Origin of the sequence: Streptomyces sp. NPDC050147, assembly GCF_040660195.1 — a bacterium.
Taxonomy (GTDB): Bacteria; Actinomycetota; Actinomycetes; order Streptomycetales; family Streptomycetaceae; genus Streptomyces.
Window position 1 is genome coordinate 113868 of the sequence record NZ_JBFALJ010000009.1, and the last position, 114318, is coordinate 228185.

Annotated in this window: 99 protein-coding genes, 1 tRNA gene and 4 pseudogenes (1 of these 104 cut by a window edge); 66 read left to right on the plus strand and 38 right to left on the minus strand. The window is 70.7% G+C overall.

Annotation, left to right across the window (positions count from 1 at the left end):
- A pseudogene (locus tag AB0I94_RS16415) lies at positions 1-87 on the plus strand (Crp/Fnr family transcriptional regulator); the annotation flags it as partial.
- A gap of 40 nt (positions 88-127) precedes the next feature.
- On the opposite strand, the gene AB0I94_RS16420 reads toward AB0I94_RS16415, so the two are convergent.
- Complete coding sequence (locus AB0I94_RS16420; RefSeq protein ID WP_016642758.1) at positions 128-802, minus strand: Crp/Fnr family transcriptional regulator; 675 nt, start codon at positions 800-802, stop codon at positions 128-130.
- A gap of 311 nt (positions 803-1113) precedes the next feature.
- Here AB0I94_RS16420 and nth point away from each other — a divergent pair, with 311 nt between their 5' ends.
- The 3 genes from nth to AB0I94_RS16435 are packed head-to-tail and all read left to right on the plus strand — an operon-like array spanning position 1114 to position 4199.
- Complete coding sequence (gene nth, locus AB0I94_RS16425; RefSeq protein ID WP_363310249.1) at positions 1114-2094, plus strand: endonuclease III; 981 nt, start codon at positions 1114-1116, stop codon at positions 2092-2094.
- Between the two features lie 55 nt (positions 2095-2149).
- Positions 2150-2947: a CoA pyrophosphatase gene (locus AB0I94_RS16430; RefSeq protein ID WP_363310250.1), complete on the plus strand. Its 798-nt coding sequence runs from the start codon at positions 2150-2152 to the stop codon at positions 2945-2947.
- A gap of 49 nt (positions 2948-2996) precedes the next feature.
- A complete protein-coding gene (locus tag AB0I94_RS16435; RefSeq protein ID WP_363310251.1) occupies positions 2997-4199 on the plus strand; it encodes a MarP family serine protease in 1203 nt (400 codons plus the stop codon).
- A gap of 69 nt (positions 4200-4268) precedes the next feature.
- On the opposite strand, the gene AB0I94_RS16440 is transcribed toward AB0I94_RS16435, so the two are convergent.
- The 6 genes and pseudogenes from AB0I94_RS16440 to AB0I94_RS16465 form a co-directional block, all read right to left on the minus strand.
- On the minus strand, positions 4269-4457 hold the full coding sequence (locus AB0I94_RS16440; RefSeq protein ID WP_363310252.1) for a hypothetical protein: 189 nt from the start codon (positions 4455-4457) through the stop codon (positions 4269-4271).
- Positions 4458-4584: 127 nt separating this feature from the next.
- Entirely contained in the window at positions 4585-5532 is a 948-nt protein-coding gene (locus AB0I94_RS16445) for an alpha/beta hydrolase (RefSeq protein ID WP_363310253.1), read from the minus strand.
- Positions 5529-6035 (minus strand): phage holin family protein, encoded by a 507-nt coding sequence (locus tag AB0I94_RS16450; protein ID WP_363310254.1) that lies wholly within the window; start codon positions 6033-6035, stop codon positions 5529-5531. Before AB0I94_RS16450 ends, AB0I94_RS16445 begins: the two co-directional genes overlap by 4 nt.
- A gap of 99 nt (positions 6036-6134) precedes the next feature.
- Positions 6135-7544, minus strand: a complete 1410-nt coding sequence (gene nhaA, locus AB0I94_RS16455; protein WP_363310255.1) for a Na+/H+ antiporter NhaA — start codon at positions 7542-7544, stop codon at positions 6135-6137.
- 234 nt (positions 7545-7778) lie between these two features.
- Positions 7779-9832: pseudogene (gene acs / locus AB0I94_RS16460) on the minus strand (acetate--CoA ligase).
- Between the two features lie 49 nt (positions 9833-9881).
- Positions 9882-12275, minus strand: a complete 2394-nt coding sequence (locus AB0I94_RS16465; RefSeq protein WP_363310256.1) for a SulP family inorganic anion transporter — start codon at positions 12273-12275, stop codon at positions 9882-9884.
- A gap of 396 nt (positions 12276-12671) precedes the next feature.
- On the opposite strand from AB0I94_RS16465, the gene AB0I94_RS16470 reads away from it, so the two are divergent.
- Entirely contained in the window at positions 12672-13952 is a 1281-nt protein-coding gene (locus AB0I94_RS16470; RefSeq protein WP_363310257.1) for a hypothetical protein, read from the plus strand.
- 28 nt (positions 13953-13980) lie between these two features.
- Here the strand turns inward: AB0I94_RS16470 and AB0I94_RS16475 are convergent, their stop codons facing one another.
- Complete coding sequence (locus AB0I94_RS16475) at positions 13981-14961, minus strand: ATP-binding protein (RefSeq protein ID WP_363310258.1); 981 nt, start codon at positions 14959-14961, stop codon at positions 13981-13983.
- Between the two features lie 101 nt (positions 14962-15062).
- On the opposite strand from AB0I94_RS16475, the gene AB0I94_RS16480 reads away from it, so the two are divergent.
- The gene (locus AB0I94_RS16480) at positions 15063-15878 is read left to right on the plus strand and encodes an oxidoreductase (RefSeq protein WP_363310259.1); all 816 of its coding nucleotides are present in this window, start codon (positions 15063-15065) and stop codon (positions 15876-15878) included.
- Positions 15879-16188: 310 nt separating this feature from the next.
- Here the strand turns inward: AB0I94_RS16480 and AB0I94_RS16485 are convergent, their stop codons facing one another.
- Positions 16189-17028 (minus strand): HAD-IB family hydrolase, encoded by an 840-nt coding sequence (locus AB0I94_RS16485; protein WP_363310260.1) that lies wholly within the window; start codon positions 17026-17028, stop codon positions 16189-16191.
- A 519-nt stretch (positions 17029-17547) separates the two neighbouring features.
- Between AB0I94_RS16485 and ssd the strand changes: the two genes are divergently transcribed.
- From ssd to AB0I94_RS16520, 7 genes and pseudogenes are all read left to right on the plus strand, one after another.
- Complete coding sequence (gene ssd / locus AB0I94_RS16490) at positions 17548-18708, plus strand: septum site-determining protein Ssd (RefSeq protein ID WP_363310261.1); 1161 nt, start codon at positions 17548-17550, stop codon at positions 18706-18708.
- Positions 18705-19880, plus strand: coding sequence for a TadA family conjugal transfer-associated ATPase (locus AB0I94_RS16495; protein ID WP_363310262.1), 1176 nt, complete (start codon positions 18705-18707; stop codon positions 19878-19880). Before ssd ends, AB0I94_RS16495 begins: the two co-directional genes overlap by 4 nt.
- On the plus strand, positions 19877-20722 hold the full coding sequence (locus AB0I94_RS16500) for a type II secretion system F family protein (RefSeq protein ID WP_363310263.1): 846 nt from the start codon (positions 19877-19879) through the stop codon (positions 20720-20722). The genes AB0I94_RS16495 and AB0I94_RS16500 overlap by 4 nt, the downstream gene beginning before the upstream one ends.
- Complete coding sequence (locus tag AB0I94_RS16505; protein ID WP_363310264.1) at positions 20719-21504, plus strand: type II secretion system F family protein; 786 nt, start codon at positions 20719-20721, stop codon at positions 21502-21504. The genes AB0I94_RS16500 and AB0I94_RS16505 overlap by 4 nt, the downstream gene beginning before the upstream one ends.
- Before the next feature lie 59 nt (positions 21505-21563).
- Positions 21564-21767 (plus strand): DUF4244 domain-containing protein, encoded by a 204-nt coding sequence (locus AB0I94_RS16510; RefSeq protein WP_363310265.1) that lies wholly within the window; start codon positions 21564-21566, stop codon positions 21765-21767.
- The gene (locus AB0I94_RS16515) at positions 21754-22146 is read left to right on the plus strand and encodes a TadE family type IV pilus minor pilin (RefSeq protein ID WP_363310266.1); all 393 of its coding nucleotides are present in this window, start codon (positions 21754-21756) and stop codon (positions 22144-22146) included. The genes AB0I94_RS16510 and AB0I94_RS16515 overlap by 14 nt, the downstream gene beginning before the upstream one ends.
- A pseudogene (locus AB0I94_RS16520) lies at positions 22143-22514 on the plus strand (Rv3654c family TadE-like protein); the annotation flags it as partial. The gene AB0I94_RS16515 and the pseudogene AB0I94_RS16520, both read left to right, overlap by 4 nt.
- 189 nt (positions 22515-22703) lie before the next feature.
- Here the strand turns inward: AB0I94_RS16520 and AB0I94_RS16525 are convergent.
- A complete protein-coding gene (locus AB0I94_RS16525) occupies positions 22704-25157 on the minus strand; it encodes a DEAD/DEAH box helicase (RefSeq protein WP_363310267.1) in 2454 nt (817 codons plus the stop codon).
- Between the two features lie 80 nt (positions 25158-25237).
- On the opposite strand from AB0I94_RS16525, the gene bldG reads away from it, so the two are divergent.
- The 12 genes from bldG (at position 25238) to AB0I94_RS16585 (ending at position 42586) form a co-directional block, all read left to right on the plus strand.
- A complete protein-coding gene (gene bldG / locus AB0I94_RS16530; protein WP_003975386.1) occupies positions 25238-25579 on the plus strand; it encodes an anti-sigma factor antagonist BldG in 342 nt (113 codons plus the stop codon).
- A gap of 113 nt (positions 25580-25692) precedes the next feature.
- Positions 25693-26130, plus strand: a complete 438-nt coding sequence (locus tag AB0I94_RS16535; RefSeq protein ID WP_363310268.1) for an ATP-binding protein — start codon at positions 25693-25695, stop codon at positions 26128-26130.
- A gap of 329 nt (positions 26131-26459) precedes the next feature.
- On the plus strand, positions 26460-28868 hold the full coding sequence (locus tag AB0I94_RS16540) for a sodium-translocating pyrophosphatase (protein ID WP_363310269.1): 2409 nt from the start codon (positions 26460-26462) through the stop codon (positions 28866-28868).
- A 199-nt stretch (positions 28869-29067) separates the two neighbouring features.
- On the plus strand, positions 29068-29649 hold the full coding sequence (locus AB0I94_RS16545) for a small secreted protein (protein WP_363310270.1): 582 nt from the start codon (positions 29068-29070) through the stop codon (positions 29647-29649).
- 170 nt (positions 29650-29819) lie between these two features.
- Positions 29820-31364 carry a class I SAM-dependent methyltransferase gene (locus AB0I94_RS16550; RefSeq protein ID WP_363310271.1) on the plus strand — a complete coding sequence of 515 codons (1545 nt, stop codon included), beginning with the start codon at positions 29820-29822 and terminating at the stop codon, positions 31362-31364.
- A 312-nt stretch (positions 31365-31676) separates the two neighbouring features.
- Entirely contained in the window at positions 31677-31874 is a 198-nt protein-coding gene (locus tag AB0I94_RS16555; protein WP_363310272.1) for a hypothetical protein, read from the plus strand.
- Between the two features lie 284 nt (positions 31875-32158).
- Positions 32159-34978: a type I DNA topoisomerase gene (gene topA, locus AB0I94_RS16560; RefSeq protein ID WP_363310273.1), complete on the plus strand. Its 2820-nt coding sequence runs from the start codon at positions 32159-32161 to the stop codon at positions 34976-34978.
- 123 nt (positions 34979-35101) lie between these two features.
- A complete protein-coding gene (tmk, locus tag AB0I94_RS16565; RefSeq protein WP_363310274.1) occupies positions 35102-38317 on the plus strand; it encodes a dTMP kinase in 3216 nt (1071 codons plus the stop codon).
- Between the two features lie 188 nt (positions 38318-38505).
- Positions 38506-39711 (plus strand): DNA polymerase III subunit delta', encoded by a 1206-nt coding sequence (locus tag AB0I94_RS16570; protein WP_363310275.1) that lies wholly within the window; start codon positions 38506-38508, stop codon positions 39709-39711.
- A gap of 109 nt (positions 39712-39820) precedes the next feature.
- Positions 39821-41368 carry an alpha/beta hydrolase gene (locus tag AB0I94_RS16575; RefSeq protein WP_363310276.1) on the plus strand — a complete coding sequence of 516 codons (1548 nt, stop codon included), beginning with the start codon at positions 39821-39823 and terminating at the stop codon, positions 41366-41368.
- 125 nt (positions 41369-41493) lie between these two features.
- Positions 41494-41567: transfer RNA gene (locus AB0I94_RS16580), tRNA-Thr, on the plus strand.
- A gap of 425 nt (positions 41568-41992) precedes the next feature.
- Entirely contained in the window at positions 41993-42586 is a 594-nt protein-coding gene (locus AB0I94_RS16585) for a TetR/AcrR family transcriptional regulator (RefSeq protein ID WP_363310277.1), read from the plus strand.
- A gap of 29 nt (positions 42587-42615) precedes the next feature.
- Here AB0I94_RS16585 and AB0I94_RS16590 read toward each other — a convergent pair whose 3' ends face one another.
- Both AB0I94_RS16590 and AB0I94_RS16595 read right to left on the minus strand, forming a co-directional pair.
- Positions 42616-43095, minus strand: a complete 480-nt coding sequence (locus AB0I94_RS16590) for a hypothetical protein (RefSeq protein ID WP_363310278.1) — start codon at positions 43093-43095, stop codon at positions 42616-42618.
- A 477-nt stretch (positions 43096-43572) separates the two neighbouring features.
- On the minus strand, positions 43573-44412 hold the full coding sequence (locus AB0I94_RS16595) for a nitrilase-related carbon-nitrogen hydrolase (RefSeq protein ID WP_363310279.1): 840 nt from the start codon (positions 44410-44412) through the stop codon (positions 43573-43575).
- Between the two features lie 155 nt (positions 44413-44567).
- Here AB0I94_RS16595 and AB0I94_RS16600 point away from each other — a divergent pair, with 155 nt between their 5' ends.
- Entirely contained in the window at positions 44568-46286 is a 1719-nt protein-coding gene (locus tag AB0I94_RS16600) for a bifunctional 3'-5' exonuclease/DNA polymerase (protein WP_363310280.1), read from the plus strand.
- A 45-nt stretch (positions 46287-46331) separates the two neighbouring features.
- Here AB0I94_RS16600 and AB0I94_RS16605 read toward each other — a convergent pair whose 3' ends face one another.
- The 6 genes and pseudogenes from AB0I94_RS16605 to AB0I94_RS16630 all read right to left on the minus strand — a co-directional run bounded on the left by AB0I94_RS16605 (position 46332) and on the right by AB0I94_RS16630 (position 56814).
- On the minus strand, positions 46332-49493 hold the full coding sequence (locus AB0I94_RS16605) for a BTAD domain-containing putative transcriptional regulator (RefSeq protein ID WP_363310281.1): 3162 nt from the start codon (positions 49491-49493) through the stop codon (positions 46332-46334).
- A 436-nt stretch (positions 49494-49929) separates the two neighbouring features.
- Positions 49930-52071 (minus strand): annotated as a pseudogene (locus tag AB0I94_RS16610) (ATP-binding protein); the annotation flags it as partial.
- Positions 52061-52849 (minus strand): response regulator transcription factor, encoded by a 789-nt coding sequence (locus tag AB0I94_RS16615; RefSeq protein WP_363310282.1) that lies wholly within the window; start codon positions 52847-52849, stop codon positions 52061-52063. The pseudogene AB0I94_RS16610 and the gene AB0I94_RS16615, both read right to left, overlap by 11 nt.
- A gap of 85 nt (positions 52850-52934) precedes the next feature.
- Positions 52935-53333, minus strand: coding sequence for a hypothetical protein (locus AB0I94_RS16620; protein ID WP_363310283.1), 399 nt, complete (start codon positions 53331-53333; stop codon positions 52935-52937).
- 461 nt (positions 53334-53794) lie between these two features.
- On the minus strand, positions 53795-56026 hold the full coding sequence (locus tag AB0I94_RS16625; RefSeq protein WP_363310284.1) for an ABC transporter permease: 2232 nt from the start codon (positions 56024-56026) through the stop codon (positions 53795-53797).
- Positions 56026-56814, minus strand: a complete 789-nt coding sequence (locus AB0I94_RS16630) for an ABC transporter ATP-binding protein (protein WP_363310285.1) — start codon at positions 56812-56814, stop codon at positions 56026-56028. The genes AB0I94_RS16625 and AB0I94_RS16630 overlap by 1 nt, the downstream gene beginning before the upstream one ends.
- Positions 56815-56927: 113 nt before the next feature.
- On the opposite strand from AB0I94_RS16630, the gene AB0I94_RS16635 reads away from it, so the two are divergent.
- Together AB0I94_RS16635 and AB0I94_RS16640 are read left to right on the plus strand one after the other, a co-directional pair.
- Positions 56928-58271 (plus strand): DUF2786 domain-containing protein, encoded by a 1344-nt coding sequence (locus AB0I94_RS16635; RefSeq protein ID WP_363310377.1) that lies wholly within the window; start codon positions 56928-56930, stop codon positions 58269-58271.
- A gap of 539 nt (positions 58272-58810) precedes the next feature.
- Positions 58811-61114 carry an FUSC family protein gene (locus tag AB0I94_RS16640; RefSeq protein ID WP_363310286.1) on the plus strand — a complete coding sequence of 768 codons (2304 nt, stop codon included), beginning with the start codon at positions 58811-58813 and terminating at the stop codon, positions 61112-61114.
- Positions 61115-61123: 9 nt separating this feature from the next.
- Here AB0I94_RS16640 and AB0I94_RS16645 read toward each other — a convergent pair whose 3' ends face one another.
- The 3 genes from AB0I94_RS16645 to rpmB all read right to left on the minus strand — a co-directional run bounded on the left by AB0I94_RS16645 (position 61124) and on the right by rpmB (position 62304).
- Positions 61124-61669 (minus strand): hypothetical protein, encoded by a 546-nt coding sequence (locus AB0I94_RS16645; protein ID WP_363310287.1) that lies wholly within the window; start codon positions 61667-61669, stop codon positions 61124-61126.
- Between the two features lie 84 nt (positions 61670-61753).
- Positions 61754-62068, minus strand: coding sequence for a 30S ribosomal protein S14 (gene rpsN / locus AB0I94_RS16650; protein WP_363310288.1), 315 nt, complete (start codon positions 62066-62068; stop codon positions 61754-61756).
- Complete coding sequence (gene rpmB, locus AB0I94_RS16655) at positions 62068-62304, minus strand: 50S ribosomal protein L28 (RefSeq protein WP_363310289.1); 237 nt, start codon at positions 62302-62304, stop codon at positions 62068-62070. The genes rpsN and rpmB overlap by 1 nt, the downstream gene beginning before the upstream one ends.
- Before the next feature lie 112 nt (positions 62305-62416).
- Between rpmB and rpmG the strand changes: the two genes are divergently transcribed.
- The 5 genes from rpmG (at position 62417) to AB0I94_RS16680 (ending at position 64830) form a co-directional block, all read left to right on the plus strand.
- Positions 62417-62581, plus strand: a complete 165-nt coding sequence (gene rpmG / locus AB0I94_RS16660; protein WP_003999141.1) for a 50S ribosomal protein L33 — start codon at positions 62417-62419, stop codon at positions 62579-62581.
- Between the two features lie 4 nt (positions 62582-62585).
- Positions 62586-62831: a type B 50S ribosomal protein L31 gene (locus tag AB0I94_RS16665; protein WP_363310290.1), complete on the plus strand. Its 246-nt coding sequence runs from the start codon at positions 62586-62588 to the stop codon at positions 62829-62831.
- 53 nt (positions 62832-62884) lie between these two features.
- The gene (locus AB0I94_RS16670) at positions 62885-64096 is read left to right on the plus strand and encodes a GTP-binding protein (protein ID WP_363310291.1); all 1212 of its coding nucleotides are present in this window, start codon (positions 62885-62887) and stop codon (positions 64094-64096) included.
- On the plus strand, positions 64097-64336 hold the full coding sequence (rpsR, locus tag AB0I94_RS16675; RefSeq protein WP_363310292.1) for a 30S ribosomal protein S18: 240 nt from the start codon (positions 64097-64099) through the stop codon (positions 64334-64336).
- Positions 64337-64590: 254 nt separating this feature from the next.
- Positions 64591-64830, plus strand: coding sequence for a DUF397 domain-containing protein (locus AB0I94_RS16680; protein WP_363310293.1), 240 nt, complete (start codon positions 64591-64593; stop codon positions 64828-64830).
- A 51-nt stretch (positions 64831-64881) separates the two neighbouring features.
- Here AB0I94_RS16680 and AB0I94_RS16685 read toward each other — a convergent pair whose 3' ends face one another.
- Positions 64882-65367 carry an ATP-binding protein gene (locus AB0I94_RS16685; RefSeq protein ID WP_363310294.1) on the minus strand — a complete coding sequence of 162 codons (486 nt, stop codon included), beginning with the start codon at positions 65365-65367 and terminating at the stop codon, positions 64882-64884.
- Between the two features lie 328 nt (positions 65368-65695).
- Here AB0I94_RS16685 and AB0I94_RS16690 point away from each other — a divergent pair, with 328 nt between their 5' ends.
- The 3 genes from AB0I94_RS16690 (at position 65696) to AB0I94_RS16700 (ending at position 68751) form a co-directional block, all read left to right on the plus strand.
- Entirely contained in the window at positions 65696-66559 is an 864-nt protein-coding gene (locus AB0I94_RS16690) for a helix-turn-helix transcriptional regulator (RefSeq protein WP_363310295.1), read from the plus strand.
- Between the two features lie 61 nt (positions 66560-66620).
- Entirely contained in the window at positions 66621-68078 is a 1458-nt protein-coding gene (locus AB0I94_RS16695; RefSeq protein ID WP_363310296.1) for an aldehyde dehydrogenase family protein, read from the plus strand.
- A 127-nt stretch (positions 68079-68205) separates the two neighbouring features.
- A complete protein-coding gene (locus tag AB0I94_RS16700) occupies positions 68206-68751 on the plus strand; it encodes a DinB family protein (RefSeq protein ID WP_363310297.1) in 546 nt (181 codons plus the stop codon).
- A 64-nt stretch (positions 68752-68815) separates the two neighbouring features.
- Here the strand turns inward: AB0I94_RS16700 and AB0I94_RS16705 are convergent, their stop codons facing one another.
- On the minus strand, positions 68816-69463 hold the full coding sequence (locus AB0I94_RS16705; protein ID WP_363310298.1) for a VOC family protein: 648 nt from the start codon (positions 69461-69463) through the stop codon (positions 68816-68818).
- 42 nt (positions 69464-69505) lie between these two features.
- Between AB0I94_RS16705 and AB0I94_RS16710 the strand changes: the two genes are divergently transcribed.
- The 3 genes from AB0I94_RS16710 (at position 69506) to AB0I94_RS16720 (ending at position 72095) form a co-directional block, all read left to right on the plus strand.
- On the plus strand, positions 69506-70147 hold the full coding sequence (locus AB0I94_RS16710) for a PadR family transcriptional regulator (protein ID WP_363310299.1): 642 nt from the start codon (positions 69506-69508) through the stop codon (positions 70145-70147).
- Positions 70148-70275: 128 nt separating this feature from the next.
- The gene (locus tag AB0I94_RS16715; RefSeq protein ID WP_363310300.1) at positions 70276-71271 is read left to right on the plus strand and encodes an ATP-binding cassette domain-containing protein; all 996 of its coding nucleotides are present in this window, start codon (positions 70276-70278) and stop codon (positions 71269-71271) included.
- A gap of 74 nt (positions 71272-71345) precedes the next feature.
- Positions 71346-72095 (plus strand): ABC transporter permease, encoded by a 750-nt coding sequence (locus AB0I94_RS16720; protein ID WP_363310378.1) that lies wholly within the window; start codon positions 71346-71348, stop codon positions 72093-72095.
- Positions 72096-72123: 28 nt separating this feature from the next.
- On the opposite strand, the gene AB0I94_RS16725 is transcribed toward AB0I94_RS16720, so the two are convergent.
- Positions 72124-73551, minus strand: a complete 1428-nt coding sequence (locus tag AB0I94_RS16725) for a glutamate decarboxylase (RefSeq protein WP_363310301.1) — start codon at positions 73549-73551, stop codon at positions 72124-72126.
- Between the two features lie 197 nt (positions 73552-73748).
- On the opposite strand from AB0I94_RS16725, the gene AB0I94_RS16730 reads away from it, so the two are divergent.
- Positions 73749-74507, plus strand: coding sequence for a MerR family transcriptional regulator (locus AB0I94_RS16730; protein WP_363310379.1), 759 nt, complete (start codon positions 73749-73751; stop codon positions 74505-74507).
- A 266-nt stretch (positions 74508-74773) separates the two neighbouring features.
- Positions 74774-75466, plus strand: a complete 693-nt coding sequence (locus AB0I94_RS16735; protein WP_363310302.1) for a VTT domain-containing protein — start codon at positions 74774-74776, stop codon at positions 75464-75466.
- Positions 75467-75522: 56 nt separating this feature from the next.
- Here AB0I94_RS16735 and AB0I94_RS16740 read toward each other — a convergent pair whose 3' ends face one another.
- Positions 75523-77199: a threonine/serine exporter family protein gene (locus AB0I94_RS16740; protein WP_363310303.1), complete on the minus strand. Its 1677-nt coding sequence runs from the start codon at positions 77197-77199 to the stop codon at positions 75523-75525.
- Positions 77200-77344: 145 nt separating this feature from the next.
- Positions 77345-77833 carry an inorganic diphosphatase gene (locus AB0I94_RS16745; protein ID WP_135330561.1) on the minus strand — a complete coding sequence of 163 codons (489 nt, stop codon included), beginning with the start codon at positions 77831-77833 and terminating at the stop codon, positions 77345-77347.
- An 85-nt stretch (positions 77834-77918) separates the two neighbouring features.
- Here AB0I94_RS16745 and dacB point away from each other — a divergent pair, with 85 nt between their 5' ends.
- The 6 genes from dacB to folE all read left to right on the plus strand — a co-directional run bounded on the left by dacB (position 77919) and on the right by folE (position 85648).
- A complete protein-coding gene (gene dacB / locus AB0I94_RS16750) occupies positions 77919-79511 on the plus strand; it encodes a D-alanyl-D-alanine carboxypeptidase/D-alanyl-D-alanine-endopeptidase (protein ID WP_363310304.1) in 1593 nt (530 codons plus the stop codon).
- Between the two features lie 97 nt (positions 79512-79608).
- Entirely contained in the window at positions 79609-80727 is a 1119-nt protein-coding gene (locus AB0I94_RS16755) for a zinc-dependent metalloprotease (protein WP_363310305.1), read from the plus strand.
- 236 nt (positions 80728-80963) lie between these two features.
- Positions 80964-82073 carry a tRNA lysidine(34) synthetase TilS gene (tilS, locus tag AB0I94_RS16760; RefSeq protein WP_363310306.1) on the plus strand — a complete coding sequence of 370 codons (1110 nt, stop codon included), beginning with the start codon at positions 80964-80966 and terminating at the stop codon, positions 82071-82073.
- 51 nt (positions 82074-82124) lie between these two features.
- Complete coding sequence (gene hpt / locus AB0I94_RS16765) at positions 82125-82685, plus strand: hypoxanthine phosphoribosyltransferase (RefSeq protein WP_135330538.1); 561 nt, start codon at positions 82125-82127, stop codon at positions 82683-82685.
- Between the two features lie 204 nt (positions 82686-82889).
- A complete protein-coding gene (gene ftsH / locus AB0I94_RS16770; protein ID WP_363310307.1) occupies positions 82890-84911 on the plus strand; it encodes an ATP-dependent zinc metalloprotease FtsH in 2022 nt (673 codons plus the stop codon).
- Between the two features lie 131 nt (positions 84912-85042).
- On the plus strand, positions 85043-85648 hold the full coding sequence (folE, locus tag AB0I94_RS16775; protein ID WP_363310308.1) for a GTP cyclohydrolase I FolE: 606 nt from the start codon (positions 85043-85045) through the stop codon (positions 85646-85648).
- A 40-nt stretch (positions 85649-85688) separates the two neighbouring features.
- Here folE and AB0I94_RS16780 read toward each other — a convergent pair whose 3' ends face one another.
- The 6 genes from AB0I94_RS16780 to AB0I94_RS16805 form a co-directional block, all read right to left on the minus strand.
- Positions 85689-86174, minus strand: coding sequence for a DUF3180 domain-containing protein (locus AB0I94_RS16780; RefSeq protein ID WP_363310309.1), 486 nt, complete (start codon positions 86172-86174; stop codon positions 85689-85691).
- A gap of 107 nt (positions 86175-86281) precedes the next feature.
- A complete protein-coding gene (gene folK, locus AB0I94_RS16785; RefSeq protein ID WP_363310310.1) occupies positions 86282-86893 on the minus strand; it encodes a 2-amino-4-hydroxy-6-hydroxymethyldihydropteridine diphosphokinase in 612 nt (203 codons plus the stop codon).
- Positions 86890-87249, minus strand: a complete 360-nt coding sequence (gene folB, locus AB0I94_RS16790) for a dihydroneopterin aldolase (RefSeq protein ID WP_363210595.1) — start codon at positions 87247-87249, stop codon at positions 86890-86892. The genes folK and folB overlap by 4 nt, the downstream gene beginning before the upstream one ends.
- 133 nt (positions 87250-87382) lie before the next feature.
- Positions 87383-87910 carry a nuclear transport factor 2 family protein gene (locus AB0I94_RS16795; RefSeq protein ID WP_363310311.1) on the minus strand — a complete coding sequence of 176 codons (528 nt, stop codon included), beginning with the start codon at positions 87908-87910 and terminating at the stop codon, positions 87383-87385.
- Positions 87907-88779, minus strand: a complete 873-nt coding sequence (gene folP / locus AB0I94_RS16800) for a dihydropteroate synthase (RefSeq protein ID WP_363310312.1) — start codon at positions 88777-88779, stop codon at positions 87907-87909. The genes AB0I94_RS16795 and folP overlap by 4 nt, the downstream gene beginning before the upstream one ends.
- Before the next feature lie 30 nt (positions 88780-88809).
- Positions 88810-90723 carry a phosphatidylglycerol lysyltransferase domain-containing protein gene (locus AB0I94_RS16805; RefSeq protein ID WP_363310313.1) on the minus strand — a complete coding sequence of 638 codons (1914 nt, stop codon included), beginning with the start codon at positions 90721-90723 and terminating at the stop codon, positions 88810-88812.
- A gap of 187 nt (positions 90724-90910) precedes the next feature.
- On the opposite strand from AB0I94_RS16805, the gene AB0I94_RS16810 reads away from it, so the two are divergent.
- A complete protein-coding gene (locus tag AB0I94_RS16810) occupies positions 90911-92029 on the plus strand; it encodes an alpha/beta hydrolase-fold protein (RefSeq protein WP_363310314.1) in 1119 nt (372 codons plus the stop codon).
- 61 nt (positions 92030-92090) lie between these two features.
- Here the strand turns inward: AB0I94_RS16810 and AB0I94_RS16815 are convergent, their stop codons facing one another.
- Positions 92091-93299, minus strand: coding sequence for a betaine/proline/choline family ABC transporter ATP-binding protein (locus AB0I94_RS16815; protein WP_363310315.1), 1209 nt, complete (start codon positions 93297-93299; stop codon positions 92091-92093).
- Positions 93300-93431: 132 nt separating this feature from the next.
- On the opposite strand from AB0I94_RS16815, the gene AB0I94_RS16820 reads away from it, so the two are divergent.
- The 4 genes from AB0I94_RS16820 to AB0I94_RS16835 all read left to right on the plus strand — a co-directional run bounded on the left by AB0I94_RS16820 (position 93432) and on the right by AB0I94_RS16835 (position 97046).
- The gene (locus AB0I94_RS16820; RefSeq protein ID WP_363310316.1) at positions 93432-94160 is read left to right on the plus strand and encodes an ABC transporter permease; all 729 of its coding nucleotides are present in this window, start codon (positions 93432-93434) and stop codon (positions 94158-94160) included.
- Positions 94157-94837 (plus strand): ABC transporter permease, encoded by a 681-nt coding sequence (locus AB0I94_RS16825; protein WP_363310317.1) that lies wholly within the window; start codon positions 94157-94159, stop codon positions 94835-94837. The genes AB0I94_RS16820 and AB0I94_RS16825 overlap by 4 nt, the downstream gene beginning before the upstream one ends.
- An 80-nt stretch (positions 94838-94917) precedes the next feature.
- Entirely contained in the window at positions 94918-95892 is a 975-nt protein-coding gene (locus tag AB0I94_RS16830) for an ABC transporter substrate-binding protein (protein WP_363310318.1), read from the plus strand.
- Between the two features lie 152 nt (positions 95893-96044).
- The gene (locus AB0I94_RS16835; protein WP_363310319.1) at positions 96045-97046 is read left to right on the plus strand and encodes a hypothetical protein; all 1002 of its coding nucleotides are present in this window, start codon (positions 96045-96047) and stop codon (positions 97044-97046) included.
- Positions 97047-97166: 120 nt separating this feature from the next.
- On the opposite strand, the gene AB0I94_RS16840 is transcribed toward AB0I94_RS16835, so the two are convergent.
- Both AB0I94_RS16840 and AB0I94_RS16845 read right to left on the minus strand, forming a co-directional pair.
- A complete protein-coding gene (locus tag AB0I94_RS16840) occupies positions 97167-98510 on the minus strand; it encodes a PH domain-containing protein (RefSeq protein ID WP_363310320.1) in 1344 nt (447 codons plus the stop codon).
- Entirely contained in the window at positions 98507-99025 is a 519-nt protein-coding gene (locus tag AB0I94_RS16845) for a PH domain-containing protein (RefSeq protein WP_363310321.1), read from the minus strand. The genes AB0I94_RS16840 and AB0I94_RS16845 overlap by 4 nt, the downstream gene beginning before the upstream one ends.
- A 63-nt stretch (positions 99026-99088) precedes the next feature.
- On the opposite strand from AB0I94_RS16845, the gene AB0I94_RS16850 reads away from it, so the two are divergent.
- Positions 99089-100240, plus strand: a complete 1152-nt coding sequence (locus tag AB0I94_RS16850; protein ID WP_363310322.1) for an NADH-quinone oxidoreductase subunit D — start codon at positions 99089-99091, stop codon at positions 100238-100240.
- Here the strand turns inward: AB0I94_RS16850 and AB0I94_RS16855 are convergent.
- Complete coding sequence (locus AB0I94_RS16855) at positions 100205-101176, minus strand: SAM-dependent methyltransferase (RefSeq protein ID WP_363310380.1); 972 nt, start codon at positions 101174-101176, stop codon at positions 100205-100207. The two genes, AB0I94_RS16850 and AB0I94_RS16855, sit on opposite strands and share 36 nt — an antisense overlap.
- Positions 101177-101338: 162 nt before the next feature.
- Between AB0I94_RS16855 and AB0I94_RS16860 the strand changes: the two genes are divergently transcribed.
- Complete coding sequence (locus AB0I94_RS16860) at positions 101339-102541, plus strand: sensor histidine kinase (RefSeq protein ID WP_363310323.1); 1203 nt, start codon at positions 101339-101341, stop codon at positions 102539-102541.
- A 121-nt stretch (positions 102542-102662) separates the two neighbouring features.
- A complete protein-coding gene (locus AB0I94_RS16865) occupies positions 102663-103337 on the plus strand; it encodes a response regulator transcription factor (protein ID WP_363310324.1) in 675 nt (224 codons plus the stop codon).
- A gap of 30 nt (positions 103338-103367) precedes the next feature.
- On the opposite strand, the gene AB0I94_RS16870 is transcribed toward AB0I94_RS16865, so the two are convergent.
- Entirely contained in the window at positions 103368-104486 is a 1119-nt protein-coding gene (locus AB0I94_RS16870) for a DUF5937 family protein (protein ID WP_363310325.1), read from the minus strand.
- Between the two features lie 299 nt (positions 104487-104785).
- Between AB0I94_RS16870 and AB0I94_RS16875 the strand changes: the two genes are divergently transcribed.
- Positions 104786-105013: a hypothetical protein gene (locus AB0I94_RS16875; protein WP_363310326.1), complete on the plus strand. Its 228-nt coding sequence runs from the start codon at positions 104786-104788 to the stop codon at positions 105011-105013.
- Here AB0I94_RS16875 and AB0I94_RS16880 read toward each other — a convergent pair.
- Entirely contained in the window at positions 104970-106154 is a 1185-nt protein-coding gene (locus tag AB0I94_RS16880) for a beta-eliminating lyase-related protein (RefSeq protein WP_363310327.1), read from the minus strand. The genes AB0I94_RS16875 and AB0I94_RS16880 overlap by 44 nt on opposite strands.
- Before the next feature lie 147 nt (positions 106155-106301).
- Here AB0I94_RS16880 and AB0I94_RS16885 point away from each other — a divergent pair, with 147 nt between their 5' ends.
- From AB0I94_RS16885 to AB0I94_RS16930, 10 genes are all read left to right on the plus strand, one after another.
- Positions 106302-107240, plus strand: coding sequence for a DUF2520 domain-containing protein (locus tag AB0I94_RS16885; protein ID WP_363310328.1), 939 nt, complete (start codon positions 106302-106304; stop codon positions 107238-107240).
- A complete protein-coding gene (gene panC / locus AB0I94_RS16890; RefSeq protein ID WP_363310329.1) occupies positions 107237-108238 on the plus strand; it encodes a pantoate--beta-alanine ligase in 1002 nt (333 codons plus the stop codon). Before AB0I94_RS16885 ends, panC begins: the two co-directional genes overlap by 4 nt.
- Positions 108235-109947, plus strand: coding sequence for an L-aspartate oxidase (locus AB0I94_RS16895; RefSeq protein ID WP_363310330.1), 1713 nt, complete (start codon positions 108235-108237; stop codon positions 109945-109947). The genes panC and AB0I94_RS16895 overlap by 4 nt, the downstream gene beginning before the upstream one ends.
- 2 nt (positions 109948-109949) lie before the next feature.
- A complete protein-coding gene (gene nadC / locus AB0I94_RS16900; protein WP_363310331.1) occupies positions 109950-110945 on the plus strand; it encodes a carboxylating nicotinate-nucleotide diphosphorylase in 996 nt (331 codons plus the stop codon).
- A 7-nt stretch (positions 110946-110952) separates the two neighbouring features.
- A complete protein-coding gene (locus tag AB0I94_RS16905; protein ID WP_363210616.1) occupies positions 110953-111759 on the plus strand; it encodes a type III pantothenate kinase in 807 nt (268 codons plus the stop codon).
- 162 nt (positions 111760-111921) lie between these two features.
- Positions 111922-112350: a hypothetical protein gene (locus AB0I94_RS16910; protein WP_363310332.1), complete on the plus strand. Its 429-nt coding sequence runs from the start codon at positions 111922-111924 to the stop codon at positions 112348-112350.
- 129 nt (positions 112351-112479) lie between these two features.
- Positions 112480-113091: a hypothetical protein gene (locus tag AB0I94_RS16915; protein WP_363310381.1), complete on the plus strand. Its 612-nt coding sequence runs from the start codon at positions 112480-112482 to the stop codon at positions 113089-113091.
- Positions 113092-113105: 14 nt separating this feature from the next.
- Positions 113106-113276 (plus strand): hypothetical protein, encoded by a 171-nt coding sequence (locus tag AB0I94_RS16920; RefSeq protein WP_363210619.1) that lies wholly within the window; start codon positions 113106-113108, stop codon positions 113274-113276.
- A 181-nt stretch (positions 113277-113457) separates the two neighbouring features.
- Entirely contained in the window at positions 113458-113943 is a 486-nt protein-coding gene (locus tag AB0I94_RS16925) for a BlaI/MecI/CopY family transcriptional regulator (protein ID WP_363310333.1), read from the plus strand.
- 9 nt (positions 113944-113952) lie between these two features.
- Positions 113953-114318, plus strand: the 5' portion of a protein-coding gene (locus AB0I94_RS16930; protein WP_363310334.1) for an amino-acid N-acetyltransferase. The gene runs 168 nt beyond the window's last position; 366 of the gene's 534 nt are visible here — the first part of the coding sequence; its start codon is at positions 113953-113955; the stop codon falls past the right edge of the window.

A 114318-nucleotide genomic window follows, 5' to 3' on the forward strand; every position in this document is an offset into this window, starting at 1 on the left:
CTTCTCGACCTGTCGCGCCGCTTCGGCGTGCAGTCCGAAGAGGGCATCCACGTCGTGTACGACCTCACGCAGGAAGAGCGGGCCCAGCCTCAAAAGAGGCGGGACCCCATCCGCGTACGAAACAGCGTCAGCGAGAACGCTTCGCCAACCGCTCCACGTCCAGCAAAATCACCGCGCGAGCCTCGAGCCGGAGCCAGCCGCGCCCGGCGAAGTCCGCCAGAGCCTTGTTGACCGTCTCGCGGGACGCGCCGACCAGCTGGGCCAGCTCTTCCTGCGTGAGGTCGTGCACGACGTGGATGCCCTCTTCGGACTGCACGCCGAAGCGGCGCGACAGGTCGAGAAGAGCACGGGCCACACGCCCGGGCACGTCGGAGAAGACCAGATCGGACATCTGGTCGTTCGTCTTGCGCAGGCGCCGAGCGACGGCACGCAGCAGCGCCGCGGCCACCTCGGGCCGTGCGTTCAGCCACGGCTGAAGGTCGCCGTGGCCCAGGCCGAGCAGCTTGACCTCGGTGAGCGCGGAGGCGGTGGCCGTACGCGGACCCGGGTCGAACAGCGAGAGCTCACCAATGAGCTCGCCGGGGCCGAGCACCGCGAGCATGTTCTCGCGCCCGTCGGGTGAGGTCCGGTGAAGTTTCACCTTGCCCTCGGTGACCACGTAAAGGCGGTCTCCAGGGTCACCCTCATGGAAAAGCGCATCTCCGCGCGCGAGCGTCACCTCACTCATGGAGGCGCGGAGTTCCGCCGCCTGCTCGTCATCGAGCGCCGCGAAGAGCGGGGCGCGCCGCAGAACGTCGTCCACGAGTTCTCTCCTTGTCGACCTGCATCAGGGGACCGTGTTCCCCATTTTGCCGGACGGTCCAAACAGTGTGATCAGTCACAAGTCTGCCGCACTGGCGTCGCATGCTGTGCGGGAGGGGGCCAATTGGGGGCCGATCCATGAGGTCCGGGGCGGATGTCAGTGTCGGGCTCTAGGCTGGCCGGGTGTCCAAAAAGCCGGTGAGAGCACAGGCCAGACGGGCTGGGAAGGCGACAGCCCGCCCAGATTCCGCTGTGGGCGAACATACTTCCACTGAGCCAGAGAATGCGACAAAAGGGACAAGGGTGCCACCGGTGAGCAAGCCTTCGGAGAAGAATCAGGCCACTACCGGCGCGACGAAATCCTCCCCGGCCAAGAAGGCGGCTCCCCCGGCCAAGAAGGCGGCTCCCGCGAAGAAGGTCGCCCCCGCGGCCAAGAAGCTCGCCGCAGCCAAGCAGGCCATCCCGGCGAACAAGGCCACCCCCGCCGGCAAGGGCGAAGGCCAGAGCAAAGCCAAGGGCAAGGCCAAGCCCGAGTCGCACACCGCCCTCGTCCGCCGGGCCCGCCGCATCAACCGTGAGCTCGCCGAGGTGTACTCGTACGCCCACCCCGAGTTGGACTTCGAGAACCCCTTCGAGCTGCTCGTCGCCACGGTCCTCTCCGCGCAGACCACCGACCTGCGGGTGAATCAGACGACCCCGCGCCTCTTCGCCGCGTACCCGACCCCGGAGGACCTCGCCGCCGCCAGCCCCGAAGAGGTCGAAGAGCTGATCCGGCCGACCGGGTTCTTCCGGGCGAAGACGAAGTCGATCATGGGGCTCGCCGCGGCCCTCAGGGACAACCACGGCGGCGAGGTCCCCGGCCGCATAGAAGACCTGGTCAAGCTCCCCGGCGTAGGACGCAAGACCGCGTTCGTCGTGCTCGGGAACGCCTTCGGAGTCCCCGGCCTCACCGTGGACACCCACTTCGGGCGGCTCGTCCGGCGCTGGAAGTGGACCGAGGAGACCGACCCGGTGAAGGTCGAGGCCGCGGTCGCCGACCTCTTCCCGAAGAGCGAGTGGACGATGCTCTCGCACCGCGTGATCTTCCACGGCCGCCGGATCTGCCACTCCCGCAAGCCTGCCTGCGGTGCCTGCCCGATCGCCGACCTCTGCCCGGCGTACGGAGAGGGCGAGACCGACCCCGAGAAGGCGAAGAAGCTCCTGAAGTACGAGATGGGCGGCCTGCCGGGCCAGCGCCTCAAGCCCCCGCCGGACTATCCGGGGAAGGCCGCGCCCCCGCTGGGCGCCGTATGACCGAGGAACGAACCGAGGGTTCACAGGCGTTGTCCACAGTTGGACGGGGGTGCCGATGACGCACGCGAGCGACACGAGCCAGACAACCGACACGAGCGACACGTACATGAGCGATGGGAACGGCTTCCAGGGACCCGGCGGCACAGCCGGGCCCCACGGCGCAGGCAGCCCCAACGGACACGTGCGCCCCGTGCGCCTCACCACCGAGGGCATCCCCGCCTGGCTCGACCCCGTGGCCCGCGCCGCCGAGACGGTCCGTGCGACTCAGCTCAGCCGCTTCCTGCCCCCGAAGAGCGGTGCCGGACGCCAGTCCGCCGTGCTGGTCCTCTTCGGAGAGGGCACGCGCGGCCCCGAGCTGCTCCTGATGGAGCGTTCCGGGAACCTGCGCGCGCACGCCGGACAGCCCTCCTTCCCCGGCGGCTCCCTCGACCCCGAGGACGGCGATCCGCTGGACGACGGGCCTCTGCGCGCCGCCCTGCGCGAGGCCGAGGAGGAGACCGGACTCGACCCCCGAGGCGTCCAGCTCTTCGGCGTGCTGCCCAAGCTCTTCATCCCGGTGAGCGACTTCGTGGTGACCCCGGTGCTCGGCTGGTGGCGCACGCCCACCCCCGTGGGCGTCGTCGATCCGGCCGAGACGGCCCGCGTCTTCACGGTCCCCGTGTCCGATCTCACGGATCCCGACAACCGCGCGACGACGGTTCATCCGAGCGGCCACCAAGGCCCGGCCTTCCTCGTCGAATCCGCTCTGGTCTGGGGTTTTACGGCTGGAGTGATCGACAGAATCCTGCACTTCGCAGGCTGGGAGCGCCCCTGGGACCGCACCAAGCAGGTGCCGCTCGACTGGCGCGCATGACAAGGTTGCGGGGACGTGGCGACCGCGATGCGAGGCGAGGATTGAATCGGTGAATGTGCTGGACATCCTTCTGGTGGTCGCCGCCGTGTGGTTCGCGGTCGTCGGTTACCGCCAGGGATTCGTCGTCGGCATCCTGTCGGTGATCGGGTTTCTGGGTGGCGGACTCGTCGCGGTGTACCTGCTGCCCGTCATCTGGGGCGCTCTCACGGACGACGAGGAAACGGTGAGCACGACGGCCGCCGTCGTGGCCGTGGTCATCGTGATCGTCTGTGCCTCCATCGGCCAGGCCTTCACCACGCACTTGGGCAACAAGCTCCGCCGGTACATCACTTGGCAGCCGGCCCGCGCCCTGGACGCCACGGGCGGCGCCCTGGTCAACGTACTGGCGATGCTCCTCGTCGCCTGGCTGATCGGCTCCGCCCTCGCGGGCACGACGCTGCCGACGGTCGGCAAGGAGGTGCGCAGCTCCAAGATCCTGCTCGGCGTTTCACGCACGCTGCCCGACCAGGCCGACACCTGGTTCGCGGACTTCTCGTCGGTCCTCGCGCGCAACGGCTTCCCGCAGGTCTTCAGCCCGTTCTCGAACGAACCCATCACCGAGGTCCAGGCTCCCGATCCCAAGCTCGCCAAGAGCGAGGTCGCCACGAAGGCCAGGCGCTCCATCGTGAAGGTGCAGGGCGAGGCCCGCGGCTGCGGCAAGGTCCTGGAAGGCACCGGCTTCGTCTTCTCCGAGCGCCGCGTGATGACCAACGCCCACGTGGTCGGCGGCGTGGACGAGCCGACGGTGCAGATAGGCGGAGACGGCAGGACGTACGACGCGAAGGTCGTGCTCTACGACTGGGAGCGCGACATCGCCGTACTGGACGTGCCGACCCTCCAGGCGCCCGCGCTGGAGTTCACGTCGAAGGACGCGGTCAGCGGTGACAACGCGATCGTCGCGGGCTTCCCGGAGAACGGTCCGTACGACGTCCGCCCCGCGCGCGTGCGTGGTCGCATCACGGCCAACGGCCCCGACATCTACCACCGGGGCACCGTGCGCCGCGACGTGTACTCCCTCTACGCGACCGTCCGGCAGGGCAACTCGGGCGGCCCGCTGCTCACGTCCGAAGGAAAGGTCTACGGAGTGGTCTTCGCGAAGTCGCTCGACGACCCGGACACCGGATACGCCCTCACCGCCGACGAGGTCCGCGAGGACATCGAGGCAGGCCGCACCGCCAACCAAGAGGTCGACAGCGAGGGCTGCGCGCTCTAGCGGGGCGCAGTCGGGGGAGCGGTCGGATCAGCCGCGCGTACGCCTTGCTTCAGCCGCGCGTACGCCTGTTCAGTCGCGCGTATGCCTCAGCCGCGCCGAGACCCAGCGGGCCCTGCGGCGCAGGATGTGGGGAATGCCGATGCCCTGAGCGGGGCCTTCATGGCCCGGATCATGGGGCCCGCCCCTCTCACGGCTGTTCAGCGCGATGGCTGAGCGGCGGTTGCGTGCTGCGTCACTGTAGTCGTGCGTCCAGCCCATACCCCGACGTGTGCCCGTGCCCCAAGGTCGGTAATCGCGCCCACGGGCCCCAATTGGCCTATGCGGGGGGCAATTGGCCGTTCGAAGGACAGGTGTTCGCATGGCGCCGAACCGGGGCTCGTCGGGCCTATCGGTCCGGCTCGGGATCCTTCAGCCAGTTGACCAGCTCGGTGGAGAAAGCGACAGGGTCCTCCTCCTGCGGGAAGTGCCCCAGACCGTCGAACAGCCGCCACCGGTAAGGCGCTTCGACGTACTCGCCCGAGCCGGCGGCGCTGCGTGTGCGCATCACCGGGTCGAGCGAGCCGTGCAGATGCAGCGTGGGAACGCGTACAGGGCGCTTCATGCGCCGGTTGAACTGGATGCCGTCGGGACGGGCCATCGACCGCACCATCCAGCGGTACGGCTCGACCGAGCAGTGCGCCGTCGACGGGATCGTCATGGCACGGCGGTAGGTCTCCACCGACTCGTCGTCCGGCAGCCGCGGCCCCGACCAGTCCCGCACCAGACGCCCCACCAGAGCGGCGTCGTCCGCGACGAGTTGACGCTCCGGAACCCACGGCCGCTGGAACCCCCACACGTACGAGGCCGCGGAGGTCTGCTTGCGGTCCGACAGCATCGCCGAGCGCCAGCGCCGCGGGTGCGGCATCGAGGAGACGGCGAGACGGCGCACCAGCTTGGGGCGCATCACCGCCGCCGTCCACGCGAGGTACCCGCCGAGGTCGTGCCCCACGAGCGCGGCGTCCGGCTCACCGAGCGACCGCACGACGCCCGTGATGTCGAGCGCGAGGTTCGCCGGGTCGTAACCGCGCGGCGTACGGTCGCTGCCGCCCACGCCCCGCAGGTCCATCGCGACCGCACGGAAGCCCGCGTCGGCGAGCGCCACCATCTGGTGCCGCCAGGTCCACCAGAACTGCGGGAAGCCGTGCAGGAGCAGCACGAGCGGCCCATCACCCATCTCGGCGATGTGGAAGCGGGCACCGTTGGCGGCGACGTCCCGGTGGGTCCACGGTCCTTCGATGCGTACGAGTGACGTCGGTTGGGCCGGATGGGGGGCGGGCGTGGCGGGGTCCGTCATGAAGACGAGCGTGCCACAGCCGCAGCCTTCTCACCGCCACGGTCGAGGGTGGCGCCCACGGTGGGCGCGGGGGTCATCGAACGCGGGTGCGGCTTCACGTTCTGCAGTACGGCAGCCGTCTCCTTGGCCGAAGCGGCGGCCTTCTGCGGACCCTTGCCCTTCTTGGCCTTCTTGGCGAAGACGACGCCGATCAGGGCGAGCACCCCCGCGACCAGCACGTTAGCCGCGAAGGAGAGCACGAAGCAGATGGCCATGTTCCAGCCGCTCCAGGTGCGGATGCCGTACGCCAGGGCGAAGCTCAGCATCGGCAGCGAGAAGAGCAGCACCGCCCCCGCCGCGGCGAACGCGCCACCGCCTACCGCACCCCGCTTGACGTCCTGCCGCAGCTGGGCCTTGGCCAGCGCGATCTCGTCGTGCACAAGCGCCGACATCTCGCTGGTCGCCGTGGAGACCAGCTGGCCGAGGCTGCGTTCGGTGCCGACGGGCCCGTCGGGTGCGCTCATCGCTTCTCCCCATTCTCCGTAAGCCTGCGTAAGCCTGCTCACATACGTCTGTTCCGGTACGACCGCTCAGCTCAGTCTGCGCAGTCAAGTCTGCTCAGATCATGCCGGACCGTCGTCTTCGGCGCGTGCCCCGGCCGACACTTCGGCAAGCCTGCGGTGCTCGGCCGCCTTCTTCTCATAGATCGCGGCCATCCGCAGGTGGTACTCCGGCTTGTCCTGTTCGTACACGTCCGGGATGCCGTCGAGGTCGTCGTCGCGCTCCTCGGCGTCGTACAGCGCGCGGTAACGGGCATTGCGCATCTTGAGCAGGATCCCGGAAAGCACGGCCGCGATGAGAGAGCCCATCAGGACGGCTGCCTTGATCTCGTCGGTGAGCAGCGGGTCATCGGTGAAGGCGAGTTCGCCGATCAGGAGCGAGACGGTGAAGCCGATACCGGCCAGCGAGGCGACCGCGAAGACGTCCGGCCAGGCCAGTTCGTCGTTGAGTTCGGCCTTGGTGAACCGTGCCGCGAGCCAGGTGCCGCCGAAGATGCCGACCGCCTTGCCGACCACGAGGCCGAGCACCACGCCGAGCGTCTCCGGCTGGCTGAACACGTCCCCGAGTGCGCCGCCCGACACCGCGACACCGGCGCTGAACAGCGCGAACAGCGGTACGGCGAGTCCCGCGGAGAGGGGACGCACCAGATGCTCGATGTGCTCACCCGGGGAGTGCTCCTCGCCCTCGCGGCGGCTGCAGCGCAGCATCAGGCCCATCGCGACACCGGCGATCGTGGCGTGGATGCCGCTGTTGTACATCAGCCCCCAGATGACCAGGGCCAGCGGGACGTAGACGTACCAGCCTCGTACGTTCTTGCGGAGCAGCAGCCAGAAGACGACGAGGCCGACGACCGCGCCGCCGAGCGCCGCGAAGTTGAGGTCGCTGGTGAAGAACACCGCGATGATCAGGATGGCGAAGAGGTCGTCGACGACGGCGAGGGTGAGCAGGAAGGCGCGCAGCGCGGACGGCAGCGAGGTGCCGATGACCGCGAGGACGGCGAGCGCGAAGGCGATGTCCGTGGCGGTCGGCACCGCCCAGCCGGCCATGGAGCCACCGCCGACCGTGTTGACCAGGACGTACACGAGAGCGGGTGCGGCCATGCCGCAGAGCGCTGCGATGACGGGCAGCGCGGCGGCCTTCGGGTCGCGCAGATCGCCCGCGACGAGCTCACGCTTGAGTTCGATTCCGGCGACGAAGAAGAAGACGGCGAGCAGTCCGTCGGCCGCCCAGTGCTCGATGGAGAGGTCGAGGCCGAGGGAGCCGGGCCCGAAGTGGAAGCCGCTCACGGACTCGTACGATCCGCCGGCGGTGTTCGCCCAGATCAGTGCGGTGACGGCGGCGACGAGGAGGAGGACACCGCCGACGGTCTCGGCACGCAGCGCGTTCGCGACGAAGTTCCGTTCGGGCAGCGAGAGCCGTCCGAGAACCTTGTGCTTGTTGGGGGGTGTGTTGGTGGGTGCGGGCGCGGCCACGGGGGTCGACCTCCGGTCGGTAGGCAGGACAAAACACTTGCCGACCAGACTTCCCGGCGCACCAGTTGCTGCTTGTCTTCTTCTTGTCGCGTTGTTGACGTGGTCCTCAGCGTACTCAACGTGGGCCTGACGTGCGCGAGGTCTATCCGGTGATCTTCACTTTAAGCACAGAAGGGCCACCCGGCGCGGTGCCGGATGGCCCTTGGGTGCGGGGGCACGGGCTGCCCCCGCGGATCAGTCCTCGCTCGGCGCGGCCGGCAGCTTGGTCTGGATCAGATCCATCACGGAGGAGTCCGTGAGCGTGGTGACGTCACCCAGCTCGCGGTTCTCGGCGACGTCGCGGAGCAGCCGCCGCATGATCTTCCCGGAGCGCGTCTTGGGCAGCTCGGCCACCGGAAGGATGCGCTTCGGCTTGGCGATCGGGCCAAGGGTCGTGCCGACGTGGTTCCGCAGGTCCGCCACGAGGCCCTCGTCGTCGGCGTTGGCGGTTCCCCGCAGGATCACGAAGGCGACGATGGCCTGGCCGGTGGTCTCGTCCGCGGCGCCCACGACCGCGGCCTCGGCGACCGACGGGTGCGAGACGAGTGCCGACTCGACCTCGGTGGTGGAGATGTTGTGCCCGGACACGAGCATCACGTCGTCCACCCGGCCGAGGAGCCAGATGTCGCCGTCCTCGTCCTTCTTGGCGCCGTCCCCGGCGAAGTACTTGCCTTCGAAGCGCGACCAGTACGTGTCGAGGAAGCGCTGGTCGTCGCCCCAGATGGTCCGCAGCATCGACGGCCACGGCTCGGTCAGGACGAGGTAGCCGCCACCGCCGTCCGGCACTTCGCGCGCCTCGTCGTCGACGACGGTCGCGGCGATGCCGGGCAGGGCGCGCTGGGCGCTGCCCGGCTTGGTCTCGGTCACGCCCGGCAGCGGCGAGATCATCATGGCGCCGGTCTCGGTCTGCCACCAGGTGTCCACGATGGGGCACTTGTCGGCGCCGATGTTCTTCCGGTACCACATCCAGGCCTCGGGGTTGATCGGCTCACCGACCGACCCGAGGACCCGCAGGCTGGAGAGGTCGAACTTCGCGGGGATGTCGTCGCCCCACTTCATGAACGTACGAATGGCCGTCGGCGCGGTGTAGAGGATCGTCACGCCGTACTTCTGGACGATCTCCCAGAAGCGCCCCTGGTGCGGGGTGTCGGGCGTGCCCTCGTACATGACCTGCGTCGCGCCGTTCGCCAGCGGGCCGTACGTGATGTACGAGTGCCCGGTGACCCAGCCGATGTCCGCCGTGCACCAGTAGACGTCGGTCTCCGGCTTGAGGTCGAAGACGGCGTGGTGGGTGTAAGCGGCCTGCGTGAGATAGCCGCCGGAGGTGTGGAGGATGCCCTTCGGCTTACCCGTCGTACCCGACGTGTAGAGGATGAAGAGGGGGTTCTCGGCGTCGAAGGCCTCCGGCGTGTGCTCGGCGGACTGGCGCTCGGTGAGCTCGTGCCACCACACGTCGCGGCCCTCGGTCCACGCCACGTCCTGGCCGGTGCGGCGCACGACGAGGACGTGCTCGACGGAGCTGCCCTCGCGCGACACGGCGTCGTCGACCGCGGGCTTCAGGGCTGCGGGCTTGCCCCTGCGGTAGCCGCCGTCGGAGGTGATGACGACTTTGGCGTCGGCGTCCTTCACGCGCGTGGCGATGGCGTCGGCGGAGAAGCCGCCGAAGACCACGGAGTGCGCGGCACCGATGCGGGCACAGGCCAGCATCGACACGACGGCCTCGGGGATCATCGGCAGATAGACGGCGACGCGGTCGCCCTGCCGGACGCCCAGCTCGGTCAGCGCGTTGGCGGCCCGGCTCACCTCGTCCTTGAGTTCGGCGTAGGTGATGGCCCGGCTGTCGCCGGGCTCACCCTCGAAGTGGATCGCCACACGGTCGCCGTTGCCCGCCTCGACGTGACGGTCGACGCAGTTGTACGCGACGTTGAGCTTGCCGTCGGCGAACCACTTCGCGAACGGCGGGTTCGTCCAGTCGAGTGTCTCGGTCGGCTCGGTGGCCCAGGTCAGCCGGCGGGCCTGCTCGGCCCAGAAGCCGAGCCGGTCAGCCTTGGCCTGTTCGTACGCCTCCGCGGTGACGTTGGCGTTGGCCGCCAGGTCGGCCGGCGGCGCGAACCTTCGCTCTTCTTTAAGAAGGTTGGAGAGGGAGGACGGCTCGCTCATACTTCCCTCGCCTTCCTCAGAAGGTTGGCCAGGCTTTCGTTGCTCACGACATCTCCCATTCCCAGGGTGTCCGTTGTGTCCAAAGCCACAGCTCATCAGACCGGAACCCCTGGTGACAAGAGCTTGCCGAAAATTGGTTTAGACCTTTACTCGCCCTGGCGGTTCCTCGCGCGGTTCTCCCTGATGCGGTGACGGTGTCACCTGGTCGAATACGTCGTCCGGGCTGTCGGTCAGCAGATAGGCCTGCGCCTCGCCGACATGGAAGTACATGCCATGCAGTTCTAGGGAGCCCTCGGCCACGCGCCGCGCCACGGACTCGTGGCCGCGCAGATGCGTCAACTGCTGGACCACATTGGTCAGGCAGAGCTGCTCGACCGCGTCGGCGGGGGCCCGCCCGGCGAGCCGCGCCCAGCCCTCCTTCTCGTGCGCGGCCATGCGCTCGAGGCTCGGCACCCCGTGCCGCAGCCACCGCTTCAGGGGCGTCTGGGCGCCCCCGGGCGGAGTGGTGAGCAGCGCCTGCATCGCCCCGCACCCGGAGTGCCCGCACACCGTGATGGACCGCACCTGCAGCACGTCCACCGCGTACTCGATCGCCGCGGCCACCGAGTCGTCGCCGCTCTCGGCGCCCGGCAGCGGGACGAGGTTGCCGACGTTCCGGACGACGAAGAGGTCGCCTGGGCCGCTCGACGTGATCATCGACGTGACGAGCCGGGAGTCGGCGCAGGTCAGGAAGAGCTGCGAGGGCTGCTGTCCCTCGCGTGCGAGCCGGGCAAGCTCCCCGCGCACGTGCGGCGCCGTGTTCCGCTGGAACGCGCTGATCCCGCTCGCCAGTTGATGCCCGCTGGGTCGCGTCTCGCCCTGCGGAACTTCCTGGGGGCGGTCGCAGTGGTGGTTGCGCCAGGCCGTCCAAGGGCGGCAACAGGAGTGCGACGCTCCGCCAGGCTCCCGGCCCCGGTCGAGCGAGGGATAGCCCTTCGCGGGTTCGGCCATCCGCGTCCCGGCGCGCCCGGTCACCTCGACGGTGCCGCCCTGCGCGGTGTGCGCGTCCTGCCAGCACTGCAGCGCTTCGTATGCCGCGTGGTCCATGAACGATCCGTCCAGCTCGATGATGGCCGAAGCGCCGTGGGGCACAAGATGCAGTGCCCTGCTGAGGCGCGGCACGGCAAGGAAGGTCAACTGCCCGCGCACGCGCACGTGGTGGACACCGTCCTCTTCGGTGTGGGTGATCCGGGTGCGGGCGAGGCGGTGCAGCGCGACGGCCACGGCGACGGCGACACCGATGGCCACGCCTTCGAGCACACCGAGGAGGACGACGCCGAGTGTCGTGGTGGTGTACACGAGGATCTCGCGGTGGCGGGTGATGGTGCGGATGTGGTTCAGGTTCACCATCTGGATGCCGACCGCCATCACCAGGGCGGCCAGCGCGGCGAGCGGGATCAGCTCAAGCAGGGGGACCAGCAGCAGGGCGGCCACTACTACCCAAACGCCGTGCAGCATCGTGGAGTTCCGGCTGACGGCGCCCGCTCGTACATTGGCCACGCTGCGCACCGCGACCCCGGCGACGGGGAGCCCGCCGAGCGCTCCGGACACGGCGTTGGCGGCGCCCTGGCCGAGCAGTTCGCGGTCGAGGTCGGAGCGGATACCGCCGGCGCGCGGGTCTCGCCGCGCGGAGACGAGCTTGTCCACGGCGACGGCGCCGAGCAGTGACTGCACGCTGCAGACCAGCGTGACCGTGAGGACGGCGGCGACGAGCCCGAGGGCGGGCCCCTCCGGCATGCCGAGCAGCGCGTGACTGCGCCACGACGGCAGGTCGACCTTGGCCACGCTCAGCCCGGCGACCACGGCGACGGCCGTGGCCGCGGCGACGCAGACCAGGGGAGCCGGTACGACACGGAGGGCTTTGCCCGTACGCCCGGGGATCCGCGGCCAGAGCAGCAGGACCGCCAGGGTCAGCAGGCTGATCGACAGCGCCGCCGGATGAAGGTCGGCCAACTGGGCGGGCAGGCCACGGAGGTTGTCGACGACGGAGCTCTGCGGGGTGCCGCCGAGCACGATGTGCAGCTGGGCGACGGCGATGGTGACACCGATGCCGGCCAGCATGCCGTGTACGACGGCTGGGCTGACGGCGAGCGCGGTGCGGGCCACGTGCAGGCAGCCGAGGCCGAGTTGGCAGAGCCCGGCGAGAACGGTGATGGCGCAGGTGGTCCGCCAGCCGTACTGCTGGATGAGGTCGGCGGTGACGACCGTGAGCCCTGCGGCGGGGCCGCTGACCTGCAGCGGTGATCCTCCGACCCATCCGGCGACCAGGCCGCCGACGGCGGCGGCGACCAGGCCCGCCTGAAGCGGCGCTCCGGTGGCGAGCGCGATACCGAGGGACAGCGGAAGAGCGATCAGGAAGACGGCGATCGACGCGGAGACGTCGGCGCCGGCGATGCGGAACTTACGGAACTTGCCGGGCGGCGGCGCGTGGGGCTCGTGGTCGCGTGAGGCGTGGGCCGAGTCGGTGGCATGGGTGGGGACGCAGGCAGACATGTTTTCCCGTCTCCTCCGGGGCGGCGCGGTCGCGGGACAGGGGGCTCTCCGGGGGTCACCGGAGGGCGGGGTCGCGGCCGTGGGTCACGGCGTTGCAGCGGCGGGATTCTCAACTCTCGGTAAACGAATCGTAATGGAGAGTAAAGGTCGTGGATAGACAAACAGAGCAAATGGGGCATTAGATCACTCCGGAGGGTGAATAAAGCATTTTGTCGGCTTGTCGTACCACGTGGCTCATGGCCCCATGCGACGTTGGCGGCGCTGCGGCTCATTTCCGGACAAATGACTCCAACCGGCTTCCGTGGATGAGCCCTGAAGCGCCCCGCGGGCTCCCTGCAGCGCCCCTGCAGCCGTGCCCCGTTCGAAGCCGACTTGAAGGAAGAAGGTGGGCGGAAGATGGCCGCCACCCATAGGACCCAGCGGATCGCCGCGGGCACCACCGCCCTCGTGGCCTGTGTCGCGGTACTGGCCGGTTGCTCCAGCGGCGACACCGGCACCAAGGCAGGCGCACCGGGCGCCAAGAAGGCGTCTCCCGCCCCGGCCCCCAAGAGTGCGGTCCGCATGATCGGCGACGGCTCCACCGCCTTCACCGGACGTCAGCCGCACCTGCCCAAGCCCGAGCGGCTGAGACCCGGCCAGAAGCCGCCCCAGTTCGTGGTCTTCTCCTGGGACGGCGCGGGCGAGGACAGCCAGAAGCTCTTCTCGCACTTCCGCAAGGTGGCCAAGCGGAACGACGCCACGATGACGTACTTCCTCAGCGGCGTGTACATGCTTCCTGAGGCGAAGCGGAAGCTCTACGATCCGCCGGGGCATCAGGTCGGCAGCTCGGACATCGGCTTCAACGACCGCAAGGGAATCAAGGAGACCGTGAAGCAGCTCCGCGGCGCCTGGCTGGAGGGCAACGAAGTGGGCACCCACTTCAACGGCCACTTCTGCGGCGCCGGCCGCGGGGTGGGCGAGTGGTCGGTCGACGACTGGAAGAGCGAGATCAGCCAGGCCAAGTCCTTCGTGAAGGCCTGGAAGACGAACACGGGGATGAAGAAGGCGCAGCCGCTGCCCTTCGACTACGACAAGGAACTGATCGGCGCCCGCACTCCTTGCCTCGAAGGCCAGAAGAACTTCATGCGGGCGGCACGCGATCTGGGCTTCCGCTACGACACCAGCGGCGTCAACAACCAGGTGTGGCCCAAGAAGAAAGAGGGGCTCTGGGACCTGTCGATGCAGCTGGTCCCCATCCCCGGCCGCAAGTTCGAGACGCTGACCATGGACTACAACTTCATGGTGAACCAGTCCGGCACGACGTCGCAGGGCGACCCCAGCAAGCACGAGTACTGGGGTGACCAGATGCGCGACGGCCTGCTCGAGGGCTTCGACCGCGCCTACAAGGGCAACCGTGCCCCGCTGATCATCGGCAACCACTTCGAGTCCTGGAACGGCGGCACGTACATGCGCGCCATCGAGGAGACGATCGAGACGGTCTGCACCAAGCGCGGCGTGCGCTGCGTCTCCTTCCGCCAACTCGCCGACTGGCTCGACGCCCAGGACCCGCAGACCCTGGAGCGCCTCACCAAGCTCCCGGTCGGCAAGGCCCCGAAGGAGGGCTGGGCGTCCTTCCTCTCCGCCCAGCCCGCACCGGCCCCGAAGGGTGTACCGGGCGCTCCGGCGGACAAGCCGTAGCCCTTCGCCGCAGCCCCCTTCGGCCAGTTCAGGCCGTGGCGACGGTTCGCTCACGCAGTACGAAGTCGGGGTCGACCTGGGCAGCCAGGTCGGCGCCGACTCGTTCGTTGCCCCAGCTCTGCGCGTTCTTCAGGTGGAAGTGGACCATCTGACGGGTGTACTGCTCCCAGTCCCTGCGGTCGTACGAGGCGTCGACGGCGCTCTGAAGTGCCTGCAGGGCGCGGCGGTTGTCGTCCTCCAGGAACTCGAACCGGGGCGGGCGGCCCTTCTCCATGGCGCGCACCCAGTCCGAGTGCCCGACCGTCACCAGGAGGTCGTCGCCGACCTGCTCGCGCAGGAAGTCGATGTCGTCCTGGCCCTGCACCTTGTTGCCGACGACCGCGAGACCGATGCCAAAGTCACGTGCGTATTCCTTGTACTGGCGATAGACGGAGACCCCCTTGCGGGTCGGCTCGGCCACCAGGAACGTCATGTCGAAACGCGTGAACATGCCGGACGCGAAGGAGTCCGAACCCGCGGTCATGTCGACGACCGCGTACTCGTCGCGCCCGTCGACCAGGTGGTTCAGGAGCAGCTCCACCGCTCCCGTCTTGGAGTGGTAGCAGGCGACACCGAGGTCGGCTTCGGTGAACGGCCCTGTGACCATCAAACGCACGGCCGCGTCGTCGAGTTCCACCGGCCGCGCGCACGCGTCGTACACGGGGTTGTCCTCGCACACCCGCAGGATCCGCGAGCCCTCACCGGGCGGTGTCGTCTTGATCATCGTGTCGGCGGAGGCGATCCGCGGGTTGGAGCCGCGCAGATAGTCCTTGATCAGAGGGAGGCGCCCGCCCATGGCGGGCAGGGCGGCGGCGTCCGCCTCGTCGAGCCCGAGCGCGGGGCCCAGGTGCTGGTTGATGTCGGCGTCCACCGCGAGGACCGGTGCTCCGGCGGCGGCGAGGTGTCGGATGAAGAGCGAGGACAGCGTGGTCTTCCCGCTGCCGCCCTTCCCTACGAAAGCGATCTTCATGTTCACCAAGGGTAGCCGGACGATCACCTGCCGTATCGATGCGGCGTGAAGAAGACCACTCCTTCGTGGAGCGGGCGCCGGGGGTGCGTAGGGTCGTACTCATGAGTACGACAGCCGATCCGCTCGCGGCCCTGGGCGCACTGCCCGGCGTGGCCGACTCCGTGGACTCCGTGCGCAAGGCCGTGGACCGGGTCTACGGCCACCGGATCATGCGGCGCCGCAGCAATGAGATCACCTCGGAGGCGGCGCTGCGCGGCGCACGCGGCTCGGCGGCGCTCTCCGGTGCCGACTGGGCACTCGAAGAGGTACGCCGGCGCAGCGACTTCGGCGGCGACGGCGAGGCCCGCACGATCGGCGCGGCCCTGCGGTTGACCGCGGAAGCCGGTCAACTCCTGTCCATCTGGCGCCAGTCACCGCTCCGGGTCCTCGCGCGCCTCCACCTGGTGGCCGCAGCGGAGAACGACGAGACGGCGGGGCGGCCCCGTCTGGCGGGCGAGCCGGTCGACGAGCCGCTGGTCGAGCTGGAGGTGCCTGCCTCGGACGAGGTTGCGGGCCGCCTGGAGGCCCTTTCGCAGCTGATCATCGCGGGTGGCTCGGCGCCGGCGCTCGTGACCGCGGCCGTGGTGCACGGGGAACTGCTCAGCCTGCGCCCCTTCGGCTCGTACAACGGGCTGGTCGCGAGGGCGGCCGAGCGCATCGTCCTGGTGGGCAGCGGCCTCGACCCGAAGTCCGTCTGCCCGGCCGAGGCGGGCCACGCGGAACAGGGGCGCGCGGCCTACGTAGGGGCGCTCGACGGCTACGCGTCCGGGACGCCGGAGGGTATGGCGGCCTGGATCGCCCACTGCGGGCGTGCGGTGGAACTGGGGGCCAGGGAGTCGACGGCGGTCTGCGAGGCGATGCAGCGCGGCGCGGCCTGAAGGGCCCGGACACAGGGTTGCGGCGGTACGAAGAACTCTCGTACCGCCGCTGGCATGTTCACCGGGTTACCAAGCGTCCTCGAAGGTTGCCCATCAGGTCGGGAACTTTGCCCGTCACCTGGTGCGGCTGGCCCGTAATCGACGGGTCGACGTCGCGTGGGTGCTCGGTGTTCATGCTTCGGTCCGTGGGGCCTTGATTGCGTTTAAAGGTCATCCTCTCGGATGTCCTTGGTCTCGCGGGCCGTTGACTCCTTTGTACTCCTGTCCTGGGGTGAGCGGAAGTCCTGGCGCTACTTCTTTACTTTTAGGTTCAAACGAGGGTGAATCGGGCGCGTGAACTCCTGCGACGGCTCACAAACCACACAAGGCCCGCTGTGGCCGCCGCGGCGCTCACGGCTGCCACCGCGACGAGAGCGGGCCGGGACGGCTTCTGGCGCCGTTCCTTGAGCCGGACCGGGCGGTGGAAGTCGAGAATCGGCCACCCGCGCGCGAGAGCCTCACGACGCAGTGCGCGATCGGGGTTGACCGCGTGCGGGTACCCCACGGACTCGAGCATGGGGATGTCGGTCGCCGAGTCGCTGTAGGCGTGGCAGCGGTCGAGGTCGTACCCCTCGGTCCTCGCGAGCTCCTTGATCGCGGCCGCCTTGGTGGGGCCATAGGCGTAGTACTCCACCTCGCCGGTGAAGCAGCCGTCGTCGCCGACCACCATCCGGGTCGCCACCACCCGGTCGGCGCCGAGCAGTTCGCCGATCGGCTCCACGACTTCGGCGCCCGAGGTGGAGACGATGACGACGTCCCTGCCTGCGGTGTGGTGCTCCTCGATGAGGGACGCCGCCTCGTCGTAGATGATCGGGTCGATCAGGTCGTGCAGCGTCTCCGCGACGATTTCCTTGACCTGCTGCACGTTCCATCCGCGGCACAGCGCGGACAGGTACTCGCGCATCCGCTCCATCTGGTCGTGATCGGCTCCGCCGGCGAGGAAGACGAACTGTGCATATGCGGTTCGCAGAACCGCCCTGCGGTTGATCAGCCCGCCTTGGTAGAACGACTTGCTGAAGGTGAGTGTGCTCGACTTCGCAATGACCGTCTTGTCCAGGTCAAAGAAGGCGGCTGTGCGAGGCAAGGAGTGGTTTTCCACAAGAGCGAGCATAGGCGCCCACCATTCGGCGTAAGGTGAGGCGCGTGGGTTTGCCTGAGAAGGCTCTCGGGTACACCATGGAAGTCACGGATCGTTCGCGACCGTGCTAACCCGGTCTGGCTCCTCCCCCCCCGAGTCGGACCGTGGGGACGACCCCCGCTCTCCCCCCCGGCGGGGGTCGTCGCATGTCCGGATGGGTTTTCCGGGCCCCTTTCGAACCTCATCTGATCGCCAGGCGCCGTCTGACGGCTGTTTCGACGATCTTTCGCATGCTCAAGATTCGTCACCGTGTGTAGCCGTGAGGCTGCTCTGTGGAAGCCTTCGAGATGTCACCGGTATGGGTGAAGGGGATATTCACAGCCTGCGTCTTGTCCACAGTTATTGACCAAGATCCACACGTTATCCAGGACCGCTGCACGCTGATTCCGCTGGTTCTGCACGCGAAGTTCATGGCCGGATTGCTTTGGCCGACTCATCGCTGATGTGGAACGCGGCATTCAACGGGCTTGCAGTGAGAGGGGGCTGGAGATCGTGGCTGGAGTGATGACACGTGACGGGTCGCCGTCGTCCGACGGACGGCAAGGCGGACCGCTGATCGTCACGGAGGACGTGGACCTGCTGGACGACCTGCTGCGGCTGTGCGCCGCCGCGGGGGCGCGGCCCGAGGTGCAGCACGGCGTGCCGGAGCGCAGAGGCGGCTGGGACGCGGCCCCGCTGGTGCTGGTCGGGGACGACGCGGTGCACCGGGTGCGGGGCGCCGCGCGCAGGCGCGGGGTCGTGCTGGTCGGGCGGGACCAGGACGACTCCGGGGTATGGCAGCGCGCGGTGGAGATCGGCGCCGATCATGTGCTGGTCCTGCCCGACGGCGAGCGATGGCTGGTGGACCGCATCGCCGATGTCGCCGAGGGCGTGGGGCGGCCCGCTCTCACGGTGGGGGTGATCGGCGGCAGCGGAGGAGCCGGCGCCTCGACGCTGGCCTGCGCCCTTGCCGTCACGGCGGCCCGCGCGGGGCGGCGCACGATGCTGGTGGACGCCGACCCACTCGGTGGCGGGCTCGATGTGCTGCTCGGCGGCGAGGCGGCCGACGGACTCCGCTGGCCCGCCTTCGCGCAGTCCAGGGGTCGGGTCGGCGGGGGCGCGCTGGAGGAGTCACTGCCCGAGCTGCACTCCCTGCGGGTCCTGAGCTGGGATCGGGGCGATGCGGTGGTCATTCCGCCCGAGGCCATGCGGGCGGTGGTCGCCGCGGCCCGCAGGCGGGGAGGCGTGGTGGTCGTGGACCTGCCGCGCCGCGTGGACGAAGGAGTGGCCGAGGCGCTGGCCCAGGTAGACCTGGGGCTCCTGGTGGTTCCCGCGGAGCTGCGCGCCGTCGCGGGGGCCCGGCGGGTCGCCTCGGCGGTGGGAATGGTGCTGCGGGACCTGCGGGTGGTGGTCGGCAGGGGCGGCACCGGTCGCGCGGGAGGCGGCGGACGCGACGGCGTCGGGGTCCACGACGGCCTGGGGGGCTTCGAGGCGGAGGAGGTCGCGCGGCTGCTCGGGCTGCCGCTCGTCGGCGAACTGCCACGGGAAGCGGATCTGTTGGCCGCGCAAGCCGGGGGTGTGCCGCCCGGAGGCGCCGTGCGAGGTCCCCTGGCGCGGTTTTGCACGGCCTTCTGGGACCGGGTCCCGGTCGACGCCACCGGAGGCGGCTCATGAGCGCCGTCGTCGGGGCCAGGATGCTGGACGGAGTGCGCCTGTGGCTCGCGGAGAACGGCACGGAGCCGACTCCGGCCCGCGTCGCCGAGGCGCTGCGCGCCCAGGGAAGGGTGCTCGGCGACGCGGAAATCCTGGGCACGGCGGCGCGGCTGCGATCGGAACTGGTGGGCGCGGGGCCCCTGGAGGCGCTGCTCTCGGACGACTCGGTGACCGATGTGCTGGTGTCCGCGCCCGACCGGGTGTGGGTGGACCGCGGCGGAGGCCTTGAGCTGACCGGGGTGTCCTTCGAGGACGCGGCGGCGGTGCGGCGGCTCGCACAGCGGCTCGCGGCCGTGGCGGGACGCCGGCTCGACGACGCCAGGCCCTGGGTGGACGCACGGCTTCCGGACGGCACCCGTCTCCACGCGGTGCTGCCCCCGGTCGCCGTCGGATCGACCTGCCTCTCCTTGCGTGTCGTACGCCCCCGGGCCTTCACCCTCGCGGAACTGACCGCGGCGGGGACGGTGCCGCCGGACGGGGCCCGGGTGCTGCGGGCACTGCTCGACGCCCGGCTCTCGTTCTTGATCAGCGGCGGGACGGGTTCGGGCAAGACGACGCTGCTGAGCGCCCTTCTCGGCCTTGTCGGGCCGGGGGAGCGGATCGTGCTCGCCGAGGATTCGGCGGAGCTGCGCCCCGATCACCCCCACGTGGTGCGCCTGGAGGCCAGGCCCGCGAACCAGGAGGGGGCCGGTCAGGTCGGCCTCGACGACCTGGTGCGGCAAGCGCTGCGGATGCGCCCCGACCGGCTGGTCGTGGGCGAGGTGCGGGGCCCGGAGGTGGTCCACCTCCTGGCCGCTCTGAACACGGGACATGAGGGCGGCTGCGGCACGGTCCACGCCAACGCCGCGGGGGATGTGCCCGCCCGTCTTGAGGCGCTCGGGACGGCGGCGGGGCTCGACCGGGCGGCCCTCCACAGCCAAGTGGCTGCGGGGCTGTCCGTGGTGCTCCATCTCGTACGGGACCGGGCGGGTCGGCGGCGCATCGCCGAGGTGCATGTCCTGGAACGCGACCCCTCCGGCCTCGTGGTGACGGTGCCGGCCCTTCGGTGGGGCGAGAAGGAGTTCGTCCGGGAGAGGGGCTGGGAGCGGCTGAACTCGCTTTTGTCGACCGCGGGTTGGAGTGGTGAGGGATGAGCGCGGTGGGTGTGGCGGCGGCTGTGTGCGCGGGAGGCTCGGCCTGGCTGGTGCTCGGGCGGGACCGGGAGCGGCGGCGGACGCGGGCGGTGCTCGGGCGCGAAGCCTTGGCGGAGCCTTCGGCATGGCGGCGGGCGGTGCTTCGCGTCGGCGGCCGGGTGGGGCACGAGTGGTGGTCTTTGGCGGGTGGGGCGGTTGTCGCGCTGCTCGGGGAGTCCTTGCTGCCGCTGGTCCTGGGAACGGCCGGGGTCCCGCTGATACGGCGCGTGCGGCGGGGCAGGGACGCCCGGCTCGAAGAGGAGCGCCGGGCCACCGAGGTGATCGCGCTGTGCGGGGCGCTCGCGGGCGAGGTGCGGGCCGGGCGGCAGCCGGGGGAGGCGTTGAGGACCGCGGCGGCCGGGGCTGGTGCCGGGCTCGGTGAGGCGCGGGCCGGAGTGCTGGCGGCGGCGCGGTTCGGCGGGGATGTGCCGGGGGCGCTGGAGGAGGCGGCGCGGGAGCCGGGGTCGCAGGGGCTCGTGGGGCTCGCGGCGTGCTGGCGGGTGGCGGTGGACCGCGGCGCCGGGCTCGCGGCGGGGCTCGAGCGGCTGGAGGGCGCGCTACGGGTGGAGCGGGACCAGCGCGCTGACCTGCGGGCCCAGTTGGCGGGCGCCCGGTCTACGGCGGTGATGCTCGCGGGGCTGCCGGTCCTCGGGCTGCTCATGGGGAGCGCGCTGGGCGCGGAGCCCTTGCGGGTGTTGCTGCATACGGGAGCGGGGCTCGGATGCCTTGCGGTGGGCGGGGCCTTGGAGGGAGCCGGCGTGTGGTGGGCGCTGCGGATCGTACGGGGGGCGGAGGAGCGATGAGCCTTGTTGTTGTCCACAGGCTGGGGGTCGCCGCGTGGGGTGTGGCGGCCGTGTGGTGGCTGATGTCGGCCGCGCTCGCGGTGCGTCGTGAGCGGGCGGTTCGGGGGCGTACGGGAGCCGTGCTGGGGTTGGTGGAGCGGCTGCCGGAGGATCCGCGGAGGCATTGGGTCCGGTGTCGGGGCGTGGTGCGGGGGTGGCTGGCGGTGGCCGGGGCTGTGAGTGCCGGGTGGGTGCTGGTGGGCGGTGTCGCGGGGTGCCTGGTGGGGGTGGGCGCCGGGTACGGGGTGTGGCGTTGGTGGCGGGGGCGAGGGGCGCGCGTCGCTGAGCTCGACGCGGCGGAGGCCGCGCGGCAACTGCCGCTGGCCGCTGACCTGTTGGCGGCCTGTGTCGCTGCGGGCGCGGGGCCCGTCGTGGCCGCCCAGGCTGTCGGCGACGCGTTGAAGGGGCCGGTCGGGGAGCGGCTCGCGCAGGGGGCCGCGGAGGTGCGGCTGGGCGGTGAACCAGGCGACGCGTGGCGGCGGTTGGGCGCTATACCGGGCGCGGGCGCGTTGGCCCGCCTGCTGGAGCGGGCGGGGGACTCGGGGGCTCCGGCGGCCGAACCGGTGGCGCGTCTCGCAGCGGACTGCAGGGCGGAACGGAGTCGCGCGGCAACGGCGGCGGCGCGCAGGGCCGGAGTGCTGATGACGGCACCGGTGGGGCTGTGCTTCTTGCCGGCGTTCATCGCGGTGGGGGTGCTGCCTGTGCTGATCGGCCTGGCAGGCGGGTTGCTGAGCGGCGTCTGAGCAGCTCGACGGATTGATGTCTCGATGACGGAACGTACGGAAATTTCAAGGGGGTTGAGATGTGGGCACAGCTGTATGCGCGGGCGTTGAAGGTCAGGTCGCGCGCGGTGCGCAGGGACGCGGGGATGGTCACCTCGGAGTACGCGATGGGGCTCATCGCGGCGGTGGGGTTCGCCGGACTGCTCTACAAGGTGGTGACGAGCGGGCAGGTCAGGGCGGCGTTGCAGGCGGTCGTGGAGAAGGCACTCGATGTCCAGTTCTGAGCGGGCGCGGGGCGGCCGGGGCCGCGCTGGGGACCAAGGCTTCGTGACGGCTGAGGCGGCCGTGGTGCTGCCCACGCTCGTGCTGTTCACGATGGCGCTGATCTGGGCCTTGCTGACCGCGTCCGCGCAGATCCAGTGCGTGGACGCGGCACGGGCCGGGGCGCGTGCGATGGCCCGGCAGGACCCCGAGAGCGCGGCGGTGGCGGCGGCTCGGCAGGCGGCGCCGCGGGGTGCGGCGGTGACGGTGCGACGTGACGGCGATCTGGTGCGGGTGGCGGTCGTGGCGGACTCGCCGGGGCCTGGGGCGCTGGGGCTCGGGCTGCGGCTGCGGTCGGAGGCGGTGGCGTTGGCGGAGGAGACGGTGGGGGTGGGCGCGTGAGGGGGCGGGCCGGATGGCGGGCTGCCGGGCCCGCCTCGGACCGGGGAGCCGCCACGGTGTGGGTCGTCGTCGTGATGGCTGTGCTCTGCGTGGTGTGCGGCGCGGTCCTCGCGATGGGGCAGGTGATCGTGGCCCGCCATCGAGCCGGCGGCGCGGCCGACTTGGCGGCACTGGCGGCCGCAGACCACTGGACGGAGGGGCGTTCCGGGGCGTGCGCGAGGGCCGGCCGGGTGGCCGAGGTTCAGGGGGCGAGCCTCGTGCGGTGCGCGGTGCACGGCGAAATCTCGGACGTCACCGCGGCGGCGGGCTTCGGCCCGTTCGTGACGGAGGTCAGATCCCGGGCGGGCCCGGCGGGTCCGGTCGCTCCGACGCGGGAGCCCGCAACAGGGGCTGTGACGCCTACCGGATGGCAGCCGGAGGACAAGCCCCCGCGAGCCACCGGAGGGCTCTCAGGCCCCCTTGTGGCGCTTGCTGGGCGGTGGCCTGAGGCGAGGGCGGGGCCCATGTCCCGGCGTGTCGGCCCGGTGCGAGACCCGGGGCGCGCGACACGCGGTCCTTCAAGGCGTGGGCGCGTCCTTGAGGAGCGTGGTGAGGAGTCGGATCGCGCCGCGTTTGTGCAGCGGGTCGTTGCCGTTGCCGCACTTCGGGGACTGGATGCAGGAGGGGCAGCCGGCCTCACACTCGCAGGAGGCGATGGCCTGCCGGGTGGCGGTCAGCCACTCGCGGGCCGTGTGGAAGGCGCGCTCGGCGAAGCCCGCGCCGCCGGGGTGGCCGTCGTACACGAAGACGGTCGGCAGGAGCGTGTCCGGATGCAGCGGCACGGAGACGCCACCGATGTCCCACCGGTCGCAGGTCGCGAAGAGCGGCAGCATGCCGATGGAGGCGTGTTCGGCGGCGTGCAGGGCGCCGCCGAGGATCTCCGGATTGATCCGGGCGGCGTCGAGCTGGTCCTCGGTGACCGTCCACCACACCGCGCGGGTGCGCAGGGTGCGGGGCGGCAGGTCCAGCTTCGTCTCGCCGAGGACCTCGCCGGTGATCAGCCTGCGACGCAGGAAGGACACGACCTGGTTGGTGACCTCGACGGAGCCGTAACAGAGGCGGCCGGAGCCCCAGGGGATTTCGGTGTCCGTCTCCAGGATGGAGATGGCCGTGGTGTCGCGAGCGGTCGTGGAGTACGGCGGACCGGCCTCCTCGACCAGGGCGACCGAGTCCTCCAGGTCCAGACGGCGCACGAGATACGTACGCCCTTGGTGAAGGTGGACCGCACCCTCGTGGACGGCGGTGTGCGCGGCGGACGCGTCGACGGTGCCGAGCAGCCGGCCCGTGCCCTCCTCGACGATCTGGACGGGCTTCCCACCCTCGCCGCGGATGTCGGTGAGGTCGGCGGCCCGCTCCCTGCGGGTCCAGTGCCAGGCCTTCGTACGGCGGCGCAGCAGCTTCGCGGCCTCCAACTGCGGGAGCAGGTCCTCCGTGGCCGGGCCGAAGAGGGCCAGGTCGTCGTCCGTGAGCGGAAGTTCCGCGGCGGCCGCGCAGAGGTGGGGCGCGAGGACGTACGGATTGTCGGGGTCGAGGACCGTCGACTCCACCGGCTGCCGGAACAGCGCCTCGGGGTGGTGGACGAGATACGTGTCCAGCGGGTCGTCGCGGGCGACGAGGACGGCCAGCGCGCCCTGCCCGGAGCGCCCGGCGCGGCCCGCCTGCTGCCAGAGCGAGGCGCGGGTCCCCGGATAGCCGGAGATGATCACGGCGTCGAGGCCGGAGACGTCCACGCCGAGTTCGAGGGCGGTGGTGGCCGCGAGGCCGAGGAGCTCCCCGGAGTGCAGCGCTCGCTCCAGGGCGCGGCGTTCCTCGGGGAGATAACCACCCCGGTAGGCGGCCACGCGGTGGACGAGGGAACGGTCGACCTCGGCGAGGCGTTCCTGGGCGATCACCGAGATCAGCTCGGCGCCGCGCCGCGACCGTACGAAGGCGACCGAGCGGACGCCCTGGACTGTGAGGTCGGTCAGCAGGTCCGCCGTCTCGGCGGTGGCGGTGCGGCGGACCGGTGCGCCCTTCTCGCCGTGGAGGTCGGTGAGCGGAGGCTCCCAGAGGGCGAAGACGAGCTCGCCGCGCGGAGAGGCGTCGTCGGCGACCTCCTTCACGGGGAGTCCGGTGAGGCGTTCCGCGGCGATGGCCGGGTCGGCGGAGGTGGCGGAGGCGAGGAGGAAGACGGGATCGGAGCCGTAGCGGGCGCAGAGGCGGCGCAGGCGGCGCAGGACCTGGGCGACGTGGGAGCCGAAGACGCCGCGGTAGGTGTGGCACTCGTCGATGACGACATAGCGCAGAGCGCGCAGGAAGGAGGACCAGCGGGGGTGGGAGGGGAGTATCCCGCGGTGCAGCATGTCGGGGTTGGTCAGGACGTAGTTGGCGTACTGACGTACCCATTCGCGTTCTTCGACGGGGGTGTCGCCGTCGTACACGGCGGGGCGGATCGCGTTGCCGAGGGGCGCCGCCAGCTCGCGCACGGCCCGGCGCTGGTCGGCGGCCAGGGCCTTCGTCGGGGCCAGGTACAGCGCGGTCGCGCCACGCCCGTTGGGGGCTTCGGAGCCGTCCAGGAGGGCGGAGAGCACGGGGGTGAGATACGCCAGCGACTTTCCCGACGCGGTACCGGTGGCGACGATGACCGACTCGCCGTCCAGGGCGTGCTCGGCGGCGAGCGCCTGGTGGGCCCAGGGGTGCTCGATCCCGGCCGACCGGACCGCGGCGACGACTTCCGAACGGACGCGATCAGGCCAGACTGCATACCGGGCCTCGCGCGGGGGCAAGTGCTCCGTATGAGTGACGCGCGAAGCACGGCTCGGCCCCGCGGTGAGCCGGTCCAGGACCGTCCGTGGAGACGTGCGTACCGGGGCGCCCGCAGCGGGTCTTCCCGGTGGGGAAAAGTTGGCCATCGGCACCGAGTGTGTCACTGGCGGGATGGACAATGGTCCCAAGGCGTCGTGCACGCCTGCCTGTAAGTGATTGAATGCCATCGCGGCTGGCGATCCGTCCTGGGGGCTCTGCCGAGGTGTCCCGAGGGATGACCGCTCGATAGCAAGGTGCTGGAGGTTCCGTGGACCTGTCCCTGTCGACCCGTACCGTCGGCGATCGTACGGTCGTCGAGGTCGGTGGCGAAATCGATGTCTATACCGCGCCCAAGTTGCGCGAACAGTTGGTCGAGTTGGTGAACGACGGCAGTTTCCACCTGGTCGTCGACATGGAGGGCGTGGATTTCCTCGACTCCACCGGGCTCGGCGTACTGGTCGGCGGCTTGAAGCGGGTGCGTGCCCATGAGGGCTCGCTGCGCCTGGTCTGCAACCAGGAACGCATTTTGAAGATCTTCCGCATCACCGGCCTGACCAAGGTGTTCCCCATTCACACCTCGGTCGAGGAAGCGGTCGCGGCCACCGACTGAGAGCCGGATGCCCCGGGTCGGCTGCTTGCGCGGCCCGGGGGTGGCAGAACAGCAGGGGACCGGGCCCTCGGCCCGGCCCCCTGACAGCACGCGCGTATGTCCGAGGGGGATGCATGGCCACCGTTGAACTCCGATTCAGCGCGCTGCCCGAGCACGTCAGAACCGCTCGGCTCGTGGCGGCGGCGGTCGCGCGCAGGGCCGGAGTGGACGAGGCCGTCCTCGACGAGGTCAGGCTCGCTGTCGGCGAGGCCTGCACGCGCGCCGTCGGGCTGCACCAGAGCAACGGCGTCTCGGCGCCGGTGCGAGTGGCCCTGATCGAGGACGAGAAGCAGTTCTCCATCGAGGTCGGTGACGAGGCCCCCCACGCGACTCCCGGCGACCGGGCATCCGGCTCGGGGTCCGGTACGGCCGACGATCTGGAGGCCGAGGGTGAGGACGAGATGGGTCTCGCCGTCATCAGCGGGCTCGTGGACGACGTGGAGGTCACCGTCGGCGAGGGCGGTGGTCTCATCCGGATGACGTGGCCGACGGCCCCGGCGCCGCTCGTCTGAGCCGGTTCCCGAGCCGTACACGCGCCGGTTTCCGAGCCGGTTTCGGCCCGGCGGGTTTCGGCTCCGCCTCGCCACATCAAGGTCTTGCTCCCCACCCGGGAGCAGGGCCTTTTTCTTTTTCGATCATTGCCCCGGTCAATTGCCTCGGGGCTGCCGACCGCCGTCAACGGTTTTGGGGCATTACCGCTTTCGGGGTCAATCTGCGGTCGCGATCTTTTGCTGGGAAGCAATCTTGCGCCAATTCCGTTTGCGGCGCTCTGTTTTGATCAGGTTCAGCTACCTACAATCCGTCCACATCTTGAGCTCAGCCCCAGCTTCAAGGAGGACGAATGGCGGGGCTTTCTTCCCCTCATCAGTTTGACCATCCCTCAACCCTCGCAGCCGCAGTACTGACCGACGACAACCGCCTCATCGTGATGGTCATCGCGGCCGTCGCGGTCGCGGCGCTCGTGGTCGCCTGGGTCCTGGTACGCCAGGTGCTCGCGGCCGACGAGGGCACCGACAGCATGAAGAAGATCGCGAAGGCGATTCAGGAGGGCGCCAATGCCTACCTGGGCAGGCAGTTGCGCACTCTCGGTGTTTTCGCCGTCGTGGTGTTCTTCCTGCTCATGCTGCTGCCCGCGGACGACTGGAATCAGCGTGCCGGCCGATCGATCTTCTTCTTGATCGGTGCGGTGTTCTCGGCGACCACCGGCTATATCGGCATGTGGCTCGCCGTACGCAGCAATGTTCGTGTGGCGGCAGCCGCCCGAGAGGCCACTCCGGCGGAAGGTGAACCCGAAAAGGATCTCACCGCCGTTTCGCACAAGGCCATGAAGATCGCTTTCCGCACGGGCGGCGTTGTCGGCATGTTCACGGTGGGGCTCGGTCTTCTGGGCGCCTCCTGTGTGGTGCTCGTCTACGCGGCCGACGCGCCGAAGGTCCTCGAAGGTTTCGGCCTCGGGGCGGCGCTGATCGCGATGTTCATGCGTGTCGGCGGCGGCATCTTCACCAAGGCCGCCGACGTCGGCGCCGACCTGGTCGGAAAGGTCGAGCAGGGCATTCCGGAGGACGACCCGAGGAATGCCGCGACCATCGCCGACAACGTGGGCGACAACGTCGGCGACTGCGCGGGAATGGCCGCCGACCTCTTCGAGTCCTACGCGGTGACCCTGGTCGCCGCGCTGATCCTCGGCAAGGTCGCGTTCGGCGACTCCGGACTGGCCTTCCCGCTGATCGTTCCGGCGATCGGCGTCGTGACGGCGATGATCGGGATCTTCGCGGTGGCGCCACGGCGCTCCGACCGCAGCGGGATGACCGCCATCAACCGCGGATTCTTCATCTCGGCGATCATCTCCCTGGTGCTCGTGGCCGTGGCGGTCTACGTCTACCTGCCCTCGTCGTACGCCGACCTGGACGGCATCACGGACGCGGCGATCGCCGGACACGACGGTGATCCGCGGGTTCTCGCGGTCGTCGCCGTCGCGATCGGCATCGTCATGGCCGCGCTGATCCAACAGCTCACCGGCTACTTCACCGAGACGAACCGACGTCCTGTGAAGGACATCGGCAAGACCTCGCTCACCGGCCCGGCCACCGTCGTCCTGGCCGGTATCTCGCTCGGCCTCGAATCGGCCGTCTACACCTCGCTCCTGATCGGTCTTGGCGTGTACGGGGCGTTCCTGCTCGGCGGTACGTCGATCATGCTCGCCCTGTTCGCGGTGGCGCTCGCCGGAACCGGACTGCTCACCACCGTCGGCGTGATCGTCGCCATGGACACCTTCGGTCCGGTCTCCGACAACGCGCAGGGCATCGCCGAGATGTCCGGTGACGTCGAAGGCGCCGGCGCTCAGGTGCTCACCGACCTGGACGCCGTCGGCAACACCACCAAGGCCATCACCAAGGGCATCGCCATCGCCACGGCCGTCCTGGCGGCCGCGGCGCTCTTCGGCTCGTATCGCGACGCCATCGCGACCGCGGCCAAGGACGTCGGCGAGAAAATGGGCGACGGCGCTCCGATGAACCTGGTCATGGACATCTCCCAGCCCAACAACCTGGTCGGTCTGATCCTTGGCGCCGCGGTCGTCTTCCTCTTCTCGGGGCTTGCGATCAACGCGGTGTCGAGGTCGGCCGGAGCGGTGGTCTACGAGGTGCGGCGGCAGTTCCGCGAGCACCCCGGGATCATGGACTACTCCGAGGAACCGGAGTACGGGCGCGTCGTGGACATCTGCACCAAGGACGCGCTGCGCGAGCTGGCCACGCCAGGCCTGCTCGCCGTGCTCACGCCGATCGCCGTCGGCTTCTCGCTCGGCGTCGGCGCGCTCGGCTCGTTCCTGGCGGGCGCGATCGGCACAGGCACGCTGATGGCGGTCTTCCTCGCCAACTCCGGTGGCGCCTGGGACAACGCGAAGAAGCTCGTCGAGGACGGCAACCACGGTGGCAAGGGCAGTGAGGCCCACGCCGCGGTGGTGATCGGTGACACCGTGGGTGACCCCTTCAAGGACACCGCGGGCCCGGCGATCAACCCGCTCCTGAAGGTGATGAACCTGGTGGCGTTGCTCATCGCGCCGGCGGTCGTCCAGTTCAGCTACGGGGACGACGCGAGCGCGGGGATGCGGGCACTGATCGCGGTGCTCTCGATCCTGGTCATCGTCGGCGCGGTGTACGTCTCCAAGAGGCGGGGCATCGCCGTGGGCGACGAGGAGGAAGGTGGTACGGAGCGGGTGAAGAACTCGGCTGACCCGGCCGTCGTTTCGTAACGCCGGGTCAGACTCTGCCCAACACACGGGCGGGCGGCGCGCTTTGACGCGGCGTCCGCCCTTCGTGTGTCACGTGAGCGGTCCGGTGAGCCTTCTCATGCGCTCTGACCTTGGTGCAAATGGCTTCAATAGGGGTGGTAGCGGACCCCCGGCATGCGGTTGTAGCCCAGTTGGCGTGTAAGTTCCGGGGCCGAGAGCCATGGAAGGGACCAATCCGGTGAACAAGAAGCTTGCAGCCGCACTGTCCGGCGGTGCGGTACTGGTACTGGCGCTGTCGGGCTGCAGCGACGACGGCAACGAGAAGCTGGACTCCTGGGCCAAGGACGTCTGTGACTCGGTTCAGCCGCAGTCGAAGAAGATCGCCGCCGCCAATGCCGCGATCCAGAAGGAGACCTCGGACAACAGCTCTCCGGAGGACGTGCAGAAGACCGACTCCAAGGCGTTCCAGGACATGTCGGATGCCTACAAGGCGATGGGCGCCGCAGTGAAGGACGCGGGCGCCCCGCCGGTCGACGACGGCCAGAAGAAGACCGACGACGCGGTCAAGGAACTGAACGCCATCTCGAAGTCGTACGGCGACCTGAAGAAGAAGGTCGACGGCCTGGACACCAAGGACCAGGCGGACTTCGCGGACGGGCTCAAGAGCGTCGCGGGAGAGCTGGACAAGCTGAGCAAGAGCGGCAACAAGGCGCTGGAGAAGTTGCAGGAGGGCGAGGTGGGCAAGGCGATGCGCAAGCAGGACAGCTGCAAGTCGGCTAGCGCTACGCCTTCTGCCGCTTAGGGGTTGCCCCCCTTCTTTGACCTGTTGCTCCGGCCCCTGGGGGAGACCCCAGGGGCCGGAGCAACGGTGTGTCCGGACGCACCCGGCGGCTTGGGGCTGTGCCCACCCGTTCCGCCCATGCGGAACGCCTGCCCACAGCCGGAGCGGCTGTATCGGGTCACAATGAAGGGGTGAGTATCGCTAGCGCCCCCCTGCCCTCGTCCGATCGCGCCGACGTCTCCGCCCAGTTGCGGGAAGCCTTGCTGGCGGCCGACTTCACCGCTGACGGGCTGCTGGAGCTGCTCGGGGCGCCCGCCTACACGGCGCTCGCCCGCAGCGAGACCGTGCCCGCGCTGCGGGCCACCCGCGGTGAAGGGCCGCTGGAAACACTCGTACGTCTCTTCCTGCTGCAGCGTTCCGTGCCGCACGCGCGCGTGGCGGCCGTTTTGCCGGTCGGCCCGCTACAGGAGAGCGGTTGGCTCTCCGCGGCGGACGGTGAGGGTGCGCTGAAGGCGACGGTGGACGTGCGGCCCTACGGCGGGCCGAGCGGCGAGGACTGGTTCATCGTCTCGGACCTGGGGTGCGCGGTCGGCGGTGCCGGGGGCATCGGCAGCCACGAGGAAGGGGTCGTACTGGGAGTCGGCGGGGCGTCGACGACGCTCGCCGGGCTCACTGTGCGTACGCCGGTGGCCAGTGCTCTCGACCTCGGCACCGGCTCCGGCATCCAGGCGTTGCACGCCGCGCAACACGCGACCCGGGTGACGGCGACGGACCTCAACCCCCGCGCGCTGCACATCACACGGCTCACCCTGGCGTTGTCCGGCGCGCCCGAGGCCGACCTGCGCGAGGGCTCCCTCTTCGAACCGGTGGGCGAGGAGACGTACGACCTGATCGTGTCGAATCCGCCGTTCGTGATCTCTCCCGGAGCGCGGCTCACCTACCGCGACGGCGGGATGGGCGGGGACGATCTGTGCCGCTCGCTCGTTCAGCAGGCGGGGGAGCGGTTGAACGAAGGGGGGTATGCGCACTTTCTCGCCAACTGGCAGCACGTGGACGGTGAGGAGTGGACCGAGCGGCTGCGTTCCTGGGTGCCGCGCGGGTGCGACGCGTGGATCGTGCAGCGTGAGGTACAGGACGTCACGCAGTACGCCGAGCTGTGGCTGCGGGACGCGGGAGACCACCGCACGGACCCGGAGGAGTACGCGGCGCGGTACGACGCGTGGCTGGACGAGTTCGCCGCCCGCAATACCCGCGCGGTCGGCTTCGGGTGGATCACCCTGCGCAAGACAGGTGCCGGATCTGGTGCCGGATCAGGTGCCGCCGAGCCGTCCGTGACCGTGGAGGAGTGGCCGCATCCCGTCGAGCAGCCGCTGGGCGAGACGGTGCGGGAGTTCTTCGCACGACAGGACTTCCTGCGGACGCACGACGACGCCGCGCTGCTCGCAGGGCACTTCAAGCTCGCGGACGAGGTCATGCAGGAGCAGGTCGGGCTGCCCGGCGCCGAGGACCCCGAGCATGTCGTGCTGCGCCAGCACCGCGGGATGCGGCGGGCCACCAAGGTGGACACGGTGGGCGCGGGCTTCGCCGGCGTGTGCGACGGCACGCTGAGCGCCGGGCGGATCCTCGACGCCATCGCCCAACTGGTGGGCGAGGACCCCGTATTGCTACGGGACCGCACGCCCGCGCAGATCCGGCTCCTCGTCGAGCAGGGCTTCCTGGAACCGGCCGGCGCGTAGCGGGGCCGGCCGGCGTGTACCGGGTTCGGTCGGCGCACAACGGGTTCGGTCGGCGCACAACGGGTTCGGCTGGCGCTGCGAGGAACGGGCCGTTGGCGGTACGAGTACGGCGTGTCTCGTACGTTTCGGGGACATGGGTCCCCCGTTGTGGGTGGGATGGACGCAGGACATCGGCGACCGCTGGACGTACATCGAGAAGGTGGACTCCAGGCCGGTTCAGGCCGGGGGCCTCCGTTCACCCGGGGTTCGTGCCCTGGCTTCCCGAGCGTGTCAGGTTCCCCATCCGGGAACTCAGTACGGGGAGGCAGAGACATGGAGAGTGGACCAGCGATCTTCGCGGGCACGGTGTTCGCGCTGTTCGGAGCGGGACTGCTGCTGTGGACCGGAGCACGCGTGGCGCACCGCGCGCCGGTCGCCGACGGTGTGAACCCTGTCGCATCGGCGACGCTCGCCGCGCTCGCCGGATCGGCGGCGCTGGTACTCGGAGTGTGGTGTTTCACTCGTATGTGACCGGAAGAGGTGGGACCGCGGGGATGTACGGGCCGTAGGCCCGGCGTCGGCGGCGGGCCGGTGGTGAAGCCGGTGCTGAAGTCGGTGGTCAAAGGGCAGGTCGCCACTCCGGGCGGCAGGAATGGCGGTAGTCGGGTTACCGTTCGAGTGGCCGTTGCGGGCTTTTCCCGTTTGACACGGGGGCGGGATGTACCGTCACACTCCGCAGCGTCAGCGCAACTCAAGCGCATCGAGCGAGGCCACACAGCACGGCCACCGAGTACCGACCGGAGAGAAGAGCGAAGTTGTCCCCGACCAGCGAGACCGCAAAGGGCGGCCGCCGACTCGTCATCGTCGAGTCGCCTGCCAAGGCGAAGACGATCAAGGGTTACCTCGGCCCCGGCTACGTAGTCGAGGCGAGCGTCGGGCACATCCGCGACCTCCCCAGCGGCGCCGCGGAGGTCCCCGAGAAGTACACCGGCGAGGTGCGCCGCCTAGGCGTGGACGTCGACAACAACTTCGAGCCCATCTATGTCGTCAACGCCGACAAGAAGGCGCAGGTCAAGAAGCTCAAGGATCTCCTCAAGGACTCCGACGAACTCTTCCTCGCCACCGATGAGGACCGCGAGGGCGAAGCCATCGCGTGGCACCTCCTGGAGGTCCTGAAGCCCAAGGTCCCGGTCAAGCGCATGGTGTTCCACGAGATCACCAAGGCCGCGATCCAGGGCGCCGTCGCCAACCCGCGCGAGCTCAACAAGCGCATGGTCGACGCCCAGGAGACCCGCCGCATCCTCGACCGTCTCTACGGCTACGAGGTCTCGCCGGTCCTGTGGAAGAAGGTCATGCCGCGCCTGTCGGCCGGCCGTGTCCAGTCCGTGGCGACCCGTCTCGTCGTCGAGCGTGAGCGCGAGCGCATCGCCTTCCGCTCCGCCGAGTACTGGGACCTGACGGGCACCTTCGGCACCGGCCGCACCGGTGACGCGTCCGACCCCTCGCAGCTCGTCGCGCGCCTCACCACGGTCGACGGCAAGCGCATCGCGCAGGGCCGCGACTTCAACTCGGTCGGCCAGCTCAAGTCCGACACGCTGCAGCTGGACGAGGCCAACGCCCGTGCCCTCGCCACGGCCCTTGAGAACACCCGGTTCGCGGTCCGCTCGGTCGAGTCCAAGCCCTACCGCCGCTCTCCGTACGCGCCGTTCCGTACGACGACGATGCAGCAGGAGGCCAGCCGCAAGCTCGGCTTCGGCGCGAAGGCCACGATGCAGGTGGCGCAGAAGCTGTACGAGAACGGCTTCATCACCTACATGCGTACGGACTCCACGACGCTGTCCGACACGGCGATCGCGGCGGCTCGCGCGCAGGTCACGCAGCTGTACGGCAGCGACTACCTGCCGGACAAGCCCCGCACGTACGCCGGGAAGGTCAAGAACGCGCAGGAGGCGCACGAGGCGATCCGCCCCTCGGGTGATCGTTTCCGCACGCCCGCCGAGACCGGCCTGACCGGCGACCAGTTCCGGCTCTACGAGCTGATCTGGAAGCGGACCGTCGCCTCCCAGATGAAGGACGCGACCGGAAACTCCGTCACGGTGAAGATCGGTGGCACGGCCGCCGACGGCCGCGACGCCGAGTTCAGCGCGTCCGGCAAGACCATCACCTTCCACGGCTTCATGAAGGCCTACGTCGAGGGCGCGGACGACCCGAACGCCGAGCTCGACGACCGTGAGCGCAGGCTCCCGCAGGTCAGCGAGGGCGACGCGCTGTCCGCCGACGAGATCACGGTCGACGGCCACGCGACCAAGCCGCCGGCCCGCTACACCGAGGCCTCGCTGGTCAAGGAGCTCGAAGAGCGCGAGATCGGCCGCCCGTCGACGTACGCGTCGATCCTCGGCACGATCCTCGACCGCGGCTACGTCTTCAAGAAGGGCACCGCCCTGGTGCCCTCCTTCTTGTCCTTCGCCGTGGTCAACCTCCTGGAGACGCACTTCGGGCGGCTCGTCGACTACGACTTCACGGCACGCATGGAGGACGACCTCGACCGCATCGCGCGGGGCGAGGCGCAGTCCGTGCCGTGGCTGAGGCGCTTCTACTTCGGCGAGGGTGACGACGCGGGCGCCGCCTCCAGCGCGGGCAACGGCGACGGAGATCACCTCGGCGGGCTCAAGGAACTGGTGACCGACCTCGGCGCGATCGACGCCCGGGAGATCTCCTCCTTCCCCGTCGGCGACGGCATCGTGCTGCGGGTCGGCCGCTACGGCCCGTACATCGAGCGTGGCGAGAAGGACGCGGAGGGCCACCAGCGTGCCGACGTGCCCGACGACCTGCCGCCGGACGAGCTGACCGTCGAGTACGCCGAGGAGCTGCTCGCCAAGCCGAGCGGTGACTTCGCGCTCGGCACCGACCCCACGTCGGGCCACGAGATCATCGCCAGGGACGGCCGTTACGGCCCCTACGTCACCGAGGTGCTCCCCGAGGGCACCCCGAAGACGGGCAAGAAGGCGGTCAAGCCGCGTACGGCGTCGCTCTTCAAGTCCATGTCGCTCGACACGGTGACGCTCGCGGACGCCCTGAAGCTGATGTCCCTGCCGCGTGTGGTCGGGACGGACGCCGAAGGCGTGGAGATCACCGCCCAGAACGGCCGCTACGGCCCGTATCTGAAGAAGGGCACGGACTCGCGCTCCCTGGAGACCGAGGAGCAGCTCTTCAACATCACGCTCGAAGAGGCCCTCGCGATCTACGCCCAGCCCAAGCAGCGCGGGCGGGCCGCGGCCAAGCCGCCGCTGAAGGAGCTCGGCGAGGACCCGGTCAGCGGGAAGCCCGTCGTCGTCAAGGACGGCCGCTTCGGGGCGTACGTCACGGACGGCGAGACCAACGCGACGCTGCGGGCCGCCGACAGCGTCGAGGACATCACCGCCGAGCGGGGCTACGAACTGCTCGCCGAGAAGCGGGCCAAGGGTCCGGCCAAGAAGACCGCCAAGAAGGCCCCGGCCAAGAAGACCGCCGCCAAGAAGACGGTCGCCAAGAAGACGGCTGCCAAGAAGACGACGGCCGCGAAGAAGACCACTACGAAGACGGCCGCCGCCAAGAAGACCGCGGCTTCGGCCACGAAGGCCGCCGACTCCGAGTAGGCAGCCGCCCGCACGGTCTCGTACGGCCCGTCTCGTGCGGCGCTGTGAATGTGTGAACCGAAGGGGCGCCCGTTTGTTCGGGCGCCCCTTCGGAGTGTCACACCGTGCGGATAGGCTGGACGGATGACGCGTGCAGAGCAGCCAACGGCCGGAAACCCGGCCCCCGACAACGCCCTGGTCGCAGATTCCCGAGAGCGTGCTGTCCGCGCCTTGCTGCGCGTGCCGCAGCTGAAGCGGCTCTGGAGCGCCCAGCTCGTCGGAGGTGTCGGCGATGCCCTCGCCCTCCTTGTCCTCGTCGTGCTGGCCCTGCAAGCGGCCATCGCCGAGGGCGCGTTCGGGGGCGGTTATCGCGGGGTCGCTTTCGCCATCACCGCCGTCTTCGGGGCACGCGTTCTCGCGACGCTGCTCTTCGGGGCCGTGCTTCTCGGGCCGCTGAGCTCCCTGACGTCACCGGACGGTCCGCTCGACCGGCGCTGGACGATGGTCGTGGCGGACGGCCTGCGGGCCGCGCTCCTGATCGTCGCGCCGCTGTGGATCGACTGGACCCCGGACAACGCGCTCGCGATGCTGCTGGTCACCGCCTTCGTGATCGGCGTCGCCGAACGCTTCTGGACGGTCTGCCGGGAGAGCGCGGCGCCCGCGCTGCTGCCCGCGCCGCCCCTGGAGGGCGCCACGGTCCGGCCGCTGCCGGACCACATGGACGCACTGCGGCGCCTCTCGCTGCGTACGGGATTCGTGGCGCTGCCCGTCGCGGCCGCCGCGCTTGTCGCCATCACGCTGATCGGGAACCTCCTCGGCGCCGGGCTCGACTGGTTCGAGGTGCACCAGGCGGGGCTCGGGTCGTTCGTCGCCGCCGGGCTCTTCGCGGCCTCGCTGTCGATCGTCTTCTTCCTCGAACTTCCCGCCACGCAGACGCCACGCGCGCGTAGTCCCCTCGAAGGGCTGCGCAGGCCGCGCACCGGCAGCGGCACCGACAGGGGCCGCACCGGCGCGATCCCGCTGCTCGTCGCCGCCTGCGCCGCGATCGCCGGGGCCGTGGCGGCCTCCGTCGCGGTCGCCGTGCTGCATGCCAAGGACCTGGACGGCGGGCCCGTCACGTACGGCCTGATCGTCCTCGCGCTGACCGGCGGCACCGTCGTCGGCATCCGTACCGCACCGTCGCTGCTGCCCTCGTTCTCGCGCCGCAGGCTGCTCGCGCTCGCCATCGCCCTCACCGGCGTCGCACTGCTCGCCGCGGGCCTCGTGCCCGACGTGACGACCGTGCTGCTGCTCCTGGCGCTCGCCGGGGTGGCCGCGGGCATCGCCGCGCACACCGGGCACGCGCTGCTCGACCAGGAGGTCGAGGACTACCGCAGGGCGCGCACGACGGAGCATCTCCAGGCGGTCGTACGCCTCTTCATCGCGCTCGGCGCGCTCGTGGCCCCCGTGGTCGCGGCAGCGATCGGGCCGCACCGCTTCGTCAACGGCAAGTTCGTGTTCGACCACGGAGGCGCCGCCTTCACGCTGATGCTGCTGGGCGCGCTGCTCCTGCCGGTGGCCGCGCTGGTCCTCGCCAAGATCGACGACCGCCAGGGTGTGCCGCTCCGTCACGACCTGCGGGACGCGCTGCGCGGCGGCGACGATCCCAAGCAGGGGACGGCGGCCACGGGCTTCTTCATCGCCCTGGAGGGTGGCGACGGCGCGGGCAAGTCGACGCAGGCCGAGGCGCTCGCCGAGTGGATCAGGGCCAAGGGCCACGAGGTCGTCGTGACGCGCGAGCCGGGGGCCACGCCGGTCGGCAAGCGGCTGCGGTCGATCCTGCTCGACGTGTCGTCGGCCGGGCTCTCGCACCGCGCCGAGGCACTTCTGTACGCCGCCGACCGCGCCGAGCACGTCGACACGGTCGTGCGCCCGGCCCTTGAGCGGGGCGCGGTCGTCATCTCCGACCGGTACATCGACTCGTCCGTGGCCTACCAGGGAGCGGGGCGCGATCTGTCCCCGACCGAGATCGCCCGTATCTCGCGGTGGGCGACGGCGGGGCTCGTGCCGCATCTGACGGTGCTGCTCGACGTGTCCCCGGAGGCGGCCCGCGAGCGGTTCACGGAGGCGCCCGACCGGCTTGAGTCGGAGCCGGCCGAGTTCCACGCGCGCGTGCGGTCCGGTTTCCTGACGCTCGCCGCTGCCGACCCCGGGCGCTATCTGGTGATCGACGCCACGCAGGAGCCGGAGGCGGTCACGACCGTCGCCCGGCATCGGCTCGACCTGATGCTGCCGCTCTCCGAGGCCGAGGTGAAGGCACAGGAAGAGGCCCGGAAGGCAGCCGAGGAAGAGGCGCGCCGCAAGGCCGAGGAGGAAGCCGCGCGCAAGGCCGAGGAGGAGCGGGTCGAGCGCGAGCGCCAGGAGCAGCTCGCCAAGCTCCGGGCCGAGGAGGAGGAGCGCAAGCGCCGCGAGCTGGAGGAGGCGCAGCGCCGCGAGGCCGAGCGCCAGGCCGAGGAGGCCAGGCAGCGCGCCGAGGAGGCCAAGCGCAGGGCCGAGGAGGAGCAGGCGCGACTGCTCGCCGAGGAGAAGGTGCGGGCGGCCGAGGAGGCGCGGCGCCGCCGGGAGGCGGAGGAAGAGGCGCGCCTGCGGGCCGAGGCCGACGCGCGCCGCCTCGAGAAGCAGCGCAAGGCGGAAGAGGCGCTGCTGCGGGCCGAGGAGGCACGACGGCTGGCCGCGGCTTCGGCGGCGGCCGCTGCCGCGGCGGCTTCTACCGCTACGACGGCGGTTGCTTCGACACCGAAGCCGACACCGACGACATCGAAGCCGGCATCGAAGCCGACGCCGAAGTCTGCTTCAGACCCGGCTCCAGCTCCGGCTCAGGCTCCAGACTCGGCTCCGTCCGGGTCCCCTTCGGACGCCGTACCGGACAATGAGACGACGGTGCCCACTCCCTTGGTGAAGCCGGGCGCACCCGCGCCGGGAGCATCCGTGCCGGGAGCAGCCGACGAGACCGCGGTGCTGCCGCAGGTGCAGGACGCCTCCGGCTCGGAGGAGACCGAGGTTCTGCCGCAGCCGCCGGTTCCGGGTGCTGCCGACGAGACCGCCGTGCTGCCTCCTGTACGGGAGGACAAGGTGCCGCCGGGGTACTTCCGCGACGAGCGGCCTGAGGCCGCGCCCGCGCCTTCGCCCGACGGAGGCAATGACCGCACCCGTGAGCTGCCTCAGGTCGACGAGCACGGAGAGCCGCGTCAGCGGCCCCGCTCGGACTGGGCGGAGGAGACTCCGCTGGACGATCTGCCTTCGCTGGCGGACGAGTTGCTGGGCGAGCCGGACGAGGACGAGGACGGCCGTGGCGGTGGCCGGGGGCGGAAGAGGCGCTGAGTCTCGCCGAGTGAGCGGCTCGCGTTGTCAGTGGCGTGCTCCACAATGAATTCGACAGCGCGGCATGCGGCGTGCGGCGCATGCCGTGAGGCGAGTGACGTGAGGTATGCGCCGCGGACGCGGAACGCAGGACGCCGAAACGCAGGACGCAGACGCAAGTGCGGGGAGCAGGGTGGAGGCGGTGACCGATGACCGTATGGGATGACCTGGTGGGCCAGGAGCGGGTGAGTGAGCAGCTCGGTGCCGCCGCCCGGGACGCCGACACACTGGTCACGGCCGTGTCCACGGGTGCCCCGCGGCCCGAGGCGTCGAAGATGACGCACGCCTGGCTGTTCACCGGACCGCCCGGCTCCGGGCGGTCCACCGCCGCTCGCGCCTTCGCCGCCGCGCTCCAGTGCACCAGCCCGGACCGCGCGCTCGGCGGCGCCCCCGGCTGCGGCTTCTGCGACGGTTGTCACACGAGCCTGGTCGGCACGCACGCCGACGTCGAGATGGTGCGTACGGACCTGCTGTCCATCGGCGTCAAGGAGACCCGCGAGCTGGTCAGACGGGCTCAGTTGTCGCCCGCCGTCGGCCGCTGGCAGGTCATCGTCCTGGAGGACGCCGACCGCCTCACCGAGGGCGCGGGCAACGTCCTGCTGAAGGCCGTGGAAGAGCCCGCGCCCCGTACCGTATGGCTGCTCTGCGCGCCCTCACTGGAGGACGTGCTGCCCACCATCCGCTCCCGCTGCCGCCATCTGACGCTGCGTACGCCTCCGGTGGACGCCGTCGCCGACGTACTCATCCGGCGGGACGGCATCGAGCCGGACGTCGCCGCTGCCGCCGCGCGCGCCACCCAGGGGCACATCGGCCGCGCCCGACGCCTCGCGACCGACCCGCGGGCGCGCGAGCGCCGCGCCGCCGTGCTCAAGCTGCCCATGCGGGTGGAGGACATCGGCGGCTGCCTGAAGGCCGCGCAGGAGCTGATCGACACGGCCGGCGACGACGCGAAGCAGGTCGCTGAGGATGTCGACGTCAAGGAGACCGACGACCTCAGGGCGGCGCTCGGCGCGGAGAAGGGCGGCCGGATGCCGCGCGGCACGGCGGGCGTCATGAAGGAGCTCGAGGACCGGCAGAAGCGCCGCAAGACGCGCACCCAGCGGGACAGCCTGGACCTGGCCCTCATCGAACTGACCGGTGTCTACCGCGACGTGCTGGCCCTGCAGCTCGGCTCGCGCGTGGCATTGGCCAACACGGAGGTGCTCGACATGCTGGAGCGCCTGGCGCGCGGCACGTCACCCGAGTCCACGCTGCGCCGCATCGAGGCGATCGGCGCCTGCCGCACGGCACTGGAGCGCAATGTGGCGCCGCTGCTGGCGGTGGAGGCGATGACGGTGGCGCTGCGGGCGGGGTAAGGCGGATCCGATCCCGCTGCTGCGGGAACTGCGGCCGTGACGAGTTGACGAAGTCACCCGTACGAGCACAATGTGTAACGCAACCAACGCATAGCGTTAGTCTCGCCTGATGCGCATCAGAGGACTCCGCACCCCCGCGACCGTGTTCTTGGCCGCCGGACTGCTCATTTCCGGCTGCTCGGCCAGTAGCTCGACGGCGGACGCGTCCATGGCCGCGCTGCCCCGCGCCACTCCGCAGGAGCTGGCTCCGTACTACGGCCAGAAGCTGAGCTGGCGCGAGTGCGGCGTCCCCGGCTTCGAGTGCTCCACGATGAGGGCACCGCTGGACTACGCGAAGCCGGACGGCAAGGGGATCAAGCTCGCCGTCTCCCGGAAGAAGGCCACGGGACCCGGCAAGCGCCTGGGCTCGCTCCTGGTCAACCCGGGCGGCCCCGGCGGCTCGGCGATCGGCTACCTCCAGTCGTACGCGGCTCTCGGCTACCCCGAAGAGGTCCGCGCCCGGTACGACATGGCCGCGGTCGATCCGCGCGGCGTGGCCCGCAGCGAGCCCGTCACCTGCCTCGACGGCAAGCAGATGGACGCGTACACGCAGACGGACGTCACCCCGGACGACCAGCGCGAGGCGGACGAACTGTCGGCTTCCTTCAAGAAGTTCGCGAGGGGCTGCGAGAAGCACTCCGGTGAGGTGCTGCCGCATGTCTCCACGGTCGAGGCGGCCCGCGACATGGACATCCTGCGCGCGGTGCTCGGCGACGAGAAGCTGAGTTACGTGGGCGCTTCGTACGGCACGTTCCTGGGGGCGACGTACGCCGGGCTCTACCCCGACCGCGTCGGCCGCCTGGTCCTGGACGGCGCGATGGACCCGTCCCTGCCGGCGCGCCGCATGAACCGTGATCAGACGGCGGGCTTCGAGACGGCGTTCCAGTCGTTCGCGAAGGACTGTGCGAGCCGGTCGGACTGCCCCTTGGGGGCGGGGAACGAGGCGGAAGCGGGCAAGCGCCTGAAGTCGTTCTTCGACGAACTGGACCGCGCGCCGATCCCCGCGGGCGGCTCCGACGGCCGCGAGCTCGGCGAGGCGCTCGCCACGACGGGCGTGATCGCGGCGATGTACGACGAGGGGGCATGGCCCCAGCTGCGCACGGCGCTGGCCGCGGCGATGAAGGACAAGGACGGCGCGCCCCTCCTCTCCCTCTCCGACAGCTACTACGAGCGTGAGGCCGACGGGACGTACGCGAACCTCATGTTCGCCAACGCCGCCGTGAACTGCCTGGACCTGCCCCCGGCCTTCAAGTCCGCCGCCGACGTGAAGAAGTCGCTCCCGGACTTCGAGAAGGCCTCCCCGGTCTTCGGCGAGGGCCTGGCCTGGGCCTCGCTGAACTGCGCGTACTGGCCGGTGAAGGCGACGGGTGGGCCGCACCGCATCAAGGCGGAAGGCGCGGCTCCGATCGTCGTGGTCGGCACCACGCGCGACCCCGCGACCCCCTACCGCTGGGCCAAGGCCCTGGCCGGCCAACTCTCCTCCGGGAAGCTGCTCACGTACGAGGGCGACGGCCACACGGCGTACGGCCGCGGCAGCAAGTGCGTGGACTCGGCGATCAACGCGTACTTGCTGGACGGCAAGGCTCCGGACGACGGTAAGCGCTGCTCGCAGGGGTGAAGCGGGCGCTGGGGCTCCGTCCGCCGGGTGTCCGCCGGGTGTCCGCCGGGCGTGTGCGGAGCACCCCCGGAAACTGTGTAGACTTGGCGTCGCTGCTGATCGCACCATAGGTGCGGGACGCGTGCGCCGCCTTAGCTCAGATGGCCAGAGCAACGCACTCGTAATGCGTAGGTCTCGGGTTCGAATCCCGAAGGCGGCTCTGTAGAAGCCCCAGGACTCACTCGCCGTGACCTGGGGCTTTTGCTTTTGCTCCTGTGGGTGCCGGTGCGCCTGCGGGTGCGGTGTTGGTGGGGTGGCGCGGTGGTGAGGGGGGCGCGTCTCTGTTGGGCGGCCGTGTCGGTCCGTGCGCTCCCCCCCCCGGGCGCACGGACGACACCGGCCCGGGCTGCGTCCCGGACGCGTGACCGGGCCTGAGGCCGGGCACAGGGATCAGTTTGGACCAACGGGTCGCCTCATTGGAAGATTTTTCTAGAAGAACGTTCTGCTTCTGAGTGTGTGTCGTGGTGGTGGCGGTGGGTGCGGTACCGGCGGCGGCCACTGCTTTAGTGGAGTGATTTTCTAGAAAAGAGCTCTAGAAGTGGGGTGACTGGCCTTGGGGTGTGGGTGCTCTAGGCTGGGTGCACCATGAGCCCCAAGCAGCAGCGCGGCGAAGAGACCGCCGACCGACTCCTGGACGCCGCGCTCCGGGTGTATGCCGACTCCGGAGAGCAGGGCGTGACCGTCGGTGCGCTCACCAAGGCCAGCGGTGTCAGTCTTGGGAGTCTCTACCATCACTTCGGCAGCGTCGACGGGCTCATGAGTGCTCTGCTGCAGCGTTGGCTCGGTCGTCTCCTCACCGAGCTGGCCGTTTCCGTGGAGCGTTCCCGTACGGCCCGGACCGGTATCCGCGCCCTCGTGCGGGCCTACCTGAAGTTCATCCAGGAGAACCCGGACGGCGCCCGGCTCCTGCACTCCTCGTACGCCGACCGGCTCGGCATGGCTCAGGCCCGGCAGCTCCGTGACGCGCAGGAGGCCAGGTTGTCGCCGCTGACCGTCTGGATGCAGCAGCACGTCGACTCGGGTGAGGTCGCCCCGCTGCCCATGTCCTTGGTCGAGGGGCTGGTCCTGGGGCCCGTCGTCGCGACCGCGCGCCGGTGGCTGGCTGGTTTCGACGACGTCGACCTCGATGAGGCCGCGCGGCTCCTGCCGGAGAGGATTTGGCGTTCTATCGTTCCCTGAGGGGGCGTCAAGGGGTTCGGCCGGAGTGGTCAGTGGCGTAGTGCCCTGCTGATTTCTGCCTTGGAGGTGCCGGAGAGGGAGCGGTTGCTGCGGGCCGTGCCTGACTTGGACTTGCCGGCGTCCACGTCCGTGATGTTGAGGACCGCCGTGTCCAGGAGGTTGCCGTCGCCGTCGCGGAAGTTGACGGAGATGGTGTAGTCCGCCTTCTTGTCCTTGGGGTTGGTGGCCGTGATCTTGGCCGTTGCCCGGTCACCCTCCGTCTTGGTGGGACCGTCGACCTTTACGTCGCCCTTCGCGTCCGCTCCGTCCTTCACCTCGGCCATCTTGGAGGCGGCGGCTTCCGTGGCGGACGAGACGGCTTCGCCCGCTTTGGCCGTGGCGGAGGCGGCCCTGTCCTTGGCCTTGTCCACGTCGCTCTCCGAGCATGCGGTGGTGGAGAGGGCGAGGAGGGCGGTGGTGGCTGCGGCGATGGCGATGCGGGTGGCATGGGTGGCATGGGTGCGGTTCATGCGGACAACCTTCGGGGTGGCGCCGGGTGCGCGCTAGGTGGGGCGGGCCGTATGGGGTGCGGGGTCCCTGCGGGGCTTGGGCGGTGGGGTGCGGGTTGCTGCGCTGCGGACGGGGCCGTCGGGTGCGGGTGTGTGTGGGCTGGGGCGGCTTCCGTTCGTCTGTGGGCGGGGCCGCGCCGGTATGTCCGTCCTCGCTATCGTCCGGTGGCCGTTGGGGTGCTTCGGCACCGGAGTGTTGCGAGCCGTGCTCCGGGCGGACAAACCGGCACGTCCCCTCGCGTCTCGATGCCGGGTGCGGCTCGGGTGCGGCGCGGATGTGGCCCGGGTGCGGCCCGGACGCGGCGCGCGGAGGCCTGGCCTCCGGGGCGCAGCCCACTGTTGACACCGCGGGGCGATCGGGCGCGTGGGCGGGAAAGCTCGTTCGGGCAGGGAACGTTGCGGGGGCCGGGAGAGGTTTCTTCGAGGAGGGCGGTGCGCTCAGCTGTCGCCGCCCTCGTCGATGAGGCGGCGTACCTCCCGGTCGATCAAGCCCAGTCTTGCCTCGGCGACAAGCGGTACCGCACGCCGATGCCGCCGCGCCTCGTGGACGTCGATGTCTACGGTCACCAGGCTCGGCTCCCACTGCGGCGCCTGCGCGACGACCGTGCCCCGCGGGTCCACCACGCGCGAACCGCCCCAGAACGACGCCCCGTTCTCGTTCCCGACCCGGTTCACGAACACCACCCAGCACTGGAGCATGCGGGCGGTGCACGACAGCAGCGTGTCCCAGTACAGACCCGTGTCCATCGCCTCGGGATCCAGACTCGCCGCACTGTTCGTGGGCACGATGATGACCTCGGCGCCGTCCTGCACGGCCAGCCACGGAAGCACCGGCTGCCACGCGTCGTTGCAGACCAGCGTCGCGGCCCTCCCTTGCCCGCCCGGCAGATCGTACGCACGCAGGTGCTGCCCGGGGCTGACGTGCTTGCGCTCCTCCCAGGCCAAGTAGTTCGGCAGGTACAACTTGCGGTGGGAGTGGAGGAGTTGGCCGTCCGTGTAATACGCGGACGTGTTGTACGCGCGCAGGCTCGTGTGCTCGTGCAGGCCGACGACGACATCGGGCCCCGCGGTGGACAGTTCCCGGAGGCGGAGGTCCGTCGCCTCCAAAGACGTGTCCCGCTTCAGGCCGCCCAAGTGGTACCCGTGCAGACTCAGCTCGGGGAAGACGACGAGGTCGGCACCCTGCGCCGCCGCCCGGTCGACCTGTTCACGGGCCTGCGCGAGGTTCTCCTCCACCTCGCCGAGGACACAGTCGGTCTGCGCAAGGGCCACTCTCATGGCTTCGAGCCTCGCAGCGCCGGGCGCCCCCCGCATGTCGGGTCGCCCGGACGTGGCCCGGCCCGCGGCCCGCGATCCCAGGGCGACCCGCATCCCGTAGAGAGACTCCGCGGCCTTCCGCCGTGTTGTCAGTGCCTCCTGACACACTCGACCGCATGACCGAAAGGTGGGCCCTCGCCGCCACCGAGGCCGGCGGCGCCACGCTCGCCCCCCTCGGTGAGGACGGCCTGCCCTCGGGCCCCGTCCGGCACGAGCCGGACCTCGCAGAGGCCGTGCGCGACAGACCCGACGTGAGCCGCTGGGTCTGGCGGTCCACCGCCGAGATCTATCCCGCGCTGCTCGCGGCAGGCGTCCGGGTGAACAGGTGTTACGACATCGAGGACGCCGAGCTCCTCCTCCTCGGTCACGAGGGACGCCTCGGCGAGCCCCGCTCGGCCGCGGCCGCCTGGGCACGGCTGCACAACGCCCCGGTGCCTGCCGACCCTCCCCCCAGAGCGGCGTCCCCCGGCGCCCAGGACTCCCTCTTCGAGCCCTCCCCCGTCACCACCCCGCTCCCTTTCGACGCCCTCTTGGAGGTGTATGCCGCGCAGCAGCGAAGACATGAGGCCGCCGAGCACCCCGGCAGGATGCGGCTGCTCACGGCGGCCGAGTCGGCGGGCATGCTGGTGGCCGCGGAGATGAACGTGGCGGGGCTGCCGTGGCGCGCCGACGTCCACCACGCCTTGCTCACCGAGCTCCTGGGCGAGCGGTATGCGGGCGGCGGCAGGAACGCGGGCGCGGCCGAACCGCGCCGCCTCGCCGAGCTCGCCGACGAGATCTCGGCGGCGTTCGGCCGCCGCGTCCGCCCCGACCTGCCGAACGACGTCATCAAGGCCTTCGCGCAGGCCGGGATCAGGATCAAGTCCACCCGCCGCTGGGAGCTGGAGGAGATCGACCACCCGGCGGTGCGGCCCCTCGTCGAGTACAAGAAGCTGTATCGGATCTGGACGGCACACGGCTGGAGCTGGCTCCAGGACTGGGTGCGGGACGGCCGCTTCCGGCCCGAGTACACCCCGGGCGGCACCGTCAGCGGTCGCTGGACCACGAACGGCGGCGGCGCGCTGCAGATCCCCAAGATCATCCGTCGCGCGGTCGTCGCCGACCCCGGTTGGCGGCTCGTCGTCGCCGACGCCGACCAGATGGAGCCGCGGGTCCTCGCCGCGATCTCCCGCGACCGGGGCCTGATGGAGGTGGCCGGGAGTCACGAGGACCTCTACACGCGCCTCTCGGACCGCGCGTTCTCCGGCGACCGCGACCACGCCAAGATCGCGCTCCTGGGTGCTGTGTACGGACAGACGTCGGGCGACGGCCTGAAGAACCTGGCGGCACTGCGCCGCAGATTCCCCGCCGCCGTCGCGTACGTCGACGATGCGGCGAAGGCGGGCGAGGAGGGCAGACTCGTACGGACCTGGCTGGGGCGCACGAGCCCGCCGGCGGTCGGTGCGGGCGACTTCGACGAGGCGGGCATCCCGCAGGAGGCCCCCGCCGAAGGGCCGGGCCAGGACGGCGAGTTCACCCCGGGGTACGCCTCGAGCAACACCCGCGCCCGCGGTCGCTTCACCCGTAACTTCGTCGTCCAGGGCAGTGCGGCCGACTGGGCCCTGCTGATGCTGGCCGCGCTGCGTCAGTCCATCGCCATGGCCGGCCTCCGCGCCGAGCTGGTCTTCTTCCAGCACGACGAGGTCATCGTGCACTGCCCGCAGGAGGAGGCCGAGAAGGTCACCGCGGCGATCCGCGCGGCCGGGGACCTGGCGGGGCGCGTCGCGTTCGGCGAGACACCGGTGCGTTTCCCGTTCACCGTCGCCGTGGTGGAGTGCTACGCGGACGCGAAGTAGCTCTCAGAGAGCAAGTGGGAGGGGGAAGGGGAGGGGAGGGGAGGTTCAATCCGCCTTCGGCCTCGCCAGCAAAGTCTTCAGCTCGCCGACCACCTCGCTGCTGTCCGTGCCGTCGAGCGATGCGAGCGCCGACTCCCATTGCGCGTGCGCCTCTTCGGCGCGCCCCTCCGCGTACAGCAGCAGCCCCCGCTGATGACGGGCGAGACCCGCCATGTGGGCGTCGGACCGCTGCTCCGCGCGCTCCAGGAGGTCGGCGCACTCGCGCCCCGCGTCCTGCGTGCGGGACATCTCGCGCAGGGCGCGGACCATGCCGAGGCGCACCTTGGACTCGTTGTGCCAGTCCTCGGCCTCACCGTGGATGCGCAGGCTCTCCTCGAAGTGGCCGAGCGCCACGTCCGGTTCGTCGAGCACGAGATACGCCTTGCCCATGTCGCAGTGGAGTTCCTGGCGCAGACCCACGTGCCCGAGGGTCTCGCCGATCGACAGGCTCCGCTCGTAGTAGGAGATCGCGGCGCGCGCGTCGGTGTGCTCGTAGACGTTGCCGAGGGTGCTGAGGGCGAACGCCTCGCTCAGCGGGTCGTCCATGTCCTTGGCGAGCTCCAGGCTGTGGCGCAGTGCCTCGGCGGACTCCTCATAGCGGCCGAGGGCTTCGAGGAGGAGGCCGCGGTTGATGACGCCTCGGTGGACGCACGACATGCGGCCGAGCGCCCGCCACAAGTCGAGGGCCTCGTCGATCAGGTCGAGCGCCGTGCCGCTGCGGCCCGACACATAGCTGAGACCAGCGAGGTCGGTGAGGGCCTGGGCCTCGGCCGCGGTGTCCTGCCGGTGGCGGGCCGCGGCCACCGAAAGGCGGTTCAGGAGGTCCGCCTCGGCGAGCCTGCCGCGGCGTTTGAGGTACGAGAAGAAGCAGCGGACCAGCACGGGCAGCAGGGCGGACTCGCGGCCATGGCGGTCGGCGAGTGCGATGACATTGGCGAGCTCGGTGTCGCCCCAGGCGAAGGCGTCATCGGTCGACATCGGCGGTACTGCCGGTACCGGACGGCCGTCGGCGGTGTGCCGGGGCAGCAGCTCGTCGGGAAGCTCCCCGAGACGGTCGTCGCGGTCGAGTCCCTCCGGCATGATCGCGAGGAGGGTCTGCCGCGCCGACTCCGCGTACCACCGCAGCGCCCACTCCACGACGTCCGCCGTCCCCGCCCCGTCCTCGTGGGCCGCCTCCCGTGCGAAGTCGCGTACGAGATCGTGCGGGGCATAGCGGCCGTAGGCCGTCTCGTCGAGGAGCGCGACGTCGACGAGCCTGTCAAGCGCGGCCCCCGCACGCCATTCCTCCACGCCCAACAGGCGTGCCACGAGCGGGACTCCGTACGCCGGGAGGTCGAGCGCGCCGATCGCGGCGAGGGCGGCGGCCGCGTCCCGGTCGGACTCGCGCTCCGACGTACGCAGCGCGTCCAGGGCCACGGCCAGCGAGCGCCGCACGCTCAGGTCGTCGTGCTCCAGGTGGCGCAGGCGTCCGCCGCTGACGGTGAGGAGTTCGGCGAGTGCGTCGGGGGTGAGCGCACGGCGGGCGGCGAGACGGGCCGCGATGATCCGCAGGGCCAGTGGCAGCCGGCCCGCGAGTTCGACCAAGGGGTGCCCCTCGTCGAGCCCCGCACGCCCCGAGACGGCGCGCAGCAGGGCGGCGCTGTCCCCCTCGGAGAGCGGATCCAGCGGGAAACGTCCCGCCCCGTCGAGCGCGGTGAGCGGCGAACGGCTGGTGACGATGACCGCGCAGCCGGGCCCCGCGGGCAGCAGAGGCCGCACCTGCGCGGCGGTCGAAGCGTCGTCGAGGACCACCAGCGTGCGGGTGGGCGCGAGCAGCGAACGGAGCAAGGCCGCGGCCGCGTCCGGGTGTTCGGGGCTACGGCTGGACTCGACCCCGAGGTCCCGGAGCAGGGCGGCGAGGGCCTGGTCCGGCGTGAGGGGTGTCATGCCGGGGGTGGCGCCGCGCAGGTTGATGTAGAGCTGCCCGTCGGGAAAATGCTCGCGCAGGCGGTGCGCCACGTGCAGGGCGAGGGCACTCTTGCCCACGCCTGCCATGCCGGAGAGGACGGCTACGGGTGGGGCGGGGGTGGGGCCTTGCTGAAGGGTGTCGCCGGTGCCTCGGCCGTGGTCACCGTTACGGCCATGGTCATCGACACCGGCGTGGTCACCGCCACCGTCCCCCTGCCCAGCGAGAAGCCGAGCCAGGGAGCGTACGACTTCTTCGCGTCCCGTGAAGTGGGGCGGGGCCGACGGGAGCTGTGCGGGGCGTGCGGGTGCGGAGGGGCGTGTAAACGGAGGTACGGGAGCGGGGACAGGGGCGGCGTCGACTGCGGGGGAGGCGTCGGTGGGGGCGGCATCGACTGTGGGGGAGGCATCGGTGAGGGAAACATCGGTAGGGGAAACGCCGACCAGCCCCGTCAACGCCGAACCCGCAGGCTCCTGCAGTACTTCGCGGTGCGCTTCCCGTATCGAGGCGCCCGGCTCCACGCCCAGTTCCTCCACCAGCCTGCGCCGCAGCTCGCGGTGGACCGCGAGCGCTTCCGCCTGGCGGTCCGAGCGGTGCAGCACCAGCATCAGCTGCCGGTGGAAGGCCTCCCGCAGGGGATGCTCGGCGACCAGTGCCGCAAGCTCCGGCACGAGCCCTCCGCCGCCCGCCCCGGAAGCGAGCTCCGCGTCGTAACGCAGTTCGAGGGCGAGGAGCCGCGCCTCCTCAAGGCGCGGTATGAGCGCGTGACCCGCCGCGTCCGCGGGCAACCCGCCCAGCGGGGTGCCGCGCCACAGGGCGAGCGCGCCGGACGCGGCGCTCGCGCAACCGTCCCAGTCACGTTCCGCGTGCGCGGTCCTGGCCCGGGCGACCAGCTGCTCGAAGACCCGTATGTCCAGCTCCCCGTCGGCCACCCGCAGCCGGTATCCCGGAGGCACCGCCCGCAGCCGGTCCGGGTCGTCGAGGAGACGGCGCAGCCGGGTCACATGGTTCTGCAGCGAGGCATGCGCGGACGCGGGCGGGGCGCCGCCCCACAGTGCGTCCTTGAGGGCGTCGACGGAGACCACCCGGCCCGGTTCGAGCAGCAGCGCGGCCAGCAGGGCGCGGCCCTTGGCGCTCTGTACGGGCTGTGGCTCGCCATCGGCGTCGTACACGGCAGGCGCGCCCAGGAGCCCGAACCGCAAACCGTCGCACCGCACGTCCACGCCATCTCCCGCCAACCGTTGGCCACATGTTAGCGATCGGTTGGCGGGCCCTGATGTGATCACTACATCGGGCCCGGCCCCGCCGGTACTCGCGCTCAACGCGTAACTCGGGGGAGTGTCACCGTTGCGGCCGGGCCCGATCAGTTGCTGCGACGCACCCCTAACTCACCGCTAAGACAGCTGAGTTGATGCGCGTGCGGAACGAGGGCGGCCCCGCGCGTGGCGCCGTACCCATGTGGGAAGCACCGATGCACGCCCCGCAGCCACAGGCTCCGGCCGCCGGTTTCCGGCACCAGTTGCTCACGGTTCGCCCACCATTCGCTCACGTCAGCGAACCCCGCGATGCCGCACCGACACCGTATCCCTCGGTAACGCCTCCCCGATAACACCCCTCGGTGGGGACCCTCGCCGTCCCTCGTCGCACCCGCGCCCCTCATTCCGAGGGCACCCGCACCGTGAACACCGCACCCTCCCCCGGCGTACTCCGCGCCGTCACCGTCCCGCCGTGCCCCTCCACCAGCTGCCGGACGATCGCCAGGCCGAGCCCGCTGCCGCCGGTCGACCGTGTACGCGACTTGTCGGCGCGCCAGAAGCGGTCGAAGACATGCGCCAGGTCGTCGGGGGCGATGCCGGTACCGGTGTCGGCGACCTCCACCACCACCGCGTCGGGCGTGGCCCGGCAGCTGATCGTGACGCTGCCGCCGTCCGGGGTGTGCCGGATCGCGTTGGAGACCAGGTTGCCGATGGCCTGCCGCAGCCGGAGCGGATCGGCGGTGAAGCAGGGATCGCCGAGCGTCGTCGCGCTCAGCCGTACGCCCGCCGCCTCGGCACCCGCCTGGTGCGCCGCCGCGACCTGGTCCACGACGTCGGACGCGTGCACGGGCTCGCGGTGCAGCCGGAGGGTACCGGCGTCGGCGGCGGCGAGATCCTGCAGGTCGTTGACGATGTGCTGGAGCAGCACGGCCTCTTCGAGGAGCGAGGACACCAGTTCCGGATCGGTGGCGACCACGCCGTCCTCGGCCGCCTCCAGCCAGCCCCGGATGTTGGACAACGGCGTACGCAGCTCGTGCGCGACGTCGCTGACCATGGCCTGGCGCTGGTCCTCCAAGGCCTTGCGGTGCGCGGCCATGTCATTGAAGGCGTCGGCCAGTTGACGGATCTCCCCCGCCGATCCCGCCGAGCGCGCGTTGACGGGCTCGGCCGCCTCGCCCGTCTTCATCCGCTGTGTCGCGGTGGTCAGCGCCCGCAGCGGGCGGGTCAGCCGGCTCGCGGCAAAGGCCGTCACGGCGACGGTCACCGCGAGGATGCCCGCGGAGAGGCCCGCGAGCCGGGTGGTGTTGGCCCCGGAGAGGCTGAATCCCGAGGTCTCGCCCGCGCGGGCCGCCGCCGTGCGCGAACCGTCGGAGGTGGTGACGAAGAGGAGCGCGGGCGCCGAGACGTACGGCCCGAGCTGCTCGCGCCGGGCGCTGCCGACGCAGGCGGCGGTCTTGGTGTCGAACTCACCGCCGACGCGGGCGACGCCGGCCATCGGCTCGGTGGGGTGCGGCGATTTTGCGGGGGTGCTCGTAGGCGCCTCCTCGGGAGGGCCGCCGCCCGGCTCGGCGGAGACACTTGGCTCGGCCCGGTCCGCCGACTCCGGGGCTTTTCCGGTGGCCGGGGGCTTTTCGGCGGGCGCAGGTGTTTTGGTGGGCGGATCCGTTTTGGTGGGCGGATCCGTTTTGGTGGGCGGATCCGTTTCGGTGGGGACGAAGCGCCCGGATCGACGGTCCACCACTCCCACCGACTGCCACCACGTGAGGTCGAGCCCGATCTTGACGGGCGGGGCGTCCCCGCGCCGAAGGCACGCGTTGGTGAGCTCGTTGAGCCGTTCGAGCGCCTTGCTCTCCGTACGGGTGGGCATGTCGAGCCGGTAATCGCGACAGGCGGAGTCGAGGATCTGGGACGGATCGTTGGGGGCCTCGACACGGGGACGCCCGCTGGGTCCCGGCACGGCGTGGGCGGAGACCCCGAAGTCGTGCATGCAGCTCACGACGCTCGCGGCCACCTCCGTCAGCTGTTTCCGCTCCCGCGCCGGCAACAGGAAGGGCCCGACCGCGCGCGGATCGATACGGTCCTGGCCGCCGGCCGCGGCGTTCGCGTCACCCGCGCCGGCGGTGAGCGCCCCGTCGACGGCGAGCGGATCGACGACGGCCGAGGCCTTGGCAGGCAGCTCGGCGCCGCCCCCGCCGGCCTTCCCGTCCTTGCCCCTCACGCCGTCCTTGCCGTCCGCGCTTCGCGAGTCGGCGATGACGGCACGGTCCTGGGTGGTCAGGGTGATACGCCGACCTGTCTGCCGGGCAAGCTCCCGCACGGCCTTCTCGGCGCCCCGCCACCCCGGCGCACCGGCCGCGAGACCGAGCAACTCGTCGTAGACGCGCGCGTCATCGGCGAGCACCTGCCCCTGTTCCTGCCGGATGGCGCCGGAGGTGGTCTGCGCGGCGAGCCAGGCGGTGGCGGCGATCGACACGATGGAGACGAGCACGGAAACAGCGAGCAGCCGAGGCAACAGGCTCTTGCGGAACGGTATGTCACGCGCCACGACGCGCCGCCGCCCCGAGGGGGGCTCCGGAGGGCGCCGTGCCGAAGGACGCACCCGTGAGCTTGTACCCGACGCCGAAGACCGTCACCAGATGGCGCGGCCTGCGCGGGTCGACCTCGATCTTCTTGCGCAGATTCAGTACGTGTACGTCGACGGTGCGCACCGATATGTACCCGGACGACCCATGAATACGATCGAGCAGCTGGGGCCGTGTGAACGCCCGTTCAGGCTCCGCCGCCAGCGCCGCGAGCAGCTCGAACTCCCCCGGGGTGCACTCGACGAGCCGCCCGTCGACGGTCACCTCGTGCCGCACCGGATCGACGGTGAGCCCACCCACGCGCAGCACACGCGGCGCGGCTTCGCCGCCCTCGACGACGGGATGGTGCGTGCCCTGGGAGCGCCGCAGCAGCGTACGGACGCGGGCCATCAGCTCGCGCGGGCTGTACGGCTTCGTCAGATAGTCGTCGGCGCCGAGATCGAGGCCGAGCAGCAGATCGTCCTCGGTGGAACGGGCGGTGAGCATCAGAATCGGAATCCCGCCGACCGCGCCAACCCCGTTCCAACTACCGCCCCGCAGGACGCGGGTGACTCCGAGCCCATCGACGCGCGGCATCATGACGTCGAGCACGAGCAGATCAGGCGGCCTGCGCCGCACTTCGTCGATCGCGGCGCGCCCGTCGTGGACGACGGCGACCGTGTGGCCCTCGCGCTCCAGATAGCGGCGGACCAGCTCGGCCTGTTTCTCGTCATCCTCCGCGACCAGGACAAAAGCGCACATGGTGTGGAGCATATGCGGGGCGGTACGGGCCTGACCGGAATCGGACAGCGGCCTGACAGGATCCTCATAACTCCCGCCAGGCCGCCTACGCCTCGTGAGGCACGACCACGACCTGGAACTGGTCCTCGTAGACAACCCGCCCAGGATCGGAGGACCGCACCACCCGGCACTCGATCCCGTGCGCCTGAAGAATCTCCAGATATCCGGGTACGCGCTCGATGAGATGGGTGGCGGTGGCCTTGAACCAGGCGACGGCGTGAGGTGTCACGTCGTGGTCGTACACGGTGGGGTCGACCTTCGACGGGGTCGGGTACGCGGCGTCGTACCAGTCGTTGTTGGCCCGCCGGAACCGCTCCTGCTCCGGCGACAACTTCCCTTCTCGGGCAAGCCCATTGACGAGAACGAACACCCCGGGGTAGTGCCCCCGCGGATGGCGCACGGGTGACTCGAAGCGAACGTAAGCGGCAGCACTGTCATCACTCATCGCGGCATCCTTGCACCCCTGACGCGGCGGCGACACGGGCCTCCCTCACTCCCGCCACTCCGCAGGCACCTCTAAACGAACAAACAAACCTTTCCCACCCACCCACCCGATCTCCCGGCATCCACCCCTGACCGAACAGACCTTTCCCTCCCACCCACCCGATTGCCCGGCATCCACCCCTGACCGAACAATCCTTTCCCTCCCACCCACCCGATTGCCCCGCGGTGCCGGGACTTCTTGGCAGGGATAAGAGGACGGGCAGGCCCTCAGACCCGCACCCGGCATCGAGACCCGAGGGGACGTGCCGGTTTGTCCGCCCGGAGCACGGTTCGCGGCGCTCCGGTGCCGAAGCAACCCGGCGACCACCGGACGATAGCGAGGACGGACATACCGGTGCGGCCCCGCCCCACAGACGAACGGAAGCCGCCCCAGCCCACACACACCCACACACCCGCCCCGCCCTAAGCGCCGCCGCAACCCCCGCGCCGCCGCACCCCCAACACCCCCACCCCCACCCCCACAACCACACAAACCCCCACAACCAACCCCACCATCCCCCACGGCACCGACACGCCCGCCGGCGCCGACAGCCGTGCCAGCCCCGCGCTCAACGCGCCCAGGTTGAGCAGCGTCACCGCCAGGCCAAGGACCGCGCCAACGGCCACCGCCAGCAGGGACTCCCCGGCCACGACCAGCCGGACCTGCAACCCTGTCGCCCCCGCCATCCGCAGCGAGCGCAGCTCAGGACCCCGTATCGATGTCGCCATCAGCAGGGTGCCCGCCAGGGAGATCGCCGTGTAGGCCAACGCGATGCCCAGCAGCATCAGCAGCCCGAGCCGCGTCTGCGGCTTCGTCGCCGGGTGCGTGTCGGCCAGCCATTCCTCCGCCGACCGCACCCGGAACCCCGCCTCACCCCCGCCACGCTCCCGCAGAGCACCAGCCACCGCATCCTCCACCGCACCCTCCACCGCACCAGCCACCGCGCCCCGCTCAGCCCCGTCCCGCAGCCCCACGTCGACGCGGTCCACCGCCGCACCGGCCCCCGCGTTCGCCGACGTGACGTACGCCCCGTTGTCCCCGGTCCCGCGAGCGAGCACCGCGACGATCCGCAGCCGCGCAGGTCTGCCGTCCCCGAGCCAGACACCGACCCACTCGCCGACCCGCCGCCGCTCCCACTCCTCGTTGACGACGATCGACCGGTCGTCGAGATCGCGTACGTCCCCGGCCACCACCGGAAGCCGTGAGACCGAGGCGAACGCCGCCGGGTCGCTCACGGCTCGTGCCTCCGACCGGATGAGCGCCGTGCCTTCCTCCCGTACGAACACGGCGGTGGTCGCGGACGACGCGGCCACCGCCACCCCGTCGACCTCGCCCACCAGCTCCGGTTTCTCCAAACCGGCCCCCGTCACGACCAGTTCAGCCGCAGTACGCTGCCGCGCCTCCGCCGCCCGCGCCTCACCCGCGGTCTCCGCCGAGCCGAGCAGCGAGCCCGCGAGAGCCACCGTCACCAGGACCGGCGCGGCGATGGCGGCGGTGCGGCGCACGGATGCCGCGGAGTTCTCGCGGATCAGGAGTCCGATCGCGCCGGGGAGGCGGACGGTGCGCAGGACGGGACGTACGAGAAGCGGAGTGAGCGCGGCGAGCGCGGTGATCAGGATCATCGGCTGGGTCGTGTACGTCTTCCGCTTCATCAGCGCGGACGGATCACTCCACAGCGTCCAGGCCAGCAGCCCGAGCCCCGCCACCAGCAGCGCGCCCCCCACGATGCGCCGGCTCCACGGCATGACTCCGGTATCGACGGACGCGTCCCGCAGCGCCTCGACGGGACCCACGCGCCCCGCCCGCCGGGAGGCGATCCAGGCCCCCGAGAAGGCCACCGTCACCCCGACCCAGAAAGCGAGGTGGTAAGGCCAGACCGCCCCGCCGATCGCGAACCATTCCGGAGCGATCTCCGCGTCCACCAGGGCCTCGGCAAGCACCGGCGCGCCCCAGGCTCCCAGTACGCACCCGGCCCCGGAGGCGGCGACTCCCACCGCGAGCGCCTCCGCGAGCAGCGTCCTGCGTACCTGCCCCGGCGTCGCTCCGGCCATCCGCAGCAGCCCGAACTCCCGCCGCCGCAGGGCGACGACGAAGGCGAAGGTGGACGAGGTGACGAAAACGGACACGAACGCGGACACCCCGCCCGCCGTCCCCAGGAACGAGTTCACCGCCACCAAGGCCTCCGCGTCACTTCCCCCAGCCCTCGACCCCGCTCGACCAGGGGTGACCCCACCCGGCTCCGGATCGGCGAGCCGCCGATCGCCCCCGGTCAGGACGCGCGCCCGAGCCCCGACGACTTCCCGCACCTCATCAACCGGGGCATCCACCCCCACCGCGTCTCTTTTCGCCCCGTCCAGCCGGACCGGTCCGAGGCGTCGAAGCTCGCGCAGGAGTTTGATATCCACAGGGTGTGGATGAGCGAGCGGCTTTGATACGTGAGCGTTGTCCGGGCCGCGTCTCACCGGGACGGTCAGGGTGTTCTGGCCCATGACAACCACCGGTGACCCGGCGAACCGCACCGGCTCCCGCTCCGGCGCACTGAACGTCGAGGCCAGCCCGAGCCCCATCGCGGCGGTGAGAGCCACGCCGAGTGCAACAGCGACGAACGCACCGATAAGGCCGACCCAGCGACTACGAAGAGAAGCGAAAAACATCACAGACCACCCACGATCGCCGATTCCGTACCCGCGACGGTGGACCGCCCAGCGCCCTGCTGCCCCTCCAGCCCCCGCTCAAGCCCCGCCATCCGCCGGGCCACCTCACCCGCTTCCGGCGCGAGCACCTCATCGGCCACCCGCCCGTCCACCAGGAACACCACCCGGTCCGCGTACGACGCCGCCACGGGATCATGCGTCACCATCACGGTCGTCTGCCCTTCCCCGTCCACCAACTCCCGCAACAGCGACAGCACTTCACGGCTGGTCGTCGTGTCCAGGGCGCCGGTGGGCTCGTCGCCGAACAGGACGGCAGGGCGGGTGACGAGGGCTCGCGCCAGTGCCACCCGCTGTTGCTGGCCGCCCGAAAGCTCGCCCGGCCGATGCCGGGCGCGGTCGCCGAGGCCCACTCGGCCCAACGCGTCCGCCACCTGCGTACGCGAGGGCCTGCGGCCCGCGAGCCGTAGCGGCAGGGCGACGTTCTGGGCGGCGGTCAGTGACGGAAGGAGGTTGAAGGACTGGAAGACGAAGCCGATGCGGTCCCTCCGCAACAGGGTCAGCCGCCGCTCGCTCAGCCGGGTCAGCTCCGTGCCGCCCACCTCGACCGACCCGGACGTCGGCCGGTCGAGCCCGGCAGCGCACTGCAGGAGCGTCGACTTGCCGGAGCCGGAAGGGCCCATGATCGCGGTGAAGGTACCGGCGCCCATCGCGAGGTCGACGCCGTCGAGGGCGGTCACGTCACGGTAGAGGCGGCGGACGGCGGTGAGCCGTACGGCAGTTGTGGTCATGACTCAACCCAATCGCGCACGGCCCCGCCGGGCACGACCACTGGGGGGCGTCCTGGGGGTAGGGCCAGCCATACCCTTGACGGAGGGATGAACCGGTGACAGAGGTGACCGACGTGACAGAAGTGATCGACAAGGCGTTCGCGGCAGCGCTGTACGCGGACGGCGACGAGGGCCTCGACACCGGCGCGTCCCTCCTCGCGGCCGCACCGGAGGCCGACGCGGAGCTGTGGCGCAGGGGCGAGGAGCTGGTGCGCCGGGCGTGGGAGCGGGGCTGGCAGCCGGCGGACGTCATACGCATGGTCGGGCGCGCGCGGGACGACATCGCCCACGGCGTCGACCGTACGCAGCAGACCAAGCTGGCCGCCGAGTTGATCATCACGGAGACCAGGCGATACGGCGATACGCTCCCGCCCCGCTGGCGCGCGCAACTGGCCGAGCTCGCCCCCCAGGCCGGGCCCGGCGGGGAGGGCTCGTCCTCGGCCGGTGCCGGGCCGGACGGCTCGTCCCGGGCCGGGTCCAGCCGCGGGCGATCCTCCTCGGGCAGCGCGGGCCGAGACCGATCGTCCTCGGCAGGTTCCCGGTCGAACCGATCGTCCCAGACCGATCCCGGCCCGGAACGCTCATCCCCGTCAGGCCCGAAGCCGGACCGGTTCTCCCAGGTCACCACCACCCTCGCCCTCTACCGCCTCCTCCTGCGCCTCCCGGCGGTCGAGCCCGTCGGTCCCACCCCCGGCACCCCGTTCCACGCGCCCCCGGTCCCCGGCCGCGAGGAGCCTCGCATCCTCACCCGTATCCGTGCCCTCCTGGCCAAGGCCGAGGCCACCGGATTCCCCGAGGAGGCGGAGGCGCTCACCGCCAAGGCGCAGGAGCTGATGGCCAGGCACACCATCGACGAGGCGCTGCTCGCGTCCCGTACCCACGCCAAGAACACTCCGGGCGCCTGCCGCATCGGAGTGGACGCCCCGTACGAGACGGCGAAGGCGATCCTCCTGGACGCGGTGGCCACGGCGAACCGCTGCCGCGCGGTGTGGAACGAGGCGTACGGCTTCTCGACCGTCGTCGGCTTCGAACCCGACCTGGAAGTGGTCGAACTCCTCCACACCTCCCTCCTCGTGCAGGGGACGGCGGCGATGACGAAGGCCGAGGCGGGGCAGCGGGCGGGTGGCCGGAAGCGTACGAAGGCGTTCCGTCAGGCTTTCCTGCTCGCGTACGCGAACCGCCTCGGCGCGCGCCTGGCCGCGGCGGCGGAGGACGTCACCGTGGAGTCCCCGGACGCGAGAGAGTTGCTGCCCGTCCTGGCCGCCAGGGACGTGGCCGTCACGTCTCACGCCGAGCGGATGTTCCCTGAGACGACGACCACCCGGGTACGGGGCGGGACGGATCGCGAGGGCTGGACGCATGGCACGGCGGCGGCGGACGCGGCGCACATGGCCCCGGGCAGGCACCGCCTCCCGTAGGGCCGCGTCCCACTCCCTGGGGCTTCGGGTACCCCCAGCAAACGAACAGCCCCTTCCCCGCCCACCCGCAACACCTGAACGAACAGGCCTTCCCCGCCCACCTGCCCGTTTGCCCCGCAGTGCCCCCTGGACGAACAGGCCTTTCCCGCCCACCTGCCCGTTTGCCCCGCAGTGCCCCCTGGACGAACAGGCCTTCCCGCCCACCCGCCCGATTGCCCCGCAGCGCGACCTGGACGAACAGGCCTTCCCGCCCACCCGCCCGATTGCCCCGCAGCCTTCTGGGGGCCGGCCCCCGCGCGTCGGTAGTCGGCGGCGAGACGTGAGGGGTCGTGTCGGTTTGTCCGCCCGGAGCACGGCTCGCGGCGCTCCGGTGCCGAAGCAACCCCACGGCCACCGGACGATAGCGAGGACGGACACACCGGCGCGGCCCCGCCCCACAGACGAACCAGCCCCGCACCCACACCAGCCCCACCCGGCCCCGCACCCAGCCCAAGCCCCACCCCGCAGCCCAGGCCCCAAATGCCCCGTATCATCACAGAGTGACCTGGCTTCGAGCCCTGAAGGAGACCAGCCGCTCGGGGCTGACCGTCGAGCGGAAGCGGCTTGAGCCCCTGATCGCGCTCCGCGGCGCAGCCGGTCTCGCGGTCGTCATCGGCCTGAGCCTCGCCCTCTTCGGACCGGCCGTGGCCGCCAGCTCGGCATTCGGCGCCTTCCAGGCAGCCATCGCCACCTTCCAACGCAGCTGGCGCCCCCGCCCGGAGCTGGCCCTGGCCTCCGGCACGAGCCTCGCCGTCTCCACCTTCCTCGGCTACCTCACCGGCTCCCACCTCCTCCTCTTCCTCGCCCTGCTCTCCCTCTGGACCTTCCTCTCGGGCCTGAGCTGGGCCGCGGGCCCGACCATCGGCATCATCGCCTCGTCCAACGTCGCGATCATGCTGGTCACGGTCACCCTCCCCGGCTCCGTCGCCGCCGCGGCCGGCCACGCCGCGATGATGGTGGTGGGCGGTGCCGTACAGGCCGCCCTCGTCGTCCTGTTCCCCGTACGCAGATGGGGCGCCCACCGGGACGCCCTCGCCGACGCGCTCGCGGCCGAGGCCGACTACGCCCGCCGCCTCCGCCACGACCCCCACGCCGACTTCGACCCGGAGCCCCTGATGGCGGCCCGCGACGCGGCGACCATCACCCCGCGCCAGGCCCGCACCCGCCCCGCCGAACTCCACGGCGCCCGCGGCGTGGCGGAACGCATCCGCCCGGTGCTCGCCTCGCTTGCCGACCCCGCGGTGGGCGTACCGGGGGAGGGCCCCGAACGCGACCGCGTACGCGAGATCATGGCCGCCTCGGGCGCGATCCTGGACGCCGCGGCCCGGGCGATCCGGCAGGGCGAACCGGTGAAGATCCCGCCCGGGGCCGTGTCCACCCTGCGGACCCCGGACACCGGTGCGATCCTCACGGGTCCGGCGCAGAGAGCGGCGAAACGCCTGGCCGCGCTCCTGCGCGACGTGGTCGAAACCGCGGGCGGCCTCCCCGCCGAAACACCACCACCCACCCAGCCCTCCACCCAGGCCGCAACCCCCGCCCCCACACCCACACCCACACCCACACCCACACCCACCCCCCTCCTACGCCCAACCTTCCCCGCCCTCCTCCCCGCCGCCCTCCGCGCAATGAGGGCCGAACTCCGCCGCCGCCACGAATCCCCCGTAACCCGCCACGCGATCCGCGTCACCGCGGTGGCCGCCGCGGGGTACCTCCTCGGCACCTGGCTTCCCCTCGGCCACGGCTACTGGGCTCCCATGGCCTCCGTGATGGTGATGCGCCCGGACTTCTCGCAGACGTACTCCCGCGCGGTGGCCCGTTTCGGCGGCACGCTCGTGGGCGTCGCCCTGGCCACGGGCGTGGTGCAGTTGGCGCACCCCGGCACCGGCCCCTCCGCGGCGCTCGCCGTGCTCTGCGCCGGGATGATGTACCTCCTGATGCGCACGGGCCAGGTCGCGGCCCAGGCCTGCGTCGCCGCGTACGTCGTGTTCCTGCTCGGCATGGGCGGCGAGCAGTGGACGCAGACGGTGCCGGAACGCGTCGTGCTCACGCTCCTCGGCGGCGTCCTCGCGATGATCGCGTACGCCGTGTATCCGGCCTGGGAGACCCCGCGCCTGCGCAACCGCCTCGCCGACTGGCTGATCGCGGACGGCCGCTACGCCGCGGCCGTCGTCACCCGCTACGCCGACCCCGCGGGCAGCTCGTGCCCGGACGTCCGCGAGGCGCTCCTGGCCGCCCGGGACGCCCGCGTCGCCTGGCAGGAGGCAGGAGCCCGCGCGAAGAACGAGCCCGTACGCCACCGCGGCCTCTCCCGGGCCGCGGCCGCCGACGCCGAGGACGCCCTCGCCCAACTCGGCCGCGTGGCCATGCTGATGGAGGCCCACCTCCCGGACAGCGACGCCACCCCCGTCCCCGCGGCCGAACGCCTCGCGCAGGCTCTGCGCAAGTCGACCGAAGAGGGCGCGAAGGCCGTACGCGAGCGCCGGGTGCCGAAGTGGGAAGCCGTCCGTAAGGCCCTCGACGAGTGGGACGGCGAGGGCGTGCCCGACCGGGTCGTACGTAAGGGAGCGGGCCTCCTCCTGACGACGCTCGAGGAACTGTCGGACGCCCTGGACACGGCACGGCCACCGATGCTGGTGGACGGCTCGGAAACAACCACGCAACCGGACCCCGCCGCTCCGGCGAACCCCACCGCACCAAAAGGCCCCACCCCACCGGCGGCCCCCACCCCACCACCAGACCCCACCGCGCCAAAAGACAGCGGGCCGCAGGGCCCCGATCGAGGTCGAGGTCCCACGGCCCGCTGACCGCGCGGTTCAGGACTGCGGCAGTCCCGCCGTAGGCAGCCCCTCCGGCAGCTTTCCGCCCTTGGTTCTGGTGAACTGATCCTTGCCCGCGCCTTGCCAGGAGACCGTCATCGATGTCCCGTTGACCGACTCGACCGTGCCCTCGGTGCGGTCCGAGTCCCCCTTGGCGCACTTGAGCCGGATCGTCTCGGCACCGGCGGTCCCGCTGCACAGGACGTTCTCGCCGAGCAGCGTCGCCTGCTTCCCGGCGATGACCAGCGCCAGCGGATTCCCGTCGGCGGTGGCGACCCAACTTCCCTCGGAGCTGCCGTCCTCCGCACCGGAGTCGGCACCGGAGTCGGCACCGGAGTCCGCGTCGCCCCCGTCCGGTGTATCGGAGCCATCGGAGCCATCGGACCCGCCGGAACCCTCGGCCCCGGCGGAGGAACCCGCCGAGCCCTTGTCCTTGCCCTCGTCCCCGTCGCCGCCGTCACTGCTGCAACCGGTCAGGACAAGGGCGGCGACAAGACCCGCCGCCGCGGCCCCGATACGTACGTTCCGGACGTGCGTGCGCACTGAAATCCCCCTACATGACGCTCGAAACATGACGCTCGACCAGGTCCCTGAATCGCGCTGGATCACGCTGAATCGCGCGCCAAGCTACCAGGACGACTTGCGCACCCCGGGGAGGAATCCGGCGTGCGCTTGGTCACGCAGCTTCACCCTGGAGAGGCCGAACTTCCCGACGTATCCGCGCGGGCGGCCGTCGACGCTGTCCCGGTTGCGTACGCGCGTCGCGCTCGCGTCCCGCGGCTGCCGAGCCAACTCGGCCTGAGCCGCACGTCGTTCGGCCTCGTCGGCCGCGCCGGTCGCGGGCCTGCGGAGGATCTCCTTCAGCTCGGCCCGCCGCACGGCGTACCGCGCGACGATCTCGCGCCGCTTCTCGTTCTTCGCGATCTTGCTCTTCTTGGCCATCAGACCCTCACCCCACGCGCACGGATCCTGGCGACGGCGGCCTCGATGCCGATGGTGTCGACGGTCTTGATGCCCTTGGCGCTGAGCCGCAGCCGTACGTAGCGGCCCTCGCTCGGCAGCCAGTACCGCTTGCGCTGGACGTTGAGGTCGAACCGGCGTGACGTGCGCCGGTGCGAATGGGAGATCTGGTTGCCGAAGCCCGGCTTGGCGCCGGTCAGCTGGCAGTGGGCGGACATGGTGACGCACCTCTCGGTCGTGGGGAAGGGGCCCCGGGGTCCCGTGGTGGTGTCCCCGCAGGCCCTCATGGAACCGTTTTGAAAACGGGATTCATTTTCATACACTAGCGCCATGGCTCGCAACGAACTCCGCCCCGTCATCAAGCTCCGGTCCACAGCCGGAACCGGCTACACGTACGTGACCCGCAAGAACCGCCGTAACGACCCCGACCGCATGACGCTGCGCAAGTACGACCCGGTCGTCGGGCGCCACGTCGATTTCCGAGAGGAGCGCTGACCCCATGCGCAAGGACATCCACCCGCCGTACGGCCCCGTCGTCTTCCGCGACAAGTCCGCCGGCTTCGCCTTCCTCACCGGTTCCACCGCGACCAGCGACAAGACGGTCGAGTGGGAGGACGGGCGCACCTACCCCGTCATCGACGTCGAGGTCTCCTCGGCGAGCCACCCCTTCTACACGGGTACGGCCAAGGTCCTGGACACCGCGGGCCGCGTGGAGCGCTTCGAGCGCCGTTACGGCGCGCGGTGAACCCGGTGAGCCCTGAAGGCCGGTCGGACCCCGGCAACCGAACAGACGGAACAATGGACGTCGCGATTGTCGGCGGGCTTCACTCGGAGGCCCGTAAGGCGGCCGTCGAGCGGCTCCTGGCCACCGTGCCGGGGAGCGTGGCGCTCCACCACGACCTGGCGACGGCCGTGCACGGCACCGTCGTGCGGACGGTGCGCGACGTCGGCGGAGTGCTCTCCTCCGGCGAGGCGCCGCTGGTCAACGACTGTGCTTGCTGCGCCCTGCGCGAGGACCTCGTGCCCGAGCTCGAACGGCTCGCGGACTCCGGTCTGACGCGGCTCGCGATCGTGGAGCTGTGGGACTCCGTCGAGCCGAAGGCGATGGCCGAGGTCATCGCCGCACACGCACACGACACGGCGCACGCCCACGAGACGGAGCACGCCCACGACACGGAGCAGGCGCACGAAACGGAGCACGGGCACGGACACGGGAAGCTGCGCCTGACCGGCGTGATCACGGCCGTCGACCCGGCGCTGATGCTGCCCTGCCTCGGCAACGGCGACGACCTGATGGAGGCCGGGCTCGCCGCGGCCACCACGGATCAGCGCACGGTCGCCGACACCTGGGCGCGGCAGCTGGAATACGCCCCGGTCCTCGCCGTCGCGGACTCTCCCGAGGCCGACGACGAGGACCGCGCGCTCCTCGCCCAGCTCCACCCGACCGCCCGTCAGGTCCCGATCAGCGGTCATGGGGACCTGGCGGGTGCCGCGCTCGCCGGATTCGACGTCGAGGCGGCGGCCGCGGCCCAGCACCCGTCCTGCGCGCTGCTGCCGACCGACGCCGACGAGGCGGGGGTCGCCACCCTCGTGTGGCACCGGGACCGGCCCTTCCACCCGGAGCGGCTCTACCAGGCGCTTGAGGATCTGACCTGCGCGGCGGCCCGCAGCCGCGGGCGGTTCTGGCTCGCCGACCACCCGGACACGCTGCTCGGCTGGGACGCGGCGGGCGGCGCGCTGTGCGTGGAGAGCGCGGGACCGTGGCTGGCCTCGCTGCCCGACGCCGCGTGGGAGATGGTGCCGCCCGTACGGCGGGCCGCCGCCGCGCTCGACTGGCATCCCGAGCACGGCGACTGCTGCCAGCACCTGGTCTTCGTCTCGCCCGGCCTGGACCGCGAGGGCCTCGAAGAGGTCCTGGAGTCCTGCCTCCTGACGGACGAGGAGTACGCCGCCGGGCGCGCCGCCTGGAAAAACCTGCCCCCTGCCTTCGACACTCTCCTGGAGGTCTGAATGTCCCCGCGCAAGCCGTCCGGCCGCGAGCAGAAGCCGCGCCCCAACCCTCTGGACCAGGCGAAGGTCACGTACATCGACTACAAGGACACGGAGTTGCTCCGCAAGTTCGTCTCCGACCGGGGGAAGATCCGCTCCCGGCGGGTCACCCGGGTCTCCGCGCAGCAGCAGCGGCTGCTGGCCCGCGCGATCAAGAACGCGCGGGAGATGGCGTTGCTCCCTTACGGCTCGGCGCGCTGACTCGTGTCGCCGACATGGAACACGACGGGCGCGATATGCGTCTCTCCTTAGTGCGGGGTGGTGTTCGCATGGCATGCGGGGCCCTGGGCAGGCGCAGACAGGTGCTGACAGAGCTGTAACCAAGAGAGCACCCCGCGTGCACGTGCATCTGCCCATGCATCCGCATGTGAACACAGCTATGATCCGGGACAGTTGACCACTGCATCTAGAGCGATCTAGAGCCACACCAGGCACTGCACCACCGGGGAGCGACTGTGCATCACGTGTTTAACGGCATGGCTGCCACAGAGCTTCACGGGGTGGTCTGGCAGAAGAGCAGGCACAGCAACTCGCAGGGAGCCTGCGTGGAGTTCGCGAAACTGCCGGGCGGCGACGTCGCCGTACGCAACTCGCGGTTCCCGGACGGTCCGGCGCTGGTCTACACGCGCGCCGAGATCGAGTCCATGCTGATCGGAATGAAGGCCGGGGAGTTCGACCACCTGATAGGTGGCTAGCCCGCTGCCCCGGATGTCGTGCGGCGGTCGGCGGCCGACCGCCGACCGCCGCTAAACCAGCTGGAACAGCGCCCACACGACCTTGCCCCGCAGCGCGCCCGCGAGCGGGTGCCAGCCCCAGCTGTCGCTGAACGAGTCCACGAGGAACAGGCCGCGGCCCGACTCGGCCGAGAAGTCGTCGTCGGACTCGCGCGCGACCGGACTGTCGTCACTGGGGTCGCGCACCGCGCACACCAGGCGTGAGGTCCAGCGCATCAAGTGCAGCCGCACCGGCGGGCCGTGGTCGCGCGGGGTGTCCGACGGCAGCGCGTGTCTGAGGGCGTTGGTGACGAGTTCGGAGACGACGAGGGCGATGTCGTCGAAGCGTTCATCCAGTTCCCACTGACACAGCGTCGTGCGGGTGAACTGCCGTGCGCTGCCCACCGCTTCGTAGCGGGCGGGCAGCGAGCAGGACGCGGCGCTGGAGACGGCTGAGGGGTCGAGTGGGGGAAGCCCCTGCCGTAACGGCTCGAGCATGGTCGATCCATTCGTCCCCATGCGAGGCACTCCCCGGTTTCGCGGTACATAGCGATGGAGCGGTGGTGCGGTCGGTACAGCGGCGCCGCGACGCATCGGTACAGCTCGGTGCGACGGTGAACAGTGGTGGCGCGCGGACCATGGTTCCGAATGCGTACAGCAGATGCAAGGGCAGATGCACGTGCACGCGCCGGACTTGGTCGATCCCGTGCCACTTCTTGCCCATTTCTTCCTACGACTTCTTGTGGAGGACTTCCGAAGGCTTTCCATTTCTGTAACCGGACGAGTACGGCCTGATGCGTTTAATGGCAGACTGCTGGCTTCCAAGTGATGGGGAGGATTGAGCGAAGTGACCGCAGGGGAGTCGAGCGGCTCGGTCGTACGGCGCATGCTCCTTGGCTCGCAACTCAGGCGCCTGAGGGAATCGCGCGGCATCACCCGTGAAGCGGCCGGCTACTCGATCCGAGCCTCCGAATCGAAGATCAGCCGCATGGAGTTGGGACGGGTGAGTTTCAAGTCCAGAGACGTCGAGGACCTGTTGACGCTGTACGGCGTCACCGACGAGGTCGAGCGAGTGGCGCTGCTGTCACTCGCCAAGGAGGCCAACCTCGCGGGCTGGTGGCACAGTTACTCGGACGTCCTGCCAGGCTGGTTCCAGACGTACGTGGGCCTCGAAGGCGCCGCATCGCTGATCCGCGTCTACGAAGTCCAGTTCGTCAACGGTCTGTTGCAGACTGAGGCGTACGCCCACGCGGTCGTCGCGCGCGGCATGAAGGGCGCGAGCAAGGCGGAGATCGAGCGCCGCGTCGCCCTGCGCCTCGAACGCCAGAAGCTCCTCATCTCCGAGCGCGCCCCGCGCTTCCACTGCGTACTCGACGAGGCGGCGCTCCGTCGCCCGTACGGGGACAGGGAAGTGATGCGCGGTCAGCTCCAGCATCTGATCGACATCTCAGAACGGCCGAATGTCACCCTTCAGGTCATGCCGTTCAGTTTCGGTGGGCACTCGGGCGAAAGCGGAGCGTTCACCATGCTGCGCTTCCCGGAATCGGACCTCTCGGACGTCGTGTACGTAGAGCAGCTGACGGGAGCCCTGTACCTCGACAAGGCCGAGGAAGTCGGCCAGTACGAGCGGGTGGTGGGCGAGCTGCAGAGCGACAGCCCGAATCCGGCCGATAGTCGTGATCTCCTGCGAGGTCTGCTCCAACTGACGTGACTCGTCAGTACGATGGCGTGAAATCAGGTGTCAGCACCGTCTGTCTGCGGCAAGGGGTCTCATGTCCTTCTTTACTGACCTGGCTCACCAGTACATCGACGGTGAGTGGAAGGCCGGTTCCGGCTCCTGGGACATCATCGACTTCAATCCGTACAACGGGGAGAAGCTGGCGTCGATCACCGTGGCGACCGCCGACGAAGTGGACCAGGCCTACCGAGCGGCCGAACGCGCGCAGAAGGCGTGGGGCGCGACCAGCCCCTACGCCCGGCGCGCGGTCTTCGAGCGCGCCCTGCGCATCATCGAGGACCGCGAGGAAGAGATATCCGAGGCGATAGTCGCCGAGCTGGGTGGCACCCGGCTCAAGGCCGCCTTCGAGATCCACCTCACCAAGGAATTCCTGCGCGAGTCGGTGAACTTCGCGCTGATGGCCGAGGGGCGCATCCTGCCGTCGCCCGGCGAGGGCAAGGAGAACCGCCTCTACCGCGAGCCGGTGGGCGTGGTCGGAGCCATCAGCCCGTTCAACTTCCCGCTCCTGCTCTCCACCAAGACCGTCGCCCCCGCGCTGGCACTCGGCAACGCGGTGGTGCTCAAGCCCCACCAGAACGCCCCGGTGACGGGCGGCAGCCTCCTCGCGAAGGTGTTCGAGGACGCGGGCCTGCCGGCCGGCGTGCTGAACGTGGTCATCACCGACATCGCCGAGATCAATGACGCGTTCATCGAGCACCCGGTGCCGAGCGTCATCTCCTTCACCGGCTCGGATCGCGTGGGCCGCCATGTCGCCACGGTCTGCGCCTCGCACTTCAAGCGCTCCGTCCTGGAGCTCGGCGGCAACAGCGCGCTCGTCGTCCTGGACGACGCGGACATCGACTACGCCGTGGACGCGGCGGTCTTCAGCCGCTTCGTGCACCAGGGCCAGGTCTGCATGGCCGCCAACCGCATCCTCGTGGACCGGTCGCTGGAGGCGGAGTTCACCGACAAGTTCGTCACGAAGGTCGCCTCCCTGAAAGTCGGCGACCCGGCGGACCCGGCGACCCACATCGGCCCGCTGATCAACTCCTCGCAGGCGGAAGCGGTGACGAAGCTCGTCGACCAGACGGTGGCCGCGGGCGCGAAGGCGCTGCTGCACGGCCGCACCGAGGGCAATCTGGTGGCGCCCAGCGTCCTGACGGACCTGCCGCCCGACTCTCCCGCCCTGCGGCAGGAGATCTTCGGCCCGGTGGCGCTGCTCGTGCCCTTCGACGGCGAGGAAGAGGCCGTACGCATCGCCAACGACAGCCCGTACGGGCTCAGCGGCGCCGTCCACACCGCCGACGTCGAGCGCGGCGTGCGATTCGCACGACGGGTCAACAGCGGCATGTTCCACGTGAACGACGGCACCGTGCACGACGAGCCGATCGTGCCCTTCGGCGGCGAGAAGAACTCGGGCGTCGGCCGCCTGAACGGCGACTCGACGGTGGAGGCGTTCACGAGCCAGAAGTGGATCTCGGTGCAGCACGGTCGCTCACGCTTCCCCTTCTGACGGCTCCCCTCGTACGGCGTGAACCCCCGGACCCTTGCGGACAGAACCTGACCGCAAGGGTCCGTAGCGTTCGTGGTGTCGGAAAACCCGGCAGGCTCCAACTGGTTCTCGCAGAGAGGCGGACCCCATGGTCACCCACGTCAACGCAGAGGCCCCCGGCGACGAGCGCGGCGCCCTGCTCGCTTTCCTCGACGCGGAGCGCGGCGGCATCCGGCGGTCCCTGATCGGCCTGACCGACGAGCAGGCGGCCACCAAGCCCAGCGCCGGCGAGCTCTCGCTCTCCGGGTTGCTCAAGCATGTCGCGGAGGTCGAGGAAAGCTGGATCTCGCGGGCCATGGGCGTCGCCCCCGCCATCGAGCGCACCGAGGCGAACTGGGACGAGTGCTTCCGTCTGACCGAGGACGAGACGGTCGAGTCCACGCTCGCGTACTGGCGCCAAGTCGCGGACCGGACGGAGGAGTTCATCCGCTCCCGGCCCACGCTCGACGAGACCTTCGCGCTTCCGGACGAGCCGTGGTTCCCGAAGGAGGACGTGTCGATGCGGTGGGTGCTGCTGCGCCTGATCACCGAGATGTCCCGGCACTCGGGGCATGCCGACATCATCCGCGAGACCCTCGACGGCAAGACCGCCTTCGAGCTGGTGGCCCTGGAGCGCGGCGAGAGCTGGGGCTAGGGCCCGTCAGACGGGCCCTAGGGGGGGGGCTGGGGTCTGGGGCCTGGGTTCGCGGTTTCCCGGGTCAGGGGGTGTCGGGTGCGGCTGTGGCGGCCAGCTCCAGAAACCGCGCCTCCTGCTCCTCGTCGCCGAGCTGCGCCGCCATCTCGGCCCGCAGGGCGTACAGCTCCCGCAGCTGGGCGGGGGTGGGGGTGCCGTCGGCCGCGAGGGCGTGGTCGATGATGCGGGCGGCGGCCGCGTGGTCCTGCTTGGACTCGCCGAGGAGGGTGGCCTGGTGCAGGGCGCGCGCATACCTCTCTTTCGGTACCGGCGCGTGCTCGAAGGAGTCGGCGATGGGCTGCCCGACGCGTACGCAGTTGCCCGCCGGGTCCGTCATCAGGAACTGTCGTACGCCGTAGCTCATGTCCGCCACCTTCCCGATGCGGGGCAGGCCGCGGGTCGGTATCCGCCCGAGGGTCTGCTTGAGCCCGGCGCGGAAGGCCTCGTGGAGGGCGTCCACGCGGTCGGTCACGACGTAGCAGGTGCTGTAGGAGGTCTGCGGGTCGTAGCCCTTGAGCCGGAAGAACTGCAGCTCCATGTCGTCGCGCCGCACCGCGGCGAACGCATTGGGTGCCTTCTGGTAGAAGGTCACCTCGAAGCCGACGGCCTTGTAGAAGTCGAGGGTCTCGTCGAGTTCGTGACAGGGGAGGAGAGGGATCATTGTCTCGGCCATACCGGTACTCTAATCAAAGTTGATTAGAGGGAGGTGGCTTTGATGTCGGCGATCCGACTCCTTGTCCTCGGCGCCGTCCGCCAGCACGGACGGGCCCACGGCTATCAGGTGCGCAACGACCTGGAGTACTGGGGCGCCCACGAGTGGTCCAACGCCAAGCCCGGCTCGATCTACCACGCGCTGAAGCAGATGGCCAAGCAGGGCCTGCTGCTCGCGCACGAGATCGCCCCGTCGACGGCGGGCGGCCCACCGCGCACGGAGTACGAGATCACCCCGGCGGGCACCGAGGAGTTCCTGAACCTGCTCCGCTCGAACCTCGTCTCGTACGACCAGCGCCCGGACATGCTCTCCGCGGCCCTCGGCTTCATCGTCGACCTGCCGCGCGACGAGGCGGTCGACCTGCTGAAGCAGCGGGTGCGCGGCATCGAGGAGTGGCGCAGGTCCGTGACCGAGTACTACACGCCCGAGGATGGCCCGGAGCGGCTCGGGCACATCGGCGAGATCATGAACCTCTGGGTTCACACGGCCGACGGCGGTGTGGAGTGGACGCGGGGCCTGATCGAGCGGATCGAGGGCGGGGCGTACACGTTCGCGGGGGAGGGCGAGCCGTTCGTCGCCGTTCTCGCCGAGGGCGAGGAGAACCCGTACGCGACCGGGGAGACGCACGCGGAGGATGGTCGTTGAGCCCCTTCGACCCGGTGGACTCGCGCCGCTGATCAAGTTTGACTAATCCTGGATTCGGGGATACCTTCCTTCGCGTTGGGCTTGTAGTCAAGTTTGACTACGAGGTGGCAGGGGTCGGAGGGAGTCGGATGACGGACGCGATCGTCGTAGAGGGCGCACGGAAGCGGTACGGGGAGAAATGGGCGCTCGACGGCCTTGACCTGACGGTCGGGCGCGGCACGGTGCACGGCATGCTCGGCCCGAACGGCGCGGGCAAGACCACCGCCGTACGGGTGCTCGCCACGCTGCTGCGGGCGGACGAGGGCCGGGTGGAGGTCGCCGGATACGACGTGCGGCGACAGCCCGGCGAGGTGCGCAGGCGCATCGGGCTGCTCGGCCAGCACGCCGCCCTCGACGAGGAGTTGAGCGGCCGGCAGAACCTGGACATGTTCGGGCGGCTCTATCACCTGGGCGCACGGCACGCGCGCGTGCGGGCCGATGAGCTCCTGGAGCGCTTCGGACTCGGCGAAACCGGCCGCAAGGCCGTCAAGCAGTACAGCGGCGGCATGCGCCGCCGTCTGGACCTCGCGGCCTCGCTCATCACGGAGCCCGACGTGCTGTTCCTGGACGAGCCGACGACCGGTCTCGACCCCCGGGGCCGCACGGAGGTGTGGGATGCGGTGCGCTCGCTGGTCGACGGCGGCACGACGGTGCTGCTCACCACGCAGTACCTCGAAGAGGCGGACCAGCTCGCCCACCGCATCTCGGTGCTCGACCGGGGCCGCGTCATCGCGGACGGCACGGCCGACGAGCTGAAGTCGAGGACGGGCGGTGACCGGATCGACGTGGTGGTGCGGGACGCGGCCCAACTGGGCCTCGCGGCACGCCTCTTGCCCGGCGACCCCACGGTGGACCCGGACCGCAGGCTGGCCAGCGCGCCGGTGGCCGACCGGATGGAGGCGCTCACCGGGGTCGTGCAGGCCCTGCGGGAAGCCGGTGTCGAGGCCGAGGACATCGCGGTGCGCAGGCCGACCCTGGACGAGGTGTTCCTGCGCCTGACGGGCCGCGCCGAGGACGAGGAACGCACGGCGGAGGACCAGGAACGCACGGCGAAGGACCAGGGACGTACGAAGGAGGCCGTGTGAGCGCGACGACGATCAGCCGTACGCCGGTGGTGAGCGGAAATCCCGTGCGGTGGGCCGCCATCGACTCCTGGACCATGACGCGGCGCGAACTCGCGCACTGGGCGCGGCAGCCCGTGCAGGTGCTCGTGGGGCTGGCCTTCCCAGTGATGTTCCTGCTGATGTTCAACTACCTGATCGGGGGCGGAAAGGGCATCACGGGCGGCTACGCCGAGTTCCTCGTGCCCGGTATGTTCGCCCTGACCATGACCTTCGGCCTGGACGCGACGATGGTCGCCGTCACGCAGGACCTCAACAAGGGCGTGATCGACCGCTTCAGGTCCATGCCGATGGCCAATGGCGCCGTCCTGGTGGGCCGTTCGGTCGCGGACATGCTCCAGTCGCTCCTCTCGCTGATCGTCATGATCGGCGTCGGTCTCGCGATCGGCTGGCGCTGGCACGGCTCGTTCGGTGCGGTGCTCGGCGCGGTGGGCCTGCTGCTCCTGCTGCGGTTCGCGATGCTGTGGATCGGCATCCACCTGGCGATGGTCGCGGGCAAGCCGGAGCTGGTCATGGCCGTGCAGATCCTGGTCTGGCCGGTCGGTTTCCTCTCCAACGCCTTCACGGTCCCGCAGAACATGCCGGGCTGGCTCGGCGCGACGGTCGAGTGGAACCCGATGTCGGCCACGGCCACCGCGGTCCGCGACCTGTTCGGCAACGACCCGGGGGTGGTGGGTACTTCGTGGGCTGCCGAGAACGCGGGGCTGATGGCCGTGGTGTGGCCGGTGGTTCTCGTGGGGGTGTTCATGCCGCTGGCGGTGCGGAGGTTCCGGGGGCTCAGTAAGTAATGACGCCGGGCGCCCGCCCTCCGGGACCCTAGTGGTGGAAGCTCGTCGCCGCGGCCTTGTCCCGGGTCAACGGGTGCGGCTGGCGGCGCAGTTCGTCCACCAGGCCGCTCAGGTCCGCCAGGAAGAGCTCCGCGAGGTCGGCCGTGAAGCCGTTGCGGCAGACCACGCGCAGGACCGCCAGATCCTCGCGGTGGGCCGGGAAGGTGTACGCGGGGACCAGCCAGCCGCGCTCGCGAAGGCGCCGGGACACGTCGAAGACGTCGTACGCCGTCACGTCGTCCCGTGTCGTGAAGGCGAACACCGGCAGCTGGTCCCCCCGGGTGATCAGCCGGAAGTCGCCCAGCGCCTCGATGCGGTCCGCGAGGCCCCGGGCGACGTCCCTGGCCGCCTGCTGGACGGCGCGGAAGCCCTCGCGGCCCAGGCGCAGGAACGTGTAGTACTGCGCGGCGACCTGCGCGCCCGGCCGGGAGAAGTTCAGGGCGAACGTCGGCATGTCACCGCCGAGGTAGTTCACCCGGAAGACCAGCTCCTCCGGCAGCGCGTCCGCGTTGCGCCACAGAGCCCAGCCGACGCCCGGATAGACCAGGCCGTACTTGTGACCTGAGGTGTTGATCGAGGCCACCCTCGGCAGCCGGAAGTCCCACTCCAGGTCCTCGTCGAGGAACGGCGCCACCATCGCGCCGGACGCCCCGTCGACGTGCACGGGGATGTCCAGGCCGGTGCGCTCCTGGAGATCGTCGAGGGCCGCGCAGAGTTCGGCCACCGGCTCGTACGACCCGTCGAAGGTGGAGCCGAGTACGGCCACGACACCGATCGTGTTCTCGTCGCAGAGCTCGGCGGCGGCCACCGGGTCGAGGTGGAACCGGTCGCCCTCCATGGGGACCTGCCGCGCCTCGACCTCCCAGAAGTTGCAGAACTTCTCCCAGCAGACCTGGACGTTGACGCCCATGACGAGGTTCGGGCGAGCGGTGGGGGAGGGGTAGCGGTCGCTGTTGCGCTCGTCCTTGGCCCAGCGTCGCTTGAGGGCCATCCCGGCGAGCATGCACGCCTCGCTCGACCCCGTCGTCGAGCAGCCGACGGCGCCCGCCGGGTCCGGCGCGTGCCACAGGTCGGCGAGCATGGCCACGCAGCGCCGCTCCAGCTCGGCGGTGTGCGGGTACTCGTCCTTGTCGATCATGTTCTTGTCCCGGCACTCCGTCATGAGGACGCCGGCCTGCGGTTCCATCCATGTCGTGACGAAGGTCGCGAGGTTGAGCCGTGCGTTGCCGTCCAGCATCAGCTCGTCGTGCACCAGCTGGTATGCCGTCGTGGGCGGCAGCGGTCCGTCCGGGAGGCGGTGCTTGGGCGGGGCCTCGGTCATGCCGCTGGCCGGGTTGGCCTCTCCGTAGAAGGGGTTCACCGCGAGGGTGCGCCTCTTGGAGTCGCCGTTCGGGTCCTCGCTGCGGTGGAGCGGCATGGGCGGGGTCTCCTCGGGGCTGGGCTCTTGCGACGTGCCTTTCCTGTCCCTCGTGGTGAGGACATGTCCCTTCTGGCAAGGTCATGTCCCTTTGGTGAGGATATGGGCGCCTTCCGGGGTCTGCACTTGCACCTCACGTGGCGTGAGGATTCAGGCTGAGGCGTGTACCGAGAGAGGGGGCACAAGCCATGAGCGACGTGAGCTACTCCGTGGGACAGGTCGCCGGTTTCGCCGGAGTGACGGTGCGCACGCTGCACCACTACGACGAGATCGGCCTGCTCGTACCGAGCGAGCGCAGCCACGCGGGCCACCGGCGCTACAGCGACGCCGACCTGGACCGGCTGCAGCAGATCCTGTTCTACCGGGAGCTCGGCTTCCCCCTCGACGAGGTGGCGGCGCTCCTGGACGACCCGGACACGGACCCTCGCGTCCACCTGCGCCGCCAGCACGAGCTGCTGACCGCCCGGATCAGCAAGCTCCAGGAGATGGCCGACGCCGTCGAGACCGCCATGGAGGCGAAGAAGATGGGCATCAACCTCACGCCCGAGGAGAAGTTCGAGGTCTTCGGGGACCACGACCCCGACCAGTACGCGGAGGAGGTCGAGCGCCGGTGGGGTGACACCGACGCGTACAAGGAGGCGCAGCGCAAGGCCGCCTCGTACACGAAGGAGGACTGGCAGCGGATCAATGACGAGCTCGACGCGGTGCACGCGCGCATGGCCGACCTGCTGGCCCAGGGCCTGCCCGCGGGCTCAGTGGAGGCGATGGACGTCGCGGAGGAGCACCGTCTCTTCATCACGCGCTTCCACTACACGTGCTCGCACGCATTGCACACCTGCCTCGGCGAGATGTACGTGGCCGACGAGCGGTTCAAGGCGGTCTACGACGCGATCCGGCCCGGGCTCGCCGTCTACATGCGGGACGCGATCCTGGCGAACGAGGCGCGCAACAGCTGAGGGGAGGGCCGGTAAGTGCCGGTAAGGGGCGTTCACCAATGGTGGACGCCCCTTACGGCCGGGAGCGCCCTGTGAGGCCGAAGACCCCACCGATAATCTGTTGTACGTCTTCGATACCCATGGCACACAGCTTTGTCCCGGATCCCGCACAGTGCACTCTGGGGAGAGCAGTGGAACCTGGGCGCTTCACCTCGCGTTGATAGCTTTGGGCGGCCATCCGCCGTATCCCCGCCGCATCCCCCTCTCACCCACAGGAGCCCCGAACCGTGACGACGCTTGCGCTCGGACCAAGCTGGCTGGATCCGGATTACCTCCTGAACACGTTCGGGGTCTGGGGTCTGCTCGCGATCGTCTTCGCCGAGTCGGGCCTGCTCATCGGCTTCTTCCTGCCGGGTGACTCGCTGCTGTTCACGACGGGCCTGCTGATCACGACGAATCAGCTCGACTTCCCGCTCTGGCTCTGCGTCGTCCTCATCTGCATCGCCGCGATCCTCGGCGACCAGGCGGGCTATCTCTTCGGCAAGAAGGTCGGCCCCGCGCTCTTCAACCGCCCGGACTCCAAGCTGTTCAAGCAGGAGAACGTGGTCAAGGCGCACGAGTTCTTCGAGAAGTACGGCCCGAAGTCCCTGGTCCTGGCCCGCTTCGTGCCCATCGTGCGGACGTTCACGCCGATCATCGCGGGCGTCAGCGGCATGCGGTACCGCTCGTTCATCACGTTCAACATCATCGGCGGCATCCTCTGGGGCGCCGGCGTGACGCTGCTCGGCGCGTGGCTCGGCAACATCGACTTCGTGCACAAGAACATCGAGGCGATCCTCATCCTGATCGTCCTGATCTCGGTGGTGCCCATCGCGGTCGAGTTCCTGCGGGCACGCGGCAAGTCCAAGAAGGCCGCGGCGGCCGCGGGCGAGGCCCCCGGGGCGGCCCCGGTCTCACGCGGCCGGCACGCGAAGCGGTAGGCGCGAAGAGGCAGCGCGGACGCCGGTGGGGCCGCGGACGCCGGTGGGGCCCGAGGTCAGAATCCTCGGGTCCGCTTGGCCGCGCGGCGGTTCGCCGCGGTGGTGGCGCCCGGGATCTTGAGGATCATCCGGGAGACCTCGCTGCCCAGGTTCACGCCGATCGCGATGGCCAGTGCGGTCGCCGCCGCCTTGGTGAGCGAGTTGATGCCCGTGTTCATGTCGTTCTGGGCGAGGGCCAGCAGGCCGAAGTACGTGGCGCTACCGGGCAGCAGCGGGCCGATGGCCGCGGTCACGTACGGCAGTGAGGAAACGAAGCGGTAGCGCGAGAAGAGCTGGCCGAACAGGCCGACGAGCCCGGCCGCGACGGCCGTCGCCGCCACCGGTGAGAGCGCGAGCGAGGTCTGCGCGAGAGCGCCGTACATGACCCAGGCGATACCGCCGTTGAGGGTCACCATGAGCACGGTGTTACGTTCCTGCTGGAGCAGTATCGCGAAGGCGAGACTCAGCGCCATCGACGCCAGGATCTGGATCACCGGGCGCGAGTCGGTCGCCACGAACGTCGTCTCCGGCTGGAGACTCGTCGCGTCGAGCATCACGCCGAGCGACAGGACGAGCAGTACGCCGCAGACGATGCCCACGACCAGGTAGCAGACCTCCAGGAGGCGGGCGGCCGCGGTGATGTAGTAGCCGGTCAGGCCGTCCTGAACGCCCGCCACCAGGGCTCTTCCGGGGATCAGCGCGAAGAGACCACCGGTGATCACCGCGGAGGCGTTGACCTCCTGGGAGTGCACGAGGCTGAGCGTGACGCCCATCGCCGCGGGCGGCATCGCGGCGCCCACGAACTGATAGAACTCCGGCAGCCCGCGGCCCGCGCACAGCCAGGCGAGACGGTCGCCGAGCATCGCGCCGAACGCCGCGACCAGGAAGACGAGCGCGCCACCGCCGACGAGCACCGAGGCCGAGCCCGCGAGCAGCCCACTGGCCGCCGTGAGCGCCCATCCGGGGTACGGGTGGCGGTTACGGCGGATCGCCGCCAGACGGCGGTACGCCTCCTCCAGGGAGACGTCGGTGTCCGTGTCGCTGATGTCGTCCACCAGGTGGAAGACGGCCGCCAGACGGGTGTAGTCGGTTCCCCGGCGGCGTACCGTCCTGGAGGCCGTGATCGGGTCCTCCACCAGGGACGGCTGGTGCGAGATCGAGAGCAGGGTGAACGTGACGGTCGGCTCGCAGCGGTCCAGGCCGTAACTGCGGCAGACGGCGAACATCGCCGCCTCCACGTCCTCGGCGCCCTCGCCGCCCGCGAGCAGCAGCTCGCCGATACGCAGCGTCAGGTCGAGGACGCGCGGCACGGCGGGCCCGGTCTCGTCCTCGTGCTTCTGCGTGGGCTCCGGAGTGGGCCGCTCGGCGACCGGCATGCGCAGCATCGTGCGCATCTGGTCCTGCCAGGGCGTCTCCTTGGTGAGCTTCACCAGGGGTATGCCGTGCGGCGGCGTGAACGCGGGTGGCGCGTTGCGGGAGCTGTAGGTGTGCGGCGTGGTGAACGCCGACTTCTCGGTCTCCTGGGTGGTACTGGGCGAGGGGTTCGCCAGACCGTTCGGGATCGCGAACTCGGAGGTCGTCTGCGACTCGTCCTCGGGTACCGGTGGCTGCGGCATCACGCCGGTGGGCTGAGCGAACGCACTTCGTGCCTCATCCGACTGTGGCTTGCGGTCCTCGGCCTCCTGGTCAGCCACTTTCACTGCCTCACTCCCACATGCATACGTACCTTGTGCACCTCCAGTACGAACAGTATGCGCACAGATACGCGAACGGGCCGCGTGGCCTCCGTGAAGATCGTCTTCGCGAAGGCCATGCGGCCCGTCAGAGGCGCAGCAGGGCTCAGTGACCCTGGGCCTCCGCACGCTTGTACGACTTCTCGATCTCGGCCTCGGCGTCGGCGCGGCCGACCCAGTCGGCGCCCTCGACGGACTTGCCGGGCTCCAGGTCCTTGTAGACCTCGAAGAAGTGCTGGATCTCCAGGCGGTCGAACTCGGAGACGTGGTGGATGTCGCGCAGGTGCTCCACGCGGGGGTCCGACGCCGGGACGCAGAGCAGCTTGTCGTCGCCGCCCGCCTCGTCGGTCATCCGGAACATGCCGATCGCGCGGCACTTGATGAGGCAACCCGGGAAGGTCGGCTCGTCCAGGATGACGAGGGCGTCCAGCGGGTCACCGTCCTCGCCGAGGGTGTTCTCGACGAAGCCGTAGTCCGCGGGGTAGCTGGTCGACGTGAAGAGGCGACGGTCCAGGCGGATCCGGCCGGTCTCGTGGTCCACCTCGTACTTGTTCCGCGAACCCTTCGGAATCTCGATGGTGACGTCGAACTCCACGGGTGGCTCCTCCATGATCAGCACATACTTCGGGTGGTTAAGTGTCCCTCACGCAGATGTGTGATCGCGAAAGGGGCTGGTCGTCGTGCCCGAGCTCAAGCCTTGGCAGCAGACCCGGCAGCAGGTCGGCAAGCTGCTGAGGCAGCTCCCCGAGCTTTCGGCTCCCAAGGTCTCTGCCGCTCTCAAGACTCCTGCGAAGCGCAAGACTTTGCAGCTCACAGCGGGTGCCGCCACCTTCGGGCTCGCTGTCGCGGCCGGTGCCGTGGCCGCGGCCGGCCCCTGGGACTCCTCCGGTCAGCGTACGGCCGAGCGGGACTGGGCGGCTTCCCGGGAGGCCGGGGGTGGCACAGATCACGGCGGTCGTACCTCCGGAGGGGCGCCCGCCGCCGCCCCGAGCGCCCCGTCCGTGCTCAGGGGCCTCGGGGTGCCCGTGGGTTCCGCGCACGGCGGCTCCGCGCCCGCTCCGGACGGCAAGGCGCTCGCGAGGGTCCTCGATCCGCTCCTGAAGGCGAAGGCGCTCGGCCCCGAACGCTCGGCGGTCGTCATCGACGCGGGCACCGGGCGGCGGGTCTACGGCAAGGGCGGCGGCGACGCCCTCACGCCCGCGTCCACCACCAAGATCGCCACTGCGGTCGCGGCACTGAGCGCGGCGGGGGCGGATCACCGCATCACCACGAAGACGGTCATCGAGCCGGACTCGAAGGAAGTCGTCCTGGTCGGCGGCGGCGACCCCACGCTCACCGCACGCAAGGACGGCCCCTACGCGGAAAGCGCCGCGAGCCTGCGGGAGCTGGCCGAGGAAACGGCGCGCGCCCTGAAGGACCGCGGCACCGACAAGGTGACTCTGACGTACGACACCTCGCTCTACACGGGAGAGCAGCAGCACCCCATCGGCCCGAACGAGAACCTCACCCTGGTCAGCGCCCTGATGGCCGATGAGGGCCGCCTCGACGACTCCTCCAGCGGGCCCGCCCCGCGCTCGGGCGACCCGGCGGGTGACGCGGCGAAGAAGTTCGCGGACCTCCTCAAGAAGGAGGGCATCGAGACCGGCACCAAGAAGAACGACGGCACCAAGGAGGACAAGGCCCCCGGCCAGGCCAAGGCGTCCGACCGGGCGGAGCCCCTGGCCAAGGTCGAGTCCCCGCCCCTGTCGGCGCTCGTCGAGCGCATGCTGACGCACAGCGACAACGACATCGCCGAGGCGCTGGCCCGCCAGACGGCGCTCGCCTCGAAGGAGCCGGCGAGCTTCGACGGCGCGGGCAAGGCGATCGACGCCCAGCTCAAGAAGGCAGAGCTGCCGCTGGCCGGCACGGAGTTCGCCGACGGCAGCGGCCTCGACCGCGCGGACCGCAGCTCGGCCGACCTGCTCGCCGCGCTCCTGGCCCGCGCAGCCGACCCCGCCCACCCCGAACTGCGCTCCGTGGTGACGGGCCTGCCGGTGGCGGGCTTCACGGGCACCCTGGTCGACCGCTACCCCAAGGACTCCCCGGGCACCGGGGTCGTACGCGCCAAGACCGGCACCCTGACGGGTGTGAACACCCTGGCGGGCACGGTCGTCGACGCGGAGGGCCGCCTCCTGGTGTTCGCTTTCATGACCACAGGCACGACGGACCCCAAGGCGGCCCAGGCGGCGCTGGACGACATGGCATCAGCGGTGGCGAAGTGCGGGTGCCGCTGAGTCCCGCCTCGCCTCGCGGGCCCCTACGGGGCCGGAGTGGGGCAATCTCGGGGTTCAACCCCCTCCGCCTGCGGAGCCGAGCACGTACCGTTGACGCATGACGAGCATCGGTGGTGCGGAGATGGTCGACTGGAATCTCGCGGTGGCGACCGCGACCCGGCTCGTGCGGCCGGGTCCAGAAGTGAGCCGGGACGAGGCACGGGCCATCGTCGCCGAGCTCCGGAAACATGCGAAGTCCTCGGAGGAGCACGTCCGGGCCTTCACCCGGATGGGCACGGAGGACATCCACGACACTCCGGTGCTCGTCGTCGACCGGGCCGGGTGGATCAAGGCGAACGTCGCAGGTTTCCGGGAGATCCTCAAGCCCCTCCTGGACAAGATGCAGGACAGGCGCTCCGGTGGCCCGGGCGCCGTGCTCGGCGCCGTCGGCGGCAAGGTGACCGGCGTGGAGCTGGGGATGCTGCTCTCCTTCCTCGCCTCGCGCGTCCTCGGCCAGTACGAGACCTTCGCCCCGGCCACCCGCGACCTCCCCGCAGGGGAGCACGGCGGCGGAAGGCTCCTCCTGGTGGCCCCGAACATCGTGCACGTCGAGCGCGAACTCGACGTGGACCCCCATGACTTCAGGCTCTGGGTGTGCCTGCACGAGGAGACGCACCGCACACAGTTCTCCGCCGTGCCCTGGCTGCGTGACCACCTGGAGGGGGAGATCCAGTCATTCCTCTCCGAGACCGAGGTCGACCCGATGACGGTCCTCGAACGCATCAGGGAAGCGGCCCAGTCCCTCGCGGGCGGCCGCCCCGAGGGCGAGGAGGACGACGGGGGCCGCTCGATCGTGGAGCTGGTCCAGACCCCCGCCCAGCGCGAGATCCTCGCCCGGCTCACGGCAGTCATGTCGCTCCTGGAGGGCCACGCGGACTTCGTGATGGACGGAGTCGGGCCGGACGTGGTGCCTTCCGTCGCCGAGATCCGGGAGAAGTTCCAGCAGCGCAGGGCGCGCGGCGCGAGCCGCCTTGACCAGGCCCTGCGCAAGCTGCTCGGCCTCGACGCGAAATTGCGCCAATACCGCGACGGCGAGCGCTTCGTGCGCGCGGTCGTCGGCGAGGTCGGAATGGACGGCTTCAACCGGGTCTGGACTTCGCCGAACACGCTGCCCACCAAGTCGGAGATCGCCAAACCGGCGGACTGGGTAGCGCGGGTGCACCGTAAGGGAGAGTGAGGCGGGCGGGGGAGCGAGTTGCGGCCGATGGCAGGCGCACGCCCCTGCAATCACCCGTCCGAGGGACCGTGAGCCATGGGTGGGCGTGCAATGCTCGGGGTACGGCTCGGCTCTGTCACCATCGACACACTCTGAGTGACTAACCTCGTGGGATCTGCCTGAGGCCCGATCTCTCGAATGTGGTCCTGAGTGACAGGTCCGAGGCTCACCCCCGAACTTCATGAAGGGAACCGGACATGGGTCCCCATCCTGCGGTCGCGGCGATACGCCTGGCGGTCCGCCGCGTACTCCACGACGTACTGACCGACGTACAGCGCACCGACACCCCGCGCGCCGATCAGAGGCGCCCCGAAGCGCAGCGCACCCCCGAGCGCGTCCCCGCGAACCCCGCTCACCCCCACCCTCCACGCGAGCAGGCCACGTCGCCACTCGTGCTGGTCGCCTGCTCCGGCGGCGCCGACTCCATGGCGCTCGCCTCCGCCCTCGCCTTCGAGGCCCCCAAACTCGGCATCCGCGCCGGCGGCGTCACCGTCGACCACGGACTGCAGGACGGGTCCGCCCTGCGCGCCACCGAGGTCGTCTCGCGCCTCACCGCCCTCGGTCTCGACCCGATCGAGTCCGTCGCCGTCGACGTCGGCCGGGACGGCGGCCCCGAGGCCGCGGCCCGCGACGCGAGATACGGCGCGCTCGACGCCGTCGCCGATCGCCACGGCGCCGCCGCGATCCTGCTCGGTCACACCCGCGACGACCAGGCGGAGACCGTCCTGCTCGGTCTCGCCCGCGGCTCCGGCATCCGCTCCCTGTCCGGGATGGCGGCCGTGTCCGGCGGCCCGGGAGCCGACCGCCGCTACCGCCGCCCCTTCCTGCACATCGACCGGCAGACCGCCCGCAAGGCCTGCATGGTCCAGTCGCTGCCCGTCTGGGACGACCCGCACAACACCGACCCCGCCTACACGCGCTCGCGGCTGCGGCACGAAGGCCTGCCCGCCCTGGAGAAGGCGCTCGGCAAGGGCGTCGTGGAGGCACTCGCCCGTACGGCCCAGTTGTCCCGGGACGACGCCGACGCCTTGGACCACTGGGCCGCACAGGCGGAAGCTTCCGTGCGCGACGCCGCGGGACTCCTGGAGTGCGCCAAGCTCTACGCCCTGCCGCCCGCCGTACGCCGCCGCATCGTCCGCCGCGCCGCCATCGAGGCGGGCGCCCCGGCCGGTTCGCTGTTCGCCCGGCACCTCGAAGAGGTCGACCGGCTGATCACGGGCTGGCGCGGCCAGGGAGCCATCAATCTCCCGGGCAAAGTCGTCGCCCAGCGCCAGGGTGGCAGACTGGTGATCCGGCAAGGCTGTTGACCGAGGGGCCCCTGGGTCCCGCGCAGCCGGTGTGACGGACGACCGAAAGTGATGCGGGTGGACGCGAAAGACATGGGCACCGACCTTCAATCGGTGCTCATCACCAAGGAAGAGATCGACGCCAAGCTGGCCGAGCTGGCCGCCAAGATCGACGCGGAGTACGCGGGCAAGGACCTGCTGATCGTCGGTGTGCTCAAGGGCGCGGTGATGGTCATGGCGGACCTGGCGCGTGCGCTGTCCACCCCGCTCACCATGGACTGGATGGCCGTGTCGTCGTACGGCGCGGGCACCCAGTCCTCCGGTGTGGTGCGGATCCTCAAGGACCTGGACACCGACATCAAGGGCAAGCACGTCCTGATCGTCGAGGACATCATCGACTCCGGTCTGACGCTGTCCTGGCTGCTCTCCAACCTCGGCTCGCGCGAGCCCGCGTCGCTGAAGGTGTGCACGCTGCTGCGCAAGCCCGAGGCGGCCAAGGTCGCGATCGACGTGGAGTGGGTCGGCTTCGACATCCCGAACGAGTTCGTCATCGGGTACGGCCTGGACTACGCGGAGAAGTACCGCAACCTGCCGTTCGTCGGCACCCTCGCTCCGCACGTCTACGGCGGTTGATCACCGGGCCTCCGGGCCCCTCCCGGCCGACTCGTCTTCAGGCGGCCGGGAACCCTCACCCGTTTCCCGGCGTTGAAGCATGCGAAGACGGGTTTGTCAGCCGTCCCGTGCGGCTTCGGGTGACAATGCTGGGGTACCGTCCGAAGAACAGTCTTTATCAAACTCACTATGGCAGGAGGGACGGGGCGTCTTCGCTCCGTATGGATGGACGTGAAGCGATACTTCCGTGGGCCAGTCATGTGGATCGTGCTGGCCGTCCTTGCCGTGGTCGTGTTGATGCAGGTCGTCGGTTCGTCCGGCGGCTACAAGACGGTGGACACCGGCCAGGTTGTGCAGGCGATCAACGACGACAAGGTCGAATCTGCCAAGCTCACCACCGGTGACGAGCGGACCATCAAGGTCGAGCTCAAGGATGGCCAGAAGGTCAAGGACAGCAGCAAGATCCAGGCGAGCTACATCGGCGACCAGGGCGTCGACATCGCCAACACCTTGCAGGAGAAGTTCGAGGACAAGAAGATCCCGGACGGTTACACCGTCTCGGAGTCGAAGCAGAACCCGTTCGTCGGCATCCTGCTTTCCCTGCTCCCCTTCGTACTCATCGTCGTTGTCTTCCTGTTCCTGATGAATCAGATGCAGGGCGGCGGCTCCCGGGTCATGCAGTTCGGGAAGTCCAAGGCCAAGCTGATCACCAAGGACACTCCGAAGACGACGTTCTCCGACGTCGCCGGGTCCGACGAGGCCGTCGAGGAACTCCACGAGATCAAGGAGTTCCTCCAGGAGCCTGCGAAGTTCCAGGCAGTCGGAGCCAAGATCCCCAAGGGCGTGCTCCTGTACGGGCCGCCCGGCACGGGCAAGACGCTCCTCGCGCGCGCCGTCGCGGGCGAGGCCGGCGTCCCCTTCTACTCGATCTCGGGTTCCGACTTCGTCGAGATGTTCGTCGGTGTCGGTGCCTCGCGTGTGCGTGACCTCTTCGAGCAGGCCAAGGCGAACGCCCCGGCGATCGTCTTCGTCGACGAGATCGACGCCGTCGGCCGGCACCGCGGTGCCGGTATGGGCGGCGGTCACGACGAGCGCGAGCAGACGCTGAACCAGCTCCTCGTCGAGATGGACGGCTTCGACGTGAAGGGCGGCGTCATCCTGATCGCCGCCACGAACCGTCCCGACATCCTCGACCCGGCGCTGCTTCGCCCCGGCCGTTTCGACCGTCAGATCGCGGTCGACCGCCCGGACATGCAGGGCCGTCTGGAGATCCTCAAGGTTCACCAGAAGGGCAAGCCGGTCGCCCCGGACGTCGACCTGGGCGCGGTGGCGCGGCGTACGCCGGGCTTCACGGGCGCCGACCTGGCGAACGTGCTGAACGAAGCGGCGCTCCTGACGGCGCGCGGCGACAAGAAGCTGGTCGACAACCACGCGCTGGACGAGGCGATCGACCGTGTCGTGGCGGGACCGCAGCGGACCCGGATCATGTCCGACAAGGAGAAGAAGATCACCGCGTACCACGAGGGCGGACACGCCCTGGTCGCGGCGGCGTCTCCGAACTCGGACCCGGTCCACAAGATCACGATCCTGTCGCGCGGCCGGGCCCTCGGTTACACGATGGTCCTGCCGGACGAGGACAAGTACTCGACCACGCGCAACGAAATGCTCGACCAGCTGGCGTACATGCTGGGCGGGCGCGCGGCCGAGGAGCTCGTCTTCCACGACCCGACGACGGGCGCGGCGAACGACATCGAGAAGGCCACCGCGACCGCACGGGCCATGGTCACGCAGTACGGCATGACCGAGCGGCTCGGCGCGATCAAGTTCGGCGGTGACAACACCGAGCCGTTCCTGGGACGCGAGATGGGTCACCCGCGCGACTACTCGGAAGAGGTCGCGGCGCTGGTCGACGAAGAGGTCAAGAAGCTCATCGAGACCGCGCACAACGAGGCGTGGGAGATCCTCGTCGAGAACCGCGACGTTCTCGACAACCTGGTCCTTCAGCTCCTCGAGAAGGAGACCCTGAACAAGGAGCAGATCGCCGAGATCTTCGCAGGCATCGTGAAGCGTCCGGCCCGCCCGGCGTGGACCGGTTCCTCGCGGCGCACGCCCTCGACCCGCCCGCCGGTGCTCTCCCCCCGGGAGCTGTCACTGACGAACGGTGCGAACGGCGCCACGCCCGCGGTGACCGCGGGCCCGACGGAGACACCGATCGACGTGACCAAGGAGGATCGCCCCGAAGGCTGATCCCCCGGACGCCACAGCAGGCCCGGAATGGAAGCTGCGCCCCCCTGGTTCTAGCCTGGGGGGCGCAGTTTTTCGTACGCGGCAGCGCTTTCGCACGCAGTGACGCATGAAACGCAAGGAACGAGGCACACATGACCGACCCCGTGACGCTGGACGGCGAGGGCACGATCGGCGTTTTCGACGAGAAGCGCGCCGAGAACGCCGTGCGCGAGCTGCTGATCGCGGTCGGCGAGGACCCGGACCGCGAGGGCCTCCGGGAGACCCCGGGTCGCGTGGCGCGCGCGTACAGGGAGATATTCGGTGGTCTGTGGCTCAAGGCCGAGGACGTCCTGACGACGACCTTCGACCTCGGTCACGACGAGATGGTCCTGGTGAAGGACATCGAGGTGCAGAGCTCCTGTGAGCATCACCTGGTGCCCTTCCACGGTGTCGCGCACGTCGGCTACATCCCGTCCTCCGACGGCAAGATCACCGGACTGTCGAAGCTCGCCCGCCTCGTGGACGTGTACGCACGCCGTCCGCAGGTCCAGGAGCGGCTGACCACGCAGGTCGCCGACTCCCTCATGGAGATACTCGAACCGCGCGGGGTCATCGTGGTCGTCGAGTGCGAGCACATGTGCATGACCATGCGCGGGGTGCGCAAGCCCGGGGCCAAGACGATCACCTCGGCTGTGCGCGGGCAGCTGCGCGACCCCGCGACGCGCAACGAGGCGATGAGCCTGATCATGGCGCGTTAGCGAAAGGCCAGACCCGGCCACGTGGGCTCGGGTTCGGGCTTCAGGCGGCCGCGGCCGTTCCGCCGGTTTCGTCGTCGTCTTCCGGGAGTCTGCAGACTCGCTCGAGGAAGAATGCGGCCGCTATGACCGCGATGCCCGCCAGCAGGGAGAAGCCGGCGTAGATCGCCTGGTCGCGGCGGGAGGGGACGTCCAGGTACTCCAGGAGGAAGGCGCCCGTGCCGCCGTACATTCCGGCGACCAGGGCGGCGACCAGGGCGCTCGCCTGGCCGAAGACGACCGCGCGTGCGGCCATCATCGGCTCGACGCCCTTCGCTCCGGGGCGTCGCTCGCGCTGTGCGCGCAGCCGGGCGCGCAGGGAGAGGGCCGTGGCCAGCAGCACCGCGGCGATCACCGCGAGCACGATGGGCGCGGCCAGCGGAACCCGTGGGAGGGTGCCCACGGAGTCCCACAGCCGGGCGCCTGCCCAGGACAGGACGCCGGCCACCAGGAAGAGGCCGGCCAGTGTCCTGATGCGCAGCTGCTTCACGAATGACCCTTCATCGTCGTGCGGACCGCTTCTTGTCGAGCTTCGCGTCGAGCTTTGGTCGAGCTTCTTGTCGATCTCGATCGTGCGGGTCCGATAGACCCTAACGATTACTCGGGCAGGCGGAGTTCCAGATCGACACGGGGCGTGACGCCTTCGCGGGTGACCTTGGCGAGCAGGTCGGCCACCGCGCCGCGTCCCACCAGCTGGGCCTCGGGCTCCACGTCGTGCCAGGGGGCCAGGACGAAGGCACGTTCATGCGCGCGCGGGTGGGGGAGCGTGAGGTCGGGATCGTCCGAGACGACGTCCGCGTACGTCACGATGTCGACGTCGATCGTGCGGGCGGCCCAGCGCTCTTCGCGGACGCGGTGGAAGGCTTCTTCGATCGCGTGCGCCCGCTCCAGGAGCGAGGAGGGCGGCAGGGTCGTCTTCACCACGACGACCGCGTTGAAGTACGACGGCTGGGAGCCGGGGTCGACGCCCCAGGGCTCCGTCTCGTACACCGGAGAGACGGCCTTGACGCGCAGGCCGGGCGTGTCCTCCAGGGCGTCGACGGCGCCCTGGAGCGTCTCCAGGCGATTGCCGAGATTGCTGCCGAGGGAGATCACGGCGCGTTTGGGGTTGGACAGGGTGGTGTCGGCGGCGTCGACCTGCTCGACCACGGCGGTGGGCACCGGCTGGACGGTCGGGTCGCTCTGCCCTTGCGTGGAAAACGCGGTCATACTCGGCTCCGGGTGATGGTGACGGTCACGTCGTCGAAGGGGACGGTGATCGGTGCGTCCGGTTTGTGGACGCACACCTCGACCTCCAGGACACCTTCGTGCTTCAGACACGTCTGTGCGATGCGCTCGGCGAGGGTCTCGATGAGGTCCACCGGGTCGCCTTCGACGGCGGCCACGACCTCCTCGGCCACGATGCCGTAGTGCACGGTCTTCGCCAGGTCGTCGTCGGCGGCGGCCGCACGGGTGTCCAGGCCAAGAACCAGGTCCACGATGAAGGTCTGGCCCTCTTCGCGTTCCCGCGGAAAGACACCGTGGTGTCCACGGGCCTTGAGGCCGCGCAGCGCGACACGATCCACGCGAATCACTCCTGCAATCGTCGTTATCGGCAGGCCTGCACCGAGTGCGGTCGGCACACCAGCCTCGGTCGAATCTACCCGCGTGCACTGACAGCCCTCGCCCGCGGGGCCTCCCGAAAACGCCCCTACCCACTCAAGAGGGTGTGTCCTCGCCCTCTTCGTCGTCGGTTTCCGCGAGTACGGGCGAGGCGTGGTGTGACCAGAGCTTCCATCCGTCGACTGTGCGGCGGAACACATTGGTGGCGACGACGAGCTGTCCCACGAGCGGGCCGAGCTCGCCGCCCGCCTCGGGGGGCGGGCCGCCGCTGAGGATGTTCTCCGTGCAGGTCACCAGGGCGGTGTCACCGGCCACCCCGACATGCACATCGGTCAGGAAGAACTGGATGTACTCGGTGTTCGCCATGATCAGCGCGTACGACCTGAGGACCTCGCCGCGGCCCGTGAGGACCGGCCAGCCCGGGTGGACGCAGGAGATCGCGGCTTCGTCTCCGTCCTCCGCGGCGTCCTCGTCGTCCCGGGCGTCGAGGTCGGCGGGCTCCGGGGCCGTGTCCGCGTCCAGCCAGAGGTCGGAGAGCTCGTCGAAGTCGCCGCGCTCCAGTGCTTCGTAGAAGGCCGTGTTGGCCAGCTCGACCTGTTCGACGTCGGTCCTGGCCCTGGTCACTGAGGACCGCCCGCCGCGCTGGTCACGGCGTGTGCGACACGGACGGCGTCGGCGGTGGCCCGCACCTCGTGCACACGGACCGCCCACGCGCCCTGGTGGGCGGCGATCGCGGAGACCGCGGCGGTGGCCGCGTCGCGCTCGCGGGCGGGCGGCGGCGCGCCCTTGGGGCCGGCGAGGACGCGGCCGAGGAAACGCTTGCGGGAGGCGGCGACCAGGATCGGGTGGCCGAGCTCGCGCAGGCGGTCGATGCGGGCCAGGAGCGCCAGGTCGTGCTCCGCGTTCTTGGAGAAGCCGAGGCCGGGGTCGATGACGATCCGCTCGGGGGCGATGCCGCCCTCGATGGCGGCCTCCACGCGCGCGTGGAGCTCGTCGACGACTTCGCGGACCACGTCCTCGTAGACGGGTGTGGCGTGGATGTCGGTGAGGAAGCCGCGCCAGTGCATCACCACGAAGGGCGCACCGGCGGCGGCGACCGCGGGGACCATGCGTGCGTCGGCGAGGCCACCGCTGACGTCGTTCACCAGGACGGCGCCCGCGGCGAGTGCCTGCTCGGCGACGGTGGCGCGCATGGTGTCCACCGACACCGTCACGCCCTCGGCCGCCAGGCCCCGTACGACGGGGACCACGCGCCGCAGCTCCTCGTCCTCGTCCACGCGCGTGGCGCCGGGGCGGGTCGACTCACCGCCCACGTCGACCAGGTCGGCGCCCTGGGCGACGAGGTCGATGCCGTGCTTGACGGCGGCCGTGGTGTCGAACCAGCGGCCCCCGTCGGAGAAGGAGTCGGGGGTCACGTTCACGACCCCCATGACCGCACAGCGGCCCCATTCCGGCAGCCCTTCGACCGTTCCCCGCCCGCGCAACGTACTCATGCCTCCAGCCTAGGCCCGAGCGGGCGGGCTCTACGCCGCCCGGACCTCGCGCTCTGCGGTCCGGTGCGGGCAGGGGCGGCGTTGTGCGCTTGCCCGGCGCAGGAAGCGGGGCATCGCGAGGGTCACGAAGCCCTCGGCCTGCATGGCGGCGAAGCCGATGCGGGGGAGGTCCTTGGAGGATCGGTAGACGACGAAGCGGGGCTCCCAGCGGGGGCGGAACTTCGCGTTGAACTTGTACAGGGACTCGATCTGGAACCAGCGGGAGAGGAAGACGAGCAGGCCCCGCCAGGCGCGCAGGACGGGCCCCGCGCCGATCTTCTCGCCGCGTGCGAGGGCCGCGCGGAACATCGCGAAGTTGAGCGAGACGCGTGCGATGCCGAGCCTCGGTGCGGCCTGGAGGGCGGCCACGATGAGCAGCTCGTTCATGCCGGGGTCGGCCGAGCGGTCGCGGCGCATGAGGTCCAGGGAGACGCCGTCCTTGCCCCACGGGACGAAGTGGAGGACGGCCTTCAGGTCGCCGTACTCTCCCGGCTCCTCATCGGCCCACCCGTCTCCCGCCGCCGCCCTACCTGAGGCGCTTCGCGCCGCCCCCTCGATTCTGTGGGCAGTGGCGATCAGGCAGTCGCCGTCGTCCGGGTCACCGATGCGGCCGAGCGCCATGGAGAAGCCGCGTTCGGTGTCGGTGCCGCGCCAGTCGTCGGCCGCGCGCTGTATCCGCTCCAGTTCACGCTCCCCGAGGTCACGCACGCGCCGCACGCGCGTCTCGTAGCCATTGCGCTCGATCCGCTTGACCATCTGGCGTACGTTGCGCATCGCACGCCCGGACAGGGAGAAATCCACGACGTCCACCACCGCCTCGTCGCCCAGTTCGAGGGCGTCAAGGCCGGTCTCCCGCGTCCAGACCTCGCCGCCCGTCTCCGAGCAGCCCATGACGGCGGGCGTCCAGGAGTGGGCCTTGGCCTCGTCCATGAAGCGTTCGATGGCGCCGGGCCAGGCCTCCACGTCGCCGATCGGGTCGCCGCTCGCGAGCATCACTCCGGAGACGACGCGGTAGGTGACCGCGGCCTTGCCGCTGGGGGAGAAGACGGCGCCCTTGTCGCGGCGGAGCGCGAAGTGGCCCAGCGAGTCGCGGGCGCCGTGCTTGTCCAGGAGGGCGCGCAGCTTCGCCTCGTCGTCCTCGGTGAGGCGCGCGGCGGGGTGCTCGGGGCGGAAGGCGAGGTAGATGGTGGTGATGGCGGTCAGCAGGCCCAGGGCGCCCAGTGAGCAGGCGACGGTCCAAGAGGTGCGTCCGTAGTAGTCGACGGGCCCCTCGAAGCCGAACAGGCCGTACAGGACGTGGGCGAGGCGGTCCGTGATGCTCGGGTCCCCGACGACCTTGCCCGGGTGGGCACTGACGATGACGAGGCCGAGGGCGATGGAACCGGCCCCGAGGAGCACGAAGTTGGCGAGCGCGCGCCAGCGGCTGCGCGGGTCGGGCAGCGCGCCGAACTGATCCCGGTGGCGAAGCAGCAGCGTCAGGAGGGCGAGCGAGATCAGTACGCCGATGACCGAGTGCCGGTAGGCGAACTGCGCGACGGCACCGGCCGGGAGCAGCACCACGGCGGCACGCCAGGCCCGCCGCTTGTGGCGGCGCAGGCCGTGTGCGAGAAGCAGCAGGAGGACACCGGAGCTGAGTGCGAGGGCGGCGGCGAAGGGGCCGAGCGCGCCGGGCAGGACCTCGGCGATCGCGTGCATGCGGCTGTGCCGGAAGCGCGGGAAGACGCCGGCCGCTACATTCAGCAGGCCCACGAGGGTGCAGGCGTGGGCGACGAGGTTCGGTACGGACTCGGGGCGTGGCCCGCGGAGCAGTCGGCCGAATCCGCTGTGGCTGCCGTCACGGAGTCCGCCGGTACGGCGCCGTCCCTCGGGGCGTCTGCCCTCACTGTCCGGAACCCCACCCGACATTTCCGCATCTATCCTGACAGACATCGCATCCCGTGGTTCTGCGAGAGAGCTTGATTCCGGCACCAAAACGGCATCCGGCGACATTGCGCCCTCTAGGACGGTCCTTCTGGGACTCGGGTTCACTCCCGGCCGGAAAACCGCTGGAAAAGAACGACGGAACAGGCAGAAAGCGCAGGCGGAACACCCCATGGGTCTGACGAGCAACAAGGTTCTCGCGTTGGCGGTGGTCCTCGCCGTCGTGCTGTTCATCGGCACGGTCTGGCTCTGGCCGCGCCTGGCCCGTACGTCCTGGCGGCCCGTCAGCGGCCGTGTGGGGCTGCTGATCGGAACCCAGTTGGCGATCTTCGCCTCGGTCGGCCTCGCCGCCAACCAGGCGTTCGGCTTCTACGCCACGTGGGCGGACCTCTTCGGCCAGGAGACGAGCCCCGGTGTCGTCGTCGACCACGATCCCGCCGAGGGCGGGACACCCGTCGACGTGCGTGGCACGCGGGCCGTGAACGTGCCCGGCGGCGGCAGGCCCTCGACCGGCGGCCAGATCCAGAAGGTGGTCGTCAGCGGCAAGGAGGCGGACATAGCGAGCCCCGCGTACGTCTACCTGCCGCCCGAGTACTTCCAGCCGCGGTACGAGAACCGCACGTTCCCCGTGTCCGTCGTGCTGACCGGCTACCCCGGCACCGCCGAGGCGCTGATCAAGGGCCTGCACTACCCGCAGACGGCCCACTCGCTGGTCAAGCGGGACAAGATGCAGCCGATGATCCTGGTCATGATGCGGCCCACCGTGGCGCCGCCGCGCGACACCGAGTGCGTGGACATCCCCGGTGGCCCGCAGGCCGAGACGTTCTTCGCCAAGGACCTGCCCGGCGCCATCACCGAGCACTACAGGGCGGGCCGGACGGCGGGGAGCTGGGGCCTCATCGGTGACTCCACGGGCGGTTACTGCGCCTTGAAGCTCGCCATGCACCACCCCGACGTGTACGCGGCGGGGGCGGGCCTCTCCGCGTACTACAGGGCGCCTATCGACGTGACGACGGGTGATCTCTTCCACGGCGACAAGGAGCTCGAGCAGCGCGCCGACCTCATGTGGTACCTCGACCACATGCCGGCGCCCAAGACGTCCCTCCTTGTCACCACCAGCAAACAAGGAGAGGACAACTTCGCGGACACCGAGAAGTTCATCGGCAAGGTGCAGCCGCCCACCAGGGTCTCGTCGATCACGCTCGACAGCGGCGGGCACAACTTCAACACCTGGCGCCGGGAGATCCCCGCGACACTGGAGTGGATCAGCGGGAGGCTGAACGGCAAGTAGCCGTTCAGCTCCGAGCGGCCCTTCAGCACCGAGCAGCCCTTCAGCGCGGAGCAGCAGCCCTTCAGCTTCCGCCGATGGCCGTGATGGTCTCCAACTCGACCTCCCCGCGCGCGATGTCGCGCGCGTCAGCGGCCGTCGACCTGCGCAGCGCCTCGTGCAGCCGGGCCGGGGTGAGGACGCCGAGGAAGCGGAAGGTGTGGCGCGAAGCGTCTCGAGCAGGGTGGTGGTGGGCGACGGGCGGGACCTCGCTGTCCTTGTCGATGACCGCGATCCAGCCCGCGTCGTGCTGGAGCATCGTGGCGAACGCCTGCTTCAGCGTGGCGCCCACCGGAAGCCAGGCCTCCATGCGGCGGGCGTGATCCCTGACGGCCCCCTTGCCGCCGTGCGCGTGCTCGGCGGAGATCCAGCCGTGCAGGTTGTTCTCACCGTCCAGGACCACGGCCCAGCGGGCGTCGAGCCTCGCGGGCAGCGGGTCGTCCAGGTGCAGGACGGGCGGCTGCTCCAGGTCGCCCTCCTCGATGGGCGTCACGGACAGGCGCTTGAGGCCGCGGTCCGCGCCGACGAAGTCCGCCACGTACGCGTTGGCCGGTGCGCCCAGGATCGTCGACGGGGTGTCGAACTGCTCGATGCGCCCGTCCCCGTAGACAGCCATGCGGTCGCCGAGGCGGACCGCCTCCTCGATGTCGTGCGTGACGAAGAGGACGGTCTTGCGGACGGCCTGCTGGAGGCGGAGGAACTCGTTCTGCAGGTGTTCTCGGACCACGGGGTCGACCGCGCCGAAGGGCTCGTCCATCAGGAGCACGGGCGGATCGGCCGCCAGCGCGCGGGCCACGCCGACCCGCTGGCGCTGGCCCCCGGAGAGCTGTTCGGGGTAGCGGTCGCCGAAGGTGGCGGGGTCGAGACCGACCAGGTCGAGGAGTTCGGCGGCACGCTCGCGGGCCTTGCCGCGCTTCACACCGAGCAGGTGCGGGACGGTCGCCGTGTTCTCCAGGACCGTCTTGTGCGGGAAGAGGCCGACCTGCTGGATGACATAGCCGATACGGCGCCTCAGTTGGACCGGGTCGGTGGTGGATATGTCATCGCCCGCGACGAATATCCGGCCCTCCGTCGGCTCGATGAGACGGTTCACCATCTTCATCGTCGTCGTCTTGCCGCAGCCCGAGGGCCCGACGAGCGTGACCAGTTCACCCTCGGCGACCTCGAAGGACAGGTCGTCGACGGCCGTGGTGCCGTCCTCGTACCGCTTGGTGACATGCTCGAACCGGATCATGATTCCCCATTGTCGCGGGCGTTGTGTGAAGCCCATGTTGCGCCAGTACGACGAGTCTCGGCGATTGTCAGTGCTCCGCGTTAGGGTCGCCAGACGGCCTCAGGAAACGGGACTCGGGGGGAGTGGGGCGGGTTGAGCGAGCAGAACTGTCTGGTGACGAACGACTGGATCTGCGGGGAGTACGTCCGCTCCCGCAGCCAGGAGCTGATCGACGCCACCGTGCAGCACGTGGGCATCACCGCCGCGTCGGTCGCCATCGGTGTCGCCGTCTCGCTGCCTCTCGCGCTGCTCGCCCGGCGGTGGCGTTTCCTGGCGGGACCGATCCTCGGCGTGACGACCGTGCTCTACACCGTCCCGTCGCTCGCGATGTTCTCGCTGCTGCTGCCCTTCTTCGGGCTCTCTGCGTCGCTGGTCGTCACGGGCCTCGTGCTGTACTCCCTGACGATCCTGGTGCGCAACATCCTGGCGGGGCTCCAGGCAGTGCCGGACGAGGCACGGGACGCGGCCAAGGGGATGGGGTACGGCCCGCTGAGGCTGCTGTGGGAGGTCGAACTGCCGCTCGCGCTGCCCGCGTTGCTCGCCGGTGTCCGTATCACCACGGTCTCGACGGTGGCGCTGACGACGGTAGGAGCGATCGTCGACTACGGAGGCCTCGGATCGCTGATCCTCGACGGCCTCGACACGACCTTCAAGGCGCAGGTGCTCACCGCGTCCGCGCTCTGTGTGCTCCTCGCCGTCGTCGCCGACCTGCTCCTCCTCGCCCTCCAGCGGTGGCTGACGCCATGGACCCGCGTCCCTCGCATACGTACGAAGCGTTCCGCCCCGGCGGAGCGCACGGCCAAGGTGGCTGAACCCGCATGAACGCGATAACCGGCGCGTACGACTGGCTGACCACGGCTGCCAACTGGCAGGGCGAGAAGGGGGTGTGGCACCGCCTCGCCGAGCACCTCTACTTCAGCGGTGTCTGTCTCGCCGTCGCGTGCCTGATCGCCCTGCCGATCGCCCTGTATCTCGGCCACATCGGCAAGGGCGGCGCCCTCGCGGTGAACATCTCGAACATCGGGCGCGCGGTGCCGACGCTCGCGGTGCTCGTGCTGCTCACGCTCACCCCGCTCGGTGAGCACGGGGACATCCCGACGCTGATCGCGCTCGTCCTTTTCGCGGTGCCGCCGCTGCTCACCAACGCGTACATCGGGATGCGCGAGGTCGACCGGGCGGTGGTGGAGGCCGCCCGGGGGATGGGCATGAGCGGCCGCCAGCTCTTCGCTCGGGTCGAACTGCCCCTCGCGTACCCCCTGGTCATGACCGGCGTGCGGTCCGCGGGCGTGCAGGTCGTCGCCACGGCGACGCTGGCCGCGATGGCGGGCGAGGGGGGCCTCGGCCGGATCATCACCGCCGGTTTCAACCTCCAGAACACGCCGCAAGTGGTGGCGGGCGCGGTCCTTGTGGCGCTTCTCGCGCTCTTCGTGGAGGTGGTCCTCGTCGTGGTGGGGAAGGTGTTCAGTCCCATGCGAGGGCGTTCGAGGGTCGCGCAGTGATCTCCGGGCGGCGGTTTTCCGTGTTTCCAAGGGGCAGTGTTGCCACTGTTCCCAGCAGCTTTCGAAATGGTGGTTCACCCATGAACAGCACAACGCGTCGCGCGCGACGGATGGCAGGGGCGGCCGTGGCCGTCGTGGCGCTGACCGCGGGGCTCACCGCGTGCGGCGGGGACAGCCTGGAGAAGGACGGCAAGGGCGAGGGGGGCAAGGCGGGCGGCAAGGGCAAGCTCGTGGTCGGGTCGGCCCGTTTCACGGAGCAGAAGGTGCTTGCCGAGCTCTATGCGGGCGTGCTGGAGGACGCGGGATACGACGCCGAGGTCAAGACCGTACAGAACCGCGAGGTGTACGAACCCGAGCTCAAGAAGGGCTCGATCGATGTCGCTCCCGAATACGCGGCCACGCTCGCGGAGTTCCTCAACCTCGGCAAGAACGGCCCGAAGGCGAAGCCGGTCGCCTCGAATGATGTGGACGCCACGGTGGCCGCACTGAAGAAGCTGGCCGAACCACGGGGCCTGAAGGTGCTTCCCGTCGGTGAAGCGGTCGACCAGAACGCCTTCGCGGTGAGCAAGGAATACGCGAAGGAGCACAAGCTCAAGACGCTTTCCGATCTCGGTAAGTCCGGCGAGAAGGTCAAGATCGCCGCGAGTGACGAATGCGAGTCGCGGCCGTTCTGCGCTCCGGGACTCAAGAAGACGTACGGCATCGATGTCGCGGGAATCGACCCCAAGGGCGTCGGCACCACACAGTCCAAGCAGGCCGTGAAGAACGGCACGGACCAGGTGGTGCTGACCACGACCACCGACGCGACGCTCGACAGCTTCGGTCTTGTGGCCCTTGAGGACGACAAGAAGCTGCAGAACGCGGACAACATCCTTCCGGTTGTGAACGCGAAGGAAGCGGGCGACAAGGAGATAGCCGACGCGCTCGGGAAGCTGACCAAGGCCCTGACGACGGAGGATCTCGCGGAACTCGACCGGAAGGTCGATGTGGAGCGGCAGAAGGAAGCCGATGTCGCCCGGGAGTATCTGGAGTCGAAGGGATTGATCAAGAAGTAGCGCGGGAAGGAGGGGCATCCTCGAAGTAGCTCGGCCGAAAGTGGAGTTGAGTGGCTGTAGAGGACCGTGAAGGGTGAGGAGTTAGCGCTGTGACGCTCTCATTTTGGCGGGCGGGGCACCATAGTTCGCCTACGCGCGGTAAGTTTCTGGCCATGCCACGTGGACGTCACCGCCATTCCCCACCCCTGCACAGGCTGCTTCCTCCTTCGACGGTCGCAGGTCTCTCCCTTGTCTGCGCCGGTGGCGCCTGGCTGTTCGCGGAACCCGTCGTGCTCCGCGGCCTCGCCGCCGCCGCGGCCGCGGCGGCCGTCGTGGGCTCGGTCGTCATGCGCCGCTGGGACCTGGCGGCCGGCAAGCAGGTCGCCGAGCTGGGCCGGGCCCGCAAGAGCGACGAATGGCGTTACGAGGAACGCATAGCCGAGTGCGAGTCCGACCTCGAGGAGTCCCGCGAGATCCGGGGCCGGCTGGAGACGAAGCTGCGGTCCAAGCGGGCCGAGCTGGCCGCCCTGCGCAACGAACACGCGGCGCTCCTGCGGCGGTACGCGACGGCGGAGACCGAGCGGGCGAGCGCGCTCGAGGGACGGCGGCTGCTCGCCATCGAGGCGTCCGCCCCGACGCGGGCGTTGCCGCCGGCCCCCACGCGCGCGGAGCCCGGGGCCCGTACGGAAACGCCGGCTCCCGTCGTGCGCCCGGGGTCGATCGCGCCTCCGTCGTTGTACGACCGGGCGAACATGGCGCTCGACCGGCTGACTCCGAAGCCTTCCCCGCAGGGCGGGACTCCCCGGCAGCGCGCGGACGGGGATGAAGCGCGGGGGAAGCCCGGGGCGGCCGAGGGGCACGGCGGGCATGAGCGCGCGGTCGCCGTCGCGCCGCCCGCGCAGAGGCGACGCCAGAGTGCCCAGGGCGGCTTCGACTTCTTCGGCACGAAGAGCGAGGCGACCGCCGGGGCGCTGGAGTCCGTACAGAACGTGGACCTCGCGGACGTCGTGGGCGAGGAGGCACTCGCCGTGCACAAGGCGGAGTCCGAGGCGGAGTTCAAGAACGCGCCGCAGGACGATGCCGCGCGAGGAGTGGGCCAGGTCATCGACCTGACGGCACACGACGAGACGGAGCAGATCGACGTGGCGGAGCTGCGGACGGCGCTGCGGGCGTAGTCGGGCCCCTGGGCCTTGGTTGCCGTCATCACCGGCTCCGCCGAGTTCGTCCTCAAACGCCGGACGGGCTGAAGATTCGGCCCCACCGTCGGGGGCGGGGTCGGGGCAGAAGCCCTTTCGTCACGCCATCCACCGGTCAGGCCGCGCCGTCCTGCGCCCCGTACGCGACCTCTCCGCCTGCGCGGACAGCAGCGCGAGCGCCTCCTCCGTGGGACGCAACCGCGCCGCCACCGTCTTGTTGGCGCCCGTGTCGACGTGCACGTCCGCCACTCCCTTGAACCGCTCCCAGGGCCCCTGAGTGAGCCGAACGCTCTGCACCTTCGCGTGCGGGACCAGGGACAGTCGGCGGCGCAGAAGACCGTGCCGCGCCGCGAACACCGTGTCCGTCACCGTCAGGCCGTACCCCTTCCACCACACCGGAAGGCACCACGCGGCCCGCGCGGGAGGGCGGACGAGCTCGGCCGCGGCCGGCACCCGCACCCCCGGCAGGATGCGCGCGATCACGGCCTCCGCGACCTCCCGCGGCGCGACCGGGACCAGGACGCCGTTGGACGAGCCCGCCACGTCGAGTTCCACCCGCACCCAGCCGCGTCGCCGCCACAGCCAGGGCTCCACGACACGCACCGTCTGCACGCGCCCCGGAGGCACCGTCTCGTGCGCCTTGTCGAGCAGCCCGTGGTCGATGCGCAGGCCGTCGGGAGACTCGCCCACCTTCCAGTCGTACTCCGCGATGTACCGCCCCACACTGCCGGCGAACGCGGCGCCCAGCATGGGCAGTCCGGCCGCGAGGGCCGTCCACAGGTTGTGGGTGGCGAGCCACAGTAGAGGCGGCACGATGAGCGTGGCGACGAGCCAGGCCCACGTCGTGCCGGTCAGCAGCAGGGCGATCGCGAGCATGCGCGGGTGTACGTGCACCAGGTTGTTGACCGGCGCCTCGCCGACCTCGCGGGCCGTCTCGGGCGCGAAACCGGCCGCACGCGCGAGGAGTTCGGCCCGCAGGAAAGAGGCCTCCTCCTGCCCCAGGTAGGCCAGTTCGTCCTTCTTCTCCGTCCCGACGACGTCCAGCTTGAGCTTGGCGACGCCCGCGATACGGGCCGCGAGCGGTTGCGTCACGTCCACCGCCTGGAGCCGGTCGAGCCGGATGTGCGCGGTGCGCCGGAAGATCAGTCCGGTGCGGATGCGCAGTTCGGTGTCGGTGACGGCGAAGTGCGTGAACCACCAGCTCATGAAGCCGTAGAGGGCGCCGCCCAGGAGGACGACGGCGACACCGGCGAGCAGCTGGGTCACGGGGAGCTCGGAGACCCGCCGCTGCGTGCCACCCGGGTCGTGCACCGCGAATCCCACGAGAACCGCGACCGGGGCCCAGGCCCGGCGCAGGGGCGTGACGGGGTGCAGACGCCGCTCTCGTACGTTCTCGACGCCCGGGGCGTGTTCCTCTCCCGCCACCTCCCGTACGCCGCTCACAGCCCCGCCGAGCGGGCCTCGCCCAGTTCGGTGAGCCGGTCGCGCAGCCGCTCGGCCTCCTCGGGGACGAGGCCGGGAATGCGGGCGTCCGTGGCGGCGGCCGCCGTGTGCAGCTGTACGCCGGCCAGTCCGAAATAGCGCTCCAAGGGACCCGACGTCACCTCGACGAGCTGCATCCGGCCGTACGGGACGATGGTCTCCTCGCGCCAGAGCACGCCCCGGCTGATCAGGAGATCGTCGGCCCGCTCCGCGTACCGCCAGGACCGCCAGTTGCGCTCCAGCATCGGCCAGCCCCATGCGACGAAGGCGAGCGGGACGGCCGCGAACGCCGCCCACGGGGGTCCGGCGAAGGTCCACAGGAGCACCCCGACGGCCGCGGCGAGCGGCACCAGCCACGCGACGAGGAGCAGCCGGCGCATCCGCAGCACCCCCCGCGGCAGCCCTCTCCACACCGGCTCCGCGTCTGACTCTCCCGGCCGTGCCGGGCGTGCCGGTCCCGCCGTCCCCGTTTCCATGCCTCAAGCGTACGTAGCCGAGGTGACAGTCGCGTAGGAGCGCGTGTACGAGAGAATGCGCGCATGAGCCCCACGACGGAGACCACGCTCGGCATCGGCGGCGCCGCGGAGAGCACCGACATGGTGCTCAACATCGGCCCCCAGCACCCGTCCACACACGGCGTGCTGCGGCTGCGCCTCGTTCTCGACGGCGAGCGGATCCAGCAGGCCGAGCCGGTCATCGGCTATATGCACCGCGGTGCGGAGAAGCTTTTCGAGGCGCGTGACTACCGGCAGATCGTGGTGCTCGCCAACCGGCACGACTGGCTGTCCGCGTTCTCGAACGAACTGGGCGTCGTCATGGCCGTGGAGCGGATGCTCGGCATGGAGGTGCCCGAGCGCGCCGTCTGGATGCGCACGCTCCTCGCCGAGCTGAACCGCGTGCTCAACCACCTGATGTTCCTCGGCTCCTATCCGCTCGAACTGGGCGGAATCACCCCGGTGTTCCACGCGTTCCGGGAGCGCGAGGAGCTCCAGAACGTGATGGAGGAGATCTCCGGCGGCCGCATGCACTACATGTTCAACCGGGTGGGCGGCCTCAAGGAGGACCTGCCCGCCGGGTGGTCCACGCGCGCGCGTGCGGCGGTCGCGTCGGTCCGCTCCCGCATGGACGTGTACGACAAGCTGGTGCTCGGCAACGAGATCTTCCGGGGGCGTACCCGCGGCGTCGGCATGCTCTCCCCGGAGGCGGTGCACGCCTACGGAGTGAGCGGTCCCATCGCCCGCGCCTCCGGGGTCGACTTCGACCTGCGCCGTGACGAGCCGTACCTCGCGTACGGGGAGCTCCAGGACACGCTGAAGGTCGTCACGCGTCAGGAGGGCGACTGCCTGGCCCGCTTCGAGGTGCTTCTGGAGCAGACCCACAACGCGCTCGACCTCGCGGACGCCTGCCTGGAGCGGCTCGCCGAGCTGCCGCCGGGCCCGGTCAACCAGCGCCTGCCGAAGGTGCTCAAGGCGCCCGAGGGGCGCACGTACGCGTGGACCGAGAACCCCCTGGGCATCAACGGCTACTACCTGGTCTCCAAGGGCGAGAAGACCCCGTACCGCCTGAAGCTGCGCTCGGCGTCGTTCAACAACATCCAGGCCCTCGCCGTACTGCTGCCGGGACAGCTGGTCGCCGACATGGTGGCGATCCTGGGGTCACTGTTCTTCGTGGTCGGCGACATCGACAAGTAGCGGGTCGGGGATGCCGACGGGCTGGGTCAGCCACCCGAAGTCACCGAGTCCCCCCTCGGCGGTCAGTTCGGCCGCCTCTCCCGCGCGCGTGAGGGCGCGTACGTACGCCGCGGGATCGCTGGAAGCCAGGGAGAGCGGCGGACGGCCACCGCTCACGCCGAGCGCCCGCAGCGCCGCGCGCTGGGTCAGCAGGGAACCTCCGGGCAGCGCGCAGGCCTCCAGTGCCACATGGGCCGTGATGTCGCACGTGCCGTCGGGAACGGGCGCCGTCTCGCGGCCCGCGCGGAAGCCGGTCAGCGTCCCGAAGGGTGGCCGTGCGGCGCGGTCGTGCGCGTAGTCCACGGCGACCGCGAGGCCGCGCGTCAGCGTCGCCACGGCCGTCGCCCACGCCTCGTCCCGAGGGTGGCCGGTCTCCGCGCGCAGACCGGGCTCCGGGGCGAGCGGCCACCAGCGCGCGAGCCAGGAGGCGTCCGCGCCCTCCACCGTGTCGCCGAGGGATTCGGTGCCGTCGTCGCCGACGAGTACGTGCCGCACCAGGCCTTCGGGATCCACCTCGACGACGTCCACGGGGATGTTGTCCAGCCATTCGTTGGCGAAGAGCAGGCCGGTGACGCCGGCGGGCGGCAGGTCGCGCCACTCGATGCGTGGGTCGAGTCCCGCCGGACGCCCCGCCCGCTCGACCGCGCAGGCACGCACGCGTGGCGCCACGTCGGCGGGCAGCGCGGCGAGGACGCCCGCGGTCAATTCGCCACGGCCTGCGCCAAGATCGACGAAGGCCAGCTCGTCCGGGTGGCCGAGTGCCTCGTCCACGCGGCACAGCAGCCGGGCCACCGCGCCCGCGAAGAGGGGCGACGCGTGCACCGACGTCCGGAAGTGTGCCGCGGGTCCTTCGGGGCGCAGATAGAAGCCGTCAGGCCCGTACAGGGCGGCCTCCATGGCCTCCCGCCAGCCACGCCGCGCGTCTCTCCGCTCACCTCGGGCCTCGTTCGTCACGCGAGAAGGCTATGCGGGCCTCCACCTTGGGGAGTACACGCGAGCGGTACGGATCGGACCTCCGGTTGACCCCGCAGGGCCGTCCCGCTGCCTACGCTGGGTTACGTGCAGCGCGTCTATGACTTCCTCCGCAGACACCCGACCGGGGTCGATGGCTTCTGGGCCCTCGTCCTGCTCGGGGTCTCCGGCATCGGTCTCGTCTCCATGGCCGAGGCGGAAGGCCACGACCCGGCGGTTCTCTCCGTCATCGTCATCCTCGGCATGTCCGTCGTGGTGGCGCTGCGCCGCAAGTACACCGAGAAGATGCTGGTGCTCGCCGCCGTTCTCGGCGTGGCCCAGCTGATCTTCGACGTGCGGACGATGCCGGCCGACTTCGCGATGCTGGTGATCATCTACACCGCGTCGGCCGACGGCACGAAGTGGGCCTCCCGCTTCGCCCTCATCGGCGGTCTGTGCGCGGCTCCGCTGTCCTCGCTGCGCTGGCCGGAGGAGAGCATAAGCACCTTCGGCAGCATCTTTTTCGCGATCTTCCAGATGGTGCCCTTCGCTCTGGCCTGGGTGCTCGGCGACTCCATCCGCACCCGCCGCGCCTACTTCGCCCAGCTGGAGGAGCGCGCCGACCGCCTGGAGAAGGAGCGGGCAGCGCAGTCCAAGGTCGCGGTGGCCGCCGAGCGGGCCCGGATCGCGCGTGAGCTGCACGACGTCGTCGCGCACAACGTCTCGGTGATGGTCGTCCAGGCCGACGGCGCGGCGTACGTCCTCGACGCGGCCCCCGAGCAGGCCAAGCAGGCCCTGGAGACCATCTCGGGCACCGGGCGGCAGGCGCTCGCCGAGATGCGCAGGCTGCTCGGCGTGCTGCGCACCGGCGAGCACCAGGAGAGCGGTGAGTACGTCCCGCAGCCCGACGTCGAGCAGCTCGACGAGCTCATCGAGCAGGTCCGCACGGCGGGCCTTCCGGTCGACTTCAAGGTCGAGGGAACCCCGCGCCCGCTGCCGAGCGGCGTCGAGCTCACGGCGTACCGCATCGTCCAGGAGGCGCTCACCAACACCCGCAAGCACGGCGGCGAGAACACCGGCGCGAGCGTGCGCCTCGTCTACTTCGACGACGGCCTGGGGCTGCTCGTCGAGGACGACGGCAAGGGCGCGCCGCACGAGCTGTACGAGGACGGCGGCGCCGACGGCAGCGGGCACGGCCTGATCGGCATGCGGGAGCGCGTCGGCATGGTCGGCGGCACGCTGGACGCGGGACCGCGCCCGGGCGGCGGCTTCCGCATCAGTGCGCTTCTCCCGCTCAAGCCCGCGAATTGACACCTGTCACCGAAACGTCCACGCCATACGCTCTTGACCACGGCCGTCACACCGTTCGTTCACGCACATCCGTTCACGCACATCCGTTCGCTCACGAAGTACATCCACGAAAGGGCCTTTGATGTCGATCCGCGTCATGCTCGTCGACGACCAGGCGCTGCTGCGCACGGGGTTCCGGATGGTGCTCGCCGCACAGCCGGACATGGAGGTCGTCGCCGAGGCGGGCGACGGGGTCGAGGCGCTCCAGGCGCTGCGGACGACCGAGGTCGACGTGGTGCTCATGGACGTACGCATGCCGAAACTGGACGGCGTGGAGACGACCCGGCGCATCTGCCAGGACGAGAACCCGCCGAAGGTGCTGATCCTGACGACCTTCGACCTCGACGAGTACGCCTTCTCGGGGCTGAAGGCGGGCGCCTCCGGCTTCATGCTGAAGGACGTCCCCCCGGGCGAGCTGCTCGCCGCGATCCGCTCCGTGCACAGTGGTGACGCGGTGGTCGCGCCGTCCACGACGCGCCGCCTTCTCGACCGCTTCGCGCCGATGCTGCCGAACGCGGGCGGGCAGCCCCAGCACAAGGAGCTGGAGCGGCTCACCGAGCGCGAGCGCGAGGTCATGATTCTGGTCGCCCAGGGGCTCTCGAACGGGGAGATCGCGGCGCGGCTCGTCCTGTCGGAGGCCACGGTGAAGACCCATGTGGGCCGCATCCTGACCAAGCTCGGCCTGCGGGACCGGGTGCAGGTGGTGGTCCTGGCGTACGAGACGGGGCTGGTGCGGGCGGGCGGCGGCGCGGGCTGACGTCCGCCTGGCCGCGGCCGGGCCGGGGGTTCAGCGCAGGATGCCCTCCAGGAAGTCGCTGCCCAGGCGGGCCACCACGGACACGTCCAGCTGGTGCAGCACGTACCGGCCGCGCCGCGTGGTGGTCACCAGGCCCGCCTTCTTCAGGAGCGTCAGGTGCCGGGAGACCTCCGGCGCCGTCAGGCCGGTCGCGTGGGCCAACTCGCCGGTGCTGAAGGACGCGCGGGCCATGTCGCGGCACAGCCGCAGGCGCACGGGGTGCGCGAGGGCCGTGAGCCGCTTCTCTAGGGTCTCCACCGAGGTGGGCTTCGCCAGGTCCGGCGCGGACACGGGGTAGTGGACGACCGGGCGCCAGCCGGGCGCGTGCAGGACCATCAGGTGCGGCCAGGCGAAGTGTGACGGCACGAACGTGAGCCCGGCGCCCAGGGAGTGGTCCAGGGCGGTCGTGGTGCCCGGTACGAGCTTGTCCGCGGTGATGCGACGGTTGTCCGCGTCCACGGAGAGGGCGGCGGACACCGAGGTCAGCACTTCGGCGAGCCCCTTGCGGCGCAGTATCTCCGTCTTGTGCCGTGCGTCGGCCGCCAGTTGGACGCGCACGCGCCTCCAGGTGTCCGCGAAGAAAGCCTCGTCACAGTCCTCCAGGAGGCGGCGCAGCCAGGCCCGGACGGTCTGCGGGTCGGTCAGGAGGCGCTTGGTGAAGTCCAGTTGTCTGCCGCCGCGCGTGGCGGCGAGCTCCAGGGCGCGGGCGCCACGGACGGGGTCGGTGAGCGGTGAAGTCCCGCCTTCGTCGTACGTCGTGCCGCAGGTGAACTCCAGGGCCGCCATGACGAACCGCTCGTCGTCCAGGCGGTCCAGGAGGTCCAGCTCCTCGGCGAGTGTGGCGCCCGGCCTGCCGTCGCCGTCGACGAGCCCGGCGAACGGCATGAAGACGTCCGAGAACGTGTTCCGCCACAGGAAGTCCGCCTCGTGCAGCCGGTCGGCGAGGTCCGGCTTGAGGCAGGCGGTGGTCGCCGTGGCCCAGCCGTGCAGCCCCGGGTGATGACCGGGCTCGGACATCGCGTGCAGGGCGACGCCCAGCTCCGCCAGGGGCGAAGGGTCGAAGAAGATCCGCTCCTGCGGCAGGCCCGCGATCTCGATGTGCACGCTCATGGCCCCATCGTGCACCGCGCCACTGACATCCCGGCCGCCGATTGACGCCCGGTGTCAATCGGCGCGACGGCGGCGGGACGGCGGGAGCAGTCTGTGGTGACAGGGCCGCACACGGTCCTCGCCGAAGGGCCACGCACGGCCCTTCCTGACCGGGCCGAACACGGCCCCTGACGACCGGGCCCTACGGCAGCGTCGCCGCCGGGCCCGAACCCACCACAACCCACGCCGTGCCGACTCCTGCTTCCCGTCGACCCAACGGTGCCCGATAAGTAACCTTTATCCTGAGAGGCGAACTCGTCATGAGCATCACCCAGCAGTACCTGCTCGACAGCTACCGCGCCGCCCAGCACGACGAGCGCACCCCGCCCGCCCCCGGTCGACAGGACTGGCAGGTCATCCGCGAGGTGCGCGACTACGGCCGCTTCCGTGCCGTCGTCGAGGAACGCCCCGCCCACGGAAGGGTCAGGGCCGCGGTGGCCCGGCTCATCCCGGGATTCGCCGCACGAACTCCGCGACCGCATCGTTGACGTCGTCGGACGTCCACTCCAGGCCCGCCTCGGTCACGGTGACCTCCGTGACCGAGAGGCCGGGCGGACCGTCCGGGAACCAGCGGCCGAACAGCTGGGTCTTGGTCTCCTCGGCCTGACCGAGCGCGGCCTCGGTGAGGACTTCGGCGTCGTACGGCAGCCAGACCTGGAACTGGTGGGTGTGCGGCCGCTCCGGATGTACGCGCGACCAGGGCACCCCGGCGGACGCGAACCCTTCGCGCAGCGCTTCGGCGACCACGCGCGCGTGGCCGACGTAGTCCGGCAGCCGCGGAAGCGTGTTCTTCAGGCCCAGCAGCGCGGCGACGGCGGCCGGGAACTGCTGGAAGACCTGGCCGCCGTAGCGGTGGCGCCAGGTCCTTGCCTCGTCGACCAGGGTGCGCGGGCCCGCGAGCACCGCGCCGCTCAGGCCGTCCAGGGACTTGTAGAACGACACGTACACGGTGTCCGCGAGACCGGCGATCTCCGCGAGGGAGCGGCCGAAGTGCGGTGTGCACTCCCACAGGCGCGCACCGTCGAAGTGCACGACGGCGTCCCGTTCCCTGGCCGCCTCCACGACCTCTTCGAGCTCCTCCCAGGAGGGCAGCACGAAACCGGCGTCCCGGAGCGGCAGTTCGAGCATCAGCGTCCCGAAGGGCTCCTCGAAGTCCCGTACCTCCTCGGCGGTGGGCAGCCGGGGCTCCCGCGTCGGATGCACCGTGCGCAACCCGCTCACCGCGGAGAGGGCGCCCCCTTCGTGCACCTCGGGATGGGCCTTCGGATGCAGGGCGACGGTCGTGTTGCCCGTGCGGCCCGCCCAGCAGCGCAGGGCGACCTGCTGGGCCATCGTGCCGGTCGGGAAGAAGGCGGCCGCCTCCTTGCCGAGCAGCCGCGCGACCTCGTCCTCCAGGCGTGCGACGACCGCGTTGCCGTAGATGTCGGTGGGCTCGTCCGGGTCCACGACCTCGAAGGCCGCGTCGGCGAGCGCGGAGAGCCGGGTGGCGAGCGGTTGGTGGGCGGACCAGCGGTGCAGGGTGCGGGTGGCGCCGAGGGCGGCGGACCGGCGGCGGGCGGCGAGCAGGTCCTGCTCGCCGCCGTGCTCGCCCGGCTCTTCGCCCGCCTGCGCTCCGTCGTGTGAAGTCATCCCCCGAGCATGGCGTGCGATCGGCCGCCGGTCATATGAATACCCACAGCCTGTGGACAGCCGAGGACGCGGCACGGACCGATCGCGTTAGCATGACGAGAAATCGTCCGGTACCCCGAGCGGACTGGAACGGGAAGGCGTCATCGCGTGAACGCACCTCATCAGCCAGACCCGCGGGACCGCCCCGCGAGGCTCACGGTGGGCGTCGTGGGAGCGGGCCGTGTCGGCCCCGCGCTCGCCGCGGCGCTCCAGCTCGCCGGGCACCGCCCGGTCGCCGCGTCCGGTGTCTCCGACGCGTCCGTACGACGCGCGGCGGCCCTGCTGCCCGACGTCCCCCTCGTGCCGCCCGCCCAGGTCCTGGAGCGCGCCGACCTGGTCCTCCTGACCGTCCCGGACGACGCCCTTGTCGGCCTCGTCGAGGGCCTCGTCGAGACCGGCGCCATCCGCCCCGGCCAGCTCCTGGTGCACACCTCCGGGCGGTACGGCACCCAGGTGCTCGAACCGGCGCTCCGCGCGGGCGCCCTGCCGCTCGCTCTGCACCCGGCCATGACGTTCACCGGCACCCCCGTCGACGTGCAGCGCCTCGCTGGCTGCTCCTTCGGCGTGACCGCTCCCGAGGAGCTGCGCCTGGCCGCCGAGGCGCTGGTCATCGAGATGGGCGGCGAGCCAGAGTGGATCGCCGAGGAGGCCAGGCCGCTGTACCACGCGGCGCTCGCGCTCGGCGCGAACCACCTGGTCACGCTGGTCGCCGAATCCATGGACCTGCTCCGGGACGCGGGCGTGGCCGCCCCCGACCGGATGCTCGGCCCGCTGCTCGGCGCGGCCCTGGACAACGCCCTGCGGTCCGGCGACGCCGCCCTCACCGGCCCCGTCGCGCGCGGGGACGCGGGCACGGTCGCCGCGCACGTCGCCGAGCTGCGCAAGCACGCCCCGCAGACCGTCGCCGGATATCTGGCGATGGCCCGCGCGACCGCCGACCGCGCGCTCGCCCACGGGCTGCTCAAGCCCGAGCTCGCCGAGGACCTCCTGGGGGTCCTCGCCAACGGCGGGGGCGGGGCCGGCGACGCCGAGGGAGGAACCCGATGACCCGCCTCGTGCACACCGCCGAACCCCTGCGCACCCGCCCGCGCGTCGGCCGCCGCGTCGTCGTCATGACCATGGGCGCCCTGCACGAGGGCCACGCCACGCTGATCCGCACCGCACGCCGCATGGCGGGCGACGAGGGCGAAGTCGTGGTCACGGTCTTCGTGAACCCCCTCCAGTTCGGTGCGGGCGAGGACCTCGACCGCTACCCCCGCACCCTGGACGCCGACGTCAAGATCGCCGAACAGGAAGGCGCGGACTTCGTGTTCGCCCCTTCCGTGGACGAGGTCTATCCCGGCGGCGAACCGCAGGTCCGGATCAGCGCGGGGCCCATGGGCACGCTCCTCGAAGGGGCCACCCGCCCCGGACACTTCGACGGCATGCTCACGGTCGTCGCCAAGCTGCTGCACCTCACCCGGCCCGACGTGGCGTTGTACGGCCAGAAGGACGCCCAGCAGCTCGCCCTCATCCGCCGCATGGTGCGCGACCTGAACTTCGGCGTGGAGATCGTCGGCGTACCCACCGTGCGCGAGGACGACGGCCTGGCGCTCTCCAGCCGCAACCGCTACCTCTCCCCGGCCGAGCGGCGCACCGCGCTCGCGCTCTCCCAGGCGCTCTTCGCGGGCCGCGACCGGCACGCCGCCCAGGAGGCACTCCACGCGCGGGCGGCGCTCGCCCCCGTCACGCACGCGCGCGCCGACGCCCTGAACGCCCTGGGGGAGTCCCGCGCCGCGGCCGACACCCACGCGGTCGCCCAGTCCGTCACGCCGACGGTGCCCGGCGGCCCCGCGGCCGTCCGTGCCGCCGCCCGCCAGGTCCTCGACCAGGCGGCCCGCAGCCGGCCCCCGCTCGAACTGGACTACTTGGCGCTGGTCGACCCGGCCGACTTCACGGACGTACAGCCGGGCCACACCGGTGAGGCGGTCCTCGCCGTCGCGGCCAAGGTCGGCGCGACCCGGCTGATCGACAACATCCCGCTCACGTTCGGAGCCACCCCATGAGTGCCACCGGAATACGGCTGCACGCCCCCGCGCCCGGCTGGTCCCTGGAAGCCGACATCGTCGTCGTCGGCTCCGGAGTGGCAGGGCTCACCACGGCCCTGCGCTGCTCGGCGGCGGGCCTGAAGACGGTCGTGGTCACCAAGGCCCGCCTCGACGACGGCTCCACGCGCTGGGCCCAGGGCGGCATCGCGGCGGCACTCGGCGAGGGCGACACCCCCGAGCAGCACCTGGACGACACCCTCGTGGCGGGCGCGGGCCTGTGCGACGAGGAGGCCGTGCGCGCGCTGGTCACCGAGGGCCCTGACGCCGTACGCCGCCTCATCGAGACCGGCGCCCACTTCGACACGGGCCCCGAGGGCGCCATCGAGCTGACCCGCGAGGGCGGCCACCACCGCCGCCGCATCGCCCACGCGGGCGGTGACGCGACCGGCGCCGAGATCTCCCGCGCCCTGGTCGAGGCGGTGCGCGCACGGTCCATACCGACCGTGGAGAACGCGCTCGTACTGGACCTCCTGACCGACGCCGACGGCCGCACCGCCGGTGTCTCCCTGCACGTCATGGGAGAGGGCCAGCACGACGGCGTGGGCGCGGTCCACGCCCCCGCGGTCGTCCTCGCCACCGGCGGCATGGGACAGGTCTTCTCGGCGACCACGAACCCGTCCGTGTCGACGGGCGACGGCGTCGCGCTCGCCCTGCGCGCGGGCGCCGAGGTGAGCGACCTGGAGTTCGTGCAGTTCCACCCCACCGTGCTCTTCCTGGGCGCCGACGCGGAGGGCCAGCAGCCGCTGGTCTCCGAGGCGGTGCGCGGCGAGGGAGCCCACCTCGTGGACGCGGACGGCGTGCGCTTCATGGCCGGCCGGCACGAGCTCGCGGAGCTCGCGCCCCGGGACATCGTCGCCAAGGGCATCATGCGGCGCATGCAGGAACGGGGCGCCGAGCACATGTACTTGGACGCCAGGCACTTCGGCGCCCAGATGTGGGAGAACCGCTTCCCGACGATCCTCGCCGCCTGCCGTGCCCACGGCATCGACCCGGTGACCGAGCCCATCCCCGTCGCCCCGGCCGCGCACTACGCCTCCGGCGGCATCCGCACCGACCCGCACGGCCGCACCACGGTCCCGGGTCTGTACGCCTGCGGAGAGGTCGCCTGCACCGGCGTGCACGGAGCGAACCGCCTCGCCTCCAACTCCCTGCTTGAAGGCCTGGTCTACGCCGAGCGCATCGCCGCGGACATCGCGGCACAGCACGCCGAGAACACCCTCCACGCGCGCGTGCCCACACCGGTCGCCCACCCCGACACCCCCGCGCACCCCCTGCTGCCCCCCGAGGCCCGCTTCGCCATCCAGCGCGTGATGACCGACGGCGCCGGAGTGCTCAGGTCCGCCGACTCCCTCTCCGAGGCCGCGGCCCGGCTCGCCCGCATTCACGCCGAGGCCGCGGGCGCGCTCGCCGAGCACGGCAAGACCGCCGAGCCCGGCGTCGACACCTGGGAGACCACCAACCTCCTGTGCGTCGCCCGTGTTCTGGTGGCCGCCGCGCAGCGCCGCCAGGAGACCCGCGGCTGCCACTGGCGCGAGGACCGCCCCGACCGCGACGACGAGGCATGGCGGCGCCACATCGTCGTACGCCTCAACGCGGACCGGACCCTGGCCGTACATACGACCGAGACCGCAGACTTCCCTCCGACGACCAGCCTTCAGGAGAAGTGACCGTGAGCACCCCCGACGACCTCCCTCTCGCCCCCACCGGCGGTGGCTGCGGCGATGCCTGCGGCTGCGGCTCGGACGACGCGTACGACCCCATGGAGTGCGGCCTCGACCCCGCTCTCGCGCAGCTCCTGACCGAGGCGGGGCTCGACCCCGTGCAGGTCGAGGACATCGCGCACATGGCGATCGAGGAGGACCTGGCAGGCGGCGTGGACGTCACCTCGGTCGCCACGATCCCCGAAGAGGCCGTCGCCACCGGCGACTTCACCGCGCGCGAGGCCGGCACCGCAGCGGGCCTGCGCATCGCCGAAGCCGTCATCTCCATCGTCTGCACGGACACCTTCGAGGTGGAGCGGCACGTCGAGGACGGCGACCGGGTGGAGGCGGGCGACAAGCTGCTCAGCGTCACCACCCGCACCCGCGACCTGCTCACCGCCGAGCGCAGCGCGCTCAATCTCCTGTGCCGCCTCTCCGGCGTGGCGACGGCCACGCGCGCGTGGGCCGACGCCCTTGAGGGCACGAGCGCCAAGGTCCGCGACACCCGCAAGACGACCGCGGGTCTGCGCGCCCTGGAGAAGTACGCGGTGCGCATGGGCGGCGGCGTGAACCACCGCATGGCGCTCTCCGACGCGGCCCTGGTGAAGGACAACCACGTGGTGGCCGCCGGAGGCGTGGAGCAGGCCTTCAAGGCCGTCCGTGAGGCCTTCCCCGACCTGGCCGTGGAGGTCGAGGTCGACACCCTCCACCAGCTGCGCGAGGTCGTGGACGCCGGCGCCGACCTGATCCTCCTGGACAACTTCACACCGGGCGAGACCGAGGAGGCCGTGGCCATCGTCGACGGCCGCGCGATCCTGGAGTCCTCGGGCCGCCTCACCCTGGAGAACGCCCGGGCGTACGCGGAAACAGGCGTGGACTTCCTCGCGGTGGGCGCCCTCACCCACTCCTCACCGATCCTGGACATCGGCCTCGACCTTCGCGCGCTCTCTGAAGGGGCGGAGTGACGACGACATGCTGCTGACCATCGACGTCGGAAACACCCACACCGTCCTCGGACTCTTCGACGGCGAGGAGATCGTCGAGCACTGGCGCATCTCCACCGAGGCCCGCCGCACCGCCGACGAACTCGCCGTGCTCCTCAACGGCCTGATGGGCATGCACCCGCTGCTCGGCGACGAGCTGGGCGACGGCATCGACGGCATCGCGATCTGCTCGACGGTCCCCTCCGTCCTGCACGAGCTGCGCGAGGTCACCAGGCGGTACTACGGAGACGTGCCCGCCGTCCTGGTGGAGCCCGGCATCAAGACCGGCGTGCCGATCCTCATGGACAACCCCAAGGAGGTCGGCGCCGACCGCATCATCAACGCGGTCGCGGCGGTCGAGCTCTACGGAGGCCCCGCCATCGTCGTCGACTTCGGTACGGCGACGACGTTCGACGCGGTCTCCGCACGCGGGGAGTACACCGGAGGCGTCATCGCTCCCGGCATCGAGATCTCCGTCGAGGCCCTCGGCGTGCGGGGTGCCCAGCTCCGCAAGATCGAGCTGGCCCGGCCGCGCAGCGTCATCGGCAAGAACACCGTGGAGGCCATGCAGTCGGGCATCCTGTACGGCTTCGCGGGCCAGGTCGACGGCGTCGTACAGCGCATGGCCCGCGAGCTGGCGGGCCCGGGCGGAGACCCGGACGACGTGACCGTCATCGCGACCGGCGGCCTCGCGCCCATGGTGCTCGGCGAGGCCACGGTCATCGACGAACACGAGCCGTGGCTGACCCTCATCGGCCTCCGTCTGGTCTACGAGCGCAACGTCTCCCGGAGTTGAGAACTCGGGCCGGCGCTCCGGCCGGACGCTCCGGGCGGAGCCCCGCGGCAGTCGGCTCATAACCGGCGGCTCATAAGCGGGGCTTGCGCACACAACCCTGCGCCCCATACAAGAGTCTGCGCAGGGACGGGACTTGGGAGGGTTCGAGCGGGCGTGGAGCAAATGGGGCGTAGGGGAAGACTGGCCGCGGCAGTGGCGGCCGGGGTGCTGGCAGGGCTCGCCGGCCCTGCCGCGACGGCGAGCACGGCCACCGGGTTCGACGGCGCCGTGCACGCCGGTCACGCCGTGCACGCCGTGAGCGTCCCGGCCGCGGCGGCGGCCTCACCGTCCCCCGCCTCAAGCATGACGCCCACCTCAAGCACGACCCCGGCCCCCAGCATCACCCCAAGCACCACCCCCACCTCCACCACGGCACCGGACAGCGAAGAGCAGGACCCCGACGCTCCTGCAGGCTCCGACACCCCCGCAGCCCCCGACGGCAAAATGGCGGACACCGGCGCGGGCGTCCTCCCCTGGATCGCCGCCGCCGCGGCCGGGGCCCTGGGGGTCGGCGCGGTCGTCTTCGCGATGATCCGCCGCCGCTCGGAGTGAGGACGCACGCGTGAGCGCGGGCACCCGACCACCCCGGAGAAGCCACGCCACACATTGGCGTTAAGCGGATTTTGTCCACTTTGCACGTATCGTCAGTACATGCCCACGCCATACGGTTCTCGCGGCGGCATGGCCTTCGGTGCGGAGGAGTTGCGTGTGCTCCGCCGCGCTCTGGCCCTCGCCCTGCATCCCAGCCCCGTCTCCGACGAGGACGTCCAGGACTGCCTACGCCTAGCCGACGCCGTCGACGAGGCGGTGAGCGAGAGTGCCAGGCTCCGGGCCTTCCTGCTGGCCGACCTCGCCCGCTACCGGGCGGCCCTGCCCGGCACCGCCACCGGCTACCTCGCACTCCTGGCGGACGTCCTCGGTGCCGGCTATCAGCCGGACGCCGACGATCTCGCCGCGCTGCGCGCCCTGCGCGGCAACCCGGTCGCCGCCGCCCTCCTCGAGCGCTGCCGGACCGTCGCCGAGCAGGCCGTACGCGCCCGCCTCGCCGGCCGGTGCCACGCGTCCGTCCCGGCGCCCCGCGCCCTCGTCCCCGCCTCGCGCACGCGCCTGCGCGCGCTCCCCGGCGGTCGAGGCGAGGCGGCCGACCGGGCAGCACCCAAGCCCAGGACGCCGAACTCCTCTCCCGCGAAACCGGCCGCCCCGGAGCCGTCACGCCCCGTGCCGACCCCGGCCGAGGTCTTCCCTCCCAAGCGCCGCCCGACGGACCCCCCGCACCAACTCGCCGCGGGCTAGCTACTCTGGGGGGCATGGAATACGTCTCCGCGCTCCTGCCCCCCGTAGTGATGGCCGTGTTCTTCGGCGGTCTCATCGTGACGATCGTGAAGACCCAGGGCGGCGCCAACAAGGCCAAGGAGGATGCGGCCGTCGACGCCGTGATCTCCAGCGCCGAAGGCGCCCGGCAGACCCCCAAGGCCTGACGCCCCCCAGGACCGGCTCCGGCTACCTGGCGGTGACCCCGGCGTGACCTGAGGTCACCACCCGCACACCTTTGGCGTACGACTCGTTCACATTTCGAGTCGTACGCCCCTTTTGTTGTGGAAATGGCGCCTCCGCCACGTCCATCACGTCATTAGTGACATCTCCCACTATTGTTCTCGTGTGCCTCGCCCCTTGGGAGAACTCGAAGACTCAGTCATGACACGGGTGTGGAAGTGGAACCGCCCCGTGACCGTTCGAGAAGTCCTGGAAGACCTTCAGCAGGAACGGTCCATCGCGTACACCACCGTCATGACCGTTTTGGACAATCTTCATCAGAAGGGCTGGGTGCGCCGTGAAGCGGAAGGCCGTGCCTATCGATATGAGGCGGTCTCCACTCGGGCCGCCTACGCTGCCGCACTGATGAACGAAGCTTGGTCGCAGAGCGACAACCCGGCTGCCGCTCTCGTCGCGTTCTTCGGCATGATGTCGGCGGAACAGCGCGAAGCACTCAGTGACGCGATGCGGATCGTGGCCCCGCTCTCTCAGGCGCCCATCTCTGAGGCGCCCATCTCTGAAGCTCCGATCTCTGATGCCCCGATCTCGCGAGGCCCCGCCACCGAAGCCCCGCAGAACCCCGGCGAGGCGGAGCCCGAAGCAGAGCGATAGCGTCCGGTCATGCCAGCAGAACCCCCTGAACTCAGCGCTAAAGCAGTCTCCGTACGCCGGGCGCGCACAGCCGATGTGCCGGTCGTACGCAACCTCCTGGACTCCTACGCCCGTCAGGGGATCCTGCTCGACAAAGCGACGGTCACCCTTTACGAGTCCATCCAGGAGTTCTGGGTGGCGGAACGCGACGACAACGCCGAGGTCGTCGGCTGCGGAGCCCTCCACGTCATGTGGGAAGACCTCGCGGAAGTGCGCACTCTCGCGGTGAACCCCGGCGTCAAGGGCGCCGGAGTGGGGCATCAGGTGTTGGAGAAGTTGCTGCAGACCGCTCGCTGGCTCGGTGTCCGCAGGGTTTTCTGTCTCACCTTCGAAGTC

What these genes read in the sequence shown, in the direction of transcription:
- AB0I94_RS16470 (WP_363310257.1), top strand. Translation starts at nt 12,672, where the DNA reads ATGGCCGCCACCCATAGGACCCAGCGGATCGCCGCGGGCACCACCGCC.
- AB0I94_RS16535 (WP_363310268.1), top strand. Translation starts at nt 25,693, where the DNA reads ATGGCCACCGTTGAACTCCGATTCAGCGCGCTGCCCGAGCACGTCAGA.
- rpsN (WP_363310288.1), bottom strand. Translation starts at nt 62,068, where the DNA reads ATGGCCAAGAAGAGCAAGATCGCGAAGAACGAGAAGCGGCGCGAGATC.
- AB0I94_RS16810 (WP_363310314.1), top strand. Translation starts at nt 90,911, where the DNA reads ATGGGTCTGACGAGCAACAAGGTTCTCGCGTTGGCGGTGGTCCTCGCC.
- folE (WP_363310308.1), top strand. Translation starts at nt 85,043, where the DNA reads ATGACCGACCCCGTGACGCTGGACGGCGAGGGCACGATCGGCGTTTTC.
- rpmB (WP_363310289.1), bottom strand. Translation starts at nt 62,304, where the DNA reads ATGTCCGCCCACTGCCAGCTGACCGGCGCCAAGCCGGGCTTCGGCAAC.
- rpmG (WP_003999141.1), top strand. Translation starts at nt 62,417, where the DNA reads ATGGCTCGCAACGAACTCCGCCCCGTCATCAAGCTCCGGTCCACAGCC.
- AB0I94_RS16465 (WP_363310256.1), bottom strand. Translation starts at nt 12,275, where the DNA reads ATGTCTGCCTGCGTCCCCACCCATGCCACCGACTCGGCCCACGCCTCA.
- hpt (WP_135330538.1), top strand. Translation starts at nt 82,125, where the DNA reads ATGCGGGTGGACGCGAAAGACATGGGCACCGACCTTCAATCGGTGCTC.
- AB0I94_RS16905 (WP_363210616.1), top strand. Translation starts at nt 110,953, where the DNA reads ATGCTGCTGACCATCGACGTCGGAAACACCCACACCGTCCTCGGACTC.
- AB0I94_RS16910 (WP_363310332.1), top strand. Translation starts at nt 111,922, where the DNA reads ATGGGGCGTAGGGGAAGACTGGCCGCGGCAGTGGCGGCCGGGGTGCTG.
- AB0I94_RS16445 (WP_363310253.1), bottom strand. Translation starts at nt 5,532, where the DNA reads ATGACGGACCCCGCCACGCCCGCCCCCCATCCGGCCCAACCGACGTCA.
- AB0I94_RS16870 (WP_363310325.1), bottom strand. Translation starts at nt 104,486, where the DNA reads ATGAGCGTGCACATCGAGATCGCGGGCCTGCCGCAGGAGCGGATCTTC.
- AB0I94_RS16430 (WP_363310250.1), top strand. Translation starts at nt 2,150, where the DNA reads ATGACGCACGCGAGCGACACGAGCCAGACAACCGACACGAGCGACACG.
- AB0I94_RS16590 (WP_363310278.1), bottom strand. Translation starts at nt 43,095, where the DNA reads ATGAACCGCACCCATGCCACCCATGCCACCCGCATCGCCATCGCCGCA.
- AB0I94_RS16625 (WP_363310284.1), bottom strand. Translation starts at nt 56,026, where the DNA reads ATGTTTTTCGCTTCTCTTCGTAGTCGCTGGGTCGGCCTTATCGGTGCG.
- AB0I94_RS16480 (WP_363310259.1), top strand. Translation starts at nt 15,063, where the DNA reads ATGAGTACGACAGCCGATCCGCTCGCGGCCCTGGGCGCACTGCCCGGC.
- AB0I94_RS16600 (WP_363310280.1), top strand. Translation starts at nt 44,568, where the DNA reads ATGACCGAAAGGTGGGCCCTCGCCGCCACCGAGGCCGGCGGCGCCACG.
- AB0I94_RS16805 (WP_363310313.1), bottom strand. Translation starts at nt 90,723, where the DNA reads ATGTCGGGTGGGGTTCCGGACAGTGAGGGCAGACGCCCCGAGGGACGG.
- AB0I94_RS16755 (WP_363310305.1), top strand. Translation starts at nt 79,609, where the DNA reads ATGACGAGCATCGGTGGTGCGGAGATGGTCGACTGGAATCTCGCGGTG.
- AB0I94_RS16815 (WP_363310315.1), bottom strand. Translation starts at nt 93,299, where the DNA reads ATGATCCGGTTCGAGCATGTCACCAAGCGGTACGAGGACGGCACCACG.
- AB0I94_RS16915 (WP_363310381.1), top strand. Translation starts at nt 112,480, where the DNA reads ATGGCCTTCGGTGCGGAGGAGTTGCGTGTGCTCCGCCGCGCTCTGGCC.
- AB0I94_RS16570 (WP_363310275.1), top strand. Translation starts at nt 38,506, where the DNA reads ATGACCGTATGGGATGACCTGGTGGGCCAGGAGCGGGTGAGTGAGCAG.
- AB0I94_RS16715 (WP_363310300.1), top strand. Translation starts at nt 70,276, where the DNA reads ATGACGGACGCGATCGTCGTAGAGGGCGCACGGAAGCGGTACGGGGAG.
- AB0I94_RS16595 (WP_363310279.1), bottom strand. Translation starts at nt 44,412, where the DNA reads ATGAGAGTGGCCCTTGCGCAGACCGACTGTGTCCTCGGCGAGGTGGAG.
- AB0I94_RS16585 (WP_363310277.1), top strand. Translation starts at nt 41,993, where the DNA reads ATGAGCCCCAAGCAGCAGCGCGGCGAAGAGACCGCCGACCGACTCCTG.
- AB0I94_RS16855 (WP_363310380.1), bottom strand. Translation starts at nt 101,176, where the DNA reads ATGGAGGCCGCCCTGTACGGGCCTGACGGCTTCTATCTGCGCCCCGAA.
- AB0I94_RS16850 (WP_363310322.1), top strand. Translation starts at nt 99,089, where the DNA reads ATGAGCCCCACGACGGAGACCACGCTCGGCATCGGCGGCGCCGCGGAG.
- panC (WP_363310329.1), top strand. Translation starts at nt 107,237, where the DNA reads ATGACCCGCCTCGTGCACACCGCCGAACCCCTGCGCACCCGCCCGCGC.
- AB0I94_RS16450 (WP_363310254.1), bottom strand. Translation starts at nt 6,035, where the DNA reads ATGAGCGCACCCGACGGGCCCGTCGGCACCGAACGCAGCCTCGGCCAG.
- AB0I94_RS16525 (WP_363310267.1), bottom strand. Translation starts at nt 25,157, where the DNA reads ATGGCATTCAATCACTTACAGGCAGGCGTGCACGACGCCTTGGGACCA.
- rpsR (WP_363310292.1), top strand. Translation starts at nt 64,097, where the DNA reads ATGTCCCCGCGCAAGCCGTCCGGCCGCGAGCAGAAGCCGCGCCCCAAC.
- AB0I94_RS16720 (WP_363310378.1), top strand. Translation starts at nt 71,346, where the DNA reads ATGACGCGGCGCGAACTCGCGCACTGGGCGCGGCAGCCCGTGCAGGTG.
- AB0I94_RS16825 (WP_363310317.1), top strand. Translation starts at nt 94,157, where the DNA reads ATGAACGCGATAACCGGCGCGTACGACTGGCTGACCACGGCTGCCAAC.
- AB0I94_RS16505 (WP_363310264.1), top strand. Translation starts at nt 20,719, where the DNA reads ATGAGCCTTGTTGTTGTCCACAGGCTGGGGGTCGCCGCGTGGGGTGTG.
- AB0I94_RS16440 (WP_363310252.1), bottom strand. Translation starts at nt 4,457, where the DNA reads ATGGGCTGGACGCACGACTACAGTGACGCAGCACGCAACCGCCGCTCA.
- AB0I94_RS16515 (WP_363310266.1), top strand. Translation starts at nt 21,754, where the DNA reads ATGTCCAGTTCTGAGCGGGCGCGGGGCGGCCGGGGCCGCGCTGGGGAC.
- tilS (WP_363310306.1), top strand. Translation starts at nt 80,964, where the DNA reads ATGGGTCCCCATCCTGCGGTCGCGGCGATACGCCTGGCGGTCCGCCGC.
- AB0I94_RS16895 (WP_363310330.1), top strand. Translation starts at nt 108,235, where the DNA reads ATGAGTGCCACCGGAATACGGCTGCACGCCCCCGCGCCCGGCTGGTCC.
- AB0I94_RS16500 (WP_363310263.1), top strand. Translation starts at nt 19,877, where the DNA reads ATGAGCGCGGTGGGTGTGGCGGCGGCTGTGTGCGCGGGAGGCTCGGCC.
- AB0I94_RS16630 (WP_363310285.1), bottom strand. Translation starts at nt 56,814, where the DNA reads ATGACCACAACTGCCGTACGGCTCACCGCCGTCCGCCGCCTCTACCGT.
- AB0I94_RS16845 (WP_363310321.1), bottom strand. Translation starts at nt 99,025, where the DNA reads ATGGAAACGGGGACGGCGGGACCGGCACGCCCGGCACGGCCGGGAGAG.
- AB0I94_RS16575 (WP_363310276.1), top strand. Translation starts at nt 39,821, where the DNA reads ATGCGCATCAGAGGACTCCGCACCCCCGCGACCGTGTTCTTGGCCGCC.
- AB0I94_RS16555 (WP_363310272.1), top strand. Translation starts at nt 31,677, where the DNA reads ATGGAGAGTGGACCAGCGATCTTCGCGGGCACGGTGTTCGCGCTGTTC.
- AB0I94_RS16880 (WP_363310327.1), bottom strand. Translation starts at nt 106,154, where the DNA reads ATGACTTCACACGACGGAGCGCAGGCGGGCGAAGAGCCGGGCGAGCAC.
- AB0I94_RS16685 (WP_363310294.1), bottom strand. Translation starts at nt 65,367, where the DNA reads ATGGGGACGAATGGATCGACCATGCTCGAGCCGTTACGGCAGGGGCTT.
- AB0I94_RS16540 (WP_363310269.1), top strand. Translation starts at nt 26,460, where the DNA reads ATGGCGGGGCTTTCTTCCCCTCATCAGTTTGACCATCCCTCAACCCTC.
- AB0I94_RS16545 (WP_363310270.1), top strand. Translation starts at nt 29,068, where the DNA reads ATGGAAGGGACCAATCCGGTGAACAAGAAGCTTGCAGCCGCACTGTCC.
- AB0I94_RS16835 (WP_363310319.1), top strand. Translation starts at nt 96,045, where the DNA reads ATGCCACGTGGACGTCACCGCCATTCCCCACCCCTGCACAGGCTGCTT.
- AB0I94_RS16700 (WP_363310297.1), top strand. Translation starts at nt 68,206, where the DNA reads ATGGTCACCCACGTCAACGCAGAGGCCCCCGGCGACGAGCGCGGCGCC.
- AB0I94_RS16710 (WP_363310299.1), top strand. Translation starts at nt 69,506, where the DNA reads ATGTCGGCGATCCGACTCCTTGTCCTCGGCGCCGTCCGCCAGCACGGA.
- AB0I94_RS16475 (WP_363310258.1), bottom strand. Translation starts at nt 14,961, where the DNA reads ATGAAGATCGCTTTCGTAGGGAAGGGCGGCAGCGGGAAGACCACGCTG.
- AB0I94_RS16495 (WP_363310262.1), top strand. Translation starts at nt 18,705, where the DNA reads ATGAGCGCCGTCGTCGGGGCCAGGATGCTGGACGGAGTGCGCCTGTGG.
- tmk (WP_363310274.1), top strand. Translation starts at nt 35,102, where the DNA reads ATGACGCGTGCAGAGCAGCCAACGGCCGGAAACCCGGCCCCCGACAAC.
- AB0I94_RS16670 (WP_363310291.1), top strand. Translation starts at nt 62,885, where the DNA reads ATGGACGTCGCGATTGTCGGCGGGCTTCACTCGGAGGCCCGTAAGGCG.
- AB0I94_RS16830 (WP_363310318.1), top strand. Translation starts at nt 94,918, where the DNA reads ATGAACAGCACAACGCGTCGCGCGCGACGGATGGCAGGGGCGGCCGTG.
- AB0I94_RS16865 (WP_363310324.1), top strand. Translation starts at nt 102,663, where the DNA reads ATGTCGATCCGCGTCATGCTCGTCGACGACCAGGCGCTGCTGCGCACG.
- AB0I94_RS16705 (WP_363310298.1), bottom strand. Translation starts at nt 69,463, where the DNA reads ATGGCCGAGACAATGATCCCTCTCCTCCCCTGTCACGAACTCGACGAG.
- AB0I94_RS16875 (WP_363310326.1), top strand. Translation starts at nt 104,786, where the DNA reads ATGAGCATCACCCAGCAGTACCTGCTCGACAGCTACCGCGCCGCCCAG.
- folP (WP_363310312.1), bottom strand. Translation starts at nt 88,779, where the DNA reads ATGAGTACGTTGCGCGGGCGGGGAACGGTCGAAGGGCTGCCGGAATGG.
- AB0I94_RS16510 (WP_363310265.1), top strand. Translation starts at nt 21,564, where the DNA reads ATGTGGGCACAGCTGTATGCGCGGGCGTTGAAGGTCAGGTCGCGCGCG.
- AB0I94_RS16485 (WP_363310260.1), bottom strand. Translation starts at nt 17,028, where the DNA reads ATGCTCGCTCTTGTGGAAAACCACTCCTTGCCTCGCACAGCCGCCTTC.
- AB0I94_RS16695 (WP_363310296.1), top strand. Translation starts at nt 66,621, where the DNA reads ATGTCCTTCTTTACTGACCTGGCTCACCAGTACATCGACGGTGAGTGG.
- ftsH (WP_363310307.1), top strand. Translation starts at nt 82,890, where the DNA reads ATGGACGTGAAGCGATACTTCCGTGGGCCAGTCATGTGGATCGTGCTG.
- folK (WP_363310310.1), bottom strand. Translation starts at nt 86,893, where the DNA reads ATGACCGCGTTTTCCACGCAAGGGCAGAGCGACCCGACCGTCCAGCCG.
- AB0I94_RS16920 (WP_363210619.1), top strand. Translation starts at nt 113,106, where the DNA reads ATGGAATACGTCTCCGCGCTCCTGCCCCCCGTAGTGATGGCCGTGTTC.
- AB0I94_RS16725 (WP_363310301.1), bottom strand. Translation starts at nt 73,551, where the DNA reads ATGCCGCTCCACCGCAGCGAGGACCCGAACGGCGACTCCAAGAGGCGC.
- AB0I94_RS16665 (WP_363310290.1), top strand. Translation starts at nt 62,586, where the DNA reads ATGCGCAAGGACATCCACCCGCCGTACGGCCCCGTCGTCTTCCGCGAC.
- AB0I94_RS16615 (WP_363310282.1), bottom strand. Translation starts at nt 52,849, where the DNA reads ATGTGCGCTTTTGTCCTGGTCGCGGAGGATGACGAGAAACAGGCCGAG.
- AB0I94_RS16620 (WP_363310283.1), bottom strand. Translation starts at nt 53,333, where the DNA reads ATGAGTGATGACAGTGCTGCCGCTTACGTTCGCTTCGAGTCACCCGTG.